This window comes from Mesorhizobium sp. dw_380 (genome assembly GCF_018588885.1).
Lineage (GTDB): Bacteria > Pseudomonadota > Alphaproteobacteria > Rhizobiales > Rhizobiaceae > Mesorhizobium.
On record NZ_JAFFIW010000019.1, the window covers coordinates 1 to 113530 of the forward strand.

A 113530-nucleotide genomic window follows, 5' to 3' on the forward strand; every position below is an offset into this window, starting at 1 on the left:
CTTCAACTTCGGCAACAACACCGGCGACTACACCGACCAGAGCACCGGACCTTACGGCAATGCGAACCGTAACAACTGGCAGGGGCACAACAAGGGTACCTCGCTGAACTTCGCCTGGATCCAGCTCGGTGGCCTGCGTGTCGGTAAGGACGAATCGGCTTTCGATACGTTCATCGGCTATGCCGGCAACGTCATCCAGGACACGATTGTTCCTTACGGCGGCTTCGATACCAACGTCGTCCAGTACTACTTCGATGCCGGCAACGGCTTCTCGGCAGTGGTCTCTCTCGAAGAGGGTTACGGCGACTACTCGATCGACAGCTATGTTCCGCATGTCGTCGGTGGCGTGAAGTGGACGCAGGGCTGGGGCGCCATCACCGGCGTCGTTGCTTATGATAGCAACTACGAGGAAGTGGCCGGCAAGGTTCGCCTGGACGTGAATGCAACCAACGAACTGTCGCTGTTCATCATGGCCGGTTACGGCTCTGACGACAACCTGAACGACCCGACCAACCCGATCGACGTGGCCGGCCGCGGTATGTACAAGCAGTGGGGCGGCAACTGGGCAGTGTGGGGCGGTGGCACCTACAAGTTCAACGAGAAGACCTCGTTCAACCTCCAGGCCTCGTATGACGATTGGAAGGACATCGGCATCGCGGCGAACGTTGCCTATGACATCGTTCCCGGCTTCACGGTCACGGCCGAAGTCGACTGGCAGCGCGTTGGCCAGGGCGCCATCGACAACAGCTCCATCTGGTTCGGCGCCGACAAGAAGAGCAACGTCGGCGGTATCCTCCGCTTCCAGCGCTCGTTCTAATAGATTTCGCTTTGTCGAAATCGAAACCCGGCGGGCAACCGCCGGGTTTTTTCATGGGTTCGTCAAAAATGCAGCTATGCTGCAAACAGGCCCGCGTCCCTGTTTTTTTGAAGGTTTGCGGCCGGCAGCAGCCGGCGAAGCCGAGGCGCGCGGCACTGACAATTTCGCCTGGTGTCTCAGCCGGTGGGCAGCTCCGTCACGCGGTCGCACGACCCACTGTCAGTCCGATTAGGGCGCAGAACATTCGTGAGAGATCAAGCCCCAGCCAGATCGCCCAAGGCTTCTATCAACGGCCGAAGCCTGCTTTCGTAGCTTTTCCAACGCTTGACGGATGATTTGTAGATCGGTTGACGAACCTGCCAGCGGCTGATCGTTCTGACGGGACCAGCCTTTTCGAAGAAACGAAGACAGGCATCGTTCCACGCCAGACCAAGGTGCTCCACAAGACGGCGTGACTGCCCTTCCTGATCAAAGACAAGGTCTTCGTAGCGATTCTCCAAAATACGCCCAGGAAGAACCGTCTTCCAATGGCGCATCAGGCGATCATATTCGCGATAGTAGAGCCCAAGCTGGGCAAGATCCGAGTTATACTGATGCGCCCTGTTGAGATTTGAGACGAAGCAAGAAAAACAATTGTCAATCGGATCGCGCCTGCAATGAACGATCCGGGCGTTTGGAAAGAGAAGGGCGATAAGGCCGATACTCTCGAAATTATGTGGCATCTTGTCAACGATACGCGACGCCGCGGGTCCATAGAGATGCAAGTTGGATAGGTATTCTCCGGCGAGTGCCATGGATTGCTGTTTCGTCATAGACCCGACCGGCTGCCCGAATGCGAGCCCCGGCTGCAATTTGAGGCCGTTGGCCACTGCGATTCGCCCCAGCTTGGTGAGTTCTCCCGCGCCGTGGACCTCGGGATGGCTGGAACAGATCTGTTCGGTCAGTGTCGTGCCCGAACGCGGCATTCCCAGCACGAATACCGGCGTTTCGGATGGGTCACCATATCCTGCCCTCGCCGCAAAGAACTCCGGATTGAACAGTTCGATCCACGCGTCGACCTGCCGACGATAGGATTCAATGTCAAAACTGAAACCCCTGTTCGTGGCGGCCCTGAGAAAATGATCCATGGCTTCATCGTGACGGCCAAGATCGTCCAGGATCTTGCCCGCAGCCATGTGAAGCTCAGAGGGCTCATCGGCCGGATTCGTCGTTTTTCGAAGTTCGTCCAGAATGAATTTGAGTTCGGGCGGCTCGGTGGAAAATTTTTGAACCGCCACAAGAGTCTTATAGGATGAAGGCACGCTTACACGCCTAGCGATATTCTCGTTCAGGCAGACCGTGGCTTCGTCCATGCGCCCGAGGTCAACGAGAGTGTTCGCGATGTCCATTCGGGCCACGGCGTTGTCCGGGTCTATCTCAAGCGCTTTCTGATAGAGCGGCAAAGCTATATCCGCCTTGCTAAACGCGGCATAAGCGTCGCCAAGCCCGCGCAGTGCCTCCATGAAATCCGGCTTCAGCTCGCAGGCGCGCTGCAAATGATGAACCGCGAGGGGGTAATCGCCGACCTTTAAACAGGCTTCGCCCAGACTAAGCCGATAATGTGGATTGTTGGGCTCCCTCGTTGCCGCGCGCGCGAGATATTTAATCGCCAACTCGTCGTCGAAACCGAGACCCAGCATGCCAAGAATGTAGAGCGCAAGCGCGTGATCGGGCGAGCGCATCAGGACACGATGACAAAGCTCTTCTGCCTCTGGCAACCGTTTGGCTTGTTGAAGTTCCAGCGCCTGTTTCAGCAACATATCGTCGGTCGGCCCACGCGAAGCTCCGTGCTTCGGTAGTTGGGCCAAAGGTCCGATCTTTTGCGCTGGCTGCTTCTTGAGATGCTTGGACCAGGCGGGCGGCAATCGCGAGTTCATCGTCCCTCGCTAGCAAAAACCGCCCGCGGAAGCCAGCATGGGATAAACCGTCGGGCTGATGCGGAGACACCTGCTGGCGTGCCAAATCCTGGCGGCGGGGCATGCCAAGCACGAAGACAGGCACTTCAGAAGAGCTGCCAGCCTACGTGTCGGTAGCAACACATCTTCAGTCGAGAAATGGGAACTCATTCAGGAGCGGAGCCAACCTCTGATCGCGCTTTTTATTGCGCTTTGTAGGCTGCGGTGGCGTGCATCAAAAGTTCTTCGCCTGGTTTTTCAGCCTCACACGAGCCACGGCGTGCAAATCGCGAGTTACGATCAGGTATCCGCCAGGTCGCCCAACGCCTCAATCAGCGGCTGAATCTCCGTCTCGTAGTTTTTCCAGCGCTTGACGGAAGATTTATAAATCGGTTGACGAACTTGCCAGCGGCTGAGCGTGTTGACCGAACCGTCCCTGTCGAAAAACCGCAGGCAGGCGTCATCCCAAGGCAGCCCAAGATAATCTATCAGGCGGCGCGACTGCGCTTCCTGATCCTCAACTAGAGTTTCGTAGCGGTTTTCGAAGATAAGGCCGGGAAAAACCTCGTGCCAATGCTGCATCAGCCGGTCATATTCGCGGTAGTATAGGCCAAGCGTTCTCAGATCGGTGTTGTAGGCGTGTCCCTCGCCGAATCTCAAGACAAAGCAAGAAACGCAGTTGTCGATAGCATCACGACGGCAATGAATGATGCGCGCGTTGGGGAAGAGAAGGCCGATTAAACCGATCAGTTCAAAATTGTGCGGCATCTTATCCATGATCCGAGATGCAGCAGGTGCTCGCTCGCTCAGATAAGTCAGGTGCTCTTCGGCCAATGTTCCGGATAGGCCTTTTGTGATCGACGCGATCGCCTGGTTCAAATTTTCGGCCGACGACTTTCTAAGTCCGATCGCGTTCGCGACCCGCCTGAGCTTCATAAGTTCGCCCGCGCCATAAACATAGGGATGACTTGCGCAAATCTGTTCCGTAAGCGTCGTTCCCGAGCGAGGCATCCCGACCACGAACACAGGAACTTCGGAAGGATTTCCATAGCCGGTCCTGGCAGCCAACATCTCAGGCGTGAAGGTCTCAATTATCGCGTCGACCCAGCGACGGTATAGGTCAATATTGAAGTTGTGGCCTGAGGCCTGTTTGGCTCTGTTGAAATGGTCGAACGCTTCCTTATAGCGCTTGAGGTCGTTCAGTACCTTACCGGCCGCCAGATGGAGCTCCTCCGCGTCGTCCGGGTCGAGCTTGGAATTTCCGAGCTCATGAAGGATGGATTTGAGTTCCTTTGGCTCGTCAGTGAACTTTTGCGTCTGCACAAGATCGTTGTAGGCTGTCGGCACAGCGATGCGACGTTGGATTGCCTCATGGAGGTAACCAGCTGCTTCGTCCATGCGCCCTACACTGGTGAGTGCACGGGCCAATCCGATCCGCACCTTTGGATGATCCCGGTTGGTTTTCAGTGCCTTCTCGAAGAGCGGCAAAGCCAACTCAGGCTTGTCAAACTCGATGTAGGCGTCCCCCAACGCACAAAGTGCCTCGATAAGGCCTGGCTGCAACTCCAAAGCATACTGCATATGCTTGATTGCCGGTGAATATTCGCTGACCTTCACATAGGCCGAGGCTAGGCCAAGGTGGTAATAGGGGTTTTTCGGCTCCTCGCCGACCGCGCGTGCGAAATATCGCAAGGCCGCCTCGTCCTCGTAGCCCAGGCAAATGGTCCCCAGGATATACAGAGCGAGAGGATGGTTAGGCGTGCGCGCTAGCACCCGAAGACATAGGTCCTGGGCCTCGTTAAGCCGTTTCGCCTGCTGAAACTGATACGCCTGCTCCAGCAACGCAGCGTCTGCCTGTGCATGTGAAAGCGAATTTGCTTTCGGCAGATTTGGCTGAGGGAATTTGGGTTTCGGCGCGGGGCCGGACTTGAGATGTTTGGACCAGGCTGGCGGCAGACGATTGTTCATTTTGCCTCGCTAGCAAAAAGTGGCGAACGAATCCAGCGTCACAGATCCGCCCTGCGAAGCCTTGCGCCAACCACCCGGTCACGTTAGCAAGAAATCCCTCTCCACGCGAGCTTCCGCCATGCGTCTGCGCCCTCCCCTCACGCCTATCATCGCAGCACTTCCCTCGACCGTGCCGTTTGTCGGCCCCGAAGCGCAGGAGCGCGAGCGCGGGCGGGCTTTCCGGGCCCGCATCGGTGCCAATGAGAGCAGTTTTGGCCCTTCGCCTCGTGTCATTGCCCGCATGGCCGAGATCGCCCGCGACATGTGGATGTATTGCGATCCCGACAATTACGACCTGAAGGTCGCGGCTGCCGCGCATCATGATGTGGCGGTCGAGAACGTCGTTGTCGGCGAAGGCATTGATGGCCTGCTCAGCCTGGTGGCGCGCATGTATGTGGCATCAGGCGATGCCGTGGTGACCTCGCTTGGTGCCTATCCGACCTTCAACTTCCATGTCGCCGGCGTCGGGGGGAGGCTGGTGACTGTCCCTTACGAGAACGACCGCGAAAGCCTGGACGGCCTGCTCATGGCGGTCATCAAGGAGGACGCGCCGCTCGTCTATCTGTCCAACCCGGACAATCCGATGGGCAGTTGGTGGGAGGCGGACGAGATCATCCGCTTCATCAAGGCCTTGCCGGAGACCGCCATGCTGGTGCTCGACGAGGCCTATGGCGAGTTGGGGCCGGCCTCGGCCCTGCCGCCGATTGATATCTCGCGACCAAACGTCATCCGCATGCGAACCTTTTCAAAGGCTTATGGGCTTGCCGGGATACGTTGCGGCTATGCGGTGGCGGAGGCCCAGGTGATCCGCTACTTCGAGAAGATCCGCAACCATTACGGTGTCAGCCGCATGGCGCAGATCGCCGGCGTCGAGGCGCTTGCCGACCAAGCCTATCTTGAGACGGTGGTGGCGCGGGTGGCCACCGGGCGCCGGCGCATCACTGACATCGCCGAGCAGAACGGGCTGAAGCCGCTGGCCTCGGCGACTAATTTCGTCACCATCGATTGCGGTCATGACGCCGCCTTCGCGCTGAAAGTGCTGCAAGGGCTGTTGTCGCGAGACGTGTTCATCCGCAAGCCGATGGCGCCAGGGCTCGACCGCTGCATCCGCGTCAGTGTCGGCCTCGACCACGAACTGGACATTTTCGCCGAGGAGCTGCCCGGAGCTTTGGCGGCGGCGCACGGGAACTAGAGCTCCGCTCCGCCAAGCAGATATCTGACGCGTGTCAACATATCCGACAGCTCGGCGGCTTGTTCGTCGCCCAGGCCCGCGGTGAGGCGGGCGACATCGCGATCCGCTGCTGCCTGAAGTGCGGCCAGTGCCGCCTGGCCGCGTGTGGAGAGCGATAGAACGCGCCGATGCAGGCCGTCGATTCCGGCACGCGTTTCGGTCAGGCCCGCGGCAGAGAATTTTCGAAGGATTCTTGTGACGTGGGCGGGATCCAGCTGGAATTCCCTAGCGATGTCAGACGCTGCTGGTCCCAAATCGAGTTGAAACGCCCGTGCCAGAAAGCCCGTCCTGCCGCCGACGTCGGCGCCAATGTGGACAGGCCGATGACCCAGTTCGAACAGCACTCGTGCTTCGGTCAGCGTATAAGCGCTGTGCGTCAAGGTTTCGTCGAGCAGCCCGATCAGGCCGGTGTAGAGCCGGTTGAAGCACCTGACATCGCGGACCAAGGCATTCCGATCGGTTGGCATGGCAGGGCGCCCCAGAAGATTTCCACACAGCCGGATCATGGCGAAAAAGTTGACTTAGTCAATTAATTATCGGAGCAAGTCATCTATATTCCGACGAACCACGGCCCATCGACGGCATTCTCCTTTCAAGCCAGTTGCCTTCGTTCAATCCTGCGACAGATTCTATGCGAGGGAGCGCGCCATGAACGATCGAAAGAAGGCCGTGCAAGCCCGCATATATGGCGAAGTGCAAGGCGTCGGCTACAGGATCTGGGCCCGGAGCGAAGCGACGGGGCTTGGGCTGGTCGGCTGGGTGCGCAACGAAAGGGATGGCTCGGTAACCGCGTGGCTAGCCGGCGCCGAGGGGGCGGTTTCGGCTATGATCGAGCGGCTTTGGCAAGGCCCGGCGGGCGCGTCGGTCTCGCGTATCGATGTTGAGGAACTCGAGGCGTCGACCGCGCCCGGAGACTTCAGGATTGTCGCATAGGTGCTTTGCACGGAAGTCACCTCTTGAATTAATTGAACGTTCGTTTTATTATTGCCATCTTAACGAGGCGGTCATGGCGCGCACCACAGGATCCGACGGCGAGCGAACCGAAGCGGCAGTCCGCGAAGCGGCGGTCAACCTGATCGCACGTTACGGCTACGAGGCGATGTCGATGCGCCAGCTGGCCGCGCAAGTCGGCGTGCAGGCCGCTGCGCTCTACCGCTATTTCCCGACAAAGGAAGAACTGCTGTTCACGCTGATGCGCGAGCACATGGAAGGGCTTCGCAAGGCCTGGGAACACGCCCGGCCAGCCGATGCCGATCCGGCGGAGCAGCTTGCGGCCTATGTCCGCAACCACATCGCCTTCCATATCGAGCGCCGGCACGCCACGCATGTGTCGAACATGGAATTGCGTAGCCTTTCACCCGACAGGCTGACGCAGATCCTGCGCATGCGCACGGCCTACGAAAAGGAACTGCGCTCCATTCTGCGCGATGGCGCCGAGACGGGCGTCTTCCGCATCGAGGACACCGGCCTGACAGCCATGGCGCTGATCCAGATGATGACCGGCGTCATCGTCTGGTTTCGGCCGGGTGAACGGCTGTCGGTCGCTGAAGTGATGGCGACATATCTGTCGATGACAATGCGCCTTGTCGGCGCGACATCCGCCGGGGAGGAACGGCATGTACACGAACACGCTCGGCTTCGGGCATGACGAGGACATAGAGGCGCTGCGCGACTTGGTGCGCCGCTTCGCCCAGGACCGGATCGCGCCGATCGCCGGCGACATCGATCGCGAGAACGAATTTCCGGCGCATCTGTGGCGCGAACTCGGCGCGCTCGGCCTGCTTGGCATAACCGCCGATCCCGAATTCGGCGGCAGCGGCATGGGTTACCTCGCCCACGTCATCGCCGTCGAGGAAATCTCGCGCGCCTCGGCCTCGGTCGGCCTCTCCTACGGCGCTCATTCCAACCTCTGCGTCAACCAGATCAACCGCTGGGCGACCCCGGCGCAGAAGGAAAAATTCCTGCCGCCGCTGTGCTCGGGCGAACGCGTTGGAGCCCTGGCGATGTCGGAATCCGGCGCCGGGTCCGACGTTGTCTCGCTCAAGCTGCGCGCCGAAAAGCGCAACGATTGCTATGTGCTCAACGGCACCAAGATGTGGATCACCAACGGGCCGGACGCCGAGACGCTGGTCGTCTATGCCAAGACCGATCCAGAGCGGGAATCGCGCGGCATCACGACCTTCATCGTCGAGAAGGCAATGGCCGGCTTTTCCGTGGCGCAAAAACTCGACAAGCTCGGCATGCGCGGCTCCAACACCGGCGAACTGGTTTTCTCGGATGTCGAAGTGCCCTTCGAAAACGTGCTGCATGAGGAAGGCCGCGGCGTCGAGGTGCTGATGTCGGGCCTCGACTACGAACGCACCGTGCTCGCCGGCGGGCCGATCGGGCTGATGGCGGCGTGCCTCGACGTGGCGATCCCCTATGTGCACGAGCGCAAGCAGTTCGGCCAGCCGATCGGCGAGTTCCAGCTGGTGCAAGGCAAGCTTGCCGACATGTACACGGTGATGAACGCCGCACGCGCCTATGTCTATGCCGTCGCCGCCGCCTGTGATCGCGGTCAGACCACCCGCAAGGACGCGGCCGGATGCGTGCTGTTCGCCGCAGAGAAGGCGACGCAGATGGCGCTCGATGCCATTCAGCTGCTTGGCGGCAACGGCTATATCAACGACTATCCGACCGGCCGCCTGCTGCGCGACGCCAAGCTTTACGAAATCGGCGCCGGCACCAGCGAAATCCGCCGCTGGCTGATCGGCCGCGAGATCATGGCGGAGGGGGTATAGCGTGGCCGTTCTTCAAACCCAGATATCTCCTGCCTCCGAGACCTTCCGCGCCAATGCCGAGCGCATGCGAGCGCTGGTCGCCGACATCGCGGAAAAGGCGGCAACAGTCGAGCGTGGCGGCTCGGACGAGGCGCGCGAGCGCCACGTCTCGCGCGGCAAGCTCCTGCCGCGCGAGCGCCTTGCCCAGTTGCTCGACACCGGCTCGCCCTTCCTCGAGATCGGCCAGTTCGCGGCGTGGTCGATGTATGGCGAGGAGATTTCCTCGGCCGGCATGATCGCCGGCATCGGCCGCGTCGAAGACACCGAGGTGATGGTCGTCGTCAACGATGCCACGGTGAAGGGCGGCACCTATTATCCGTTGACGGTGAAGAAGCATCTGCGCGCACAGGAGATCGCGCTGCAGAACAATCTGCCCTGCATCTATCTGGTCGACAGCGGCGGCGCCAACCTGCCCAACCAGGACGAGGTGTTTCCCGATCGCGAGCATTTCGGCCGCATCTTCTACAACCAGGCCAACATGTCGGCTGCCGGCATTCCGCAGATCGCCTGCGTCATGGGTTCCTGCACGGCCGGCGGCGCCTATGTGCCGGCGATGTCGGACGAGACGATCATGGTGCGGAACCAGGCGACCATCTTCCTCGGCGGCCCGCCGCTGGTGAAGGCAGCCACCGGCGAGGATGTCAGCGCCGAGGATCTGGGCGGCGCGGACGTGCATACACGGCTTTCCGGCGTTGCCGATCATTATGCGATGGACGATGAGCATGCGCTCGCAATCTGCCGTCGCATCGTCAAAAACCTGAATCGGAACAAAATCGTAAGCCTGAACTTACAGAGATCAATTCCGCCGCTTCATCCAGCGGATGAACTCTACGGCATCGTACCGACGGACCTGCGCCAGCCTTATGACGTGCGCGAGGTGATCGCGCGTCTTGTCGACGGCTCCGAATTCGACGAGTTCAAGCAGAACTACGGCACCACGCTGATCACCGGTTTTGCCCATCTCCACGGCATGCCGGTCGGCATCATCGCCAACAACGGCGTGCTATTTTCCGAAAGCGCGCTGAAGGGGGCGCACTTCATCGAGCTGTGCTGCCAGCGCGGGATACCGTTGGTCTTCCTGCAGAACATCACCGGCTTCATGGTCGGCCGGAAATACGAGGCAGGCGGCATCGCCAAGGACGGCGCCAAGCTGGTGATGGCGGTTGCCACCGCCAAGGTGCCGAAGGTGACCGTTATCATCGGCGGTTCATTCGGCGCCGGCAATTACGGCATGTGCGGCCGTGCCTATTCGCCACGCTTCCTGTGGATGTGGCCGAATGCACGCATCTCGGTGATGGGCGGCGAACAGGCGGCAACGGTTCTCGCCATGGTCAAGCGCGAAGGCATCGAGCGCAAGGGCGGCGAATGGAGCGCGGAGGAGGAAGCGAAGTTCAAGAAGCCGATCCTGATGAAATACGAGCATGAGGGTCATCCGCTCTACTCGTCCGCGCGCCTCTGGGACGATGGCATCATCGACCCGGCGAAGACGCGCGAGGTGCTGGCGCTCAGCCTGTCCGCCGCGCTCAACGCCGAGATCGAGGACACGCGCTTCGGCGTGTTCAGGATGTGAGATGAGCACGGCGCAGGACAGGATCCGCATCCACACCGGCGACATCACGAAGCTCGACGTCGACGCTATCGTCAATGCCGCCAATTCGTCGCTGCTCGGCGGCGGCGGGGTGGACGGCGCCATCCATCGCGCGGCAGGCCCTGAGCTTGTGGCCGAATGCCGGACGCTGAACGGCTGCAGGACCGGCGACGCCAAGATCACCAAGGGCTATAGGCTGCCGGCTCGGCACATCATCCACACGGTCGGGCCGGTATGGCAAGGCGGTGGCAAAGGCGAAGCGGAACTGCTGGCCTCCTGCTATGTCAGGTCGCTTGAGCTTGCAGCTGCCAATAACTGTCGGACGGTGGCGTTTCCAGCGATCTCGACCGGTGTTTACCGCTACCCGAAGGATGAGGCGACTGAGATCGCCGTCGGCACGGTGAATGACTTCATCGAACACAACGCGGTTCCCGAAACCATTATTTTTTGCTGCTACGACGGCCCGACGGCTGAACTATACCATCAGGCTCTTGCTGCATTGGGTGGAAATTGACCTTTACGGACCAAAACATACGTCCACTCACGAAATCGCGATACCGGCCTTCAGAGCTGGCCGCATCGGAAAACATTCGCTATTGCTTGTCCTGCACTTTGCAATTGGGGTGGGGCAAGAATGAAACGGAAATATTTGCGGAATGCGTCTGCTTCAATACTTTCGGCATTGCTAATATTCGCGGCGTCAGGCACGAGCACGGCCGGATCGCTGGCGGGAAACGAGGGAGACAAGCGTTTCCCACCGGCTTTGTCGGGCGATCCGATGTCGCCATGCACAAAGGCTTACAAGGCCTATGTGGCGGCCAGCGGCCATTCCGCCTACGCCACCACGCCGTATTCCAGGGTGGTCTCGCTGTACATCCTGTGCGGTGCGCGGCTGAATGCGCCGTCGCAAAAAGTGGCGGAAGATCTGGCGATGAAATCCTGCCTGGCGACGCGCACCCACTACAAGGTGACGAACGGCGGCGCCTGCGAGATCGCCGCTTCGAAATAAGCTGGCGTCTGCCAGAATGGGGCCGCCCGTCACAAACCCCGGAGGCCCCATGTTCGGCAAGATCCTGATCGCCAATCGGGGCGAGATCGCCTGTCGTGTCATCCGAACGGCCCGCAAGCTCGGCGTGCACACCGTCGCCGTCTATTCGGATGCCGACGCCAAGGCCTTGCATGTCGAAATGGCCGACGAGGCGGTTCATATCGGCCCCTCGCCCGTCGGCGAGAGCTATCTGCGCGGCGACAGGATTGTCGCGGCAGCCCTGGCGACCGGGGCGCAGGCCGTTCATCCCGGCTACGGCTTCCTGTCGGAAAACCCTGATTTCGTCGACCAGGTGGTGGCGGCAGGGCTCACCTTCATCGGCCCGTCGGCGGCCTCGATCCGTGCCATGGGACTGAAGGATGCCGCCAAGCGGCTGATGGAAAAAGCCGGTGTTCCAGTCGTTCCTGGCTATCACGGCGAGGCGCAGGAGATCGTCGTGCTTGCGTCCAAGGCGCGCGAGATCGGCTATCCTGTGCTGATCAAGGCGCGTGCCGGCGGCGGCGGCAAGGGCATGCGCCGGGTGGAGCATCCCGATGATTTCTCCGAGGCGCTGTCCAGCGCCCGGCGCGAGGCCAAGGCCGCCTTCGGCGACGACCGCGTGCTGGTCGAGAAATATGTCGACAAGCCACGGCACATCGAAGTGCAGGTGTTCGGCGACAGCTTCGGCAATGCCGTGCATCTCTATGAGCGTGACTGCTCGGCGCAGCGCCGCCACCAGAAGGTGATCGAGGAAGCGCCCGCCCCCGGCATGACGCCGGCATTGCGCAAGGCGATGACGGAAGCGGCGGTGAAGGCTGCAAAGGCGATCAGCTATTGCGGCGCCGGCACCATTGAGTTCATCGTCGACGCCTCGCAAGGCCTCAAGGCAGACCGTTTCTGGTTCATGGAAATGAACACCCGCCTGCAGGTCGAGCATCCCGTCACTGAAATGGTCACCGGCACCGATCTGGTGGAGTGGCAGCTGCGGGTCGCCAGCGGCGAGAAGCTGCCGAAGACGCAGAGCGAGATCACGCTTGCAGGCCATGCCTTCGAGGCACGCATCTATGCCGAGGACGCCGCAAGAGGGTTCCTGCCCGCGACGGGCACGCTGCACCATCTGAAATTTCCCGAAGCCGCACCCGATGCCTCCACGATGCGCGTCGAAACCGGCGTGCGCGCCGGCGATGCCATCTCGCCCTATTACGATCCGATGATCGCGAAGCTGGTCGTCCATGCAAAGGACAGGCAAGCGGCGCTGGAAGCGCTCGGCACGGCGCTGTCGCAAACCGAGATCGCCGGTTCCACCGTCAACACCGCCTTTCTTGCCGCCCTTGCCGCCGATCCGGACTTTTGCACGGGCGATATCGACACCGGCCTGATCGGCAGGCATCGGGCGGCACTGACCGAGGTCGCGCCGCCGGCTGGCGAAATCATCTCGGCAGCCGCCCTTGCCGCCTCGGGTGCGGGCGTATCGCCGTTATCGAACGAGCCTTGGTCGTCGCTTTCCGGCTACGCGCATTTCCACGGCGTGGCGCGGCGCACGCGGCTGAAATTCGGCGACGACGATATTCTGGCAAAGGTTTCGGTGAGGCCGGACGGGCGCTTCCAGGTGGCGCTCGACGCACCCTATGAGAGCGCCAATTCGCATGACCTTCGCACCCTTCCTCGCCTCGCCCGCTGGCCCGGCCACGTCACCGTGTTCGAAGGCGCCGTCGGCTATACATTCGCAGTGCCGGACGCGTTGGCCAGGAGCGATGACGCGGCTGCCGTCTCCGGCAGCCTGCGCGCGCCGATGCCGGGCCTGGTCAAGCTGGTGCGCGTGGCAAAGGGCGACGCGGTGGTCAAGGGACAACCGCTGCTGATCCTCGAGGCGATGAAGATGGAGCATACCATCGCCGCGCCGCATGATGGGGTGATTGCCGAGATCGCCACGGAAGGTGCGCAGGTCACCGACGGTACGGTGCTGGTGCGGTTCGTCGAGGACGGTCACGGCTGAACGCCTAGTTGCTGGATGACCAAAATAGCTATGTCGGCGGGACAGCGCCCCGCCTCTGTCCTGCCGGACATCTTCCCCACTTGGACCCACTTTGGGGGGAGATCGAATGTCGCGTCGGCCTTCGCTAGTCGTCAACGTTGCAAGGGAGTGCGCCGCCACCGAAGCGGCCAATCTCCCTCCTTGTGGGGGAGATGTCCGGCAGGACAGAGGGGGGCGCCGTAGAGCGCAGACCAAATCGAAAATGGCCGGGCAAGCCCGGCCATTTCCAGCGGCGAAATGGTAGCGATTACTGCGCGATCGGCGCGTACTTGCCGTCATGCCACTGGTTGATGTCGTAGCTGGCGTTCTTGAGATCGCCCTTCTCGTCGAAGGTGACGTCGCCGACAACGGTGCTGATCGGCGTGCCGTTCTTCAACGCCTCGGCAACCTTGGCCGGATCGTCGCTGCCGGCACGCTTGATGCCTTCGGCGAAAGCCTGGACCACGGCGTAAGAGAACAGCGTGAAGCCTTCCGGCACGAAGCCGCCGGCCTTGATCTTCTCGACGGCCGCCTTGGCTTCCGGCTTTGCCTGCGGATCCGACGGGAACACGAACATGGTGCCCTCGCCGGCCGGACCGGCAACCTGCCAGAATTCCGGCGTAGCGATGGAGTCCGGCATGATCAGCTGGAACTTCAGGTTCTGTTCGGCCGACTGACGCAGGATCAGGCCGGCTTCTGGATGGTAGCCGCCGAAATAGACCACATCGGCCTTGAGATCCTTCAGCTTGGTGACGAGCGCCGAATAGTCCTTCTCGCCAGGATTGATGGCGTCATAGTAGACTTCCTTCAGGCCGCCGGCATTCATCGTTGCCCTGACGGCGTCAGCCACGCCCTGGCCGTAAGCGCTCTTGTCGTGCAGGATGACGACTTTCTTGCCGGCATACTTCTTGGCGATCCACGGCCCGATGAAGGCGCCCTGTGCGTCGTCACGCGTATAGAGACGCATGATTGTCGGCCAGCCGGCCTTGGCGGCCGCGTCGGTCAGCACCGGGTTCGAGGAAGCCGGGCTCATCATCAGCGCACCGGCTTCGGCATAGACCGCCGAGGCCGGAATGCTCGAGCCCGAGCAGGCATGGCCGTCAATGAACTTGACGCCGTTGGCGATGATGCGGTTGGCGACCGACACCGCCTGCTTGGGATCGCACTGGTCGTCCTCGATATCGAGCTTGATCATCGAGCCGTTGACGCCGCCCGCGGCGTTGATGGCATCGGCGGCAGCCTGTGCGCCCTGCTTGAACTGATCGCCGATGGTGGCGAGCTGTCCGGTCATCGGGCCGACCACCGAGACGGTCATGTCGTCGGCGAATGCGACCGGCGCACTCATCATCAGGCCGAAAAAGGCCGCGCTCAAAATACTCATTTTTTTCATGACAATGGAACTCCTCCACTCACGCGCGGCCGCCCCGGCCGCGCTTCTTCCAGAGGCGGGACAATTTCATCCTTCATCGGGCCTGTCTAGGCGCATTGGCGCCGCTCGATTGGGCCTGTGAGGCCACGCAAAAAAGCCACGCCAACCTTGTTCCGGCTGGTCGTGGCTTTTTTTGCCTGTCAGGCTGTTTCCCCAGCGCCCCCGCGCCGCGAACCCAACTTTGCCTTCCCTGTCTTCCGGCCATGATCCTGTCCGGATTCCACCTTTCGGATCATGGTCCACTGCGCGGCTTGGCCAATTCGGCCTGCCGCATTCTCGTTATTGGCCTGTGGCCCGGCTGTCTGCGCAGCCTTATCCCTGTTTTGGCCCGACCGTCTTCGAGCGGTCTTGACCCGAGCTTCCCCGTCTGGCGGAAACTTAATGCATGGTCATCCATTCGCGGGCTTCGCGCAGCGCCTTGGCGATCTCGACCTTCGACATGGCCGCCGACAGTTCCGAGCGCAGTTCCGCGGCGCGGGCCGAACCCTTGATGGCGGCGATGTTGAACCATTTGTGGGCGGCAACGACATCGGTCTCGCAGTCGCGGCCGGTCGCATACATCATGCCCAGTTCGAAAAGAATGTCGGCCTGGGCAGTTGCCCCCATGGCGCCGAAGCCTGCTTCAAGCATTTCAAAACGTGCCATTTTAGTCCCCTGTCTGGCTCCCGAGAGCTGCCTCCGTGTGTCTTGTCCGGGCCGCTCTTTCGATGCTTTCGAGAATGCCGTTGAGGCTTGAATCCGTCGTTAAATGGCGTGCTTAATTTGGGGAAAACAAAGCTAAAACAAGAGGTAAACGTGGAATTTCATTAAGGATACGAACTCAGCGATTCAGCCGGTTTTCGCCAAATTTGACGAAAATTTTCGAGGTGGGAATCAACACTCCGCTAACCACGGGAAACAAACACGACGCGCCGGTCGTTTTCATTTCCTCTGCGACGAGGCCAATTCAGGCGGTTTCAAAATGCCAAAGTCTTCCGTTGCGGCACCGCTTTTGTTTTGACGGGAGCTGGATTAGCTTACGTTTGCGTAAGCGGCACACCGGCGAGGCGGAGTATCCGGCCGGATATCCATAGGGAGGAAGACATGTTTCGAAAAGTGAGCCTGGCCCTTGCAGCCACATTGATCATGGCCGGCGCGGCATGGGCCGATCCGATCGAGGGCAATTGGAAGACACAAGCCGGTGACACCGCAGCCATTTCAGGCAGCGACGCGTTCTCCATCACGCTCAAATCAGGCAAATATACCGGCAAGACCATCGGCTCGCTCAAGGCGGCTGGCGACAACAAATATGCCGGCAGCATCACCGATCCGGCGAACGACAAGACCTATTCGGGCAAGGCGACATTGACGGGCACCTCGCTCAAGATGAGCGGTTGCGTGCTCGGCGGACTGATCTGCAAGAGCCAGACCTGGCACAAGCTGTGATCGGCATCATCCTTGTGACATGACGACGGGGCCCTGCGGGCCCCGTTTTCGTTTCATCGACACGCTGCCCCTCGCTCTCGACGCGCGCCATTCGGGCGGCGGCGAGCCCGCTCAGATCCCGTCAATCAACTTGAACCGCAGATGAACATCGGCATCAGAGCCGGTTCAGAGGCGTTGGGGCATTCTCCTGGGTGTTGAAGGAGACACGGACCAATGCTCGCTCGCCGCTTCACCATCGTCTGCCTGCTGATGAGCCTGTTTGGAATGTTCTTCGCCATCCTGGTCGCCGAAGCGGGCCGTTCGCCCCGCTCCTGGGACGAAGCCACCAGAATGTGCCGTCTCGCATGCCCGACCAACCTTCGTCACTGAGAAGAACCGGACCTCGAAAAGAAAAGCTCAGACATCATGAACCGTATCGCCGCCAACGCTCTCAAGACCCTCCGGCTCCTGCCGCGGGCGGCGCTTATCCTGGTGCTTCTGGCCGCCCCGGTTCTGGCCGTGCCGATGATGCGCGCCGATACCCGGTCGACAATCGAGGCACCTGCGCTGAAGAAGTCCGGCGTCGGCTTCGTTCTGCTGGTCAGCCTGCAGCGAGGATAAAGAAAAATGGCGCTTTGAGCGCCTTCGGCAGCGACACCCCTCCCAACCGCCCGTCCAAGTCTCTATATTGAGCCATGGAAAAGCGAATCTACCCCCAAGCCATCGAATCGGTCGTAATGCCGGAGCCTTTTGGCCGGCAAAGCTTCGACAGGGCCGAAAAAGCCGTTGCCGCACTGCAGCGGCTTTACGACCGCAACACCAAGTTCCTGCGCGACTCCTTCTCGGCGCTTGCCGCCGGCGGCGACAGCAGCAAGCGCTACCGGGCCTTCTATCCCGAGATCGGCGTCACCACGAGTTCGTTCACCCAGGTCGATTCGCGCCAGGCTTACGGCCATATGCCGACGCCCGGCCATTTCGCCACCACGATTACCCAGCCGCAGCTGTTCGAGAACTACCTGATCGAGCAGCTTCGCCTGATCATGAGAAATCACGGTGTGTCGGTGACGGTCTCGGAATCGACCACACCGATCCCGCTGCATTTCGCCTTCTTGGAGGGCACCTATGTCGACGGCGCCGCAGCAGAACGCATCGAGCGGCCGATCCGCGACCTGTTCGACGTGCCGGATCTCGACGGCACCGACGACCAGATCGCCAACGGCACGTTCGAAGTGGCCTTGGGCGAACCAAGGCCGCTGGCCCCGTTCACGGCACAGCGCATCGACTATTCGCTGCACCGCATGACGCACTATACGGCCACAAGCCCGCAGCATTTCCAGAACTTCGTGCTGTTCACCAATTACCAGTTCTACATCGACGAGTTCGTCGCCCGCGCCCGCGACCTGATGGAGAAGGGCGGCGACGGTTATGCGGAATTCGTCGAGCCGGGCAATGTCGTGACCAGGGCCGGACAGAGCGCGCCCAGCGAAGGCGTTGGACCACAGCGCTTGCCGCAAATGCCGGCCTATCATTTGAAGAAGCCGAACCATGGCGGCATCACCATGGTCAATATCGGGGTTGGCCCTTCGAACGCCAAGACGATCACCGACCATATCGCTGTGCTGAGGCCGCATGCCTGGGTAATGCTTGGCCATTGCGCCGGCCTTCGCAACACCCAGGCGCTCGGCGACTATGTGCTGGCGCACGCTTATGTGCGCGAGGATCATGTGCTGGACGACGACCTTCCGGTCTGGGTGCCGATCCCGCCGCTGGCCGAGATCCAGGTGGCGCTGCAGGAGGCGGTTGCCGAGATCACCGGCCTGTCCGGCTACGATCTGAAGCGCATCATGCGCACCGGCACGGTCGCCACCATCGATAACCGCAATTGGGAACTGCGCGACCAACGCGGACCGGTGCAGCGCCTGTCGCAGTCGCGCGCCATTGCGCTCGACATGGAATCGGCGACGATCGCCGCCAATGGCTTCCGCTTCCGCGTGCCCTACGGCACGCTGCTGTGCGTTTCCGACAAGCCGCTGCATGGCGAGCTGAAGCTGCCCGGCATGGCGACCGAGTTCTACAAGCGGCAGGTGGCGCAGCACCTGACCATCGGCATCAGGGCGATGGAGAAGCTGGCCGAGATGCCGATGGAGCGGCTGCATTCGCGCAAGCTCCGGAGCTTTTCGGAGACAGCGTTTCAGTAGGCGGTCGCGAGGCCACGGCAAGGCAATTCGTCGTCTTGCTCAGGCCGCAATTTGGCCGATAAGCAGATCGGACGGATCGTCAGGCGGCATTCAGCAGACAAGACCTCAATGACAGCAGGCGCTCACTCGAACATGGTGGCTGGGTTGGCATTCCTGGCGATGACGGCATTGTCGGCCGCGCTGTTGGCCGGGTTCTTCGGCATGCTGCACCCTGCTTTCGATTCCTTCGCGCATTTCCGCATTCACCTCAGCGTGCTTGTCGCGCTTGTGGCATTGCCGCTGCTGGCCAGCTCGTTTCGGCTGCAAGCGGCGGCTGCGCTGCTCTTTGCCGTCGCCTGCCTGGCCACGACGGCAAGCGCGCTGCCGAGGCTTTGGCCGCAGCCTGCAGTTGCCAAGCCTGCGGATCGGATGGTCTACAGTCTGCTGCAGATGAATCTGCGCTTCAACAACCCGACACCGAAGAAGGTGCTCTCCCTGATCGGCCGCACCAATCCGGACGTGATCACGCTCGACGAAGTGTCTGGCATGTGGACGACCGAGCTTGGCTATATCACCAGCGCCTACCCCTACCGCATCCTGTGCCCTTACCCGAACGGCATGTTCGGGGTGGCGCTGCTGTCGCGCCGGCCGTTTGCCACCGGCACCACGCCGCGCTGCGAGCCGCGCGGCGCGATGGCGACCGCCACCATCGACTTCGGCGGGACCGACGTCGATGTCGCCGCGATCCATTTGAGCTGGCCATGGCCGAAGGAGCAATACTGGCAGATCGGCGAACTGGCCGAACCGCTGGCCGGGCTCGGCCAGACCGCGATCATGGCCGGCGATTGTAACGCCGTGCCGTGGAGCGCGGCGGTGCGGCGGGTCGCGGCTCTCGGCGGACTGACACTTATGCCTTCAGCCGGCCCGACCTGGATCCACCGGACACTGCCCGATTTCCTGCGCCGCTATGCAGGCCTGCCGATCGATCAGGTGTTCAGCAAGGGCGGGCTGACGATCCTGTCGTCGACGCGGCTGGAGGATACCGGCTCAGACCATCTGCCCGTGCTGGTCGAGTTCTCGGTTCGATCCGATGAGAAGCAGCCTGAAGATGGGCACGCCACAGCGCTCGCGGCGAGCGACTTGCCAGCCAAGCCGCACGGCTGACGCGTCAAACAAATAGAGCATGCGTGCGACGCCGCGACGCGTCGAGATGGCGAACGGATCGCTCGTTCATGGTTTTCCGATCAAGGCAACGATCAGATGTTCGACATGGCCGCCATTGCTATGCTCACGCCGGTCGAAGGCATTTTGTCTGGCCTCATATTCGGCATAGACAGCCTGGATGCGAAGCCGCGCCTCGCGGCGCATCTTGTAGCAGAACGGGTCGTTTGCGACCCGCAGGCCGGCTATCGACCTTTCAGCGGCGCGCATCATCTGTCTGGCGATGCGCCCATGCGTTTCCTCATGGGCGCGAACACCGGCGAAAAACCTGACCCAACGCCTGTTCAGCGCCGGCGTCACGGGCGAGGCAACGCGAGGGAAGGTGTAGAACAGGTTGAGCGTGCCATCGACCTGCTGCAACCGGCAGAAGCCGTTGTCCTGATTACCGTCGAGTTTCCAGTCGACTGTATAGGCAGTTTGGGCGATGGCATGCGTCATGAAGCCGTGCTTGGGGCCTTTGCTGTCCATCGCCTCGACGAGGGCGGCGCCCGAGCTTCCCGTAATGTCGTAGGTCCGCGTCTGGATGACTGCCCTGGTGCCGGCCAAGGCCTCTGGCGCGCACAGCGCTCCGATGGTGACGAGGCAGCTCAGAACCGTCAGGCGCATGGTCTTTCTCCCTGTCCCCCGAGAAAAGAACCATAAGCCGGTGAGCGTTTCAACGGTCCTGCAGTCTTACATGCCCCGGTAGACCGAATGCTCACCGGCATTTTTGCTGGCGCATCAGACGGCCGGCGGCGCGGGTCACATGCCTTGGTAGACCGGCCCTTCACCGCCTTGCGGCGGCACCCAGTTGATGTTCTGGTTCGGGTCCTTGATGTCGCAGGTCTTGCAGTGGACGCAGTTCTGCGCGTTGATGACGAAGCGCACATCCTTCGCCGCCGGATCGGCCGCGGCATTGCCATCCTTGTCGACCCATTCGTAGACGCCGGCCGGACAGTAGCGTGTCGAGGGTCCGGCGAAGACATCATGCTCGGAGCGTTTCAGCAGGTCCATGTCGCCGACCAGCAGGTGGACCGGCTCGTTTTCCTCGTGATTGGTGTTGGACAGGAACACCGAGGACAGGCGGTCGAAGGTCAGCACGCCATCGGGCTTGGGATAAGCGATCTTCTTGTGCTGGGCGGCGGGCTCGAGCGTGGCGTAATCGGCCTTGCCGTGCTTCAGCGTGCCGAAGGGCGAGGCGCCGAACAGCGTGTTCAGCCACATGTCGAGGCCGCCGAGGCTGACGCCGACGATGGTGCCAAAGCGCGACCAGAGCGGCTTGACGTTGCGCACCTTCTTCAAATCCTTGCCGATGTCGGTCGCGCGCCAGGCCGCCTCGTAGGAGGTGAGCTCGTCATTGGCGCGGCCAGCGGAAATTGCTCCGCTGACATGCTCGGCCGCCAGCATCCCCGACAGCACCGCATTGTGGGAGCCCTTGATGCGCGGCACGTTGACGAAGCCCGCGGCGCAACCCATCAGCGCGCCACCGGGGAAGGACAGTTTCGGCACCGACTGCCAGCCGCCCTCGGTGATGGCGCGCGCGCCATAGCCCAGGCGCTTGGCACCCTCGAAGGTGCCGCGGATTGCCGGATGGGTCTTGAAGCGCTGGAATTCCTCGAAGGGTGACAGATAGGGGTTCTTGTAATTGAGGTGGAGAACGAAGCCGACCGCCACCTGGTTATCCTCGAGATGGTATAGGAAGGAGCCGCCGCCGGTCTTCATGTCGAGCGGCCAGCCGAAGGAATGCTGGACCAGGCCCGGCCGATGGTTCTCCGGCTTGACCTGCCAGAGCTCCTTGAGGCCGATGCCGTATTTGCCGGGCTCGCGGCCATCGGAAAGCTTGTATCTGGCGATCAGCTGCTTGGCGAGCGAGCCGCGCGCGCCTTCGCCGATCAGCACATATTTGCCCATCAGCGCCATGCCCGGCGCGAAGCCCGGGCCGTGCGTGCCGTCCTTCTCGACGCCCATGTCGCCGGTAACGACGCCGGTGACGGCGCCTTGTTCATTGTAGAGCAGCCCGACGGCGGCAAAGCCCGGATAGATCTCGACGCCGAGGGCCTCGGCCTTGCCAGCCAGCCAGCGGCAGACATTGCCGAGCGAGACGATGTAATTGCCGTGATTGTTCATCAGCGGCGGCATCAGGAAGTTGGGCAGGCGAAACGAGCCGGCGGGGCCGAGAACCAGGAAGTGATCGTCGGTGACCGGCGTCTTGAAAGGATGGCCCTCCTCGTCGCGCCAGCCCGGCAGCAGCCGGTCGATGCCGATCGGATCGACCACGGCACCGGAGAGGATATGGGCACCGACCTCGCCGCCTTTTTCCAGCACGACAACCGAAAGCTCGGGATTGACCTGCTTGAGGCGGATGGCCGCGGCAAGGCCGGCCGGACCGGCACCGACGATGACCACGTCGAATTCCATGCTTTCGCGTTCGATATCGCTCATCAACCCCTCCGCACTGGCTTGCCGCTGTTGCGTATCTTGCTGGCTCCTGCGCTGCATAGCGCATCAATTGGCGACAGGAAACCGGCGCAGACGTGACATTGCGGATTTGGCCAAAAAGTCGCGCATCCCGCGGCGTGGCTGACGTTCGTGTCCGGCGCGACCCGCCGCGCCCGCGTTTTTGATTGTTCGACGGCTTGCTTATCGGCCATACTTCCCGCCATGCGCATTCCTGGGCCAGCCGGCTTTTCTTCGACGCGCTTTCTTTTCACGCCCGGCCGGGCCTGCCGGGCGATACTTTTGGCCCTTCTGATGTCGGCACCGGAGCACGCCGCCGCGGGCGAGGTGAAAGTCTGGGCGACAGGCGCCTACTCCTTCTCCGACGAGCTTGGCGGCTTCCGCATCACCGGAGCTTCCGGCATTGGAACCAAGGACGATCCGCTGGTCATCACCGAAGAGCTGAATTCGGCGACACCGGTGACGCTGACCATCCGCTCCACAAAGCCGATCCAGACATTCGGCAAGGCGGGCGAGTTCGCCAACGGCATCATGTATATGCGTATCGACGTGCTCAACAACAGCGGCCAGGCCTGGATCGAATTCCAGTTCGAACTTCAGGAAATGCTGGATCAGCCGAGCGTGTTTGGGGACGGGCTTTCCTTCGACCAGCGCAACAAGACGCCCGACAATATCTGGTCGAGCAATTTCGCCGATTTCGACCGCGAGTTCGAGCCCTATGACCGGCTGCTGTTCAAGAACGGCAAGGTCGATCCGCTGAAGACCGCCAGCTTCGAATTCCTGGTGACCGATTACACCCCGCGATGGACGTTCTATCTGGTGCAGGATCCGCGCATTCCGACGGGATAGGGCGCAGGCTGAACGGAATGCATGGGGGAGCCTGCCTTGGCGATTGGCGAAGGCGACCGGACATGCGTCCTTAAGCGTGCGATCGCAGCTTTCGCCAATCCCAAACTTGCAAATCGTGGTCGCGCGGACGATGGTGGCGCCATGACTGCCGCCGCTCCCAACAACCCAGCCGACATCGCTGAACTGCTCGCCTTCTATGCCAGCGCGGGCGTCGACGAGGCGTTGGAGGACACACCCATCGATCGGTTTGCGGAAGCCTCTCGGCCGAAGCAATCCGAGCGCGCGCCTGCCCCGGTCGCGCGCACCCACGAAAACAGACCCCAGGAACGGCCTTCATCGGACCCTGGCGTCGACCAAGGCAGGGCTCCAGGACGGCAAGCGGCATCGTCCGGGTTGGATGCAAGCAAAGTGCCGGATGCGCCGGCGCGCACGGTGTCCGCCGCCGTGCCCGACGAGGCGCAGGCTGCCCTCGCCCGGCAGATAGCGACAAGCGCCTCCACACTCGAAGAGCTTCGCCAGCATATGGCTGCCTTCGACGGCTGCAACCTCAAGGCCACCGCCAAGAACCTGGTGTTCGCCGACGGCAACCCGCAAGCCTCTGTCATGCTGGTCGGCGAAGCGCCCGGCCGTGACGAGGACATAGAGGGCCTGCCCTTCGTCGGCCGCTCCGGCCGGCTGCTCGACCGCATGCTCGCCGCGATCGGGCTCGACCGTACATCGGTCTACATCGCCAACGTCATTCCGTGGCGGCCGCCGGGCAACCGCACGCCGACGCCGCACGAGACCGAGATCTGCCGGCCGTTCATCGAGCGGCAGATCGAACTGGTCAATCCCAAGGTGCTGATCAATTTGGGCGGACCGTCGGCCAAAACCTTGCTCAACAGTTCGGAAGGCATCCTCAGGCTGCGCGGCAACTGGCGTGTCCACACCACAGCCTCGGGCATCGCCATTCCTGCTATGCCGACGCTGCATCCGGCCTACCTCCTGCGGACGCCCGCGCACAAGAAGCTGGCGTGGCGGGATTTTCTCGAGGTGAAGGCGAAGCTGCGGGCGCTCACCCAGCAATGACCTCGCAGGTAATTGAAATGCCGTCCCTGGCCGCCTAACCATCACCCCATGACAACAGCCCAAACTTCCGCCGGCAGTCTTATCCGCGAATGGCGCACGCGACGCCGCATGAGCCAGCTCGATCTCGCCATGGAAGCAGAAATCTCGCAGCGGCACCTCTCGTTCGTCGAAAGCGGGCGTGCCGCACCCTCGCGCGAGATGGTGCTGCATTTGGCGGAGCAGTTGGCGATCCCGCTTAGGCAACGCAACCAGTTGCTGCTGGCCGCGGGCTTTGCGCCGAGTTTCAGCGAACGGCCGCTCACCGACACAACATTGGCGCCGGCGATGGCAGCGGTCGAGACGGTGCTCAAGGGCCATGAACCGTTCCCGGCGCTGGCAGTGGACCGGCACTGGAACCTCGTTTCGGCGAATGCCGCGATTGCTCCCTTTCTTGCCGATATCAGCGAGACTACCTTGCTGGCGCCGCCGGTCAATGTGCTTCGCCTCAGCCTGCATCCCGGCGGCATCGCACCGCGCATCGTCAATCTCCAGGAATGGCGTACGCACCTGCTCGAGCGTCTCAAGCACCAGAACGACGCCACCGGCGACGCTGTGCTGGTCGAACTGGAGCGCGAGTTGCGCAGCTATCCTTCCGGCCTCAAGGGCAGCAGGCCAACACCCGTCGAGCCCAACGGCATCGTGCATCCGCTCAGGCTTGCCCATGGCGATCAGGTGCTGTCGTTCATCAGCACTATCACCGTTTTCGGCACACCGCTCGACGTGACCCTGTCGGAACTGGCGATCGAATCCTTTTTCCCGGCCGACGAGCAGACGCGATCGGTGCTGGTGCGGCTGGCGAAGGAACGGACCGAACGCTCCTGATCACCCCTGCGGCGGAGCCGCCTTGCGCGTGCGGGTTCGCTCCAGACCGAGTTGCCGTTCACGCCAGATGATGAAGATGCCGGCGGCAACGACGATCAGGCCGCCGAGAAGCGTGTTGAGCGTGGCGACATCGCCGAAGACGAAATAGCCGACGACGACGCCAAGGATCATCGAGGTGTATTCGAACGGCGCCACCACCGACGCCTCGGCATGGCGATAGGCCGAGGTCATCAGGATCTGGCCGAGACCGCCGCAGAAACCGGCCATGATGAGTAGCGTGGCCTGCGATAACGTCAGTGCCTGCCAGCCGAACGGCAGCGACAACAGCGCCATGACGCTCGCCGTCACCGAAAACCATAGGACGATGGTCGCCGTCTTCTCCGTCTGCACGAGGTTGCGTACCAGCAGCATGGCGACAGCCGAGATCGCCGTGGCGACAAGGGCGGCCATGACGCCGAGCACTTCCTGGTCGCCGAGCGCTTCATCGGAGCTCAACAGGGTTAGTTCCGGCCAGGAGATGACCAGTACACCGACCAGACCGACCGCAACCGCGCTCCAGCGATAAACGCGGATGGCCTCGCCGAGGAAGATCGAACTGAACATCACCACCAGCAATGGTTGGGCGTAGTTCAGCGTGATTGCTTCGGGCAGCGGCAGCCGCGTCAGGGCGAAGAAGCCGAGCCCCATCGCACTGACACCAACGACGCCGCGCGCGATATGATTGAACGGGCGCGTGGTGGTGAAAGCCGTGCCGAGCTTTCCCTTGAAGGCTAGGAAGGCAATGATCGGGAAGATGGCGAAGAAGGAGCGGAAGAACACGATCTGGCCCGCCGGCACGGTGCCCGCCGCCTTGATACAGGTCGACATGCCGACGAAGACCGCCACCGATATGATCTTGAGCGTGATGCCGGTCAGCGTGTTGTGCCCGGCCGCATGGTCACTGGCCGCGACTGCGGACCTGCTTGGCCCGGCTGTCACTTCGAGTCCAATCTATTCCGACAAAGTGGAGGTAGGACTCTAATTTCTTGTTTGACCATGATCTTTTCTGGAAACCCACCTTTTGCTGACGCGGACCTTCGGTTCAGGATCATGATCTAGCCGCTTCCCGGATCGTTGCCCAGATGCGCGCCGGCGTCGGCGGCATCTCGTCGCGCACGAACTCGCCGGATCCCTTGAGATCGTCGGCGGCCGCCAGCATGACTGCCTCGCGAAGATGTCGAGAATGAACGCCTGAAATAGGCACCGGCTGAGTTTTGTCGAGGGACCGTTTCGTGTAAAGAGCGCGGACTTCAAATTTCTTGGACCAGCGGGAACCATCCGCTTCCAACGCAATCGACAGGAAGAACAACGGAATGCGCACGGACACCGGCCAGGTCTTCAAGCTCGAAGACTATCGCCCCAACGATTACCTCATTCCGCAGACCAATCTCACCTTCCGCCTTTCGCCTGATGCCACGATCGTCACCGCAATACTGACGGTCGAGCGCCGCGACGGCGTGTCCGCGTCGGCGCCGTTGGTGCTCGATGGCGACGGGCTGACGCTCAAGCGCGTCGAGATCGAAGGCAAGAAGGCAAAACCTGCCGATCTGCTGGTGACGCCTGACCAACTCACCATTCTCAAGCCGCCGGCCGCGCATCGCTTCCAACTGCTCATCGAGACCGAACTGGCGCCGGCCGGCAACGAAACCCTGATGGGCCTCTATCGCTCGAACAATGTCTATTGCACGCAATGCGAGGCCGAAGGGTTTCGCCGCATCACCTATTTCCTCGATCGGCCCGATACCCTGTCCCTCTATACCGTGCGGATCGAGGCGCTGCGCGACGAAGCACCACTGCTCCTGTCCAACGGCAATCCCGTCGACAAGGGCGATCTCGGCGACGGCCGGCACTATGCCGTCTGGCACGATCCCTTCCCCAAGCCGTCCTACCTGTTCGCACTGGTGGCCGGCAATCTCGGCCAGCTCGCCGACAGTTTCATCACAATGTCCGGCCGCAAGGTCGAGCTCGGCATCTATGTCGAGCCCGGCAAGGAAAAGCTTGCCGGCTATGCCATGGACGCGCTGAAGCGATCCATGAAATGGGACGAGGAGGCGTTTGGCCGTGAATACGACCTCGACGTCTTCAACATCGTCGCCGTGTCCGACTTCAACATGGGCGCGATGGAGAACAAGGGCCTCAACATCTTCAACGACAAATATGTGCTGGCCGACCAGGAGACGGCGACGGATGCCGATTTCGCCAATATCGAGGCGATCATCGCGCATGAGTATTTCCACAATTGGACAGGCAACAGAATCACTTGCCGCGACTGGTTCCAGCTTTGCCTGAAGGAAGGGCTGACGGTCTTCCGCGACCATGAATTCTCCGCCGACCAGCGCTCGCGCGCGGTCAAGCGCATCGCCGAAGTGCGCACGCTGCGGGCGCACCAGTTCCCCGAGGACCAGGGTCCGCTGGCGCATCCGGTGCGGCCGCGCCGCTACCGCGAGATCAACAATTTCTACACGGCCACGGTCTACGAAAAGGGCTCCGAAGTGGTGCGCATGATCCGCACCATCCTCGGGGCGGACGCCTTTCGTGCCGCCATGGACCTCTATTTCGAGCGCCACGACGGCGAAGCGGCGACGATCGAGGACTTCATCAAGGTGTTCGAGGACGCGTCCGGCCGCGACCTGTCGCAGTTCGCGCTCTGGTATCATCAGGCCGGCACGCCGAACCTTACGGTCAGTTCAACGCACAATCCGGCCGCGCAGGAGTTCACGCTCGAGATCGAGCAGTCGGTGCCGCCGACACCCTCCGAAAGCCGCAAGCGGCTGATGCACATCCCGCTCGCCTTCGGCCTGATCGGCGCCGGCGGCAAGCCTGTCGAATATAGCGGCGTCGAGGGCGCCAGCGTCGAGGACGGCGTCATCCATGTCCGCAAGCGCAGGCATATGGTGCGTTTCTCTGGCGTAGCGGAACGTCCGGCGGTGTCGCTCAACCGCGGCTTTTCGGCACCAGTGACTCTGTCGGTCGAGCAGAAGGCCGACGATCAGTTTTTCCTCGCCCGCCATGACAGCGATGCCTTCTCCCGCTGGCAGGCCTTCAACACGCTGCTCACCGATGCGCTGATTGCTGCGTTCCGCGAGATCCTTGGCGGCAAGCAACCGGTCTTCGCGACGCCGCTGACCGAGCTTGCCGGCCGTATTGCCGGCGACGAGGCGCTGGAGACCGCCTACCGGGCGTTGGCGCTGGCGCTGCCGGGCGATGCCGACATCGCCCGCGATATCGGCAAGAACATCGATCCCGACGCCATCCACACTGCCCGACAGGCGCTGGCGCTTGCCATCGCGACGGCGAACCGGGAATCCTTCGCGAAGCTCTATGATCGCCTCGCGGACAAGGCCGTATTCAGCCCGGATGCGGCAAGCGCCGGACGACGCGCGCTGCGCAATATCCTGCTGGACTATCTCTCACTGCTGCCGGGCGGAGCGGCACTTGCCGCCGGACATTTCCAGTCCGCCACCAACATGACCGACCGCGCCTCCGCCCTTGCCGTGCTCGCGCATCGCCACCATGGTTCGCCGGAGGCAGACAAGGCGCTGGCGGCTTTTGAAAAGAAATATGCTTCAGACCCGCTGGTCATGGACAAGTGGTTCCAGATCCAGGCCAGCGTGCCGGGGCCCCAAGCGGTGGACATGGTGCGCGCCCTGACCGCTCATCCGGCCTTCTCGATGGCCAACCCAAACCGGGTACGCTCGTTGATCGGCACATTCTCCAGCGCCAACCAGACCGGCTTCCATCGCCCCGACGGGGAAGGCTACCGGTTCTTTGCGCAGACGGTGCTCGAGGTCGAAAAGCGCAATCCGCAAGTGGCGGCAAGGCTTGCGACGGCACTGAGGTCATGGCGTTCGCTGGAGCCGGGCCGGCAGGCCAAGGCCCGGGAAGCGCTGCTTTCGATCGCCAACGCCGAAAACCTGTCGGCGGATCTGCGCGACATCGTCGAGCGCACGCTGGCGTGAGTGCCTATTGTGCTGCATGCAAAGCTCTTTGCCGGGCGGATCTGTCACACCGGCTGATGAGGTTGTGCCTTTGCGGTCAGCTCGATTCCAAGGGCCTTCATCACAGCAATCGTCGTTTTCAGGGTCGGATTGCCGTTCTCACTGAACGAGCGATAAAGCTGTTCACGCGAAAGTCCCGTCTGGCTGGCTATTTGGGCCATGCCCTTGGCGCGCGCAACGACACCCAGCGCATGCGCGATATAGCCGGAATCTTCGGAAGCAAATGCTTCCGCCATGAATGCCGCAATCGCTTCATCGGAGGTCAGGCCTTCGGCCGGATCAAAGGTTGTCAGTTTTTCAGCCATCTCATTCACTCCATTCTTGTGCCAGACGTTTTGCCGTTTTGATGTCCTTTTTCTGGGTGCTTTTGTCGCCACCGCACAGGAGTACGATGATCGTGTTGCCCCGCTTCTGAAAATAGACCCGGTAGCCAGGGCCATAGTGGATACGCAACTCGCTTATCCCCCTCTCCCACGGGCTCAACGTCTCCCGGATGCCCGTAGGCAAGACGATCAAGCCGGGCAAAGATCACGCCACGGACGCGCTCGTCCTTTAGTCGCGTCCACCATTTTCGGAACGTTTCGGTCTGCTTCAAATCGATCATGGCGAATTGTAGTTTATAAACTACATAACGTCAAGGGAGGCGGTTCGGCCTTGTCCGTCTCGGCCGCTTCGGCATTATTTTAGTCGATTTTTAATCTTTTTTCGCCGGACCACTGGACAAGGCGAATCACCTTTGATTCTTTACTGACGATTCGGAAGTGCGGCGTTTGCCGGATCACAAAGCAGCATAGGCAAATTCGGGGAGTGCCATTTATGGCGAAGGCGGACGCGTGGGGCGCGCCCGGTGGGATGGCTTTTGCGCATCGCGAGACGCGCAGCGACGGCCTTGCCGGGAATACGCGGCTCATCGCCGAACCGGCCTACAAGCGGCTTCTGGCCGCCGAACCGCTGCTGCGCCGGTCGATACCGGCGCTCATCATCGTCTTCCTGCTCGTCATCGCGGCGCTGCGTGTGCTGTCACTGATGAACGAGCGCGACGACGTCGAGCGCGATGCCAAGGCGATCCTGACGCTGGCGGCGGGTCAACTGGCCAGTTCGCTGGCCACCACCTCGGATACCGTGCCCGGGGCCGTCCAGGACCTGCTGGAGACCACCAGCCGTCAGGGCGCGATGGGCCGCAGCCACGTGCTTGTCATCACCGACAATGCCTTCAGGATCACCGCGGTGACGCCACGCTCGATGCCCTGGCAAGGCCATTCGCTCGACGGCCTCGTCCAGGGCGGCCAACCGCTGTTCATGTTCGGCGACCGCGCCGGCGTCATGGAGGTCAACATCGGCGGGCAGGACTGGTACGCCGCAGTCAGCGTTGCCCAGGATCGCAAAGGGGCCGCGGCGGCTCTTGTGCCGCAGGAAGCCGTCTTCGACACATGGCGCAAGACCGTCTCGCTGAACGTCACCCTGTTCGTGCTGACGGCCGGCGTGCTGATCATCATCCTCTATGCCTATTTCGGGCAGGCGGCGCGCGCGCAGGCCGCCGACCGCATCTATCTCGAAGCGCATCAGCGCATCGACATGGCGCTGGTTCGCGGCCGTTGCGGCCTGTGGGACTGGGACATGGTGCGCGGCAAGATGTACTGGTCGCGCTCGATGTACGACATGCTGGGCTACGAGCCCTGCGAGACGATGCTGTCCTTCGGCGAGGTCGACGAGATCATTCATCCCGAGGACGGCGACCTGTTCGAACTCGCCAACAGGATTGTCGCGCGCGAGATCGACCAGATCGACCAGGTGTTCCGGATGCGGCATGCCGACGGCCAATGGGTATGGATGCGCGCTCGCGCACAGGTCATGGACCCGGAGGCACCGGAAATCCAGCTCATCGGCATTGCTGTCGACGTCACCGAGCAGCGCCATCTGGCGCTGCGTTCGGAGGCGGCCGACCTGCGGCTGAGAACGGCCATCGAGAACATCAACGAGTCTTTCGTGCTGTGGGATTCGGCGCAGCGCCTGATCATGTGCAACTCCAAATACCAGCAGGACAACGGGCTCTCGGATCGCGACGTGATGCCAGGCGTGACGCGCGCTTCCCTGGAAGAGCGGATGCTGGCCTTTGCTTCCGAGCGCCGGCTTGCCAACACAAATGGTCCGCAAGGCGGCGCCACTTTCGAACGGCAGCTGTCCGACGGCCGCTGGCTGCAGGTCAATGAACTCAGGACCAGGGATGGCGGCATCGTCTCGGTCGGCTCCGACATCACCCAGATCAAGCTGCACCAGGAAAAACTGGTCGACAGCGAGCGCCGGCTGATGGCGACGATCCATGATCTCAGCCTCGCCCGCCGTGCCGAAGAGGAACGGTCTCGCGAACTCGTCGACCTCAACCGCAAATACATGAAGGAAACCGAGCGCGCCGAAGCGGCGAACCGGGCCAAATCCGAATTCCTGGCCAACATGTCGCATGAATTGCGCACGCCGCTGAACGCCATCATCGGGTTCTCCGAACTGATGGAACAGGGGCTGTTCGGTCCGCTGGGCTCGGAGCGCTACGAGGAGTACGCCACCGACATCAACAGCAGCGGCAAATACCTGCTGGGCGTCATCAACGACATTCTCGACATGTCCAAGATCGAGGCCGGCCAGTTCTCGCTGGACCAGGAACAGATCGATCTCGGTCCGCTGATCAGCGAGACGGTCCGCGTCGTCTCGTTGCAGGCCGCGCAGAAGGCGATCACCGTGGAAATGCGCATCGCCGACGCGCTGACACTGATCGCCGATCGCCGCGCGATCAAGCAGATCGTCATCAACCTTTTGTCCAACGCGGTGAAATTCACCGGCCAGCGCGGTCACATATCGGTCAGGGCCCGCAACACATCGAGCGCGCTGGTGCTGACCATCGAGGACAATGGCTGCGGCATCCCGAAGGAAGCGCTCGGCAAGCTCGGGCGGCCCTTCGAACAGGTGCAGAACCAGTTTTCCAAGAACCATGCCGGGTCCGGCCTTGGCCTCGCCATTTCACGCTCGCTGGCCGAACTGCAGGGCGGCGCGCTGAAAATCCGTTCGACCGAAGGCGTCGGCACGATCGTGTCGGTGCGTATTCCGGTCAAGAAGGCGCCAGCGGTCAGGGTTGCAGCCTGAACACAGGCTCCGGCTGACGTCGCCGGAGCCTGCATCTGACAATCTCACTGCACGCCGCCATCGTTACCTTCGTCATCCCATTGGCGGTGATGGCGACCTCCCTTCGGCAACTCACCTTTCTCGATCTTGCCGTCATTGTTCTTGTCGAGCATGGCGAAGACCTTCTTCTGGCGGCTGGTGATGTCATCCGTGGTCAGCGTGCCGTCGCCCCTGGTGTCGTAGCGGGCGATGATACGCCTGGCCATGCGTTCGAAACGCGCCTTCTCCAGTGCGTCGGCGAGCTGAGCGACGGTCAGCTTGCCGCCATTGGCGGCAACGAGCTTCTTCAGCCGCGCGTTCATGGCGTCCGAGAATTGGTCGAAGGTGATGGCGCCATCTGAATCGCTCATCGCCTTGTCGAGGCGCGCCATCATGCTGTCCCGCATCTTTGCGCTGGCGTTGTTTTCGGCATAGGCGGTGGTGCCGACGGCGCCGGCCAGGGCTGCGAAGGCAAGGGCAAGTTTGGTTGACTTTCTCATGGTCTTCTCCTGTTGCATCGTCACCCCCGATGCGGCCCGGCATATCCGTTCGTTACGGTCGCCGGCCACGAAGCAAAAGGTCAAAATCCTTCCTGACCTTTCGCGACATTTCCTTGAGATGTGCTTCCAGCACACTGAAATCCGGCAGGTCGGTGACCGCCAGCAGCAGATCCGATAGCCCCGGCGGAACATCCCCGTGCTCGAAGGCGCCGGTAAGACACAGCCGCGTCATCTGGGTCAGTGCCAGATAGAGGCCATAGGCATCGCCAAGCTCCTGCCTGACCCCGGCATCGGCGAAGCGGGGTGCCAGACGTGACAGGACTTCCGCCGTGCCGGTGGCACGCGGCCCGGCTTCAACTTGCCCGGTGATGGCGGCCACCTGGGCGATGAATTCAAGATCGATCAGCCCACCAGGGATCAGCTTGATGTCCCAGAGATCGCGCGGCGGCTTTTCCGTCTCGATCATGGCGCGCATCTCCGATGCCTCGGCCTTCACCTTTGCCGGATCGCGCGGCTGGGCAAGCACCGCGGCAACTTCCGCTTCGACTTCCGTGCATAGGCCGATATCGCCGGCAATGGCGCGTGCCCGCGACAGCGCCATGTGCTCCCAGGTCCAGGCGTCCTCGCGCTGGTATTTCTTGAAGGCATCAATGTGAGTGGCCACCGGGCCCTTGTTGCCGGACGGCCGCAGCCGCAGGTCGAGTTCGTAGAGCACCCCTTCCGCTGTCGGTGCCGATACGGCCGAGATCAGCCGCTGCGTCATGCGTGCATAGTAGTGCGAAGCGGCCAGCGGCTTTTCACCGCCGGAGTCCTCGGCGTCCGCATCATGGTCGTAAAGCAGGATGAGGTCGACATCCGACCCGGCGGTCAATTCGCGGCTGCCGAGCTTGCCCATGCCGAGCAGCGAAACCACGCCGCCGGCGATCGTGCCGTGGCGTGCCGCGAATTCGGCCATCACCGCTTGCAATGCCGCCTCTATGGTCAGATCGGCGAGATCGGAAAAGGCTCGGCCGGCCCGGGCCGGATCGATCGAGCCGGCAAGCAGCCGCACACCGATCAGGAACTTCTGCTCCGAGGCAAAGATGCGCAGCCGGTCGAGCACATCCTCGTAGGCCCTGTCACCTTCGAGGAAGGCGGACAGCCGCGCCGAGAGATAAGCGCGGTCGGGAAGTTCGGCCAGGAGAGCGGGATCGAGCAGGCCGTCGAAAACATGCGGCCGGCGCGTGATGATCGCCGCCAGCCGGGGTGCAGCGCCCATGATCGTCGCCATCAGCCTGAGCAATGCCGGGTTCGACTGCAGCAGCGAGAACAGCTGAATGCCGGCGGGCAAGCCGGCAAGGAACTCGTCGAAGCGGATCAAGGCTTCGTCGGCCCGGCGGGTCTGGCCGAAGGCCTTGAGCAAGGCCGGCGTCAATTCCGTCAGCCGTTCGCGCGCCTCCGCCGACCGGGTGACGCGATAGCGCCCGAAATGCCAGCCGCGAATGACCCGGCAGATGTCGCTCGGCCGGTGAAAACCGAGACCATGCAAGGTCCGCAATGTGTCTGGATCGTCAACGTCGCCGGTGAAGACCAGATTGCCGATACCCGCCGAAAGCTCGGGTGCTGTTTCAAACAGCGCCGCATAGTGACGCTCGACCTGCTGCAGCGAAGCTCGGAACGCGCCGGCAAACTCGGCGGCATCGGCAAAGCCAAGCATACGGGCGATGCGCTCCAGCCCTTCATCATCTTCCGGCAGCGTGTGCGTCTGCTCGTCGGCCACCATCTGGATGGCGTGTTCGACACGGCGCAGGAACCAGTATTGGCGGGCGAGCGCGTCACGTGCCTCGACGGTGATCCAGCCGCGGGCCGCAAGCTGACCGAGCATCGGCACGGTCTCGCGGCCGCGCAGTTCCGGGAAGCGGCCGCCGGCGATGAGTTGCTGGGTCTGGACGAAGAACTCGATCTCGCGGATGCCGCCGCGGCCGAGCTTGACATTGTGACCCTTCACCGCGATCTCGCCATGACCCTTGTGGGCATGGATCTGGCGTTTGATCGAGTGGACGTCGGCAATCGCCGCGTAGTCCATGTATTTGCGCCAGATATAGGGCTGCAACTCCTTGAGGAAGGCCGCACCCGCGGCCAGATCGCCGGCCACCGGACGCGCCTTGATCATCGCGGCACGCTCCCAGTTCTGGCCACGTGCTTCGTAGTAGCGCAGCGCCGCTTCGACCGGGATCGCCAGCGGGGTCGAACCGGGATCGGGGCGCAGACGCAGATCGGTGCGGAAGACATAGCCGTGCTCAGTACGATCCTGCAGGATGCGCACCAGCCGGCGCGTGAGGCGCGAAAACAGTTCGGTGGCGTCGAGAGGATCGACCACGGCAGGCGCTTCGGGATCGAAGAAAACGACGAGATCGATATCGGAGGAGAAATTCAGCTCATGCGCGCCGAGCTTACCCATGCCGAGCAGGATCCAGCCCGATTGCAGCGACGGGTTGTCGAGGTCCGGCAGCTTGAGCTTGCCCTGGCCATGCGCGTCACGCAGCAGGAAGTCGACGGCCGCGCGGGCGCAGGCATCGGCAAGATCGCTCAGCCGCCGTACGGTCAGCGATGTTTCGGCTTCGCCGGCAAGATCGGCCAGCGCGATCAGGAAATGCGCCTCGGCCTTGCACTGACGCAGCTCCATCATCAGGCTGGATTCGGATATTGTCTCGGCCAATGGCGCCTGATCGATCGCGGTGGTGATCGCTTTCAGACGGTCCTCGACCGGCTGGTCGAAAAGTCCGTCCAGAATCCTGGGCCTGCGACGTGCCGTATCGCGCAGGAAAGGAGACAGGTCGAAGACGGCGGCGAGGAAATCCTGGCCCTTCCCCTTGCCAGCCAGGAACCTGGCCAGCCGCGTCAGCCCTTCTTCGCGTGCCGATGCAGCGACTTCAACCAGTTCCTGCCGCGCTCGCACCTCGTCGAGCGGCGCAAGCGGAGCCTGAGGCGTCAGCAGCCAGTCCGTCGTGCTGCGCTTGGCAACGGCCGCCATCAGTGATCCTCCCGTGCGGGGAAACTCATGACCACGGATAGTCCGGGATTGCCAGGCAACAGGTCAAGCCGGCCGTAATGGAATGTCATGACCGCCTTGGCGAGGCTCAGGCCAAGGCCGGAACCGGGCTGTGAACGGCTCTTCTCCAGCCGCACGAAACGTTCGGTTGCCCGGGCGCGGTCGGCATCGTCCGGGATTCCCTGGCCGTTGTCGGCGACGGAAAGCCTGATTTCGCCGTGCGTGCGCTCGAGTGTCACGCGAACCGCCGGCTTGGACGTGGAGTCGGTCGAATATTTGATTGCATTGTCGACGATGTTGGACAGCGCCTGGCCGATCAGTTCGCGGTTGCCGTTGACGACAAATGCGCCGCTCACCTCGGCTTTGAGCGAAACGCCGGCCTCCTCGGCCACCGGTTCGTAGAGTTCGACGACATCGCGCACCGCCGCCGCCAGATCGACGCGATTGGTATTTTCGGAAGAATATCCGGCCTCCAGCCGGGAGATCATCAGAATGGCGTTGAAGGTCTTTATCAGTTGATCGGACTCGGCAATTGTGCCCTCCAGTGCCTGGCGGTAGTCGGCGGGCTTGTGCTTGCCGGAAAGTGTTGCTTCGGCCCGGTTGCGCAGCCGGGTCAGCGGCGTCTTCAAATCATGCGCGATGTTATCGGACACCTGCTTCAGGCCTTCGTTGAGCCTTGAGATCCTGCCCAGCATGACGTTGAGGTTCTCCGAAAGCCGATCGAACTCGTCGCCGGCGCCGGTCACAGGCAGCCGGCCGGAAAGATCACCGCCCATGATGCGACGGCTGGCCTCGGAAACGCCGTCGATGCGCTTCAGCGCCGCGCGGCCGACGAAGAGCCAGATCAAGATGCCGCCCAGAGCCATCATGCCAAGCGCCAGCATCAGGGCACGGCGGATGACGGCGCGAAAGCGCTCCGGTTCGCCAAGATCGCGCCCGACCAGCATGATCATCTGGTTTGGCAGCCGCAACACCAGCGCAATGGCGTTGTGGCCCTTCTCGCCTTCGGCCTGCTGAGCTGTGTTCTCGCCATTTGAAGGAGACGTCGTCTGGTCGGACGTTCCGCTGCGCAGGCGGTCGAGCTCACCCTCGCCGAAGCGCCTGTAGGAGAAGGGCTCCGTCGTCCAACCCTCGGTGTCGATCACGCCAGGTTCGAGGCTTTGCACGTTGCCGGTCAGGATCTGGCCATTGGCGTCGGCGATCAGATAAAGGTTGGCGCCAGGCTGGCGCGAGCGGGCCTCGACCACGCGCACCAGCACCGGCAGGCCGCCGCGCTGATAGGCGCGGGCAAGACCGAGCACTTCGTCGTTGATGGTTTCCTGCGTCTGCGCCGTCAGCATGCGCGCCGACAGCGAGGTCATGTAGAAGACAAGCAGCACCGCGCAGAGCGCGAAGAGCAAGAGATAGAGCGCCGAAAGCCGAGCTGCCGTCGTCTTCATGATGGCGGGCACGGAAAGAGCCATGCTGCTGCTAACCGCGCTTCAACATGTAGCCGGCGCCGCGAACAGTATGCAGGATCGGCTTGTCGAAGCCTTTTTCAATCTTGCCGCGCAGCCGCGAGACATGGACGTCGATGACATTGGTCTGCGGATCGAAATGATAATCCCAGACATTTTCGAGCAGCATGGTGCGCGTCACCACCTGGCCGGCATGACGCATCAGATATTCGAGCAGGCGGAATTCCCGCGGCTGCAGGGTGATCTCGCGCCCCGCTCGGCGCACCGAATGCGACAGCCTGTCGAGTTCAAGGTCGCCCACCCGGTAGACGGTTTCGGCCTCCTTGGCACTGGCGCGGCGGTTCAGCACCTCGACGCGGGCCAACAGCTCGGAAAACGCATAGGGCTTGGTCAGATAATCGTCGCCGCCGGCGCGCAGACCAGTGACCCGGTCATCGACCTCGCCCAGTGCTGACAGGATCAGCACCGGAGTGGTGTTGCCCCGGGAGCGAAGCCCGGCAATGACCGACAGGCCGTCGCGGCGAGGCATCATCCGGTCGATGACCATCACGTCATAGTCGCCGGCGTCCGCCAGCGCGAAGCCGGTTTCGCCGTCACCGGCGACATGCGCGGTATGGCCGGCTTCGGTGAAGGCTTTCTGCAGATAATCCGCAGCCTCGCGATCGTCTTCTATGACGAGAATCTTCATCGGGCCGTTATACGCGATTTCGCTTGAAGATTGAGTAGCGGGCATCTGCATTTTGGCCTTTGCCAAAGCGCATCGCGATCAAGGTGATCGGGATCGCGTGCGACGAAATCTTGTTCTCTGGTTGCCTTCATCCCGGACATGCCTGCTTCGGGGCACGGTCCTGCAGTCACCACATCCTGTCGGCCAAGGCCCGAGGGAGCGTCTTTGGGCGGTTTCCAAAATGTGCGGCAGCAGGCGATGGGAGGCCCGCTGCCGCTGGAGGAGAGCACGATGACTGACTAACGTACCCGGCTCCATGCTTTCCCATGCGGCGGCTCGGGGGTGTTTGAAACCACCGCATCGGAAAAGTCTTTATATCAGCCCTTGGCGACGGGCAGCGCGACGAAGCGATTGTTGTCGTCGCGGGTGATCTGCATCAGTACGGCCTTGCGTCCGGACTTCACCGCTTCCGTCATCGCCTTGGTGACGTCCTCGGTGCCGCTGACTTCGGTCGAATTGACCGCGGTGATGATGTCGCCCGGCTGGATGCCGCGGTCGGCGGCATCGCTGTCGGGATCGACGTCGGTCACGACAAGACCTTTGCCGTTCTCGGACTTGGTGACGGTGAGGCCGAGATCGGCGAGCGTGTCGGGCTTTGCCGGAGCTGCGGGCTGCTGTTGCTGGTCGTTTGAGGCCTGCTTGTCGCTGGCGGGCAGCTTACCGAGATCGACCTTGACGGTCTGGTTCTTGCCATCACGCCAGACGGTAACGTCAACCGGTTTGCCAGGTGAATAGGCGCCGATCAGGCGGGCGAGTTCCTTCGGCGACGCAACATCCTTGCCGTCGACCTGGGTGATGACATCGCCAGCTGATATGCCGGCCTTCTTGCCGGGGCCGTCGTCCTGAGCGCTGGACACCAACGCGCCATTGTTGGACTTCAGACCGAGCGATTCGGCGATCTCCGATGTGACCGGCTGAATTTCGACGCCGAGCCAGCCGCGCTGCACCGCACCGTTCTTCATCAGGTCTCCAACGACCTGCTTGGCGGTCGAGGCAGGAATGTCGAAGGCGATACCGACACTGCCGCCGGAGGGCGAGAAGATCGCCGTGTTGATGCCGACCACCTGGCCATTGAGATTGAAGGTCGGGCCGCCCGAGTTGCCGCGGTTCACCGAAGCATCGATCTGCAGGAAATCGTCATACGGGCCAGCGCCGATGTCACGGCCGCGCGCCGACACGATGCCGGCGGTGACGGTGCCACCGAGACCGAACGGGTTGCCGACGGCTACGACCCAGTCGCCGACGCGAACCCTGGAATCATCCGCGAAGTCGACATAGGTGAACTTGCTGCCACCCTCGACCTTGAGCACGGCGAGATCGGTGCGCGGATCGGTGCCGACCAGCTTGGCGTCGAGTTCCTTGCCGTCATTGGTCACCACGGTGAAAGCGGTGCCCTCTTCGACGACGTGGTTGTTGGTGACGAGATAGCCGTCCTCGGAGATGAAGAAGCCGGAGCCCTGCGCCACCGGACGCGGCTGGTCGTTGCTGCGGTCGCGGTGACCGAAGCGACGGTGAGCTTCGTCGTTCTGGCCGCCGCCCTGGTCGCCAAAGCCACGGAATTCCTTGAAGAACCGGCGCAGCTGCGGGTTGTTGGGAAGATTGTCCAAGCCGTCCTGATCATCGGAACCGTCATCGGCGGTCGGCTGGATCTTGGCCTTGACCTTGACGCTGACCACGGCCGGCGAAACGCGCTCGACGACATCGGCGAAGCTCGGAACCTGCGGGGCCTCGACGCGCACCGCATCGGCCAGAACCGGGCTGGTGCCGCTGGTCAGCGCGCCAACGCCGATCGCGCCGGCAATAGCGACAGAGGCGGCTGCCGCCAGAAGACGCTTGCGGGTGCGGGAATATGAATTGGGGGCAATATTCATGGGGTCTCTCATCCTCTTTCAAATGGACGCGCCTTGATCGGCATTCCGGGGAAAGAGAATTAGAGAGGCGCACATTACGACGCCATTTCCGACACATGAAACTTTGGTAATGTTTGGGAAGTGACCGCAGCCGTCAATCGCGATGCAGGATCGCGTCCAACGCCGCCTGTTCATCGGCCGAGAGGGCTTTCGTCGCGAGCGTCCGGCGCGACCGGGCGCCGAGAGCAATAAATGCGCCTCCGACCAGCAGCAACAGCACAGGCGTGCCCCAAAGCAACGCGTTGCGCAGGTCGAAGCGCGGCTTCAGCAGCACGAACTCGCCGTAGCGCGACACCACGTAATCCATGACCTGCTGGTCGGTGTCCCCGGCGACGAGCCGCTGGCGCACCAGGATGCGCAGGTCGCGAGCCAGGTCGGCATCGGATTCGTCGATCGACTGGTTCTGGCAGACCATACAGCGCAGGCCTTCCGACAGTGCGCGGGCCCGCGCCTCCAGCGCCGGATCGGCCAGCATCTCGTCAGGCTTCACCGCCATTGCCGTGCCGGCAAAGAACATTGCCAGCAGCAGAACAATCGAGGTCAGCGAAAGCCTTGCCTTCATGGCAGCCCCGCCGGTGTCACAACGCTCGCCTGCTTGCGCCGGCGCGATGGCGTGCCGACGCGCAGCCGCCTGTCCATCAGCGACATGGCCGCGCCCGCCATCATCACCAGGCCGCCACCCCAGATCAGCGTCACCAGCGGTTTCCACCACAGGCGCACCACGACCGAGCCATCCTTGCCCTCGTCGCCCAGCGAAACATAGAGCTGGGAAAGGCCAAGGGTCTTGATGCCGGACTCTGTTGTCGTCGTCTGCCGCACCGGATAAAATCTTTTGGCGGAACTGATTTCGCCGACAGGACTGCCGCTGACGCCGATCAGCTCGAAGCGGCCACGATCCTCGCTGTAGTTTGGCCCCTGGGCCGGATAAAGCCCGACGAAACGCAGCGTATGGCCCGACAACTCCACCGTCTCGCCGGCGCGCATGGTGAGGATCTTCTCGGTGCCGAAGGAGAGCGTGGCGACGATGCCGAGCAATGTCAGACCGAGGCCGAAATGAGCCAATGCAGTGCCAAAGACCGAGCGCGGCAAGCCGGCGAAGCGCCTGAACATGACGGCTGGCGCCACCGATCCGGCGCCTGACTTGACGGCAAGATCGGTGAGCGCGCCGGCGACCAGCCAGACGGCAAGGCCGATGCCGAGGGCGGCGAACACCGAGGCGCCGTCGATAAACAGGCCGGTGACCAACATCGCCGCCAGCGCCGAGGCGAAGGCTGCCATCAGGCGCTGCGAGGCCGCGAAGACATCGCCGCGCTTCCAGGCAAGCAGCGGACCAAACGGCACGAGGACCAGCAGCGGCAGCATCAATGGCCCGAAAGTCAGGTCGAAGAACGGCGCGCCGACCGAGATCTTGCCGCCGGTGAGCGCTTCCAATGCCAGTGGATAGAGCGTGCCGACGAGTACGGTGGCGGTCGCCGTGGTCAGGAACAGATTGTTGAGGACCAGCGCGCCTTCGCGCGAGATGGGGTGGAACAGGCCGCCGGCCGTCAACCTCGAGGCGCGCAATGCAAACAGGGCCAGCGAGCCACCGATGAACAGCGTCAGGATGCACAGGATGAAAACGCCGCGAGTCGGATCGGTGGCGAAGGCGTGAACGGAGGTCAGGACACCGGAGCGCACCAGGAAGGTTCCGAGCAGCGACAGCGAGAAGGTGAGGATGGCGAGCAGCAGCGTCCAGATTTTCAACGCCGAGCGCTTTTCCATGACGATCGCCGAATGCAGCAGCGCGGTGCCAGCCAGCCACGGCATGAAGGAGGCGTTCTCGACCGGATCCCAGAACCAGAAGCCTCCCCAGCCAAGCTCGTAATAGGCCCAGTACGAGCCCATGGCGATGCCGCCCGTGAGGAACATCCAGGCGACCAGCGTCCATGGCCGCACCCAACGTGCCCAGGACGCATCGATGCGGCCCTCGATGAGGGCAGCGACCGAGAACGAAAAGCAGATCGAGAAGCCGACATAGCCGAGATAGAGCAGCGGCGGATGGATGGCGAGACCGAGATCCTGCAGGATCGGATTGAGGTCGCGGCCTTCGATCGGTGCCGGATTGAGCCGGACAAACGGATTGGACGTCGCCAGGATGAACAGGAAGAAGGCAGCGCCAATGACGCCTTGCACGGCCAGCACATTGGCGCGCAGCGTCGCCGGCAAATTGGAGCCGAAAGCGGCGACAAGGGCGCCAAAAAAGGTCAGGATCAGCACCCAGAGCAGCATCGAGCCTTCGTGATTGCCCCAGGTCCCGGTGATCTTGTAGATCAGCGGCTGCAGCGAGTGCGAGTTTTCCCAGACGCTCGCCACCGAGAAGTCGGAATTCGCATAGGCACTCGCCAGCGCCGCGAAGGAAAGCGCCGTCAGGGCAAAGCCGGTGATAGCGACAGGGCCGCCGACAGCCATCAGGCGCTGGTTGTTCAAGCGCGCGCCAAACAGCGGCACGATCGTCTGCACCAGCGAAAGCGCGAACGCCAGGACCAGGGCGAAATGTCCGGTCTCAACCATGGTCGATGCCTGCTCTCCTGCCAGACTTACTCACTCTTGCTCTCCTGCCAGACGCCCTTGGCCTTCAGGCCATCGGCCACTTCCTTGGGCATGTAGCGCTCATCATGCTTGGCCAGCACGCTGTCGGCAACGAAGACGCCGTCAGGGCCGAAGGTGCCCTCGGTTATGACGCCCTGCTGCTCGCGAAAGAGATCGGGCAGGATGCCGGTATAGGTGACCTTGACCGATTTGTGGGTGTCGGTGACCGAAAAGGCGACCGTCGCGCCCTGCCCGCGCTGGATCGTGCCTTTCTCGACCAAACCGCCAAGCCTGATACGCTGGCCGGGCTGGACACTGGTGGTGGTGAGGTCAGCCGGCATGTAGAAATAAGAAGCCTTCTGGCCAAGCGCGTAGAAGGTCAGCCCGGTGGCGGCGCCCAGGAAAGCCAACCCGCCCGCGATGACCGACAATCGTTTCTGCTTGCGCGTCATGTCCGATCTACTCCGTCGCCATCAGGCCGAGCGAGGCGGCAAAGGCGGTGAATTTCTTCGCTTCGTCACTGCCGGCGCCAAAGACGGCGATGGCGCGATTAAGCGCTTCGCGTGCCTGATCGGCCTTGCCCAGCACGACATAGGAACGAACGAGCCGCATCCATCCTTCCGGGTCACGCGGATTTTGCCGCAGTTTCTGGTCGAGGCTTGCGACCATGGTGTTGATCATGGCTTCCCGATCCTGCGGCGACATCGAGGACGCGGCGTCGACATCCACGGCATCAGGGCCTTTCGCGGCCGCGCCGGAAGCGATCTCGGGGTTGCCGGATTTGGCCAATGCCTGATCGACCGCACCGCGCCATGGCGAATCCGGCGGCAAGGTGCCCAGCATCGCCCGCCAGGCCTTGGCCGCCTCCTTGTTCCGCCCCTCCTGCGCCAAAGCCATGGCCAGATAGAAGCTGGCTTTGGCATTCGCCGGATCAAGCTTCAGCGCCGCCTCGAAGGCATCCTGGGCATCGGCAGAGACAATGCCGCCCGCCGCACCGGCGATCGCCTCGCCAAGCCCAGCCCTGCGCACAGCGCTGTCGCCGCCGAGGCGGATGGCGTTGCGATAGGCGGCCACCGCGTCGGAAAAGCGCTGCATGCGCAGATAGACCGGCGCCAGCACGTCCCAGCCCCTTCCGTCGGAAGGATTGGCGGTAAGGTGGGCCTCGGCCCGCGCCACCAGCTCGTCGACCGAACTGTCGGCCGGGTTCTTGGCCAGCCGCTCGCTGAGCGGCAGCGACGGAAGGTCGGGCGAGCCTATCTGGCTGTAAAGACCCCAGCTGACAAGCGGTACCGCCAGTACGGCCGCGGTCGCGACCATTCTGGCGATGACCGAGCCCTGCCTGGCAGATGTTTTGCCGGCCGTATCCACATCGTGGAGGCGAAGGATGCGGCGCGCGATCTCGGCACGCGCCTCGGCCGCTTCCGCCGGCTGGATCAAGCCGCGCGCGGCGTCGCGGTCAAGCTCGGACAATTGATCGCGATAGACTTCCAGATCGTGATCGCCACTGGACAGCGTGCCCTTGGAGCTCCCGGCCAGCGGCAGCAGCACCGCCAGGCTCGCACCCAGCGTCAGTATTGCGGCTATGACCCAGAACAGCATGGTTCTTCCAATAACGGCAGAGCCCTGCCCTGCCAACACGGGCATCCTGCGACGCTTTGACGGCAGGCGCGCCTGACGTCCTTGATCGACCTCAACCGGCGGATCCAACTGGACCCGGACTGGATATCAGGTCAGCGGCGTCCAGCTGCCGTCGGCGTTGCGGCAAGCGGTTCCGCGGGCCGTGACGCCTGCTCCACCGGTAAAGACGGTCTGCGTGTACTGGCGGCAGTCCTGCGAACCGACGCGATAGGGTTGGGCCGGAACCACCTCGCCATAATGCGAAGCCTGATCGCCCTTCCACCCCACCTTCTGGCCGCTCGTCGTATATTCGAGCGCCTTGTATTCAGCCTCGAGCGCGCTGCGCTTCTCGGCCTCGCTAAGGCCGTTCCCGATCGAGCCGCCAACGAGCCCGCCGTCCATCGCTGAAATGATCGACTTGGTGACCTTGCCGCCCGACGGCGGCGTCGAGGCTGGCGTCGGCGCGACTGTGGGGCCCTTGCCACTCAAGGTGGTGCAGCCGGACACGGCCAGCAGTGCGGAAACAAGCGCGACGCGAATCTTCATGCCAACAACCGGTTCTCTTGAGTTGGAGCCTGCCATGGATGCGCCGGGGGCCGCGTCATCGGAGAAGTGGGCGTGGCCATAGTGTTGATATTTGTCGGAAATTTGGCCACTGCCGGCCATTCCGGGACCAATCGATACGCCGCCATAAGATGCGCCGTCCATCGCTGTCGATTGGCCTTGGAAAGCGTCACTGGAGGCTCCGCAATCGCACCACCGCCTTCAATCCGCCCATGTCGGACCGTTCGAGCGCGAGAACGCCTCCATACTCGTTGACGAGGTCGGCGACAATGGCAAGTCCCAGACCTGTTCCCGGTTTTGTCTCGTCCAGGCGCCTTCCACGCTTCAGCGCGTCGCGCGCTCTGTCCTCGGGAATGCCCGGGCCATCGTCGTCGATGCTGATCTCGAAAAAATTGTCATCCTTGCCAGCCGGGGGCGCCACCACGACCGAAACGGCGCTTTTTGCCCATTTCATCGCATTTTCGAGAAGATTGCCGAGCAGTTCCTCGAGGTCCTCGCGCTCTCCGGCAAAGACGATCTCGGTGGCCGGCAGCGACAGCGACAGGGTGGTCTGCGGGTTGAGCTTCCGCAAAACCCGCACCATGCGCTGCACCAGCGGCGCCACCGGCGTGCGGTAGACGACGCTGTCGCGTTGCGCGGCGACGCGGGCACGCTGCAGGTAATGGTCGACCTGCTTCTGCATGGAAGCGGCCTGCTCGGCGATCAGTTGCCCCTTGGCGCCGCCAAGCGCCCGGCCTTCGTTGAGCAGCACCGCGAGCGGCGTCTTCAGCGAATGGGCGAGATTGCCGACCTGGGTTCGCGAACGCTCGACGATGCGTTTGTTGTTTTCAATCAGTGCGTTGGTTTCGTTGGCTAAGGGTTCGATTTCGGCCGGGAAGCGGCCGTCGAGCCTTTGCGCGGTGCCCTCGCGCACCATGGCCAGGGCGTTGCGGACCCTGCGCAGCGGCTGCAGGCCGAGCAGAATGGCGATCGCGTTGATGGCGATCATGCCGATGCCGAACAGGCCGAGATAGGTCAGCAAGCGGCGCTGGAAAGTGCCTATTTCCTGCTCCAGCTCGGTCTTGTTGCCCATCACGCGGAAGCGCGCGGCGCGGTTCTTCGCATCGAGGACGAACTCGCTCTCGAACACCACCAGTTGCTCGCCGGCGATGCCTTCGGCCGCATAGCTGCGCTGGAAACTGGCATTGAACGGCACTTCGGCGACGCTCGGCGACGGGATCGACTTAGTCATCGAGGAGGAATGAAGATCGCCATGCACGCCTTCCGAGGCCGGCTCGACCGACCAATACCAGCCCGAATTCGGCTCCGAAAACCTGAGGTCGCCAAGATCGGGGGCGCCGGTGAGAGCCCCGGTGTCGGAAATGCCGACAGAGCCGATCAGGTTGAACAGATGCGCCGACAGCAGGCTGTCGAAGCCGCGCTCGCTGGCCTGGCGATAGAGCGTGGTGATCAGGGTGAAGATGACGACAAGGGTCAGGATCGCCCAGACCGTGGAAAAGGCGATGACGCGGAACGTCAGCGAACGCGGCCACAAACGCAGCGAAAGCGGCGCCCCTGCGGTTGGTTTGAGCGGTTCCGAGTTACGCCTCCGGCTCACGCATGCGGTAGCCCATGCCGCGCACGGTTTCGATCATGTCGATGCCCATCTTCTTGCGCAGCCGCCCGACAAAGACCTCGATTGTGTTGGAATCGCGATCAAAATCCTGGTCGTAAAGATGCTCGACCAGTTCGGTGCGCGAGACGACCTCGCCCATATGGTGCATCAGATAGGCAAGCAGACGGAATTCATGCGAAGTCAGCTTCAGCGGCACGCCGTTGACGTCGGCCTTCGAAGCCTTTGTGTCGAGGCGCAGCGGGCCACAGGTGAGTTCCGACGAGGCATGGCCGGCGGCGCGGCGGATCAAGGCCCGGACCCTCGCCAGCACCTCCTCGATATGGAACGGCTTGGTGACGTAGTCGTCGGCGCCGGCATCGATGCCGGAGACCTTGTCGCTCCAGCGGTCGCGCGCGGTCAGGATCAGCACCGGCATCTTGCGGCCGCCGCGGCGCCAGCGCTCGACCACGCTGATGCCGTCCATCTGCGGCAGGCCGATGTCCAGCACGACGGCATCGTAGGGTTCGGTGTCGCCGAGGAAATGGCCTTCCTCGCCGTCAAAGGCACGGTCGACGACATAGCCGGCGTCGACCAGCGCATCCGCTATCTGCCGGTTGAGATCCTTGTCATCCTCGACGACGAGTACGCGCATGCGGAGATCGACACCTGTTGAAGAGCTTTGCCAGATTGAAGACTGGGTCAGATTGAAGACTGGGTCAGATATAGGCCGATTCCGGCGACCTGGGAAACGGAGGCCTGTAAGACGAAAGATTGGGTCAGTTCTGCGGAACGACGATTTCGGATCGGCGCGGACGCTGCCCGTCCTTGCCCGGCACCAGCACGACGATGACGCAGACCGGCTGGCCACCGCGCGTCGACTGCGAAGCCTTGGCCAGCGTTCCGCCATTCTGCTGGGCTACTTGCTGGCCGATCGCATAGCAGTCGGATGCGGCCAAGACGATCGGGCTGGCCTGATCGGGCGCGACAACCGGCATCGCCATCGCCTGCGACGCGAACAACCCGGCAGCACAGAGCGCCATAGTCGCGGTTCGGAAGTGGGAGCGAAGCGTTTTCATGGTCGGTGTTGTAACGCATCGGTGCTGAACGTGAAATGAACGGTGATCGATGCGAAAACCATGTCCGCTACACCCCTGAACCGCGATAGAACCGATTGAAGATTTCGCCGCCCCAACCCGACGAAATCCCGCAGGCGTCAGTCTAGACTCCGTTTCGGTCACATTGAAAGTGCGTCAGGCATTTTCCTGCGTCAGTGCGCGAAACCGCAGCAGTCCGTGGTGCACAAGAAGATCCTCGTCATAGCGGGCTTCGGTGAATTCGAGCGACAGACGCGTCTGGCCGCGCGGGCCGATCACCAGCACCGCATCGGCAAGGCGGGCCTCGATGGCGGCCATGATGGCAAGTGTTTCGTCTTCGCCATGGGCTTTCGACCAGACATGCAGCGTGATCAGCTGATCGTCATTGTTCTCGGCGCCGGTGTCCCAGTCAAAGGCACTCGTCTGGCCACAGGTCACATAGGGAAAAGCGGCATTGTCGGCCGCCCGTTCGAGCAGCCCGGCACCGCCCAGCAACGCGGACAGGGATGCATCGCTTTTGAGCCTTAGAAACACTGCCTGCAACAAATCGCCGGGCGCGGTCATTCGTCCTTTTCCTTAGCCGTTGCGCTGCCGACCTTTTGCTTGCCGGAAAGCCCATCCGTGTTTCGGATACCTGCCATATATAGCCATTCGATACGCGGACACGATGGCGATTCGTCATCGGAATTGCCGACAACCTCGTTAGCGGGCGCAGTGCGACGGACCGCGAAGCAGCGCACCGCCAGCACCTTTGGAAATGGCGCAGCATCTAAAAGAGGCCACCAGTTATGACGCCTAGCAAGCGAAGCATGAATGTGGACACTCGGTTCCTGGTCGGACGGCGGGGCTTGTTCCAGCCGCATTTGAAGGCCAGTATCGGACATGCCTTCAAGGCGTCCGCTCGCTTCGCTCCAACCGTGACCGAAGGCGGCGCCATTTCGCCGGGCTTGGTCAATGGCCGGTACCGTCGGAGTTTTTGCTGCGCGACCGCACCTGATCCAGTCGGCCAGCGCAGTCCTCGAAGGCGATGGCGGCTTGCATAAAGTCGTGAAGAGAGACGTGACCCCGTTTTCCGAGGAAAAGAGCGCTTGCTTTTCCTCGGGGAACTCGTGGAGCGAGCTTGAAGAGGAGGCAAGCCCACGGGCGGGTTTTCGCCGAAACCGAAGCAGGATGCGAGGTCAAATGCGATGCAGCCTACCCCTCACAAAATCCCGGTATCCATCATCATCCCGAACTACAATTATGCGCGTTTCCTAGAACGCAGCATCGACAGCGCCCTGGAGCAGGACCATGACGATGTCGAAGTCATCGTCGTCGACGATGCATCGCAGGACAACTCCACGACCATCATGGAATCCTATGGCGACAGGATCCTGGCTTGTCCGCGACGAAGGAATGGAGGGCATGCGGCCGCCTTCAACACCGGCTTTGCCGCGAGTTCGGGCAGCATCGTCCTTTTCCTCGACGCTGACGATTATCTTTATCCGGACGCTGTCTCCAGGATCGTCGACACCTGGGACGCGACAACCGCCCAGGTGCAATCCAGGCTGCACATCGTCGATGAAGGGCAGCGGATCAAGGACGTCTTTCCGCCGCCGGAACTGCCCTTCGACAGCGGTGACGTCATGCCGAAACTCCTGCACAAAGGGCGCTATCAGACGACCGTGACCAGCGGGCTGGCCTTCGACCGGACGACCCTGGAATCGATCATGCCGATTCCGGAACCGGATTTCCGCCAGGGTGCCGACGGCTATCTTGCGACGCTGGCGCCGCTCTATGGCAATGTCCAGTCCATCGACGAATGTGTCGGCGCTTACCGGATCCACGGCGGCAATCACTCGGTTTTCGGTGAGAAGCTAGCCGAGCGGGCACGCTGGCGGGTCGAGCACGATTTCCACCGCATGGAGGCGCTGTCGGACCAGGCATCGCAAGTTGGCCTGACCCTCGTGCCGGCAGACGTTGTTCGCCATGATCCGGTCCACCTGGAAGAGCGGCTGGCGTCGCTTTGCGCGGACAGGCACCGGCACCCCGTGGCCGAGGATTCCCGGCTGGCGCTGGCGGCCGCGGGCGCTGTCGCCAGCCTCGAAATGACGGTGTCGCTGCGCCGCCGCGCCGTGCTTGCCGCCTGGTTTGTGTCGGTCGGCATGCTGCCGCGGCAGATGGCCATGGCGGTGCTGTCGTGGAAGCTCGACGCATCGTCCCGGCCGGCATTCCTCTCCAGCCTGTCCAAGACAATCCGCCGCGCCATGGGGTAGCCCGAAGCCGTTGTGGGCGAGATGTCCGGCAGGACGGGAGGAGCGCTGTCCCCGAAGGTCTCAAGAGGCCTGCGCTACGCCTTGCCTTCCCCCTGCGCCCCGCGCAGCCGGACGACGAAGCTGCGCACCGCGAGAACCAACACCGTGATGATGATCAGGATCACTGAAAGCGCCGCGATCGCCGGGTCGATGTTGTCGCGCAGGCCCATCCACATCAGCCGCGGCAGCGTGATGGCGTTGACCGAGGTGATGAACAGGGTGACGCCGATCTCTTCCCAGGACAGCACGAAGGACAACAGCGCGGCGGTGACGATGCCGAACTTGATATTGGGCATGATGACGCGCGTCGCTCGCTCCCAGACACCGGCGCCGAGGCCGCGCGCGGCCAGATCGATGCGGCGGTCGAGCTGGCTGAGCGAGACCAGGATCAGCACCGTGGCGAAGGGCACAGTCATCACCGAATGCGCCATGGCGACGCCGAGCCAGGTGTCGTAGCCGAAGAAGGAACTGACGCCGGAGATCGAGGTGAGCAGGAAATAGAGCGTCACCGCCGAGACCACTGGCGGCACCACCATCGGCAGCAGCACGAAGCCGACAAGTGCCGCGGTGAAGCGCGGCTGGAACATCCAGACGCCAAGGCTGAAGCAGAGCGCCAGCACGGTTGATATGGCGCTGCTGACGATGCCGATCCGGATCGACAGCAGGATCGACTGCAGCCAGCGCGGGTCCTCGATCAGCGAGCGGTAGTGGCGCAGCGACAATTCACCCGCCGGCATGGCCAGCATACGGCTCGGCGTCAGCGATACCGGGATGACGGCAAGCAGCGGCAAAAGCAGGAACAGCGCCACCAATATGGCGAGGATCAGCGAAACGGGTCCGGGGCGATAGGTCGGCATACGCTACACCAATTGCTTCGGTCTGACGTAGCGGAAGAGCAGCGCCATCAGCGCGCCGACGAACACCACCAGCACGACGCTGATCGCGGCCCCAAGCCCCCAGTCCGGGCTCTGGAAAATCCTGAGGTAGATCAGTTCGGCGATCATCACGCTGCGACCGCCGCCGAGGATCGCCGGCGTCACGAAGAAGCCGAGCGAGAAGACGAAGACGATCAGCGCCGAGCCGATGATGCCGGAGCGTGTCATCGGCACGAACACGGTCCAGAAGGTGCGCATGCGGCTGGAGCCCAGCCCGCGTGCCGCAAGCAGCACGCGCTCGTCGAGGCTGCGCATGGCGGACGCCAGCGGAAAGACGGCAAAGGGAATGAGGAAATGCGTCATGCCGACGACGACGCCGAATTCATTGCGCACCAGGGTCAGCGGTTCGGAGATAAAGCCTATCGACTGCAGCCAGGTGTTGATCAGGCCGCGATTGGAAAGCAGCGCCACCCAGCCGAAGGCGCGCGTCAGCACCGAGATCCAGAACGGCACAAGGATGCAGAATTCGGCGATGAGGCGCTGTGCCGGACTGCCGCGCACCCAGACGACAGTGATGGCATAGGCAGCGGCGACGGAGACAACAGTGACGATAGCGGCGATGCGCAGCGTGCGGATGAACACCGACTGGACCAGATCGTCGGTGAGCAAAGCCTGGTACTGGCCGAGCCCGGGCGTCGGCAAGGTGAAGCTCCACTTCACCACGCCGAGAAACGGCCAAGCATAGGCCAGCACGAGAAACAGGAGCAGCGGCGCCATCAACAGCGCCGCCCCCATCCTGTCGGAGAGAACGCCCCTCATCTCAGTTCAGCACCGCCCGAGCATTTTGCAGCCAAGTGGAACCACTTGGCGTCGCACAAATGCGGCCAACAGAAGAGACAGACCGGGATGCCGCAGTCCATCAGAATGCATCCCGCTCTCAGGCGGAGATGATCTTGGTGTATTCGTCGAGCGCGGCACCGTAGTTCTTGGCGTACCAATCCATGTCGAGCGGGATCTGCTTCTTCATGTTCTCCGGATCGACGGGATTGATGCGTTTCTTGTCGGCGGGGATCAGCGCGTCGGTCGCCGGATTGGCCGGACCCTGGCCGAGCTTGTCGAACATGACGAGCTGCTTTTGCGGATCCTGTGCGCTGGCGATGAACTTCATCGCCGCGTCCTTGCCGCCGGGGTTGTTCTTGAGCACGGCCAGCGCGCCGGGCGAGATCAGGCCCTGGTCCCAGATGAACTTGATCTTGCCGCCGGAATCCTGCTCGATCAGCGAAGCGCGGGTCGACCAGACGATGGCCATCGAGGCTTCGCCGTTGAGCAGCACACTCTGGCTCTCTGCGCCACCGCCCCAGTAGGCGACGACGTTTTCCTTGAAAGCGGCGATCTTGTCATGCGCGCGCTTCAAATCGAGCGGGTAAAGCGAAGCCGGCGCGATGCCGTCGGCCAAAAGGGCCGCTTCCCAGCTCGACACGCCCCATTTGTAGAGCGAGCGCTTGCCGGGGAACTTCTTCACGTCGAAGAAATCGGCCATACCGGTCGGGGCGTCCTTGCCGTACTTCTCGGAATCATAGGCGATGACGTAGGAGAAGAAATAGGTCGAGGCGGCATAGTCCCAGCCGAAGCCGGGGCGCATCTTCTTCTTGTCGACGATTGTGTAGTCGATCGGCTCGAGCATGCCTTGCGCGCCGAGCGTAATGGCCGAGAACGGGTCGACGTCGACCAGATCCCAGGTTGGCGCTCCGCTCTTGAACTGTGCCGCGATTGCACCCTCGGTCGGACCCGACCCGTCCATCTTGACGGTGATGCCGGTGTCCTTGGTGAAAGCCTGGCCATAGGCCGCATCATAGGCAGTGATGGCGTCGCCGCCCCAGTTGACCAGCACGAGTTCCTTGGCCGCGGCAAAGGCACCGGTGGAGCGCAGCAGCATCGGCGCGCCGGCGAGCACGAGTGCTGCCAGTTGCGTGAACTGGCGGCGCGAAATCTCGCCGCGTCTCGTCCTCTCGGACAGCGTTTCGATCGCTTGTTTTTTGGTGTCGTTCATGTCAGTTCCCCTTTGTTTTAGTTGATTGTTTCCGGAATCTGGTGCGGCAGATCAGGCCACGCCGACGCTCATTGTCCTCCTTCCGGAAGGAGGAAACCCTTTTCTGCCGGCCAGGTCAGCCAGACGGAATTGCCTTTGCTCAGTGCCGCGGCCGCGACCTCGTTCGGCACCGAGACGGTCACCCTGGCGCCCTGCCGCGTCGTCAAATCGAGCTTGGTCGCGGCACCCAGATAGGTCGAGGCGATGGCGGTCGCGGCAATGCCGTTCTCGCCGGCGGCCGCTTCACGCGCGATCGACATGTGTTCGGGCCGGATCGCCAGGATAGCGTCGCCGCGGACTTTCTCGGCCTTGCAGTGCATGCTGACCGCGCGGTCCTCGCAGACGCCGATCGAGCCATTGTCGGCGGGCCTGACCCCCTTCAGCGGCAGCATGTTGATCTCGCCGAGGAACTCGGCGACGAAACGGTTATCCGGCCGGTCGTACACTTCATCCGGCGCACCGACCTGCAGCAGTTTGCCGTGGTTGAAGATGGCGACGCGCGACGACAACGCCAGCGCTTCGCTCTGGTCGTGGGTGACGAAGACGAAAGTGGTGCCGGTTTCCTGGTGCAGGCGCTTCATCTCGGCCTGCATCTGGCCGCGCAGGCCCTTGTCCAGCGCCGAGAACGGCTCGTCGAGCAGGAGCACGCCCGGCTCGAACACCAGCGCCCGGGCCAGCGCCACGCGCTGCTGTTGGCCGCCCGAGAGCTGCGATGGCAGTTTCTTCTCGTGGCCGATCAGACCGACGCGCTCGATCATCTCGCCGACGCGCTTCTTGATCTCGCTCGCCGATTTCTTGCGGACCTTGAGCGGGAAAGCGATGTTGGCCTCGACGCTCATATGCGGGAACAGCGCATAGCCCTGGAACACCATGCCGGCGGCGCGCTGCTCGGCCGGACGATCGGTGATGTCGGTGCCGTCGCTGAACAGCCGGCCCTCGGTCGGCTGCACGAAGCCGGCCAGGATCATCAGGAAGGTGGTCTTGCCCGAGCCGGAGGGCCCGAGCAGCGTCAGGAATTCGCCGCGGCCGATATCAAGCGTCAGATTGTCCAACGCACGGAACGAGCCGAAGCTCTTGCCGATCCCGATTGCCTTGATCTCTGCGGCCCGGCCGGGTTGCTGCATCCTGCCTCTTCCTCAGTCCCAAGAGGAAATCGTAGGCAGGCCGGCGGCTCACCGCAACCGAATAGTTTTCGCCTGATCGGCAAATTTGATTCATCTATGGTGGTCAATACGGCCTGACCGGGTTCTCCGACAACTTCGACCTCAGCCAGCCCCCGAACGCCTCCAGCACCGGATGGCTTGCTTTCGCGTGCTCGGAGACCAGGTAATAGGAACGCGGCGACTTGATCGCGATGTCGAACGGCCTGACCAACCGGCCTTCGCTGAGCGCCCGCCGGCTGGTCAGCTCGTCGCCCATGGCAATGCCCTGGCCGGCGATCGCCGCCGAGAAGACGAGGTTCATGTCGGAAAAGAAGATACCGCCCTCGGTGTCGGGGTTTTCCACCTTGGACAGCGCCAGCCAGCGCGCCCAATCCTCGGTGTCATCGAGATGGAGCAGATTGGCGCGCAGCACGTCGGCTGGCCGGGAAAAGCCGCCGACCTTGTTGAGCAGCGTCGGACTGCACAGCGGCGTGAACGAAATTTCGCAAAGCAGTTCGACGGCACGGTTCGGCCAGTTGCCGACACCGAAGGCGATGAAGGCATCGGCGTCGGCATTGCTGACATCGTCGAGCCGCCTGGGGGTCAGGATGCGCAGCGCCACGTCAGGATACATCTGCCGGAACTCACCGATATGGGTGCACAAAAACAGCGAGGCGAAGCCCGGCGTGCAGGACACTGCGAACGAGCCGCCGACGCCGGTGCCGGCATCGCCCGTTACCGCGTCGCCGAGCACGGTCAGCGCCTTGCGCACGTCGCTGGCATAGCGCTGGCCGCGCGGGGTGAGCGCCACGCCCTTGCCGATGCGTTCCAGCAGATCGAAGCCGAGATCGCGCTCCAGCAGCCGCAACTGGTGGCTGACAGCGCTGCGGGTCAGATGCAGTTCGTCGGCGGCGCGCCAGACGCTGCCATGACGGGCGAAACTGTCGAGGGCGCGCAGCGCCTGTGTGGAGGGAATTCTCAAGAGGTGAACCGAATTTGCACGAACCGGAAAAACATATCACTTTTTGGCGAGCCGCTTCACTGCTTTCTTTCATGCATGGACAAACCGGTGACGACATCGGCGCAAGAAACCGCGCTTGCCTGCCTCGACGGCATCCAGCCACTGCTGTCCGCCTGGACGCGCACCATCTTCGATTTCGGTGAGACCGCCTGGCGCGAATACCAGTCGGCCGCGTGGTATGTGGCGCGGCTGAAGCATGAGGGCTTTTCCGTCGAGGAAGGCTCGGGCGGCATGCCGACCGCATTCTGTGCCCATTGGACGAATGGCGCCGGGCCGACCATCGGCATGTACGCCGAATATGACGCCGTCCCCGGCAACTGCCAGGACGCGGTGACGGTAAAGCAGCCGCGGCCCGGTCTTGGCATCGAGGCCGGCGGCCACACCGATCCGCATTCGGGGCTCGGCATGGCAAGCCTCGGCGGCCTGCTCGCCACCAAGGCGGCCATGCAGCGCCACGGTATTCCGGGCACGCTGCGCTTCACCGGAGAGCCGGCCGAGAAGGTACGCGGCTCGAAGCCGATCCATGCGGCCAAGGGCTATTATGACGGCCTTGCCGGCATGATCTCCTTCCATCCCTTCTACATGCTGCCGCTCTGCAACACGGCGCGCTGGGACACGCATTGCGGCGCCGCCTACGCCATGATCTATCGCTTCATCTGCGACGAGTCCGAAAATTGGGTTCGCGCCGGTGACAGCGCACCGATCCCGCAGGCGCATTCGGCGGTACGGGCACCGGGCGCCAACGACGCGCTGATGATGATGTACATGGCCTCCAAGGCGCTGCGCGATTCCATGCTGCCGCACCAGGGCGGCTGGTCGATCAGCGAAGCGATCCTGACCGCCGGCCAAGCCACCGCCGACAATCTGCCGGCGGGACTGGCCGAGATCCAGTACATGATCCGTGTGCCGACCATTGCCATGGCCGAACAAGTCACCGCCGTGCTCGACCGCAATGCACAGGCAGCGGCCAGCATGAGCGGCTGCCGCACCGAGCGGCACTGGGTGTCGAAGTCGCGGCCGGGGCTCGCCAATCACGCCATGGCCGAGATTGCCTATGAAGCGCTGGCGACGGTCGGGCCGCCGCACTGGGACGAAGCCGCCAAGGCGATCGCGCGCGAAATCCAGGTCAATGCCGGAGGAATGGCGGCGGAAGAACCGTTCATCGACGAGTTGGAGCGGCTGATTTCACCACAGGAAGCCGAGGCGATCCTGCGCCGCGACCTGCCGCCCTCGCAGGTGAATTCGACCTCCGACGACTATACCGACATGAGTTGGCATGCGCCGACCGCGCGCTTCTATGTCGCGCGCCCGGCGCTGCGTTCGGCAAATGGCCACGCCTACCCGGCCTGGGCGATGAATGCGCTGGGCGGCATTCCCGGCACGATCGACCCGATGGTGACCTGCGCGGCCAAGACGGTTGCCCTGGCGGCGCTCCGCCTGCTCGAGGACAAGACCGTCCGCCATAAGGCGATGGACGAATTCGTCACCCGCACCGGCGGCGGCATCGGTGGCTCGAACTGGATCGCACCACTCTGCGACTACGAGCCTCCGATCAATTTCCGCTGGCCGGAATATGTCACCACCGCGCGCGGCTGCGACTGGTGGATTCCAAGCAATACATGACCCGACCAACTCTTGAGAACAAGCCCACGAGGAGAACCGCATGACCGTTCATGATCGCATCGTCGCCGAGCCGTTTTCGCTGCAGCGCCGCAACCCGGCCGGCGGCACCAAGCCGCTGACCGCCTGGGGCTTTGCCAACGAAACCGACGTGCTGACCGACGTGCTGCTGGGTTCGCCGAATTTCCTGCGCCATCTGTCGACCAGTTCGCTATCGCGAAAACATCTGCGCGAGGCGCCCTGCAACGTCCAGATCGCGCAGGCACAGCACAAGGATCTGGTCGCCGCCTATGAGCATTTCGGCGTCAACATCCACTGGCACGAGCCGACACCGGAGCTGCCGATGCAGGTCTATTCCCGCGATTCCAGCGTGATGACGCCTTACGGCGCCATCATCACCGCCATGGCCAATTGGTGGCGGCGCGGCGAGAATTATGCCGCGATCCGGACCTACGAAAAACTCGGCATCCCGATCTACGACATGGTCACTGCCGGAACTTTCGAGGGCGGCGACTTCAATGTCATCGAGGACGGCGTGGTGCTGATCGGCTGCGGCGGCGCCCGCACGCAAGAGGAAGGCGCGCGTCAGGTGCAGGCCTGGTTCGAGAAGGAAGGCTGGGAGACCCGCATCGCCTTCATCGACGAATATTACGTGCATATCGACCTGATGGTGGTGCCGATCGCGGAAAAGCTCACCGCCGTCTGCCTCGCCTGCACCGAACCCGGCATTGTCGACTGGCTGAAGGGCAAGGGCCACGAGATCATCGACGTGCCGTTCCAGGATACGATGGCATTGGGCTGCAACTTCATGTCTCTGGGCAGGGATCGGGTGATCGCGCCGACCTCCAGCCAAACGCTGATCGGCCAGCTCAAGGCGCGGGGCTTCGAGGTCGCGGCCGTCGATATGAGCGAAATCTCCAAGACCGGCGGCGGCATCCATTGCATGGCCCAGGCACTGAAGCGCGAAGCGGCGTAAAAGGCGGCCTCCCTCGCGAGCGTTGGAAAGGCGGGCACGGCGGCTGCCCTGGCGGGACCCCTGGTTCCGATCCGAGCGTTGTCCGATTTTCACGGGATGGACAACGCCCGGGATCGGTTTTACGAGTCAGCCAGCCAGCGGAGATGTTCGCCTCCCCCAATGAACAAGATCGATACCCATAACAGCAATGGCAGTGACGAGCGCTCGACCGCCACCAGCCTCTTGCGGCTTGGCACGAGGCTGAAGCTCTCCCGGCAGACGCGCGGCCTGACCCTGAAGGCGCTTGCCGCCGCCGCCAACTGCTCTGAGAGCCTGCTTTCCAAAGTGGAGAACGGCAAGGTCTCGCCCTCCCTTCCCATGCTTCATCGGCTTGTCGAGGTGCTCGGCACCAACATCGGCTGGATGTTCGAGGAGTCCGATGGCGAGGAAGGCATTGTCTTCAGGGCTGGAGCACGGCCTCTCATTGCGCTCGATCCGCTTCGGCGTGGCGAGGGTATTTCACTCGAGCGTGTCATTCCCTATTCGCCAGGCCATCTCCTGCAGTGCAACATCCATCATATCGAGGCCGGCGGTGAAAGCGCCGGCCCGATCCAGCATGCAGGCGAGGAAGTCGGCTATCTGCTGGAAGGCGCCATCGAACTGATGGTCGGTGGAAAGACGTTTCGCCTGTCCGCTGGCGATTCTTTCGTTTTCGACTCCGAACTGCCGCACTGGTACCGTAATGTCGGTGATGAACGCGCCAGCATTTTCTGGGTTAACACGCCGGCGACATTCTGATTTGGCGAACCCTGTCTCCTTTCGTCGACGCTAATTCAAGTTACTTGACAAGAAATCAAGTATCTTGAATTATCCACCTGCGCTCAGGCGCCAGGTGAGCCCGATCAAGGGCCTTTTCCGCAAAACCAAGGGGAACCGGAATGCGTCTTATCAACATCCTTTCAGGCTGCGCCGCAGCCATCGCCATGACCGTCGCGCTCGGCTCTGCCTCCGCCATGGCCGAGACCTATGCGCTCGTCACTATCAACCAGCAGGCCCTGTTCTTCAACCAGATCAATGACGGTGCCAAGGCAGCCGCAAAAGCTGCTGGTGTCGACCTCGTCATCTTCAACGCCAACAATGTGCCGAGCGCGCAAAACGACGCGATCGAGAACTACATCACTCAGAAGGTCGACGGCATCATTCTCGTCGCTATCGATGTCAACGGTGTGAAACCGGCGATCACCGCGGCCAAGGCTGCCGGCATTCCGGTCATTGCCATCGACGCGCAGATCCCGAATGGCGACAATGTCGCCTTCGTCGGTGTCGACAACACCAAGGCGGGCGAGGATATCGGCAAATTCTACGCCGACTACGTCAAGACCAAGATGAATGGAACCGCCAAGATCGGCGTTGTCGGCGCGCTCAATTCCTTCATCCAGAACCAGCGCCTCGACGGTTTCAAGAAGGCCGTCGCTGACAGCGGCCAGAAGGTCACTTTCCTCGACACGGTCGACGGCCAGAACGTGCAGGACGTCGCCCTGTCCGCTTCCGAGAACCTGATGACCGCCAATGCCGACATGACGACGCTTTACGCGACTGGCGAGCCGGCTCTGCTCGGCGCGGTGTCCGCCGTCACCAGCCAGGGCCGCACCGGCGACGTCAAGGTGTTCGGCTGGGACCTGACCAAGTCGGCGGTAAAAGGTCTTGAAGAGGGCTGGGTGATCGCCGTCGTCCAGCAGGATCCGGCCGGTGAAGGCAAGGCCGCCATCGAAGCCTTCGGCAAGCTCAAGAAGGGCGAGAAGATCGATCCGATCATCAATGTGCCAGTCACCATCGTGACCAAGGAAAATGTCGGCCAGTTCAAGGACATGTTCAAGTAGTATCCTCCCTAGACGGCCGGGCCGCGCATCGACCTGATGGGTCGTTGCGCGGCCCGGCGACCGACTGAACATGTCGCGCCCAGAGAATTGGAACCATGATGAGCGATGGCGAGACCTACCGTGTCAGGATGACCGGTATTTCCAAACGGTACGGCCCTATCCAGACGCTGGACGATGTTTCTCTGAACCTGAAGCCGGGCGAGGTGCTCGGCCTGGTCGGCGACAATGGCGCCGGCAAATCCACGCTCAGCAAGGTTCTGTCCGGTGCCGTCATTCCGGATTCCGGCAGCATCGAGATAGACGGAAAGTCCGTATCTTTTTCGTCGCCGGCCGATGCGCGTGCCGCACGGGTGGAGATGGTCTACCAGGACCTTTCGCTCTGCGACACGGTGGATGTGGCGGGCAATCTCTTCCTTGGCCGCGAGCCGCGCCGCCATGTCCTCGGCGTCCCCTTTCTCGACAACAAGCGCATGCACGACGAGACGCGCAACATGCTCGACCGGCTCGGCATCGTCATCGCCGATACGAAGCTCAAGGTTGAGAACCTCTCCGGCGGACAGCGCCAGTCCATCGCCATCGGCCGCGCCGCCTCCTTCGATCCGTCGGTGCTGATCATGGACGAACCGACGGCGGCCCTTGCGGTGGCGGAAGTCGAAGCGGTTCTGGAGCTCATTCGCGCCGTCAGCGCCCGCGGTGTCAGCGTCATCCTCATCACCCATCGCCTGCAGGATCTGTTCCTGGTCTGCGACCGCATCCAGGTCATGTACGAAGGCCGCAACGTCGCCGAACGCAGGATCGGCGACACCAGCATCGAGGAGGTCGTCAACCTGATCGTCGGCCGGAAATTCAACGCGCGTTCGGCGCGCGCCAGCCGCGATGAGGGGGTACAGCCATGAACGTCACCTCACAGTCCGCCAATATCAGTGCCTCGCCATCTGGACGAACGCGCAAGAGCAGTTGGAGGGACGTGGCGTTGGCCAATGGCAGCGTCGTCTCCATCGCGCTGTTCTTCATCGTGGTGTGCGTGGTCTTCTCGCTGGTCACCGGCTCCTTCCTGACGACGCCCAATCTGCTCAACATCGTGCGCCAGTCGGCGCCGCTGCTGATCGTTGCCGCGGCCATGACCTTCGTCATCACCACAGGCGGCATCGATCTTTCGGTCGGGTCCGTGCTGGCGCTGACGGCGACGCTGTCGGCCGTCTTGCTGCAGGCCGGCCTGCCGTGGCCGCTGGTCGTCCTCGCCATGCTGGCGCTTGGCGCGGCGATTGGCGCCTTGCAGGGTTTCTTCATCGCCTATGAGCGCATACCGGCCTTCATCGTCACACTTGCCGGTCTATCCGTTATCCGCGGCGTCGCGCTGCTGATCACCGGCGGCTATTCGATCCCGGTCGAGCCGACCAGCTTCTTCGTCAACATCGGCAGGGCATGGTTTCTCGGTGTGCCGGTACCGGCACTGCTCGCCCTTGTCGTCCTGATCGTCGCCTATCTCGCCTTCAACCAGACGCCGTTCGGCCGCTATGTGACCGGCATCGGGGCCAACGCCGAGGCCGTGCGCCGCGCCGGAGTCGATACACGCTTCATGACGCTCTTCGTCTACATCCTGTCGGGCACGGCGGCGGCGGTCGCTGGTGTCATTCTGGCGGCCCGGCTCGGCTCCGGCTCGTCGAATTCCGGCCAGGGTTTCGAGCTCGATGTCATTGCCGCCGTGGTGCTTGGCGGCACCAGCCTGTTCGGCGGACGCGGCACGATCATCGGCACCATCCTCGGCGCGTTGACCGTCGCGGTCATCGGCAACGGCCTGATCCTCGCGCACATGTCGCCCTTCCTGACGCCGATCGTTACCGGCACAATCATCCTCGTTGCCATCTGGCTGAATTTCCGCCTGTTCAAGGGCGCAACGCGGAGCCGCTGACATGGATCATCTGTTCGACGACACTCCAAGGCAAAGGGCGCCGATCGGTGTTCGCTCCGGCACCGTTATGACCGTTACCGGCCCGGTCGCGATCGCCGACATGGGCGTGACGCTGATGCACGAGCATATCCTGCTCGATGGCGCGACATCGTGGAAATGCCCCTGCCATCCCGATGAGAACAGGATCGCCGAACAGCCGGTCACCATGGAGATCATCGGCGAGCTGCGGATGAACCCCTACATGAACCGCGACAACGTCTCGCTCGACGACAGCGACCTAGCGCTTTCGGAACTGGCGAAGTATAGGGCGCTCGGTGGCCACACCGTCGTCGACGCGACCAATATCGGCATCGGCCGCGATCCGGTGAAGCTGGCGCGCATCGCCCGTGCCTCGGGACTGCGCATCGTCATGGGCACGGGCTTCTACCTGCAGCACACCCACCCCGACTGGCTGAAGGCGATGGACGTCGACGATGTCACCGAATTCCTCGTCAACGATGTCGGCGGCGGGGCGGTGCAGCCCGAGATCATGGCCGGCATCATAGGCGAGGTCGGTGTCAGCAAGGATTTCACCGACGAGGAACGCAAGTCGCTGCGGGCGTCGGCTCGCGCGGCAAAAGTCACCGGCGTGCCGCTGACTATCCACCTGCCCGGCTGGGAACGGCTGGCGCACGACGTGCTCGACGTGGTCGAGGCGGAAGGCGCCGATCTCAGGCATACGGTGCTGTGCCATATGAACCCGAGCCACGACGATCTCGCGTACCAGCGAAGCCTCGCCGCGCGCGGCGCCTTCCTGGAATACGACATGATCGGCATGGATTTCTATTACGCCGACCAGGACGCGCAATCGCCTTCAGATGAGCAGAATGCGCGGGCCATCCGCTCGCTGATCGACATGGGGCTGGTCGACCGGCTTCTGCTGTCGCAGGACGTCTTTCTCAAGATCATGCTGACCCGTTTCGGCGGCTTCGGCTACGGCTTCATCCTCAAGCATTTCGTGCCGAGACTGAAACGTCACGGTGTCGAGCAATCGGCGATCGACCGCATGCTCGTCGACAACCCAAAGACCGTGTTCGCCGCGGGCCTCTGAGCCGCGGCTCCAAGCAATAAGGGAGTATACATGTCCAGGAAGAAGGTTCTTCTCGCAGGCGAGTCCTGGGTCTCGACCGCGACACACATCAAGGGCTTCGACCAGTTTCCGACCGTGACCTATCACACCGGGGCCGACGAATTGCTGGCCGCCCTGAAGGACAGCCCGTTCGATGTCACCTTCATGCCGGCGCATGAGGCGCAGCGGAATTTCCCGCAGACCATGGAGACGCTTTCGGCCTATGACGCCGTCGTGCTTTCCGATCTTGGCGCCAACACGCTGTTGCTTCACCCCGACACCTGGATTCATTCCCGACCGACCCCGAACCGGCTGCGCTTGCTGCGTGATTACGTCCGCAATGGCGGCGGCCTGCTGATGTTCGGCGGCTATTACAGCTTCCAGGGCATCAATGGCGGCGCGCGCTATCACAAGACACCGGTCGAAGACGTTCTGCCGGTCACATGCCTTCCCATGGACGACCGTGTCGAGGTTCCGGAGGGCTATGCGCCGGCCGTCGTCGGTCCGCAGGACCATCCAATCCTCAGGGGCTTGGGCAAAGATTGGCCGATCCTGCTCGGCTTCAATGAGGTCGCGGTGAAGGATGGTGCGGAAGTTCTCGCCACCGTATCCTCCGACTACCGTTCGCTGCCGCTGTTGGTGACCGGTAAATATGGCAAGGGCCGCACCGTGGCCTGGACCTCGGATGTCGGCCCGCACTGGTTGCCGCCGGGCTTCATCGCCTGGAACGGCTATAAGACGCTGTTCGAACAGATGCTGGGCTGGGCAACGGCCAGGGATTAGCCATGCGCGTCCATGTCGTCGGCAATGTCTGCGTCGATACGACGTTTCGGCTGGACCGGTTTCCGGCGGCGGGCGAGACGCTGAACGCATCCAGTCATGCCGACGGACTTGGCGGCAAGGGTGCGAACCAGGCGGTGGCCGCGGCGCGGACCGGAGCCGATGTCCGCTTCCATGCGGCGATCGGCAATGATGCCGCCGGCGCATGGATAAGGGAACAACTGGGCCGCGACCTCGACGCCAGTCATCTTACGATGTTGCCGCTGCCCAGTGACCGGTCGACGATCATGGTCGATGCGCGGGGCGAGAACCTCATCGTCACCGGCGCGAGTTGCGCCATCGCCTTCGATCCCTTGGCAGACAGTGGGTTTATCCGATCGGTCGAACACGGCGATATCGTGGTGATGCAGGGCAACCTTTCTCCCGAGATAACGACAGCCTGCCTCAGTGCGGCGCGCGACGTGGGAGCCGTCACTATCTTCAACCCGAGCCCGCTTGCGGCAGATTACGCACCGATTTTGAGCGACGTCAGCGTCGCTATCGTCAATGCGGGCGAAGCGGAGCAAGTGACCGGAGCCAGTGATCCTGCCCCGGCAGCCCGCGAACTGATCCGTCGAGGCGCTGGTGCCGCCATTGTGACGCTTGGCGCCGGCGGCTGCCTCGTGGCCGATGGCCAAGGACGGATCGACCGGATCGCGGCGCCCAGGGTGGCCGTGCTAGACACCAGCGGCGCGGGCGATGTCTTTTGCGGCTGCCTCGCCGGCTGCCTTGCGGCGGGCATGGACCTCGCCACGGCAGCGCGGATCGCGGTGCGCGCGGCGGCCATTTCGGTTGGACGCGCCGGCACGCTCGGCTCCTGTCCCGATAGGCGGGAGATGAAAATGCTCATGGAAACGACGGAAGCGGAAACCGCATGACAAAGTCCCCCAACTCCATCGGTTCCAAACAGGCCGCCAATGACGCGCTGCGGTCGATCTTCGGCAGAAGCAAGGTGGTGATCGGCGTCGTTCACCTGGCACCCCTGCCGGGTGCGCCGCGCTACGATGGCGAGGCGGTCGAGGCCATCTACCAACGCGGCCTCGACGACGCCAAAGCCTATCTCGATGGCGGTTGCGACGGCGTGATCATCGAAAACCACGGCGACGTGCCGTTTGCCAAACCGGATGACATCGGGCCTGAAACCTCCGCCTACATGTCCGTCGTCTCCGACCGCATCCGCAGGGAACTCGGCCGGCCGATCGGTATTAACGTGCTTGCCAATGCCTCCATTCCCGCATTGTCGATCGCCAGCGCCTCCGGTGCTTCCTTCATACGCGTCAATCAATGGGCCAACGCCTATGTGGCCAATGAGGGCTTTATCGAGGGAGAGGCTGCACGCGCCATGCGCTTCCGAGCTAAACTTAGGGCCAACGGCATCCGCATCTTCGCCGATGCGCATGTCAAGCACGGCGCCCATGCGATCGTCGGCGACCGGCCGGTCGAGGAACAGGTCAAGGACCTCGTTTTCTTCGATGCCGATGCGGTGATCGCCACCGGCCAGCGCACCGGCCACGCCGCCGACCTCGGCTATATCAGGATGATCAAGGAAGCCGCCGGATTGCCGACGCTTGTCGGCAGCGGTGTGACGCCCGACAACGCCAACGACATTCTCGACATCGTCGACGGCGTCATCGTCGCCAGCTCGCTGAAACATGATGGCGTCTGGTGGAACCAGGTCGATCCGCAACGGGTAAAGGCCTTCATTCGCGGCCTCAAGCGGTGACTATGGTGCCGGAGATCGACGGCGAACGGTTGCTCGGGCGGCTCGAGGCCTTCGCCTACGTCGGCGCGACGCCGGCCGGAGGCGTCAACCGGCAGGCGTTCAGCGTCGAGGATCGCGCGGCCCGGCGCCTGCTGGCGGAGCTGGCGCAGGAGCGCGGCTTCACTGTTTTTCAGGACGGAATCGCGAACCTCTTCATCCGCCGCGAGGGTTCAGATGCCACGCTGCCGCCGCTCCTGATCGGCAGCCACCTGGATAGCCAGCCGACTGGCGGTCGGTTTGACGGGGCGCTCGGCACACTCTCCGCCTTCGAGGTACTCGAAGCGCTGGAGGACGCGGAGGCTGAAACCCGGATGCCGATCGAGGTCGCCGCCTGGGCCAATGAAGAAGGCAGCCGCTTCGCACCCGGCGTAATGGGCTCCATGGCATTCACCGGTGCCGACATTTCCGCATGGAAATCCAATGTAGGCAGCGACGGCGCGTCTCTCGCAAAGGAACTCGAGGCCACGATCTGCGCCTTGCCGGAGGCGACGCGTCGCCCGATCGGCATACCGATATCTGGCTATATCGAGCTGCATATCGAACAGGGACCCTCCCTGGAAAAAGAGCGCCTGCCGATCGGTGTCGTCACCGCCGTTCAGGGCACGCGCTGGCTGGAAGTCTCCATTGAGGGCGCTGCCGGTCACGCCGGCACGACCGGTCTTGCCTATCGCAAGGATCCAATGGTCGCCGCGATTGCCGCGATACACAGGCTGCAGGCGACGATCATGCCGCTCGATTCGAGCGCGCGGTTGACGGTGGGCCGGATCGCCGCCCAGCCGGGATCGATCAACGCCATACCGCAATCCGTGGCCTTCACCGTCGACATCAGGCATCCGCGGGTAGAGCGACTCGATGCCATCGAGGCCGAGCTGCGCCAGGCCTGCGCGGCGGAGGCGGAGGCCCAGCATTGCACGGCAATGATCAGGCGATCGTTCGACATGCCCGGGGCGGCATTCTCTCCCGATATGGTCAAAATCGTCGAGGCGGCCGCCAGATCCCTGCGGCTGCCGCACAAGCGGATGATATCGGGCGCATTCCATGACGCGCTGTTCCTCGCCCGGGTGGCGCCCGCCGCGATGATCTTCGTGCCGTGTCGCGACGGGCTTAGCCACAACGAGGCGGAATATGTTGAGCCTGCCGACGCAGTCGCCGGCGCGCGGGTTCTGCTGCAAGCGACCATCGCGGCAGCCTCGCCGCGATGATCATTTGAGGTAGCGGCTGTCGCCATTCGTGCCTGCCCCTGCCCTTTGCACGAACACAAACCACGCAGCTGTGTCCTCGTTGCCCTTGTGAGCGCGCACGAAATGGATGAATAGTCGGGACAGGGCGCCGCCCTGAAATTGCCCGCTTGCGGTTTCAGGTCACGCCACAGCCGAGCCGGGTTTTTGAATGGTCAGCCCTGAACCGCGCAAGAGAAGAGGTCCGATCGCCTCCCGCCTTCTGGCGCTGGACGCATGGCTCGATTCCTCGCTCTACGAGATCGGATTCAAGGCGCGCCAGTTCTGGGAAGCCGCGACGATCTTTTCGCGGCGCTTTCGCCTGAAAGGCTGGCGCCGCGGCATAATCGAAGTTTTGAGCGAAGGTTTTACGCTCGGCGCCGGCGGCATCGTGGTGATGCTGGCGCTGGCCATTCCGGCCTTCCAGGATACGGCGGGCGACTGGCGCGCCCAGGGCGATTTCGCCGTCACCTTCCTCGACCGCTACGGCAACGAGATCGGCCAGCGCGGCATCATCCAGCGCGATTCCGTGCCGGTCGACGAAATGCCGGACCATGTCATCAAGGCAGTGCTCGCGACCGAGGATCGCCGCTTTTTCGACCATTACGGCATCGACGTGCTCGGCCTTTCCAGGGCTATCTTCGAGAATGTGCGGGCGAACTCGGTCGTCCAGGGTGGCTCCAGCATCACGCAGCAATTGGCCAAGAACCTGTTCCTGACCAATGAGCGCACCTTCGAGCGCAAGATCAAGGAAGCCTTCCTGTCGCTGTGGCTCGAAGCCAATTTGTCGAAGAAGGAAATCCTGCAGCTCTATCTCGACCGCGCCTATATGGGCGGCGGCACGTTCGGCATCGAGGCGGCGGCGGACTTCTATTTCGGCAAGAGCGTCAAGGACCTGAACCTTGCCGAGGCCGCCATGCTGGCCGGGCTGTTCAAGGCACCGACGAAATACGCGCCGCACATCAACCTGCCGGCCGCTCGTGCCCGCGCCAATGTGGTGCTGTCCAACCTGGTCGATTCCGGCTTCATGACCGAGGGCCAGGTGCTGCAGGCAAGGCTGCATCCGGCCGACGTCGTCGACCGCGGCGAACAGAAAAGCCCGGATTACTACCTCGACTGGGCCTTCGACGAGGTCAAGAAGATCGCCAAGCCGGGCCAGCACTCGCTGGTTGCCCACACCACCTTCGACGCCAACATCCAGAAGGCGGCGGAGGAGTCCATGGAATTCCACTTGCGCCAGTTCGGCAAGGAATACAATGTCACCGAGGGCGCGGTGGTGGTCATCGAGACCAACGGCGCGGTGCGGGCGATCGTCGGCGGCCGCGACTACGGCGCCAGCCAGTTCAACCGCGCCACCAAGGCACTGCGCCAGACCGGCTCGTCCTTCAAACCCTATGTCTACGCAACTGCGATGGAACACGGCTTCACGCCGAATTCGGTCATATCAGGCGGGCCGATCAGCTGGGGCAACTGGTCGCCGCATAATTACAGCGGCGGATCGGCGGGCAACGTCACGCTCATCATGGCAATGGCTAAGTCGATCAACACAGTGCCGGTGCGGCTGGCCAAGGACCATCTCGGCATCGGCCCGATCAAGGCGATGGCCGAGGCGATGGGCGTGGAGTCGCCGCTTGAAGCCCACAAGACGATGGTGCTCGGCACCTCGGGGATGACCGTGATGGACCAGGCGACCGGCTACAGCGTGTTCGCCCAGAACGGCTTCGTCGGCTCCCGGCACGGCGTTAGCCAATTGGTGACCCGCACCGGCGAGGTGGTTTACGATTTCGCCAAGGATGCGCCGCCGCCGCACCGGGTGCTGTCCGAACAGGCGCTGAAATCCATGAACACCATGCTGGCTGCGGTGCCGGTGATGGGCACGGCGCGGCGGGCGCAGATTCCCAACATCGTCGTCGCCGGCAAGACCGGCACGACGCAATCCTACCGCGACGCCTGGTTCGTCGGCTTCACCGGCAACTACACGGCTGCCGTGTGGCTGGGCAACGACGATTTCACCCCGACCAAGAACATGACCGGCGGCTCGCTGCCTGCGATGGTGTGGCAGCGCCTGATGGTCTACGCGCACCAGAATATCGACTTGAAGCCGATCCCCGGCATCGACAAACCGTTCATCGACGAGGAGATCGCGGCCAAGGCGGCGGAAGCACAGAAGAAGAGCGAGGAGCAGGCAGCAGCCGATGCCGCCGCCGAGCGGCCGCCAGTGCTGTCCAGCCGAACCACGCAGACGCTGAGGGACATGAGCGAGCTGTTCCACGCGGCCTCCAAACTCGACGCCGCCGCCCCGCCCGAAACGCTTTCGGCGCTGTGATTACAGCGCTTTTTCCTTCTCCACTTGTGGGAGAAGGTGGATCGGCGCGAAGCGCCGAGACGGTTGAGGGGTGCGTGACGGAGTGCCGTCGGCGCCAAGCTGGAACACTCCTCATCCGACCTCGCTTCGCGAGGCCACCCCAGGGCGAGCCACGGGTCTCGCCCGCCCTTCGGGCCCACAAGGGGAGAAGGAAAAGCCGTACCTAACCACAGCTCTTACCTCCAAATCGGAAGCCTCCGCTTGCCACAGGGCCCTGTGCCGCGATATCCCCGAACGGCAATCCTTCATTCACCGGCCCTTCATGCTCAAGAATGCCTTCCTGATGCTGCTTTCGCTTGCCATAGCCATTGGCGGCGGCGGCGCCAGCGTCTGGTATGCGCTGAAGATCCAGGATGGCGTCGGCGCGATCAGGATCGGCCAATGGACCGCCTTTCCCGACATCGGCACGCCGGCCGCGGACCCCTATTCCAAGGCGCGCGTGGCGCGCGAGGGCGTGCTTGCGCTCGGCCGCGCCGAAGGCCTGTCCTTCGTCGCCGAAAATGACGCTGCCGGCGCGCAGCTGAAGCGGGAATGCACCTACACCATCGCCGGCGGATTCCCGACCGCCCGCTTCTGGACGCTCTATGCCGCCGATCAATCGCTCGGCGTCGTCGAGACCGGCAAGCCGCGGCTTGCAGCACTACAGTCCTACGAGGTGCTGCGCCAGGCCGACAATTCCGTGATCATTTCCGTTGGCCATCATCCCATGCCTGGCAATTGGCTTCTGACCGATGGTTCCGGGCGAATGTATTTCGTCCTGACTTTCTACGACACGCCGATCGCCAGCAGCACCGGCCTGTCGGATGTTTCGCTGCCCAGGGTCGTGAAGGTCGGCTGCGATGCGTAGCTTCCGTGCCGCGATGCGCAGGCTTCTGCATGCCGTCCTGCTCGGCCTCGTCGGCGCCGGCATCGTGCACATCGTCGTGCTGCTTCTGGTGCCGGAATTTTCGGAACGCGACGCCTGGTCGCGGCTGTCCATGGCGTCCGATCTCTACAGGATGAACCGGCTCGATGCCGAGGCGGGCGGCGCGCCGGTGGTGAAATCGGTCGACCCGCTGTTCTATGCCACGGCCTGCCGTTTCGATCTCGAGGAAGGCATGGTCCGGATCAAGGCGCCGGGGAACGTCCCCTTCTGGTCGGTGTCGGTCTATGACCGCAGCGGCCACAATGTCTATTCCTTCAACGACCATACGGCGACCGGCGGCGTGCTGGATGCCGTCGTGCTGACGCCGGCGCAGATGATCGACGTGCGCAAGGACCTTCCGGAGGAGCTGCAGGGAGCGATCTTCGTCGAAGCCCCCATCGACGAGGGCATCTTCGTCATCCGCAGCTTCGTGCCGGACGATAGCTGGAAGCCAATCGTGTCGCGCTTTCTCGATCAGAGTTCCTGCGAGCTGCAGGATTTCTAAACCCGATCGACGGTTGATCAGTAGCCGGCGGCAAATGCTGCTTGATCAGCCAGGTTGCCGCCTCGGGAAAACTCAGTGGTGCGGCACCGGTGTCCGCGGCGATCCCGGCTTGTCGGGCCCGGCAGGCCGTGCTTCGCCGGTGCTGGACCGCTCATAGCGGATGCCGGGAAAGATGATCACCGCCGCCGGTATTTCGGTGGTTTGCTTGGCTCGATTGGTCGGTGCCGCACGCGGCACGAAAGACAGTACCATGCCCATGGTTCGCGCATTCCTCTCGGTTTCCCCGGAGCACAACGCAACGCCTCCAAATATCATTAAGGCCGGCAGAGGGTTAACGGAGCGCTAACGGATCACCGCTAACTTGATCTTTGTTCTTGGTGTGCGCGAAACCGACATTGTCTCGGTTGGGCATGATCAAGCTTGTGTATCTGTTGTCAGGCGTATCCTTCGTGTCATCTTCGGACTTCAGGCAAATCGCGATACGGACGGAATCAGGTAAGGCCGAGAGGCTGTTCCGCGCCGCGGTGTCGGCGTTCTGCTCGCTTACTCGCCCGTCACGGCGCGAGATCGGCCAGCTCGAAGACCTGACGCTGCCTCTGTTCGACGATGTGTCGGTCGAATCGCGACGTTACGTGGCAGCCGCGCTTTCGGAATGTGAATATGCCCCAGCGGTGCTGGTGCGTCGCCTGTGCGAAGAACGGGTCGATATTGCCGCGCCGCTGCTGATCCGCTCGCGCGCCGTCACCGACATTGACCTGATCGCCCTGATCGGCCGCCATGGGCTGCCGCATGCACGCGCCATCGCACGGCGCAAGGATTTGAACCCGACCATCGCCGATCTGATCAGGGCGCTCGAAAGGCCGACGCTGGTGCGGGTGCGAGAACCGGAAGCACAAGCCGCTGTGGCACCAGCCGTCGCCGCCGTAAACACGGAAGCGGCTGAGAGCAACGCGACAAGCCAGCAGTCGTCCGGCATTGCCGCCGAGAACGCACGGCGCCGGCTGCGCTCCATGATGCGCACCGGCGACGAAGCGCTGGCGGCGAAGGTCGATGCGTTCCCCGGCTCGGATATCCATGTCAAATTGCGCGAGACGGCCCTGACGGGAAACGCCGCGTTCTTCCAGACCGCGCTCGCGGACGCCCTCGACATTGATTTCCCGACCGCGCGAGCGCTGACCGCCAACCAGAACTATACCTCACTGCTTGCAGCGCTGCGCTCCCTCGACCTCAGCGAGGACCGGGCATTCCTGATCACGGTCGCCATCTATCCCAGCCTGTTCCCGCATCCGCAGGCCATCCGCACCTATCTCGACCGCTACCGCTTGCTGCATCGCGATGTGGCTCTGGACCGGGTGCGGGGATGGAAAGCCGAAACCCTGTCCAAGATGGTTCGTGACCCTTCGCCCGCGAACAGCGACAGCCGCAAGGCCTTGAACAGCGACGATGCCGAGGCGCCCGGCCTCAGGGCGTCTTCACGGAAATAAGCTCCTCGACAGGAACGGTTCCGGCCTCGATTTCGACCACCCAGATGTCGGGATCGAACTTCTTTTCCCGTTCGAGACGAGCATCGAGCACAGCCGGATCATCGCCGGCGGCGAGAAGGCTGAAGAAGCGGTCATCGGGCTTGGCCGAATCATAACTTGTCTGCGGCGCCGGTCCGTACAGGGCGACGTCGCCCAGCCTGCCCCGCGCCAGCACGAAAACAGCGCCGGCCTCGGTCGCGCCACGGTTGACAACGGCGGCAAATCCGCCGGCGCTGAAAACGCGGCGTAACAGGGCCGAGACCCAAAGATCGGATGTGACGCGCATGAGAGAGCTCCGGAAGCGTGCGGCTATCTATCGCTGTTTCCGCCACTCGGCGAGCCGTCAGTTGGTCAGGCCGATCTCACGCATCTTGACGTAGACGATCTCATCGGGCTCGCCGGTCTGCGGCAGTCCGAACAGCGACTGAAATTCCTTGATCGCCGCCTTGGTGCGGGCACCGACGACACCATCCAGCTGCATGTCGTCATTGCCGAACGCCTTGAGACCAGCCTGAATCTTGACGATGCGGGGATCGGGTCCTTGGGCAGCATCCACCTGCCCCGAATTCGTCTGCCCAGAGTTCGTCTGCCCAGAATTCGTCTTCAAAGACACCGGAACGGCAGCCGGCGTATCCGGGCGCGGCTGCGGTTTCGGCACGGCGGCGGTCTTCGGCGTTGCGCCGAGCTGATCCAGCAGCAGCGCATCGATCTCGCCGGAGGCGTTGAGCCCGACCTTCTGCTGATAGGCCTGTATGGCCTTGCGCGTGTTGGGGCCGGAAATGCCGTCGACCGTGCCGGAATAGAAGTCGAGGTCCTTCAATATGCCTTGCACCTGCTCGACCACCGGATCGCCCTTGATCGGCGCCGGCGCCGCATTCGGCCGCACGATGTTGATCGTCGTCTCCGGCTCGTCGGAACCGTGCGGGAAAGCCTGGAAGTGGCGGGTGGCGAAGAACGCCCCGGCATGCGGGAAAGGCTGATACCACAGCGCGTTCGCCGAGACATAAAACAGCGTCACCAGAAATGCCGTCGATCCACCCACCAGGACGGGATTGCGCGAAATCATTCCGCCGACAGCGACGGCGCCGTCCTGAAAGGCATTGCTGCGGCGTTTGACCGCCTTAAGCTGTTTTGCGGAGCGAGCCATTCCTGTCCCCTTTCGCCCTCGTCACCGGCATCGTCAGCACCCCTGCCTGGTTCGCCGGACGCCCCTTCGGCCCGTTGACCGGCAGGCTGATGGTCACCGTGGTGCCCTCGCCCGGCATGCTTTCGATCGACATCGTGCCTTCGTGCAGCGCCACCAGCCCCTTCACCAGTGAAAGGCCAAGACCGGTCCCCTCGAAACGGCGCGTATAGTCGTTCTGGATCTGCATGAAGGGCTTGCCGAGATTGGCGAAATCCTCCTCGGCAATGCCGATGCCGGTATCCCTGACCCAGAAATGCAGACGCGAGCCAATCCGCTTGGCGCCGACGACGACATCGCCGCCGTCGGGCGTGAACTTGATCGCATTGGAGACCAGGTTGATGAGGATCTGCTGCACCGCGCGGCGATCCGCATTGATATCGCCAGCGTCGGGAGCAATCTGCGTCTGCAGGTCGATGTTCTTGGCCTGCGCCTGCAGCCGCATCATGGACTGGCACATGTTGACGGCTTCCATGAACCGGAACGGCTCCGGTTCCGTCGCGTAGGCGCCCGATTCGATCCTCGATACGTCGAGTATGGATGTCACGACGGCCAGCAGATGCTGGCCCGAATCCCGCACCAGGGTGACATATTCCTTCTGGCGCGGGTCCTTGAAGGCGCCGAACATCTCATGCAGCAGCATATCCGAGAAGCCGATGATCGCGTTCAACGGCGTGCGCAGTTCATGGCTCACCACCGCCAGGAACCGGCCCTTGGCCACTTCCGCGGCGACCGCCGCCTCATTGGCTTGCGCAAGTTCCTCGCGCAGCCGGGCAGGCCCGTCATTCTCGCGCAGGACCAGCGTGAAGACGTCGCTCTGTTCCTCACCGCGCACCAGTTCGAGTGCGAACGGCCGATAATTATCGGCCATCAAGCGATTCTCATTCTGGCGATTGTCGTTCTGGCCATTGCCGTTGTGGGGCAGCCTGACGCGCAATTCGAGCCGGCGCGACAGGGCGCCGTCACGCATGTCGGCCAGGGCACTGAGATAGGAGACGCGGTCCGACAGATGGACGCGGTCGAAGAAGCCGGTTCCGGAAAGCAGTTCCGGCTGCAATTTCAAGATGTTACGCGCCTTGGCGGAAGCATCCAGGACTTCGCCGTGGCGGGCGACCCGCAAGACCACCGCGTCGATGATGTCTTCCAGCCGATCGCCGGCATCCCCCATATCGGCCGCACCGGTGCTGTCGCCAAACGCCGATATGCGCGGGATCAGCGTCAGCGCCCAGGCCAACGGCACCAGCCAATGCCAGGCCGCGATTTGCGCACCCGCGAACGGCAAGAAGGCCGCGGCCAGAGGCTGAAGGGCAATCGCGACAATGGCAGAGACCGCTCCCCACAAGGCCGCGCGCCGGGAGGCGCCGATCCACCAGGCTTCGAAAGGCAGTGCCACGGCAAGCATGGCCACAGGCGAGCTCAAACCGCCGGCGGCGGCGGTGAGACCACCAAGGGTAACGGCCGCCATTATCAGGGCGACCGGTGCCGCGGCGGCGATCCTGCCGGTCGCCGCCACCAGCAAGGCGACGAACCAGCACAGACCAAAGGCAGCGAAGATGGCGGCCATGGTCACTGCCGCGCCCATGCCTGATGTAACCAGCGTGACCGCGGCACCGGCGGCAAAGAATGGCGCCGCCAGCATGACGCCGATGAAGCGGCGCTGGCGCTCGCGGTCGCTCTGCCCGAGAATGGAGGGATGGACCATACGTTCGCAACCGGCGGCAATCGCGCCAGGCAATTCAGCGTATCTGGCCTTGATCGGCATCAACTCAACGCACTCGCACTCGTCGTGGACAGCTCTGCTTTTGCAGATTGTTTTGATTGGCTCTGAAACTCGCATCCAGCGTTTAAGGAATGGATAAGGCACGGCCGACCAAGGCCCAGCCTGCGGCAAATATCGGGATGGCAGCGGCCGAAAACCCGGGCAAATGCCGCCATAGTAAATGGAGGGTTATCCGGGAACGCCTGTCTTCAGCGGACCAGGGGCGAGGAGAAAACCGCCTAGAATCCAGGAAACTGCAATGGGAACAAACAGATAGATGGTTATCCCGGGGTAAAGAAAATCGTCCCGATATGAAACAAATCCACCGCAAAACGCTTCGTTTCGAATTTGCCTAAAATTTGAGGAAAATTCGCACTTTGCTTGCAAGCCGTCCTTTGTGCCTGTGTGCCAATATCCTGCCCATAAAAGAGGTCATGCCATGTGATGCATGATCCGATCACGACGAGAGGCAAGGCATGTTCTTTCTGATAAGAATGGCTTTCTGGTTTTCACTGGTGCTGCTGGCACTGCCGCTGGGCGTCAGTTCCGACGAGCCGGGACAAGAAAGCGTCGGGCCGATCCAGGCCTTGTTCGCGGCACGCGACGCGGTGGGTGACATTGCCGGCATTTGCGAGCGCAAGCCCGATGTCTGTGAAACCGGCAAGTCGGCGATGTACACCATCACCGCGCGCGCCAAGGAGACCGCTAGAATCGCGGCCGCCATGCTGAACGACAAGTCCGCCGGGCTCGACACCTCGACAATGACGGCCAGCGTGCCGGAAGAGATCGTCCTGCCCGAGACCGTCAACCTGCCGATAGAGAATTAAGCCGTCTCGACGGCACACCGCGGGCTGTCTGCCCTCTCGACGCCCGCGGTGTCCTTGTTTTTTCCGTGACGCGGCGCCGCTGCGTGACTATATGCAGGTCATGACGACCACGATCCAGACCATCCGCGATGACTTCTCCTTCCTGGAGGAATGGGAAGACCGCTATCGTTACGTCATCGAACTCGGCGAAGCGCTGCCTCCATTTCCCGATGAGGAGCGCAATGCAGCCAACAAGGTGCCGGGTTGCGTCAGCCAGGTCTGGCTGACCACCGAACGGGGAGCGGGCAGCGATCCGGTCATCACGTTCAGGGGCGATTCGGACGCCCATATCGTGCGCGGGCTGGTCGCGATCATGCTGGCGCTGTTTTCCGGGCGGACCGCCAACGAAATCCAGAAGACCGATGCGGAAGCGACGCTGAAGGCACTCGGCCTGGACGAACACCTGTCGCCGCAGCGCGCCAATGGTCTTCGCTCGATGGTCAAGCGCATCAAGCGAGATGCCGAAATGGCGATCGAGCAGACCGCCTGACGCCCTCCGGGCAGCCAACCGCCCTGTGCCCGTCTACAAAATCAAACGGCGCCCGAAGGCGCCGCTGATGTCGGTTCGACCTGACAAGACAGCGAACTACCGCCCCTTGCGCTTGCGGCCAAGGCCCATCTTCTTGGCGAGCTGCGAACGGGCCGCGGCATAGTTCGGCGCAACCATCGGATAGCTCGGGTCGAGATTCCACTTTTCGCGATACTGGTCCGGCGTCAGGTCATAGTGGGTCATCAGGTGACGCTTGAGCGACTTGAATTTCTTGCCGTCTTCAAGACAGACAATGTAGTCGTCATGAACCGAGCGCTTCGGGTTGACAGCCGGCTTCTGCTTGTCGGCAGGGGGCTGTTCGGCGGTTCCGCCCACACGCCCGAGAGCGGCATGGACATCTGATATCAGGTTCGGCAGTTCGCCTACCGGCACCGGATTGTTGCTGACATAGGCGGCCACCACATCGGCGGTCAGCTCGATCAGCGCGTCGTTGTTTCTGGAAGGTGTTTCGACAATATCCATGGTCTTCAGGCCCCAACAAGAGTTAAGTCGATCTGCGCCCTTTTAACAGGCAGGGCATCGCACGAATTTTGTGCAGGTAGAGTTCCTGCGATTCGTATCGCGGGCACATCAATGCGTCCGGAGAGCAAGTAAGTCAATTCACTCCCTGCATTATATTTAAGGATGTTGATCAACTATTCGCGGATCAGCTTCAATCTTTCGTGCATCATGTAATTTTCCGATGTTTCGGCCGCCAAACCGGCGAAAGCCGACGTTACGTCAGCTCATCGTTACATTCGGAAAAACTCACAAAGCAGGTTTCAATGCTCTGGTTTGCTTCTTCCGTCGCGCCAACAATCTTGGTTGTTCAGATCTGTCCACAAAACCACAGGTTGCTGCTCGTCTTTTTCTCGCACACAACCAGGAAACATGCCCGTGGGCCGACCGCCTCAGGACCAATCGATGGCAGTCGATCAATACGGGGTGATGTACTTGCCATAGGCCCGGCCGGTGACGAAGGTGCCGTCCTTGGCCGGATCGTGCCAGATCTCACACCAGCGATAGCGAACCGTCTGCTGTCGCTTCCATACCGGCTGATTGGCGATGTCGAGCAGGTTTATGTTGCCGGTGCACCGTCCGGTCATCTGCAGGACGGTCCCGTTCGGGTATGCGGCCTGCTTCTGGGATGTGCCCGACGGATATTTGCGCACGTTGAGCGTATCGCCGAACGGCACATTGGCCACTTGCCAAGCCGCGAATACGGTCGCATGAGACTGGCCGGCAAAGACCAGAGTTAGCGAAGAACGGCGAAAGTCGCAATAATCCGAGATTGAATAGTCATCATCTTCCTCCCGCTCATCTCATGGAGCCGACACCATCTCCAGGCTGCGGCACTTAAACCCACCCTGATCGGCGTATTCACTGCCCATTCAAGATATTCCCAAGCGAGACGCAATGACCAAGACTTCCGCATTTCCGATCATCAACCCGCCAACACCCGAGAAGCGGCCGGTTACCGACACGCATCACGGCATCACACGAACCGATGACTATGCCTGGCTGCGGGCCGACAACTGGCAGGAAATGTTCCGGGATCCTTCCCTGCTCGACGCCAGCATCCGCGCCGAACTCGAAGCCGAGAATGCCTACCAGTCGAAGTTGATGGCCGACACATCAGACCTGCGAAAGCAGCTTTTCAAGGAGATGAAGGGCCGAATCAAGGAAGACGATGCTTCCGTGCCGATGAAGGACGGGCCCTATGCCTATGGTTCCTCGTTCAAGCTCGGTGGCGAACAGCCGCGCTATTTCCGCATGCCGCGCGACGGCGGGACCGAGCAGATCGTGCTCGACGGTGACGCCGAAGCCGAGGGCAAGGCCTATTTCCGGCTGGGCGGCGTCGATCATTCGGCCGATCATCGCAAGCTCTTGTGGGCATTCGACGACAAGGGGTCTGAATTCTACACACTACGGGTACGCGACCTTGCCGATGGCAAGGAACTGGCGGACCGGGTACACGCCACCGGCGGTTCGGGCGTGTGGGACGCGGGCAATGACGGGTTCTTCTATACGCGTCTCGACCCCAACCACCGGCCATCGAAAGTGCTGTTCCACGCGCTTGGACAAGAGCCGGAAAACGACCGCCTGATCTATGAGGAAACCGACCCCGGCTTTTTCATGGATGTCGACGGCACCCGCGACAATGAATGGATCATGATCGGCATCAACGATCACGAGACCTCGGAATATCGCTTGTTGAGCGCCAGCGATCCTTTCGCCGAGCCCAAGCTGGTTTCGCCGCGTGAGACCGGTCTTCAATATGAACTGGAGGAAGGCGGCGACATCTTCTTCATCCTGACCAATGCGGACGGTGCGAAGGACTTCAAGATCATGACGGCGCCGGCCAACGATCCTGTCCGAGCCAACTGGCAGGAACTGGTGCCGCATGAGCCGGGCCGGCTGATCCTGTCGGTGATCGGCTTCAAGGACCATATGGTCCGGCTCGAGCGCAAGGAGGGCCTGCCGCGCATCGTCGTGCGCGATCGCGCCAATGGCGAGGAGCACCTGATTTCCTTCGACGAGGAGGCCTTCTCTCTCGGCCTTTCGGGGTCCTATGAATACGATACCGAAATGATGCGCTTTTCCTATTCGTCGATGACGACGCCGTCGCAAGTGTTCGACTACAACATGCGCACCCGCGAGCGCGCGTTGCTGAAGACCCAGGAAGTGCCGTCCGGGCACGACCCTGAACATTATGTCACAAGGCGCCTGATGGCGCCCGCCGCCGATGGCGAACTGGTGCCGATCTCGCTTCTGCACCACCGCGACACGCCGCTGGATGGATCGGCCCCTTGCCTGCTCTACGGTTACGGCTCCTACGGCATCACCGTGCCGGCCGCGTTCAACACCAACTGGTTCTCGCTGGTCGACCGCGGGTTCGTCTTTGCCATTGCCCACGTCCGCGGCGGCAAGGACAAGGGCTATGGCTGGTACGATGACGGCAAGCGGGCGCACAAGATGAACACCTTTACGGATTTCATCGCCTGTTCGCGCCACCTGGTTGCCGAGCGCTATACGTCGCATGACCGCATGGTCGCGCAAGGCGGCTCGGCCGGCGGCATGCTGATGGGCGCCGTCGCCAACATGGCGCCGGACTGCTTCGCCGGCATCGTCGCCGAGGTGCCCTTCGTCGACGTGCTCACCACCATGCTCGACGCCACCTTGCCGCTGACGCCGCCGGAATGGCCGGAATGGGGCAACCCGATCGCGTCCGCCGACGACTACCGGACGATCGCCGCCTACTCGCCCTACGACAATGTTGCGGCACTCGACTACCCGCCGATCCTGGCGCTTGCCGGCCTCACCGACCCACGTGTCACCTATTGGGAGCCGGCCAAATGGGTGGCGAGGCTGCGCGACCGCAAGAGCGGCGACAATCCGGTGCTGTTCAAGATCAATATGGATTCCGGCCATGCCGGTGCGTCCGGCCGGTTCTCACGCCTGGAAGAGATCGCCTATACCTATTCCTTTGCGCTGAAGGTAACGGGCAAGGCGCAGTCTATAGAGGAAACGCTCCGATGATCGATCTGTCCACGTTGATTGCCTATGTCGCCGTCGTAGTCGGCTTTGTCTTTATTCCGGGTCCGGCGACACTGTTGACGATCGCCCGGGCAACGAGTTCGGGAACGAAGGTCGGTATAGCGACCGGTGCCGGGATCGCGGCCGGCGACATGTTTCACACCGGCATGGCGATTTTCGGCATCTCGGCGATCATCGCCGCGTCGGCTATGCTGTTCAGCATCGTAAAGTACATCGGTGCGGCCTATCTCGTTTACCTCGGCATTCGCGCGATCATCGAAAAAGCGCCGGTCGACCCGACTGCCGGCGCGCTCGCCATCCCCGCCGGCAAGGCATTTCGACAGGCCGTCCTGACCGAGGTGCTCAACCCCAAGACGGCGCTGTTTTTCCTGGCATTCCTGCCTCAGTTCGTGCGACCCGAAAACGGAGCGGTGATGCTTCAATTGGCCGTGTTGGGAATTGTCTTCGTCATGCTGGGGCTTTTCAGCACGGTCGTCTTTGCCGTGAGCGCGGGTCGCCTCGGTTCTTTCCTGCGCCGAAATCCGACAATGCTGAAATGGCAGGGCAAGGTTGTCGGAGGCATCTACTGCGCCCTGGGGGTCCGCCTGGCGCTGCAGCAACGCTGAGGGCTTCGAACAGCATGTTCACTTTTGGGGTTCGGTGACCATGATTTTTTGAATTCTCCATTGCTCATTTCCGCTCGCAATCACAGCGTTCTCGCGCTAACCAAAGCACGATTTTCCTGGGCCATGACGCCCACACTTGCACAGGATCCAAAATGCTGCTCGTCGACGTCTATCTCGACAAATCGCCGATCCAGGGCATCGGCGTCTTTGCCAAGAACCACATTCCCAAGGGCACGCTGATCTGGAAGCTCGACCCCCGGTTCGACCGGATCATCGACGTCGAGACCTATGAGGGCGAGACCGGACCGGTGAAGAATTATCTCGACCGCTATTCCTACCCCGACCGGCGCGACCCGGCCTATATCGTCTTCGAAGCCGACGACGCCCGCTACATGAACCATGACGACGAGCCGAATTGCGATGTCTCGTCGCCCGAGGAAACCTACGCCTTGCGCGACATCGCGCCCGGCGAGGAGCTAACCTGCAACTACAACCATTTCTTCGAGGCAGGCTTCGATTTCCTGGGTGACCGCCATCCGTCATCCGACGGCTGAAGCGCGTAGCCGCTCGACGGTTTCCGCCGCCGTGCTTCAAGGTCTTGTTTTATGGTACCAACCCTGGGGCGGGCATGCGTCAATTGACGGTCTTCTTGCGCGCCGGATAGCCGTTTGGATGCGGCGGTACAGCCTTGAGATAGGCAGCAATCGCGGCCCTATCCTCAGGCGTCAGTTGCGCCATGTTGCGTTGCACGTCAACCATCGTGCCGCCGACGGAATCGAAATCCGGTGTGAACCCCGTCTCGAGATAGTTGGCGATGTCGGCGGCGGACCAGCGGCCGATACCCCCCTCGCCCGAGGTGATGTTCGACACGACGCCCGAGCCCTCGGCGGCCACGGCACCCGCCAGCCATTCGCCCTTCTTTATCCCGCCCGCGAAATCGCGCGGCGTGTGGCACTCGCCGCAATGGCCCGGTCCTTCGACCAGATAGCGGCCGGCCACCACCGGATCGGGCGTGCCATCGGGCAAGGGGATGACAGGCTGATTGCTGAGATAGAGGAGCTTCCACAGGCCAATGCCGCGGCGGATGGTGAACGGGAAGGCCAGCGAATTGCCCGGCGCCTTGCCGGCGACCGCCGGCAGCGTCTTCAGGTAGGCGTAGAGATCGGCAATGTCCGATGGCTTCATGCGCGCGTAGGAGGCGTAGGGGAACGCTGGATAGAAATGCTCGCCCGAGGGCGACACGCCCTTCAGCATGGCGTTGGCGAGATCTTCGACCGACCATCCGCCGATGCCGTCCTTGGGATCTTGTGAAATATTGGGCGGAACGAAGGTGCCGAACGGTGTCTTGAGTTCAAGACCACCCACCAGTTGAAGCCGCGCATCGCCCTGTGAACCCGGCTTCGCGTGGCAGGAGGTGCAGCCGCCGGCGTAGAAAATGCGCTTGCCCTTGGCCGCATCGCCTGGTCCGAGTTGCGTCAGGGCCGCCGCGTCAAGCCTGACGGGTGCCGACAGCGGCCAACCGGCAGCCGCGCCGGCGCAACCCAGAACGAGGGCCGCGCCGACAAGCCGCTTCAGCCATGCCATGGCTGAAATCAGCCTTTCTTGATCCTGAAGGTCTGATGGCAGGTGCCGCAATCGCCACCGAGGGTGTTGATCTGCACCTTCAGCGCGTCAACATCGGCGGGAGCGGCTGCGGTCGCAGCCTTGACGTGGGCGAGATATTTGTCTTCGACGGACTTGAAGCCGGCCATGTCTTCCCAGATTTTCGGTCCCGCCGTGGTGTCGCCGGCATCGCTGCCCTTCGGGAACAACGCGTCGACATCGAGCTTCTCGGCATTCGCCTGCAGCGCCTGTAACTGCGTCAGCACGGCAGCGGCATCAAAGGGCTCCTCACCCTTGACCACTTTGGACAGGCCACCGACGATCTTTCCGCGCTCCTTCATCAGAGCCTGGCGGTCGAGGATCGGGTCGGCGAAGGCGGCCGAGCCGGCGAGCGCGAGCATAGAGATGGCGATGACAAGCTTTCTCATTCAATTGGCTCCATGATGAAGGCATTCGGGACAGGGCGTTAACGGATGCGGTGGGGGAAATATTCCCTTCTCCTGGGCGATTTTTGCCGGACCTTTGCCGCTGCGCGACCCCGAGGCAGAAAAAGAAAAGCCCCGGGATGCCGGGGCTTTTCTAACGGATCGATCACTTCGCCTTTTCGTATAGTTCCAGGACATGATCCCAGTTGATCAGGCTGTCGACGAAGGCCTCGAGATATTTCGGCCGCGCGTTGCGGTAGTCGATGTAATAGGAGTGCTCCCAGACGTCGACGCCGAGGATCGGCGTGGCGCCATGAACGAGCGGGTTTTCGCCGTTCGGGGTCTTCGAGATCGCCAGCTTGCCGTCCTTGACCGACACCCAGGCCCAGCCCGAACCGAACTGCGTCGTGCCAGCGGCGATGAAATCGGCCTTGAACTTGTCGTAGCCGCCAAGATCGCTGTCGACCGCCTTCTGCAGCGCGCCAGGGAGCTTGTTGCCGCCGCCGCCCTTCTTCATCCACTTCCAGAAATGAATGTGGTTGTAGTGCTGCGCGGCATTGTTGAAGAGACCGGCATTTTTGCCGAACGACTGCTTGACCACCTCTTCGACCGACAGGTCGCCCATGCCGGCTTCCGTGGCCAGCTTGTTGCCGTTGTCGACATACGCCTTGTGGTGCTTGTCGTGGTGATACTCCAGCGTCTCCTTCGACATGTAGGGCTGCAGGGCCTCATAGTCGTAGGGCAGAGCGGGCAATTCAAAAGCCATGGGTAGTACTCCCTCGTGGAAAAAATCCGGTGTGGATACCGGATTAACATAGGTCTGGATTGAGCTGGAACAACTCCGGAAATGAGCGTCGGTTCCCTTTCTAGGCGGGTTCCGGAAAACTGTCACACGGTTTTCCGGCAACGAACCGGGCAGCGACAAAAAGACCGGCCGGAGGCCCTAGCCAGTTGTCGTCGAATGCGCCCAGTCCCAATAGAGTTCGCGCGCCTTCTTGGCCACCGGCCCGGGTTGCAGGTTGCGATCCTCGATACGTGTGATCGGCACCACCTTGGAATGGTTGCCGGTCGAGAAAATTTCGTCCGCTTCGAGGAACTCCCGCACGGACAACGTCTTTTCGGTGGTCTTGAAGCCGTACTCGCCAAGCAGTGTTATCGTGCGCGAGCGGGTAATTCCGGACAAGAAGGTGCCATTCGGCGCCGGCGTAAAGACATGACCGTCCTTGACCAGGAAGATGTTCGAAGTGCCGGTCTCGGCGACGTTGCCCAGCATGTCGAGCACCATTGCATTGTCAAAGCCGCGCATCTTGGCTTCAAGGATGGCACGACCGTTGTTGGGGTAAAGGCAGCCGGCCTTGGCGTTGGTCGGCATGGTTTCGATTGTCGGGCGCCGGAACGGTGAGACGGTCACCGAAAAGCCGCTCGGCGGGATCATCGGAGACTCGTAAAGGCAGAGGCAGAAACGGGTCGATGCCGGATCGGCCGGCACGCCCATGTAGCCGCCATGCTCGGCCCAATACATCGGCCTGATGTAGACCGCCGTCTTGCCGTCGAATTTCTTCAATCCGTCCCAGGTCAGGCCGACGATCTGTTCGGATGTCATGTTCGGCTTGAGGCCGAGCGCGATCGCCGAGGCGTTTACCCGCCTGGCATGGAGGTCGAGATCGGGCGCCACACCCTCGAACCAGCGAGCCCCGTCGAACACGCTGGTGCCAAGCCACATGGCATGGCTGCGCGGCCCGAGAATGGCGACATTGCCTTCGTACCAATCCCCGTCGACGAAAGTCCATGTCGCGGATTGCGCCGTTGCCGCCAGTGTCATCGCCTTATCCCGTTCCGATCAATCTTGTGTGACAACATTGGATGATGCTTTGGCCGGCGCCGTCAACCGGCATCAAGGAGTTTTGTTGAGGCCAGCGACAGGCACGCCGCAATCAAGGCTTGCACCTTGCCCCGCCTCGCCTCAAAACTGTCCCATGCAATACGCTGCCTATGTTTTCGACGCCTACGGCACATTGTTCGACGTGCATGCCGCGGTGCGCCGGCATGCCGATCAGATCGGGCCCGACGGCCAGTTGCTGTCCGAAATCTGGCGCGCCAAGCAGCTCGAATACTCCTGGGTGCGCACGCTGATGGGCGCCTATGCCGATTTCTGGCAGTTGACCGAACAGGCGCTCGATTTCGCCCTGCGCAAGGTCCCCTCGGCCGATCACAGCCTCAAGGCGAGGTTGCTGGAAGCCTACTGGCGGCTGGATTGCTACCCGGAAGTGCCGGCCGTGCTGAAGGCCCTGAAAGCCTCGGGAGCGAGACTGGCGATCCTCTCCAACGGCTCGCCCGAAATGCTGGAAGCGGCGGTCAAATCCGCCGCGCTCGACCAGGTTCTGGACGACGTCTACTCCGTCGATGCGGTGCGGCGCTTCAAGACCGATCCGGCGGTCTACGACATGGTCGCCACCGGCTGGCGTCTCTATCCCGGCGCGGTTTCGTTCCAGTCCTCCAATCGCTGGGACATTGCGGGCGCCACCAAATTCGGCTTCCGCACGGTGTGGATCAACCGCTCCAACCAGCCCGAGGAGTACCGGGACTTTCCGCCAGCCCTGATCCTCCCGTCCCTCGAAGCTTTGGTCACCGCCTAAGCGTCACCTGTGACCCTGGCGCCACAGTCGCGGCGCAGTCACAGCTTCGCCTTTGTTTGTCCACGTTCGGGCCAGAATCGGAACCGCCTATCGCCCCCAGGTGTTGTCAGGCACCTGCAACGGCGGTCGACGTATTGACGCTTTGTTGCGATTTGAGTCTTAAAGAAGGCAGCCATGTCCACAACCGAAATCGAATCCTACCGCCTGAGCCGTCGCGGCTTTCTCAACGCCGCTGCATTGGGCGCTGCCTCGATCGCGGTTTCCGCATGCGCCACCACCGGGCCGGGGCCGGTCGAGCCGCCGCCACCCGCCTATGTCGAGCCGCCGCTTGCCGACTATGCGTCAATGTACGCGGCCGTCAGCGACGGAGGCTTCGATCTGCCGGCCATTCCCGTCGACAGGATCGATCCGCAGTTCCTGCGCCAGATCGTTCCCGACCCGACCGGGCAGAAGCCGGGAACCATCATCGTCGATACGACAGGCCATTTCCTCTATCTGGTTCGCCCCGGCGGCCAGGCCATCCGCTACGGCGTCGGTCTCGGCCGCGCCGGCTTCGAATGGTCGGGCGACGCTGTCGTCCAGTGGAAGCAGAAATGGCCGAAATGGACGCCGCCGGACGAAATGATCACCCGGCAGCCGGAGTTGAAGCAATACAGCGCCGACAATGGCGGCATGCCCGGCGGCCTGAAGAACCCGCTCGGCGCGCGCGCGCTCTATCTCTTCCAGGGCAGCGTGGACACGCTCTACCGCCTGCACGGCTCGCCGGAATGGCGCTCGATCGGCAAGTCGGTATCGTCCGGCTGCGTGCGTCTGCTGAACCAGGACATCATCGACCTCTACGACCGCGTCCCGAACAAGACCCCGGTTGTCGTGACCAGCGACGCCAGCCAGCCGATGGTGGCGGCAGCGACGGCGAACCACAAGGCCATTCCGATCGATGCCGGCGTGCCGGCGGGATCGGTGCTGCTCGGACCGGTCAAGGCAGTCACGGACGCGATTTTCTGAGCTGCGGGGGTCAAGGCGAGATGTTGCTCGCCTTGACCCCCGAAAGCAGGCCACCATCAGGCCTCCTCGCTCTTGGAGGTGTCAGCGCGGAAGAAAGTCGCGAATGGCCGCGGCGATCTCGGCAACATGGGTCTCCAGCGCGAAATGGCCGGTGTCGAAGAACCGCACTACCGCATCCGGAATCTCTCGTTTGAACGCCTCGGCGCCTGGAGGCAGAAAGAACGGATCGTTCTTCCCCCACACGGCCAGGAAGGGCGGCCTGTGGGTCCGGAAATATTCCTGGAAGGTCGGGTAGAGCGCGAGGTTGCTCTTGTAGTCGCCAAAGAGATCGAGCTGCACGTCGCCGGAGCCGGGCCGTGCCAGGTAGAAATTGTCGAGCGAGTGTCCATCAGGAGAAACGCGCGTCGCGTCGGGAACGCCATGCGTGTATTGCCAGGCCGTCGCGTCGGGCTTGAGCAGGGCGCGCAGGGCTTCCCTGTTAGCTTCTGACGGCTCGTGCCAGTAGGCGCGGATCGGATTCCAACCGTCGCTCAGGCCTTCTTCGTAGGCATTGCCATTCTGGGAGATGATCGCCGCTATCCGCTCCGGGTGCCTGATGGCGAGCCGAAAGCCGGTCGGCGCACCGTAATCGAACACGTAGAGGGCATAGCGGTCGAAGCCGACCTTGACGGTGAAGCGGTCGATGATGTCGGCAATACCATCGAACGTATAGGCGAAGTCGCTCCTCATCGGCATGTCCGACTGACCGAATCCGGGCAGATCAGGAGCAATGATGTGGAAGCGGTCGGCCAGAAGGGGAATGAGATCCCGAAACATATGGCTCGCGCTTGGAAACCCGTGAAGCAGCAACAGCTTTGGAGCGTCCGGCGCGCCGGCCTCGCGATAGAAGACGCCAACGCTGTCCACGTCGACCTTACGATGGTGATTACGGTCATTTCTCTCTCCTTATGTAACTTTCATGATGGCTGTTTAGCGGTTACTTCTTTTCTCGTCGGATATGGCACGCACATCGCCCTAAATCCCTTGGCCGCCAGTGGCCAGGATGACCTTTGCCCAGCTCAATCCATCGTGCCGAGCGCCATGGGCCGCAAGATATTCACGTGCTCCTAAGCCATCTCCATTCGTCCAGTCGGGACGACTGGTAACCTCAATAATTCATTTAATGAGGTTACATACGAATTACCGTGACCAGCCGTAACTTGTCAACTAGCATCAGAGAGGTTATCTCCACGAGTGTGTGTGCTCGGAGCCGATGCCACCGGGACCAAATTGGAGTTCTGATGCAGAAACCACCTGCGATCTTTGTCGGCGATGCGCTTGGACTGGATTTCCTGAATTCAATCGCAACGACGATCGACACCCCTGTCGACTGGCTCGACGACGGCGAGGGATTGCTGAGTTGGCTGGAACAGGCCGGACTGGTGCCTGCGAAGGTGCTCGAAAGGCTTCGAACGGAGGCTCTTCCCGGCGAAGTCGACAGGGTGGCGGACCAGGCCAGGAACTTGCGAGAGTGGTTCAGAGGGTTCGTTAGGGAACGCAAGGGGCACCCGCTGGCCCCCGAAGATCTGGATGCTCTCGAGCCGCTTAACCGGCTGCTCGAACGTGATGAACAGTTCGGTCGTATCGTGTCAGGCGACAATAGTCATGACGCAGGCCTGAAATTGCGGGCGCTGCGGCGGTGGCGGTCGCCGGAATCGCTGCTTCTTCCGATCGGGGAGACCCTCGCGAAATTCGTCTGCGAGGAGAGTTTCTCGGACGTCAAGGCATGCGAGGGACCGGCGTGCACGCTGATGTTCGTCGACCACACACGCGGTCGCGCTCGCAGATGGTGCAGCATGGCACTCTGCGGCAATCGCGCAAAGCAGGCAGCCTATCGGCAGCGGCTCAAGGTGCTTTAGACACGTCGAGGCCCGCTACCGCCCCCGCGACAAGCTGCCCAGGATCCCGCGCACGATCGCGCGTCCGACCGACGAGCCTACCGAGCGGACCACCGACTTGATCGCGGCCTCGGTCACGGTCTGGCGATTGGAGGGGCGCGGCGCCGGCGCGCGCCGGCCGCCGGATTGCGGCGCGGGGTCGTCATTGCCGAAACCCGGAATGGTCCAGCGCGAGCCGCCGCGGCCGGCCTGCTGCGCCTGCGCTTCGGCGTCCAGCGCCTCCTTGGCTTTCTTCTGCAGCATCTCGAAAGCCGATTCGCGATCGATGACCTGGTCGTACTGGCCGACGACAGGGCTTTCCGCGATCAGCTTGCGGCGCTCGTCCGGCGCGATCGGCCCAAGGCGCGAGGACGGCGGACGGATCAGCGTGCGCTGCACCATGGACGGAATGCCCTTGGCCTCCAGTGTCGACACCAGCGCCTCGCCGGTGGCGAGCTGGGTGATGGTGGTGGCGCAGTCGAAATCGGGATTGGGACGGAACGTCTCCGCCGCCGTCCTTACCGCCTGCTGCTCACGCGGCGTATAGGCGCGCAGCGCGTGCTGGACGCGGTTGCCGAGCTGGGCCAGCACCTTTTCAGGGATATCGAGGGGGTTCTGCGTGACGAAATAGACGCCAACGCCTTTCGAGCGGATCAGGCGGACCACCTGTTCGACGCGGTCGATCAGCACTTTCGGCGCCTCGTCAAACACCAGATGCGCCTCGTCGAAGAAGAACACCAGCTTCGGCTTGTCAGGATCGCCGACCTCGGGCAGTTCCTCGAACAGCTCCGACATCAGCCAAAGCAGGAAGGTCGCGTAGAGGCGCGGGTTCAACATCAGCTTGTCGGCGGCCAGCACGCTGACGGCGCCGCGGCCGTCACGCGTGGTGCGCATGATGTCGGAAATCCGCAAGGCCGGCTCGCCGAAGAAGTTCGCCGCGCCCTGCTGCTCCAGCACCAGCAGCGTGCGCTGGATGGCGCCCACCGATGGTTTGGTGACATTGCCGTAGCGGGCGCTGATCTCGTCGGCACGTTCCGCGATATTGGCAAGCAGCGCCTGCAGGTCCTTGAGGTCGAGGAGCAACAGGCCCTCTTCATCGGCGATGCGGAAGGCAATATTCATGATGCCTTCCTGCGCGTCGGTCAGGTTCATCAGCCGCGACAGGAGCAGCGGTCCCATTTCCGAAATGGTCGCACGGATGGGATGGCCCTGCTCGCCGAACAAGTCCCAGAAGATGACGGGGAATTCCTGGAAATCGTAGGGGTCGAGCTTGACCTGTGCGGCCCGTTTGACCAGGAAATCCTGAGCCGTGCCCATCATGGCGATGCCCGACAGGTCGCCCTTGATGTCGGCGCAGAACACCGGCACGCCGGCATTCGAAAAACCTTCGGCCAGGATCTGCAGGGTGACTGTCTTGCCGGTACCGGTGGCACCAGTCACCAGGCCATGGCGATTCCCATATTGCAGCAGCAACTGCTCGGAGCGCTGGTAGCTGTCGTCGGGCTTGCGGCTGGCGCCGATGAAAATACTGGTGTCGTCAGCCATGTATCCGGTCTCCGCAAACGGGTCTGTTTAAAGCCAATGGCCAAGCCGCAGGTATAGTTAGGCTGTCGCGCAGCGACAATGCCAATCGTCCAAATCGGACCAATGGCCGAAATCGGATTTTGGAACTTGCGGATTTTGCTGGTGTTTGGCAATCGTTCATGGTTCGTCCACGCAGGCGAACCTATATCTGTTGGATCGAATCCAGCCCCCGGAAGACATTGCATTGCGATAACGCACCGGGGACCGTAGACTGGACTGCCCGGGCTGGTGCGGCCGCGTAAATGAGGAAATTGGATGGGCGCCGGAGCCTTGACCAGGGATGTCGAACCACCGAATGCCGAGCGCCAGCGATGGCTGGCCCTGGCGGAAAAGGCGTTGGCCGGTGCATCCTTCGAGGAAAAGCTGGTCTCGCACACCGACGACAAAATCCGCATTGAACCGCTCTACGACCGTGCGACCGGGGTTGAACCGATCGTGCGCGCCAATCCCCGATCGCCTTGGATCGTCAGCCAGCGCGTCGACGACCCTGATGTCGATCGCGCCAAGGCCCAGGTCCTGGACGACATCGCGCAAGGGGCGACTGGACTGTCGCTCGTTTTCGAGGGCGCTCCGAACGCATTCGGCTATGGCCTGCCGAGGACCGCGCAGGCGCTGGAGACGGTGCTGGACGGCGTGCCCCTTAACCGGGTCCAGATCCGCATCGACGCCCACCCCTGGAGCCGCCCGATGGCCGACTGGCTGGTGGCGTTCCTGAGCAAGCGCCGCTCCGATCCGGCAAAGCTCAATTTGTCGTTCGGCATCGATCCGGCGGCGATCCTGGCCGGCACCGGCCGGCTGCGCATGTCGATCGAGGCGCTGCAGGAATCGATGCCGCAATCGCTGGCGCATTTCTTCTCGATGGGCGTTCCCGGCGTGCTTCTGGAGGCGGACGGGCGCGTCTTCCACAATGCCGGCGCCACGGAAGCGCAGGAACTCGGCATCATGCTGGCTTCGGCGGTCTCGTATCTGAGAATGTTCGAGAAGGCGCGGCAGCCGCTCGTCTATGCCGCGCCTCATATCGGCTTCGCGCTCAGCGTCGACCAGGACCAGTTCCTGTCGATGGCCAAGGTGCGGGCGCTGCGCAGGCTGTGGGCGCGGGTGCAGGAAGCCTGCTCGATCCCCAATGCCACCGCAAATATCCATGCCGAGACATCATTTCGCATGATGACCGTGTTGGATCCCGAAACCAACATCCTGCGCACGACGATCGCCTGCTTCGCCGCGGCCGCGGGGGGAGCCGATTCGATCTCCATCCTGCCGCATACGATCGCGCACGGCCTGCCGGCGGCTTTTGCCCGCCGCGTCGCGCGCAACGCCCAGCTGATCATGGCCAATGAAAGTCATGTCGATCATGTCGCCGATCCTTCCAATGGTTCCGGCGCGGTCGAGGCGCTGACATCAGACCTTTGCGAAGCCGCGTGGGCGGAGTTGCAGGCGATCGACGCCGAGGGAGGTGTGCTGTCCAGCCTTCGGGACGGACATATCCAGCAGCGCATTCGCGCCGCGGCCGCTCGTCGCGACGCCGCTTTCAAGGCAGGCGAGCGGGCCATCATCGGCACCACGCTCCATCCGCAACGGAGCGAGCGCCCGGTCGAGACGCTGGACGCGGCGCAGCGGCCTGCTTTCACCGAAGGTGTCGCCCTGTGCGAACCGCTGTTTCCGGTCCGCATCGACCAATCCATCGGAGCCGGCTCTTGATCCCGGATTTCAGTCAGATCGGCTGGGCGCCGCCGCGCCGCGCGCCGGTCGAGGTCAAGGGGCAGCGGACGACCCCGGAAGGCCTCGTCGTCAAGCATCTCTACAATCAGGGCGACCTCAAGGACCTGCCGCATCTCGACACCTATCCAGGCTTGCCGCCCTTCGTGCGCGGTCCCTACCCGACCATGTATGTCCAGCAGCCCTGGACGATCCGGCAATATGCCGGCTTCTCGACGGCGGAGGAGTCCAACGCATTCTACCGGCGCAATCTTGCGGCCGGCCAGAAAGGCCTGTCGGTCGCCTTCGATCTCGCGACTCATCGCGGCTATGACAGCGACCATCCGCGCGTCGCCGGCGATGTCGGCATGGCCGGCGTCGCCATCGATTCCATCCTCGACATGCGGCAGCTGTTCGACGGGATTCCGCTCGGCGACATGACGGTGTCGATGACAATGAACGGCGCGGTGCTGCCGATCATGGCGCTCTACATCGTGGCGGCGGAAGAACAGGGCGTTGCGCAGAAGGATCTGGCCGGCACCATTCAGAACGACATTCTGAAGGAGTTCATGGTTCGCAACACCTACATCTATCCGCCAAAGCCCTCGATGCGGATCGTTTCGGACATCTTCTCCTACACGTCGAAGAACATGCCGAAGTTCAACTCGATATCGATCTCCGGCTATCACATGCAGGAGGCCGGCGCGACCGCCGACCTCGAGCTCGCCTACACCATTGCCGACGGCATCGAATATGCCCGCGCCGGCGTTGCGGCGGGCCTCGATATCGACCACTTCGCGCCACGCCTGTCCTTCTTCTGGGCGGTCGGCATGAACTTCTTCATGGAAGTCGCCAAGCTCAGGGCCGCGCGCCTGCTGTGGGCGACCCTGATGAAGAAGAATTTTGCGCCGAAGGACAAGCGCTCGCTGTCGCTGCGCACCCATTGCCAGACTTCCGGCTGGTCGCTGGCGGCGCAGGACCCTTACAACAACATCATCCGCACCATGATCGAGGCGATGGCCGCCACGCAGGGTCACACCCAATCGCTGCACACCAACTCCTTCGACGAGGCGATGGCGCTGCCGACCGACCATTCGGCGCGCATCGCCCGCAACACGCAGCTCATCTTGCAGAAAGAGTCCGGCATCACGCGCATCATCGATCCGTGGGGCGGATCGGCCTATCTCGAACGGCTGACCCATGATCTGGCGGCACGTGCGCTGACCCACATAGAGGAGGTCGAGGCGCTCGGCGGCATGGCTGCCGCGATCGAACAAGGCATCCCCAAGCTTCGCATCGAGGAAGCGGCGGCTCGCACACAGGCGCGCATCGATTCCGGCGAGCAGATGCTGGTCGGCGTCAATGCGCATCGCCCCGGGAACGACATCGAGGTGGATGTGCTGAAGATCGACAATGCCGAGGTCAGGGCCCGGCAATTGTCGAAGCTGCAGCGGCTGAAAGGCACGCGCGAGGTCGCCGCCGTGGAAAGCGCGCTCGATGCGCTGACCCGTGCCGCGGAAGGCAATGAAAACCTGTTGAAATTCGCCATCCGCGCCGCGCGCGCCAATGCCACGGTCGGCGAGATCTCGTTCGCCCTGGAAAGGGCCTTTGGCCGGCACGTCGCCACGGTGCAGACCATTTCGGGCGTCTATCGCAAGGCACTCGGCGACAGTCCCGTGGTCGACGGGCTGCAGGACAAGCTTGGAGCTTTCGAGAAGAAAAACGGCAGTAAGCCGCGCATCCTCGTTGCCAAGATGGGACAGGACGGCCACGACCGCGGGCAGAAGGTGATCGCCACCGCCTTCGCCGATCTCGGCTTCGACGTCACCGTCGGCGCGATGTTCCAGACACCGGAAGAGATCGCGAAACTGGCGGTCGAGCATGACGTCCACATCATCGGTGCATCGTCGCTGGCGGCAGGGCACCTGACGCTGATCCCCGAACTGCGCGACGCGCTGAAAAAACTCGGCCGTGGCGACATGCTGATCGTCGCCGGCGGTGTCATTCCGCCCCAGGACTACGATGCGGTGCTGGAAGCGGGAGCTGCGGAGATTTTCCCACCCGGTACTGTCATTCCGGAGGCGGCGGATCGGCTGATGGATCGGCTGCTGGCGGGCTGAGTGAAGCTGTTATAATTCCTGTTGTAACGCTAGAGGCGATGCGTTATAATTTGTGTTCCAACAGGATGCCTCCTTATGAATACGACCATTCGAAAGATCGGCAATTCCGAAGGCCTGATCCTACCGAAAGAACTTCTCGATCGCGTGAATCTGAAGGCGGGTGACAATGTGGTCGTTGTTCAAGAGGGTCAGGAGCTTCGCTTGCGCCGCCTTGAGGACTCTGCCGAAGAGTTCGAACGCAAGATGAAGATCGCGCGTGAGCGGATGAAGAAATATGAGGTTGCCTATCGCGCACTCGCGAAATGACCGAACATCATTCCCGAGAGTTCGTGGAAGCGATGCACGCCGAGCAGTTGCGCCTTCACGGCGGCGCGCCGGGTATCCGGGACGGAGGCATGTTGGAATCAGCGCTCGCCAGACCCCGACAGAAAGAGGCCTACGGTGAGCCCGATCTCTGCGAACTGGCAGCCGCCTATCTCTTCGGAATCGCCAAGAACCATCCGTTCGTTGACGGCAACAAACGCACCGCTTTTGCCGCAGCAGACTTGTTTCTCTACTTCAACGGGTTGAGCATTGAAGCCGATCCAGCGGATATCATCCAGTTGGTTATGATGGTTGCCGCCAGCGAGATCGATGAAGCCGGTGCCGCCGCTTTCTTCCGCGATCATGTGGTCAAGCTCGAGGACTAGCTCTCCGACAGCTTGACGATTTCCCATTCCTTGCCGTTGACGGTTGCGACGTCACCGACCTTCTTGCCGAACAGGGCCATGGCCATCGGTGAAACATGCGAAATGCTGCCCTTGGCCGGGTCAGCTTCGTCCTCGCCGACGATCTTCCAGTGCACCTTCCTGCCGTCATCGCCCTCAAGCGTGACGCCCATGCCGAAGCGGACGACGTCGCCGCCGGGTCCCGGTGCGGAAAGCTCTGCACTCTCCCGCCGCGCCGTCCAATAGCGCAGGTCACGCGACACCACTGCGATGCGCTCGCGGTCCCCCCGCCTCTCGGCCTTTGCCAGGAGATCGCGCAGATCAGCCAGAGTCTCCTCGATCTGCGCCAGGCCTCGCTCCGTCACAAGATTGCGGTGGGTGCTGATCGGCCGCTCGCCGACACCGGCGATGGCGTTCTCGCTGTCTTCCTCGCGGGTAAAAGCTCTGCTCATCAATCGAACTTAGGCGCCGAATGGCTGTTCGACAAGCCATTGTCGGTCCCCGCGAAAGACCAGCTCGAATCGCCTGGCACGATTCCTGCTGTGTCAGGGCTGAACGCTGGGAAGCTGTGCCGATGTTGAACAGACGAACACTGCTGACGCAGACCGCCGGCTTTGCCGTCATCGGCCTCTCGTTTGGCAGAGCGGCGGCCGCCAGCCTGACCGGCATCGAGAAGGCCTCGATGCGCGGCTCGATCAACGCCACCGAACTCGGCGTGCAACCCGGCATTTTCGACGACCAGAGCAAAGCCTTTGCCAAGCTGCTGCGCGACGCGAACAGCCGCGATATGCCGGTGTTCCTGCCGCCCGGCACCTATGTGGTCTCCAATCTCTCGCTGCCCAGCCGCGTGCGCCTTTCCGGTGTCCCGGGTGCGACGCGGATCGTCTATGGCGGCGATGGCCACCTCCTCATGGCCGAACAGGCCGACCATATCGAACTGAGCGGCCTGGTCTTCGATGGTTCGAACCGCTCGATGGGCGACTATGCGCAAGGACTGCTCGATCTGCGCAGGGTCGCGCACGTCGTTGTCGACAATTGCCAGATAACCGGCAGCGGCAAGAACGGACTGGCGCTGGAACACGCGGCGGGCCGCATCGAACGTTCTGATATATCGGGTGCAGCCGATGCCGGCATCTATTCGGTCGAAGCCGGCGGCCTGGCGATCACGGGCAACAGCATCTCCGACTGCGCCAATGGCGGCATCCTGGTGCACCGCTGGCAGGTGGCTGAAGACGGCACCATGGTCACCGGCAACCGCGTCGAACGCATCGGCGCGCGCAGCGGCGGGACCGGCCAGAACGGCAATGGCATCAATGCCTTCCGCGCCGGCAATGTCATTATCTCGGGCAATGTGGTTTCGGACTGCGCCTTCTCGGCAATCCGCGCCAACAGTTCCAGCAACCTGCAGATTTCAGGCAACACCTGTTCGCGCTCGGGCGAGACCGCGGTCTATTCCGAATTCTCGTTCGAGGGTGCTGTCATCAGCAACAACATCGTCGATGGCGCCGCCAACGGCATCTCGATCGTCAACTTCAACGAAGGCGGCCGCATGGGCGTCTGCTCCGGCAACATCGTGCGCAATTTGTCGACCAGCGGCCCCTACCCCGCCGATCCGCCCGGGTTCGGCGTCGGCATCGGCGTCGAGGCCGACACCACCGTTTCCAACAACGTCATCGAAAACGCGCCGCTCTACGGCATGTCGATCGGCTGGGGGCCATACCTGCGCAATGTCGTCGCCACCGGAAACATTATCCGCAAGGCAGGCACCGGCATCGTCGTCAGCGTGGTCGAGGGCGCCGGCACAGCCGTCATCTCGGACAATGTCATCGACGGAGCGCTGAACGGGGCAGTCGTCGGCCAGCGCTGGGCGGAGCCGGTGACGGCCGACCTCACCCGGTTGAGCAATAGCGGCTTTGCGCATCTGACCGTCGAGCGCAACCGCGTCAGCTGATTGCTGCTTCAATTCAAGGCCGGCGTCGGCCTCAGCGCCCCAACCTTGGCGCCGATCCGGCTTTCGATCGGCGCGGTCGCCAGTTCGAGCAGCTTTGCCGCCAAGGCCTCGTCCGTATGCAGCAGCCTGGCAAGGACGGCGGCAGCTATCGCCTCGCCAGCGCGGCCGGCGCCATCGTCACACTTGATCGCTATGCCGAGGCCAAGTTCAGGTATCGCGCTGCAGTGGACGCCTTCGGCGCCGCCTTTCGCAAAAATCCGGCCAGGTGCTGCTTCCATCAGAGCGAGATCGGCGCGGCCGGTGCCGGCGACAAAGAAGGGTTCCGCCATGCAGGCGGAGAGCAGGCGCTTCGCGGCCTTGGCTCGCTCAGGGCCAAAGCCGTTGGTCGTGGCCATGCGGGCAAAGCCCAGCGCGAAACTTTTGAGTGGCACCGCGTAGGTCGGGATTGAGCAGCCGTCGGTCGCCCGCTCAGCCGCGCCATGAGCAGCGCCGGTGATTTCCTGCATGGCGTCGCGCACCATCTCCTGCAGGGCGTGCCCGGCCTTGACGTAGCCACGGTGCGCAATGCCAGCATGGACGCAGGTGCAGAGGAAGCCGGAATGCTTGCCGGAGCAGTTGTTGTGCAGCGCATTGGGCCAGCCGCCGGCGCGCGCAAGTGCGATCTCCGCATCATGATTCGAGGGCCAATGCGTGCCGCATTCGAGCGCTGACTTGTCCAGCCCGGCCCTGGCCAGCATGGAGCGCGCCAGTTCGACATGCGCCGGCTCGCCCGAATGGGAGGCACAGGCAAGCGCCAGTTCGCGGTTGCCGAAGCCATAGGCATCGGCCGCACCGGTTTCGACCAGAGGCAGGGCCTGGATCGCCTTGACAGCCGAGCGCGGAAACACCGGCTTCGAGGTGTCGCCGATCTCCCAGACCGCCTTGCCGTCGGCATCGAAGACCGCGACGGCGCCGCGATGCGCGCTCTCGACGATCGCGCCGCGCAGAACCTCGATCAGAACCGGATTTGTCATGCCGCCTCCCGCCAAATCAAAGTGTTACAGCGTCCTTTGCGCGCCCAAAAAAGGCGCGCGGCGCTGTAATGCGGGCGGTTTACCTGATCCGATCGAGAATGGAAACGTAGTTGGCGACGGCCGCACCACCCATGTTGAAGATACCGCCGAGCTTTGCGCCCGGCACCTGGATGCCGCCGGCTTCGCCGACAAGCTGCATGGCGGTCAGGACATGCATGGACACACCGGTGGCGCCGATCGGATGGCCCTTGGCCTTCAACCCGCCGGAGGGATTGACCGGCAAGCGGCCATCCTTGGCCGTTGTGCCGTCGAGCGCCAGCTTGGCACCCTCGCCCGGCCTGGCCAGCCCCATCGCCTCATATTCGATCAGTTCGGCAATGGTGAAACAGTCATGCGTCTCGACGAAGGATAGGTCGTCGAGCGTGACGCCAGCGTTTGTCAGCGCGCGGGTCCAGGCCTGCTCGCAGCCCTCGAAGGCCAGGATGTCGCGCTTCGACATCGGCAGGAAGTCCTGCACATGTTCGTTGGCGCGGAAGGCGACGGCGCGGCGCATCTTCAGGGCGGTTGCCGTGTCGGCAAGGATAAGAGCCGCAGCACCGTCCGAGACCAGCGAGCAGTCGGTGCGCTTGAGCGGACCGGCCACGAAGGGGTTCTTCTCGCTCTCCTGGCGGCAGAACTCATAGCCGAAATCCTTGCGCATCTGCGCATAGGGATTGTCGACGCCGTTCTTGTGGTTCTTGGCGGCGATCATGGCGAGTGCGTCCGACTGGTCGCCATAGCGCTGGAAATAGGCCTGCGCGATCTTGCCGAACACACCGGCGAAGCCCGCCGGCGTCTCGCCATCCTCCGGCAGATAGGAAGCCTTCAGCAGGTTCTTGCCGATCTCGGGGCCGGGTGTCGTCGTCATCTGCTCGGCGCCGACCACCAGCACGATGCGGGCGGCGTTTGCGTCGATGGCGCGAATGCCTTGCCTGACCGCCGCCGATCCCGTGGCGCAGGCGTTCTCGACGCGCGTCGCCGGCTTGAAGCGCAACCGGTCGTCCGCCTGAAGCACCAGGCTGGCGGTAAAATCCTGCGCTGAAAAGCCGGCATTGAAATGGCCGAGCACGATCTCGTCGACCTCGTCCGGGCCGATGCCGGCATGATCGAGCGCGTCCGTCGCGACCTTGACGATCAGTTTTTCGAGCGTCTCGCCTTCAAGCTTGCCGAAGCGCGAATGCGCCCAGCCAACGATGCATGCGGTCATGGCGGTCTCCATCCTTGGCGCCAGCTCAACATGTGGGCCCATGGCGCAGTTCGCCTTTATTGTTCAAATATAAACATTCCTACCCAAGCCGTGAAGGGCCGGAAGCAGACAATCGCTTGGTACAGGTCGCGCCAGTGTCGATTTTTTGTTGATTGATCCGTCAATAAAAAATAATCTCCTATCAAAATCGGAAACAACATGCCGAAAATCGGAATGGAGCCACTTCGCCGCAAGGCGCTCATCGACGCGACGATCTCTGCGATCGGCGAGCGCGGCTCGCTTGACGTGACCATGTCCGAGATCGCCGGGCGCGCCGGCGTGTCCTCGGCCCTTGCCCATCACTATTTCGGCGCCAAGGACGAGCTGTTGCTGGCGACGATGCGGCACATCCTGGCCGAACTGACCATCGATATGCGCCGCGCCCTGCAATCTGCTGGCACTCCGCGCGAACGCGTGTCGGCGGTGGTGGCCGTCAATTTCTCCGACGTCCAGTTCCAGCCGGAAACCATTGCCGCCTGGCTTGCCTTCTATGTCGAGGCGCAGAAGTCGTCCTCGCTGCGCCGGCTGCTCAGGGTCTATGCGCGGCGGCTGCATTCAAACCTGATGAGCGGGCTGACCGGCATCCTGCCCAGGGCCGAGGCCGACCGCGCCGCTGAAGCGACAGCGGCGATGATCGACGGGCTGTACATCAGGCGGGCGCTGAAGGACGGCGTGCCCGGCGCCGCGACCGCGATCGCGCTGGTCGAGGATTATCTCGAAACCAAACTCGGCGAGCGGCACAAACAGTGACAACGAAGCGACCCAATTTCCTGATCGTCATGGTCGATCAGCTCAACGGGACTTTTTTCCCCGATGGGCCGGCCGCGTTTCTGCACGCTCCAAATTTGAAAGCGCTGGCCGCGCGGTCGGCACGCTTTGCGAACAACTACACCGCTTCGCCACTCTGCGCACCGGGCCGCGCCTCGTTCATGAGCGGCCAATTGCCGTCGCGCACCGAGGTCTATGACAACGCCGCCGAATTCGTGTCCTCGATCCCGACCTTTGCCCATCACCTGCGCTCCGACGGCTATCACACCGTGCTCTCAGGCAAGATGCATTTCGTCGGGCCGGACCAGTTGCATGGCTTCGAGGAACGGCTGACCACCGACATCTATCCGGCCGATTTCGGCTGGACGCCGGACTACCGCAAGCCCGGAGAGCGCATCGACTGGTGGTATCACAATCTGGGCTCGGTGACCGGCGCCGGTGTCGCCGAGATCAGCAACCAGTTGGAGTATGACGACGAGGTCGCCTTCCACGCGGTGCAAAAACTCTACGACTTCGCCCGCGTCTCCGATGACACCGCGCACCGGCCCTGGTGCCTGACCGTCTCCTTCACCCATCCACACGATCCCTATGTGGCACGACGGCAGTACTGGGACCTTTACGAAGACAGTCCGGCGCTCGAACCGGAGATAGGCTTCATTCCCTACGACAGGCAGGATCCGCATTCGCAACGGCTATACAAAGCCTCCGACTACGACAGTTTCGACATAACGGCAGAGCAGATCCGCCGCTCGCGGCGCGGCTATTTCGCCAATATCTCCTATCTCGACGACAAGATCGGCGAACTGCTGTCGGTGCTGGAGCGCACGCGCATGCTCGACGACACCATCATCCTGTTCTGCTCGGACCACGGCGACATGCTCGGCGAGCGTGGGCTGTGGTTCAAGATGTGCTTCTTCGAGGGTTCGTCGCGCGTGCCGCTGATGATCGCCGGCAAGGGCGTGCCGGCCGGGCTGATCGAGGCGCCGGTCTCCAATCTCGACGTGACGCCGACGCTGTGCGATCTCGCCGGCATCGACATGAGCGCGATTGCGCCATGGACCGATGGCCAGTCGCTGCTGCCTCTGCTTGAAGGCAAAAAGCGCACCGCACCGGTGTTGATGGAATATGCCGCCGAAGGCTCCAACGCGCCGTTGGTGGCGATCCGCGAGGGCCGCTACAAGTTTGTCCACTGCGAGATCGATCCGCCGCAGCTTTACGATCTCGAAGCCGACCCGCATGAGTTGAGCAATCTCGCCGCCGACCCGGTGCATGCCGGTCTGGTGGCAGCCTTCCTGGAAAAGGTCCGCGTGCGTTGGGACATGGCGGCTTTCGACGCCGCCGTGCGGGCCAGCCAGGCGCGGCGCTGGGTGGTCTATCCCGCACTGCGCAACGGCACGCACTATCCCTGGGAGTTCCAGCCGCTGCAGAAGGCTTCCGAACGCTACATGCGCAATCACATGGATTTGAACGTGCTCGAAGAGCAGAAACGGTTCCCGCGAGGCGAATGATGGCAGACCTTCTCGTCCCTTCCCTCGACCATCTCAGACAGGCCTATGCCGTCACCTCCAAGGCGACGCAGATCACGCCGCTGCTGGAATCGTCGGCGCTCGCCAGGGAGACCGGTGCGGCCCGCGTCTTCATCAAGCCGGAATCGCTGCAGTGGGCAGGCTCGTTCAAGATACGCGGCGCCTATTGGCGGCTGAAGCAGCTGTCGGCCGACGAGGCGAAGATGGGCGTCGTCGCCTATTCCTCCGGCAATTTCGCGCAAGGGCTGGCCGCCGCCGGCCAGGCGCTCGGCATTCCGGTCACGATCGTCATGCCGATCGATGCGCCGGCTGCCAAGCGTGACGCGACCGCAGGCTACGGAGCGCGCGTCGTGCTGACCGACCATGGCGAGCGCGCGCGGGAGGAGGTCGCTGCCGCGAAGGCGCGCGAGATCGCCGAGATGGAAGGCCTGGCCCTGCTGCATCCGTTCGACGATCCGGAGATCGTCGCCGGCCAGGCGGGCGCCGGGCTCGAAGCGCTCGACCAGCTTGCCGCCAAGGACGCCAGCGCCGACCTTTTGTTCTGTTCGGTCGGCGGTGGCGGGCTGATCGGCGGCGTTTCGCTCGCCTTCCACTATCTGTCGCCCGCGACCGAGATCATTGGCGTCGAGCCGGAAGGTTTCAACGGCATGGGCTCGTCACTGGCGCATGGCAGCATCGAGACCATGCCGATAGGCCCGAAATCGATCTGCGACGGGCTGATGTCGCGGCGACCGGGCGACGCGCCCTTTGCGGCGGTCAAGGCCGCCGGTGTTCGCGGCATCACCGTCGACGACGCCTCGGTGCGGCGGGCAATGAAGATCGCCTTCGAGCGCATGAAGCTGGTGCTCGAGCCGTCGGGCGCGGCATCGCTGGCGGCGCTGCTCGGCGGCAAGGTGGATGTGCAGGGCAAGACCATCCTTGTGATGGCAACTGGCGGCAACGTTTCGCTCGCCGATTTCATCACGCATATGAACGACGGGCGCATATGAACCATGCTTGAAGCGGATTTCGTCATCATCGGCTCCGGCTCGGCCGGTTCGGCCATGGCCTACCGCCTGTCGGAAGACGGCAAGCATTCGGTCATCGTCATCGAATTCGGCGGCAGCGATGTCGGGCCGCTGATCCAGATGCCGTCGGCGCTGTCGATCCCGCTCAATATGAGCCTCTACGACTGGGGCTTTGCCAGCGAACCGGAGCCGCATCTTGGCGGCCGTGTGCTGGCCACACCGCGCGGCAAGGTGATCGGCGGCTCGTCCTCGATCAACGGCATGGTCTATGTGCGCGGCCACGCCCGCGATTTCGACCATTGGGCCGAACAGGGCGCGGCCGGCTGGGGCTTCGCCGACGTGCTCCCCTATTTCAAGCGCATGGAGGACTCCGACGGCGGCGAGGACGGCTGGCGCGGCAAAAGCGGCCCGCTCCATGTGCAGCGCGGTTCGCGGCGCAATCCGCTCTACGGCGCCTTTGTCGAAGCGGGCCGCCAGGCCGGGTTCGAACTGACCGACGACTACAACGGATCGAAGCAGGAAGGCTTCGGTCCGATGGAGCAGACCATTTCGGGCGGCCGCCGCTGGTCGGCGGCATCAGCCTATTTGAAACCCGCTCTCAGGCGCAAAAACGTGAGTCTGGTCAAGGGCTTTGCGCGCCGGGTGATCATCGAGAATCAACGCGCCATCGGGGTCGAGATCGAAGCTCACAAACAGATTCAGGTCGTTAAGGCGCGACGTGAGGTGATCGTCGCCGCGTCGTCGATCAATTCGCCCAAGATCCTGATGCTGTCCGGTATCGGGCCTGCCGAACATTTGCGCGAAAACGGCATCGCCGTGGTTGCGGACAGGCCCGGTGTGGGCCGCAACCTGCAGGACCATATGGAGCTCTATATCCAGCAGGAATCGACCAGACCAATCACCCTCAATTCGGTGCTGAACCCGTTCTCGAAGGCGCTGATCGGCGCGCAATGGCTGTTCTTCAAGTCCGGTCTTGGCGCCACCAACCATTTCGAAGCAGCCGCCTTCGTGCGCTCGCGCGCCGGCGTCGACTACCCCGATATCCAGTACCACTTCATTCCGGCGGCGGTGCGCTATGACGGCAAGGCGGCAGCGAAGTCGCATGGCTTCCAGGCGCATGTAGGGCCGATGCGGTCGAAGTCGCGCGGCTCGGTGACGCTGCGCTCGCCGGACCCGAAAGCGAAGCCGGTGATCCACTTCAACTATATGTCGCATCCGGACGACTGGGCGGAGTTCCGCCACTGCATCCGGCTGACCCGCGAGATCTTCGGCCAGTCGGCCTTTGATGCCTATCGCGGCCAGGAAATCTCGCCGGGCAGCCATGTGCAGTCGGATGACGATCTCGATGTCTTCATCCGCGATCATGCCGAGAGCGCCTACCATCCCTGCGGCACCTGCAAGATGGGGCGCGCCGACGACGCGATGAGCGTCGTCGATCCGGAGTGCCGGGTCATCGGCATCGAAGGGCTGCGGGTCGCGGACTCCTCGATCTTCCCGCGCGTCACCAATGGCAATCTCAACGCGCCGTCGATTATGACCGGCGAGAAGGCGTCAGACCACATTCTTGGCCGCACGCCGCTGGCGCCGTCCAACCAGGAACCATGGATCAATCCGCGCTGGCAGGCGTCGGACAGATAGAGCATGATCTGACGACGTTCCGTCCCGGCGACTAGAATTTGGAGACGTCCCATGCGCGCCCAGCCCACGGCATCGCACTATGTCAACGGACGCTATATCGATGACGAGCAAGGCGCGCCGCTGCCGGTCATCTATCCGGCAACCGGCGAGACCATCGCCATGCTGCGCGCGGCGACGCCGAACGTGCTGGAACTGGCCATCGAGGCCGCCCGGGCAGCGCAGCCTGCCTGGGCACGGCTGAAGCCGGTCGAGCGCGGGCGTATTCTGCGCCGCGCCGCCGATATATTGCGGGCCCGCAACGCCGACCTCGCCCGCATCGAGACGCTCGACACCGGTAAGGCGATCCAGGAGACGCTGGTGGCGGATGCGCCTTCAGCCGCGGACTGCCTTGAATATTTCGGCGGCGCGGTCGCCGCCTATAATGGCGAGGCCGTCGATCTCGGCGGGCCCTTCGCCTACACACGGCGCGAGGCGCTCGGCGTCTGCGTCGGCATCGGCGCCTGGAACTATCCAATCCAGATCGCCGGCTGGAAATCGGCACCGGCGCTCGCCATGGGCAACGCCATGGTGTTCAAGCCGTCGGAAAACACGCCGCTTTCAGCACTCGCGCTGGCCGAGATCTACAGCGAGGCCGGCCTGCCGGACGGGCTGTTCAATGTCGTGCAAGGTTATGGCGACGTTGGCGCCGGCCTCGTCGGCCATGATGTCGTCGCCAAGGTTTCGGTGACCGGCTCGGTGCCGACCGGCCGCAAGGTGCTGTCGCTCGCCGGTTCGAAGATGAAGCACGCGACGATGGAGCTCGGCGGCAAGTCGCCGCTGATCGTCTTCGACGACGCCGACCTCGAAAACGCCATTGGCGGCGCGATGCTCGGCAATTTCTATTCGACCGGCCAGATCTGCTCCAACGGCACGCGCGTCTTCGTGCAGAGCGGCATTCACGACCGCTTTGTCGAACGGCTGGTCGAGCGGACGAAGAAAATCCGCATCGGCGATCCGCTCGACCCCGAGACCCAGATGGGCCCCGTGGTATCGAAGGCGCAGCACGATAAGGTCGTCGGATATATCGGCATCGGCAAGCAGGATGGTGCCGTCCTGGCTTGTGGCGGCAACGTGCCTTCGCTGCAGGGTTTCGACGGCGGTTTCTTCGTCGAGCCGACCGTCTTCACCGGCGTCACCGACGCCATGCGCATTGCCCGTGAGGAAATCTTCGGACCGGTCATGAGCGTGCTGAAATTCGACGACGAGGACGAAGTGATCGACCGCGCCAACGACACCGAGTTCGGCCTTGCAGCGGGCGTGTTCACACGCGATCTGCCGCGCGCCCACCGCGTCATCGCCGAGCTGCAGGCCGGCACCTGCTGGATCAACGCCTACAATCTGACGCCGGTCGAAATCCCCTTCGGAGGCTTCAAGCAGTCCGGTATCGGCCGAGAGAATTCGCTGGCGGCGCTGGCACTCTATTCGCAACTGAAGTCGATCTATGTCGAGACCGGGGACGTGGCGAGCCCGTATTGAGCCAAGCTTAAGCCGCCTCTCCCGTCGTCCCATCCAGATACTGCGTCAGCGCGCAGACCAGGTGGTAGAAGATGCTGGCCGGAACGTCAGACGCCCGCGAGCGGCCGCTCTCGTCGATGCGGTCGATCCACAGGCCTAGAGGCGCCGGGTCGATGTGCCAGCGAAACAGCCGGCCTACGCGTTCCTCGATCTCCGGCTTGAGATCGGGTCCGCCAGAACCGTCCAGCGCAATCGCCGCCTTGACCGCTTCGGCCTGTGGCCAACTGCGCGAGATCAGGTCCAGCGGCAGACCCTGACGGGAGACGGCGCCATAGGCAAGGCCGGTGGCGCGGTTGAGGCCATTGGCGATGGCGGAGGCATAGAGTTTCCTGGCGAAGCCACCCAGTTCCGCCTGGCCGCTGCGTCCGGCGAAATCGACCAGCAGCGAAGCCCATTCGAAGTGATGGCCGGGCTCGGTCCACGCGCCCTTCTCGCCGGCTGACGGCTTCCACTCGTCATCGAAATATTCACCCAGCGTCCAGCTTTCCCGGTCAAAGAAATGGCTGCGGAAGAGATCGATGATGCGTGCCGCACGGCGCAGATGAGCCCGCTCGCCGGTCGCCTGGTGCCAAGCCAGGAACGCTTCGAGCAGATGCATGTGCGGGTTGGAACGCCGCTCGCCCTCTCCGTGCGATGTTTCGAGAAAACCGGTCATGCGACGATCCTCGAGATGTGCATCGAGGAAGGCGAAGGTTTCTTCTCCCAGCCGCAAGGCATCGGGATTGCCACACATATGCGCATGCGCAAGCGCCAGGAGCACGCAGGAATGATCGTAGGCATCCTCGGCGGCGTCGGCGACGGAGCCATCGACATGCAGCGTACGCACCCAGCCGCCTTTGTCGGTGCGGCCCTTCCTGGCCATGAAGTTGATGCCGTGGCTGATCAGCCGGTCGGCCGGACCATCCCAGCCGCGCGCACTGGCCACCGCGAAGGCATAGACCTGCCTGGCCTGGGTACGCATGCGCTTGGGCTTCATCAGCGGCTTGGCGTCGAAGCCCAGCGCCTCATGGAAGCCGCCATGGCGTTCGTCGACACCCGATGTCGACCACAGCGGCAAGGTCTCCTGAAACAGCCAGTGATGGACGCGCCGCCGCCAGGCGCCGCTTTCGATGACGCGATCATGCGCCGGCGTGAACCTGGTTTCCAGCCGGCCCGACTTTTCGAGCTGTTCGACGATCTTCTTGACGTGCTGGCTGTGGCTGACCGGCGCGACGAAAGTGGCGTCAGCGGTCGAGACGATGGCGACATCCTTCATACCGATTGCCGACAGCAGGCGGCCGTCGCTGCGGATGTAGGAATTCTCGCAATCGATGGCCACGACATCGCCGATGACGACGTTACCCCGGTCGTCGGCAGGACCGACGTCGAGCAGCGACTGCCAGGAGCCGAGATCGTTCCAGCGGAACCCGGCTGGCACCATGGCAATGCTCTCAGCCTTTTCCATGATGGCATAGTCGATCGAGATCGAGGGGATGGCTTCGTAGAACTCCAGTGGCATATAGAGGCCCGACAGGTCCGATGTCGCCGCCCTGTAGGCGGCTTCGGTGGCCTGCCAGATGTCGGGCTGGAACGAGGCGAAGGCGTCACGCATGGCGGCGGAGCGAAACAGGAAGATGCCGGTGTTCCAGTAAAAGCTTTCCGCGTTGAGATAGCTTTGCGCCGTCGCAAGGTCGGGCTTTTCGACGAAACGCGTGACATCGAAGATGCCGGCCTGCCCGCCTGCTACTTCGATATAGCCATAGCCGGTCTCGGGCTGGGTCGGTTTGATGCCGAACACCACAAGCCGGCCGGCGCGAGCCGCATCGGCGCCCGCCTCGACGCTCTGCCAGAATTGCCCCGCAGTCGATATTTCGTGGTCCGATGGTACGACCAGGACCAGACTGTCGCCGAATTCGGAAAGGGTGCGCAGCGTTGCGAGTGCAATCGCGGCGGCGGTGTTGCGCCCCGTGGGCTCGAACAATGGACCACCGCCGGCGAGATCGAGACCGGCGAGGTCGGCATGGACCCGGTCGGCATGGCGTTCGGAGGCGATCAGGAAGATCGGCGTTTCTCCCGCGGGCCTTGCCGTCAACCGGCGCAAAGTCTTGGCCAGCATCGAGCCGTCGCCGGAAAAATCGTGGAACTGCTTGGGATTATCCTCGCGAGACAGCGGCCAAAGCCGCGAGCCGACGCCGCCGCTCATGACAAAACTGACGATCCGCTGGTTCATTCGGGTCCCGCTCAGAAGGCAGTTGGTGGGCCAGGTGCTAGCACACAAGCCTTAAGCGGTTGTAGTCCGATTGGAAATGCGCCGCGGTGTCGGCCTGCTTGCGGCGAAAGCTGACGAAATGCGACAGAAGTGCTGCCATTGCCGCTTGCAGGAATGAAGTGTGGCGGCTATAAGCCCGCCGACTGGTCACGGAGTGTAGCGCAGCCTGGTAGCGCACCTCGTTCGGGACGAGGGGGTCGCAGGTTCAAATCCTGCCACTCCGACCAGCAAAAACAATGGGTTAGCGCATCCCGACTTTGGCGCCCACCGCATATCCCAAATAGCACTGGCCCGGCATGATGCCTGGTTCCTGATCCGAAGGAACAGTGCGAGAAGGCCCTCGCTGGCGCAAACCGCTGGTGCGGGGGCCGACGTCCGAGCCTAATCCGCATCCCGATTGACGGGGCCATGGAAGAAGGACTGGATTTCTTCCATGTCGACGCGGCCGTCGCCGTTTTCGTCGACTGCATTGAATATGCGATCGACGAGATCCTGCATTTCGCTCTGTGAGACCGAACCATCGCCGTCGGTATCTATGATGGCAAACATCATTCGCATCCCTGCGCCATGCATCATCCTGGCTCCCATGCGACCGTGATCTTCGGCTATCCGCCCTCGGTCACGCCGGCCCATTCTGTACTCCCCGCCCCCACCGTCGCCCCCTTCCCGTTCTGCTTGGGAACGGTGATCGTCGTGCATCCTTTCCCGCATCATCTCGTCCATCATCTGGCGCATCATTTCCCGCATCGAGTCTTGGCTCTGTCCTGTGCCTTCAGGTGACCGTTCCGGGCCATGGTCCGGCGCCTTGATTGCGGGCACCGGCGTTCCGCTGGATTGGGCCAATACTGGCGAGGCGCACATGGCCATCGCCGCGGCGACTGCCGTCGCTTTGATCGCTCCTATCATCGTCTTCTCCTTTGAGTGAATGGCTGGACCGAATATGTCGCCATCCCAGCCCAACCCGCTGCTCGCGTGATCGTTCCTCACGACGCGTAGACAATGGGGTTCTGGGAAGGCGTCATACCCGCCCGCCCGAGCGCTGGTTGGGCGGCGTCTCGTCAGCGCAAGCTTGGATCGAAAAGTTGCCGTTCAATCAGTTCCATCCGAGCCTTGTTGAATTCGACTCAAACGCCTGTCTGATTTAGCTGGCCTCGCAGCCGCCGAGATCGGACGAAGGTGGCATCCGGCGCGTCTTCGGACGGAGCGGCCTCAGCACGCAGGCAAGGCCTCGATCAGAGAGCCCAGCGGGTGCAGGACGCGCGGGCGAGACCTCGCCTCGGTCCAGGTGATGTGGCCGTCCGTCCCTCGATTTGGACGCCCCAGCCACCCAGGGCAACCCGGAACCAAAGCGAACAGCCGCAGTTGTATTCCGCGAAGGGCTAAGTTGAAGTAGTGGAGAAATTGCAATGAAAACAATGATCATGTGCGCTTTGGCGCTGTCCATTGGATTGCCCGCCGTGGCTTCGGCAACCGAGGCCGATGTGGTTATCAGGCCCCATCATCGACACCACCACCATGTCAGGATCATCAACGAGTACGGAGAGCGCCTGCATCACCGCCACCACGGCACGGTTGCGTTCTATGACCAAGGCCGCCGGCATCACTATCGTCGAGATACGCTCGTGGTCACGGGTTCCGTCGCCACACATCACCACCACCATCGCGTGATGATGGAGAACGGTGGCTACTGACCAGCAGCCGCTGGCCCGGCTTCCATTGAGTCGGGCCACCTTGGCACTTTCCCGGTCTCTCCACACTGCGTTCAGCGATAATTGCGTCCTTGACCGGATCTGAAATCTCGGTCGGCGATCCCGCACTGCCTTACAGTGCGGACCGCACGGGCAGCATCCAGCTCTTCTTCCATCCTCTGATTGCTGGGGCCTCCGTCGAATGAGGGTTCGCCCACCGCATGGAAGCAGTGGACGAACCCTATTGGCGCAGGAAGGGACATGGCTGCGCCAATGTGCAAAGCCCTGGGTGCAAAACCCTGGCAATTGATGTCTGGGAGGTCAGCTGAGAGCTACTCCAATCACCATGAAGGTGATGGCCACCGCGAAGACCGGTGCGAGCAACCAGCGCGCCTGGTCAACACTCTTCTCCATCAGCTTCCTCCCTTGAACTTGCAGCGGACAACGGGAGCAGGCAGCGGCTGTTCCGAACCGCGACATGTGTAAGACCATTGCGTTTTGCCGTCAGACTTAGGTCCTAGACACCACACGACCGAAGCCCAACCCCGGGAACGTTTGCGCGCGCCCCAAGTTCGGATGGCTGGGCGCAACGATGCCGCGCCCAGGTCTCGCAAAGCTCAGGTCTCGCAAAGGAGGAGTTTCATGAGAATGCACCTTACCGCCGCAGCCGCGGCTTTTCTACTGGTTGCAGGTGTCGGCGCAGCCGCGGCCGAGGACGTCATCATTCAGCCCGAACAAGAGACAGTCATCCGTGAGTATGTGAAGAAGCAGCCGCTGGCTTCGGTGAAGCTCCCCGGCGTGGAACTCAATATCGGCACAGCCCTGCCCGATACTGTCGAGCTTCATGAAGTTCCCAACGTCAAATATCGGTACGTCGTGATCGACAACAGGACAGTCGTTGTGGATCCAGGCACCCGCAAGATCATCAAGGTCATCGAGTGAAATCAAGGGTCTGGACCTTCAGCCCGCCGGCTTAATGCACGGCGGGCTCGAGATAGGATAGCGATCGATGTTGTCGAACCGTGAGACTGCAAGGTCCCATGCTTTGGGGATGCGCGTGGCGGAACTCAAGACCAGGATGCAGGAGGCCCGGATCACCGAGGGCGAAATCAAGACCTTCCAAAAGGTTGCGGCCATGATGGAGGACGACCAGGGCCGAATTGACGGCGACGATTTGATCGCCGCGTCCTTCGTCACCGACACGCTGCTCGACAAGGAAACGCCCTGAGGACCATGCCGACAATCAGCAGGCTTTTTGATTCCCATGCCGAAGCGGCCCGGGTTGCCGGAGACCTGGTGGCGGCTGGTGTTCCTCGCGTACAGATTTCCGTTATCGGGCCCTACCGGGACGAAGCCGGAGTTCTGAGGTCTCCGAGTGTCATACTTGGCGCCGTGGCCGGCGTGTTGGCCTGCCTGGGCGTCATGGCCGCTTACGGCGTCGATTCTCTCCCAGCCGGACTGTCGGCGACAATCCTGATTGGGGCAGTCTGTGGCGGCGGGGCCGGCGGGCTGCTCGGCGCATTGCTCAAGGCTGGCCTAAAGCCGGATGATCGGAGCGTTGCCGGGGGGATCGTTCTGGTGACGGCGCATGTCGATGAAAATGAAACCGGCATCGCCCAGGCAGTGCTCGGCGGTTGCGCTCCCATGGCTGGATCCGTCGCCGAAGCGGCGTGAACCCGGACTGTCATGTGCTCGACAGCAGATGGACTTTGACGAAATGGGCATCGACCCTAAGTAGTCGATGGACATGAGGGGCCGGCAAACCGGCGCGCCGGATGCGGACATGAATTTGATTTCAACGACAGCGCCGGCACCGGTTCTTTTGGTCACACTGCTGCTCGTTACCGGCTGCTCATCAATCGGCTGGGCGGTCGACCCGGCGAAATACGACACAATGAGCTGCACTGAGCTCAACAGCGCACTTGGCGAAAACGCCAGGGAAATCTCGCAAATCGCGATCACGCGCGGCAAGGTCGCCAACACCAGTGTTCCACGCTGGCTGCTTGGTGGCTCGCGCGTGAAGACCGCGGTGGCCAACCGCGAAACAGCCAGAATCGACCGGCTGAAGCAGCAACATGATGCTATTGTTGCGGTGCGCGCACGCAGGTGCCCGAGATCAGCAGGCTGACCGAACAGGCGCCGCCATTGCCTTCACCTGACGCGATGTCTCAGGCGCTCAACCGGAAGCGCGTGACGTCGATCGCCGCGTTCATCAGTGTCTGTGTGTAGGGCGCCTGCGGATTGCTGAAGATGGCCTCGGTCGGCCCCTCCTCGACGATCTTGCCTTGCTTCATGACGATGATGTAGTCGGCCATGGCGCGCACCACGGCGAGGTCGTGGCTGATGAACAGGTAGGACAGTTCGTGATCCGCCTGCAGCTTGCGCAGCAGTTCGACGATCTGCTTCTGCACCGAGCGGTCGAGGGCCGAGGTCGGCTCGTCCAGCACGACCATTTTGGGCTTCAGGATCATAGCGCGGGCAATGGCGATGCGCTGCCGTTGTCCGCCCGAGAATTCGTGCGGGTAACGGTTGCGGGCGTTGGGGTCGAGGCCGACTTCTCGCAAGGCCTCGACCGCGCGCTGGTCGCGCTGCTTGCCCGAAAGGTTCGGCTCATGCACCAGCAGCCCTTCGGTGATGACCTGGCCGACGGTCATGCGAGGCGACAGCGAGCCGAACGGATCCTGGAAGACGAGTTGCATCTGGCGCCGCAACGGCCGCATCGCCTGCCGGTCGGCGGTGGAAATGTCGCGATCGCCGAAACGGATGAACCCATCGCTCGGCAGCAGCCGCAGCAAAGCGCGGCCGAGCGTCGATTTGCCCGAGCCGGATTCGCCGACGATGCCGATGGTCTGGTTGCGCTGCAGCCGGATCGAAATGTGATCGACGGCACGCAGCATCAGCGGTTCGCCGGCGAGGAAGCCGCCGCCGATCCTGAATGTGACTTCGACATTCCTGCCTTCGAGCACCACGGGCGCATTGGCGGGCGGAGGCGCCTTGGTTCCGGTCGGCTCGGCCGCCAGCAGCATCTTGGTATAGGCGTGCTGCGGGTTGACGAAGATTGCTTCCGCCTCGCCTTCCTCGACGACCTCGCCCTGGCGCATGACATAGACCCGGTCAGCGAAGCGCCGGACGATGCCGAGATCGTGGGTGATGAAGACGATGGCCATGCCGAGCTTGCGCTGCAATTCGGCGAGAAGCATCAGGATTTGCGCCTGGATGGTCACATCGAGCGCCGTCGTCGGCTCGTCGGCGATCAGGATATCGGGGTCGTTGGCGAGCGCCATGGCGATCATCACGCGCTGGCGCTGACCGCCGGACATTTCGTGCGGATAGGATTTCATCCGCCGCTCGGGATCGGGAATATGCACCAGGCGCAGCAGCTTGAGCGCCTCTTCATGCGCGTCGGCACCACCTAGGCCGCGATGCCGGCGGATTGGCTCTATCAGCTGGTTGCCGATCGAATAGAGCGGATCGAGCGAGGTCATCGGCTCCTGGAAGATCATGCTGATCTTGGCGCCGCGGACCTTGTTCAGATCGGATTTGCTCAACGTCAGCAGGTTGCGGCCGCGATAGTCGACACTGCCTGACGCTTCGCCATTGGAGGCCAGCAGGCTCATCGCCGCCATCATGGTCTGGCTCTTGCCGGAGCCGGATTCGCCGACCACGGCAACGGTCTCGCCCGCGTTGACATGGATGTTGACGCCCTTCACCGCTTCGACGGCGCCGTCGAGCGTGCGGAAGCGGACGCGCAGGTCCTTGACGCTGAGGATGGTTTCGGCAGCAGCCATGTCAACGATCCCCATCGTTATCGATCTCTCGGATCGAGCGCGTCGCGCAGGCCGTCGCCGACGAAATTCAAGGCGAACAGCGTCGAGACGAGGAAGAAAGCGGGAAACAAGAGCAACCAGTTGGCGGTGCCGATGTTCTTGGCGCCGACCGAGATCAGCACGCCCCAGCTGGTCATCGGTTCCTGCACGCCGAGGCCAAGGAACGACAGGAAGCTCTCCAGGATGATGACCTGCGGCACCAGCAGCGTCATGTAGATCACCACCGGGCCAAGCAGGTTGGGAATGACATGGCGCAACAGGATGCCGCGCTGGCCGACGCCCATGGCTTCCGCCGCCTGGACATATTCCTGGCGTCGGATCGACAGGGCCTGGCCACGCACGATGCGCGCCATGTCGAGCCACAGCACCGCACCAACCGCCAGGAACATCAGCACGAAGTTGCGGCCGAAGAACACCACCAGCATGATGACGAAGAAGATGAACGGCAAGGAATAGAGCACGTCGACGATGCGCATCATCACCTCGTCGATCTTGCCGCCGGAAAAACCCGCGGCGGCGCCGTAGATCACCCCAATCACCACCGCCACGACGCCGGCGAGCAGGCCGATGGCAAGCGAGATGCGCCCGGCCATCAGCGTGCGCGAGAGCAGATCGCGGCCGGTGTTGTCGGTGCCGAACAGGAAATATTGCTGCTTGACCGACGTGCTCATCGTCACTTCGAGCCCGTCGGGCGACTTGCTCTCGATCTTGGTGCCGTCAAAGGCATCGGAACGGTCGAGGTAACGGATGTTGCGATCGTCGATCGGCTTGGTGGAGGTGACGGTGACCGTAACGCGCTCGCCGTCCTGCTTCCATTCCTTGATCTCGACCCGCATGCGCTTGATCGCGTCATTGAGCGCCGACTCGATCATGTCGGCCTTTGGGTAGGCCGTAAGGCTTGGCGGCGTGCGCACATAGTCGGCATAGATGGTCGTGTACTGATGCGGCACGAACGAGGGCCCGAACACACTGATGACAGCGATAAAGGCCAGGTAGTAAAGGCTGAACATGGCGGCGCGGTTGGCCTTGAGGCGCGCCCAGGCATCGCCCCAGAGCGAGCGGCCGACGATGGCGGGAGCCGTGGCTGCGATGTCAGTCATAGCGCACCCTCGGGTCGACCACCGCGTACATGACGTCGACGATCAGGTTGAAGACGATGGTGAAGATTGCGATCACCACCACCGTTCCCATCACCAGCGTGTAGTCGCGGTTCAGCGCAGCATCGACGAAATAACGGCCGACGCCCGGAATGGAGAAAATCGTCTCGACGATGACAGAGCCGGTCAGCAGTGCCGCCGCCGCCGGGCCGGTGAACGAGACGATCGGCAAGATGGCACCGCGCAGCGCGTGCTTGACCACCACGGACCAGTCGGAGAGACCGAGCGCGCGCGCCGTTCGGATATGATGGGACCGCAGCGATTCGATCATCGAGCCGCGCATCAGGCGGGCGACGATGGCGATCTGCGGCAGGGCAAGCGTCAGCACAGGGCCGACCTTGTTGAGGAACGCGCCGTCGCCCCAGCCGCCGACAGGCAAAAGCTTCCAGGTCAGCCCGAAGAGGAGCTGGATCACCGGCGCGATGACGAAGGTCGGGATGGTGCTGCCGGCCGTCGCCAGCGCAATCACCGTATAGTCGCCAAGCTTGTTCTGATTGAGCGCCGCGATGGTGCCGAGCACGCTGCCCAGCAGCAGCGCCAGGATCAGCGCCGA

At 62.7% G+C, this 113530-nt stretch carries 108 protein-coding genes, 1 tRNA gene and 1 pseudogene (1 of these 110 cut by a window edge); 59 read left to right on the forward strand and 51 right to left on the reverse strand.

Going from position 1 to position 113530, the window contains the following annotated elements; all coding sequences use genetic code 11:
* The coding region (locus JT360_RS18845; protein WP_214473238.1) for a porin at positions 1–817 on the forward strand (817 nt) is incomplete at its 5' end.
* A 254-nt stretch (positions 818–1071) separates the two neighbouring features.
* On the opposite strand, the gene JT360_RS18850 is transcribed toward JT360_RS18845, so the two are convergent.
* A complete protein-coding gene (locus JT360_RS18850) occupies positions 1072–2733 on the reverse strand; it encodes a sulfotransferase (RefSeq protein WP_214473239.1) in 1662 nt (553 codons plus the stop codon).
* Positions 2734–3051: 318 nt separating this feature from the next.
* Entirely contained in the window at positions 3052–4719 is a 1668-nt protein-coding gene (locus JT360_RS18855) for a tetratricopeptide repeat-containing sulfotransferase family protein (protein WP_214473240.1), read from the reverse strand.
* A 118-nt stretch (positions 4720–4837) separates the two neighbouring features.
* Here JT360_RS18855 and JT360_RS18860 point away from each other — a divergent pair, with 118 nt between their 5' ends.
* Positions 4838–5950 carry a pyridoxal phosphate-dependent aminotransferase gene (locus JT360_RS18860; RefSeq protein WP_214473241.1) on the forward strand — a complete coding sequence of 371 codons (1113 nt, stop codon included), beginning with the start codon at positions 4838–4840 and terminating at the stop codon, positions 5948–5950.
* Here the strand turns inward: JT360_RS18860 and JT360_RS18865 are convergent.
* A complete protein-coding gene (locus JT360_RS18865) occupies positions 5947–6456 on the reverse strand; it encodes a winged helix DNA-binding protein (protein WP_214473242.1) in 510 nt (169 codons plus the stop codon). The two genes, JT360_RS18860 and JT360_RS18865, sit on opposite strands and share 4 nt — an antisense overlap.
* Before the next feature lie 181 nt (positions 6457–6637).
* Here JT360_RS18865 and JT360_RS18870 point away from each other — a divergent pair, with 181 nt between their 5' ends.
* The 7 genes from JT360_RS18870 to JT360_RS18900 all read left to right on the forward strand — a co-directional run bounded on the left by JT360_RS18870 (position 6638) and on the right by JT360_RS18900 (position 13419).
* Positions 6638–6922: an acylphosphatase gene (locus JT360_RS18870; RefSeq protein ID WP_214473243.1), complete on the forward strand. Its 285-nt coding sequence runs from the start codon at positions 6638–6640 to the stop codon at positions 6920–6922.
* A gap of 73 nt (positions 6923–6995) precedes the next feature.
* Positions 6996–7637 (forward strand): TetR/AcrR family transcriptional regulator, encoded by a 642-nt coding sequence (locus tag JT360_RS18875; RefSeq protein WP_214473244.1) that lies wholly within the window; start codon positions 6996–6998, stop codon positions 7635–7637.
* Positions 7606–8769, forward strand: a complete 1164-nt coding sequence (locus tag JT360_RS18880; RefSeq protein ID WP_214473245.1) for an isovaleryl-CoA dehydrogenase — start codon at positions 7606–7608, stop codon at positions 8767–8769. The genes JT360_RS18875 and JT360_RS18880 overlap by 32 nt, the downstream gene beginning before the upstream one ends.
* Position 8770: 1 nt before the next feature.
* Positions 8771–10378 (forward strand): carboxyl transferase domain-containing protein, encoded by a 1608-nt coding sequence (locus JT360_RS18885; protein WP_214473246.1) that lies wholly within the window; start codon positions 8771–8773, stop codon positions 10376–10378.
* Between the two features lies 1 nt (position 10379).
* Entirely contained in the window at positions 10380–10910 is a 531-nt protein-coding gene (locus JT360_RS18890) for an O-acetyl-ADP-ribose deacetylase (RefSeq protein WP_214473247.1), read from the forward strand.
* Between the two features lie 264 nt (positions 10911–11174).
* On the forward strand, positions 11175–11405 hold the full coding sequence (locus JT360_RS34090; protein WP_352127811.1) for a hypothetical protein: 231 nt from the start codon (positions 11175–11177) through the stop codon (positions 11403–11405).
* A gap of 49 nt (positions 11406–11454) precedes the next feature.
* Entirely contained in the window at positions 11455–13419 is a 1965-nt protein-coding gene (locus JT360_RS18900) for an acetyl/propionyl/methylcrotonyl-CoA carboxylase subunit alpha (protein ID WP_214473249.1), read from the forward strand.
* A 286-nt stretch (positions 13420–13705) separates the two neighbouring features.
* Here the strand turns inward: JT360_RS18900 and JT360_RS18905 are convergent, their stop codons facing one another.
* Entirely contained in the window at positions 13706–14827 is a 1122-nt protein-coding gene (locus tag JT360_RS18905; protein WP_214473250.1) for a branched-chain amino acid ABC transporter substrate-binding protein, read from the reverse strand.
* A gap of 417 nt (positions 14828–15244) precedes the next feature.
* Entirely contained in the window at positions 15245–15511 is a 267-nt protein-coding gene (locus tag JT360_RS18910) for an SEL1-like repeat protein (protein ID WP_010915070.1), read from the reverse strand.
* Positions 15512–15949: 438 nt separating this feature from the next.
* Here JT360_RS18910 and JT360_RS18915 point away from each other — a divergent pair, with 438 nt between their 5' ends.
* From JT360_RS18915 to JT360_RS18935, 5 genes are all read left to right on the forward strand, one after another.
* Positions 15950–16291: a DUF2147 domain-containing protein gene (locus JT360_RS18915; RefSeq protein WP_214473251.1), complete on the forward strand. Its 342-nt coding sequence runs from the start codon at positions 15950–15952 to the stop codon at positions 16289–16291.
* 213 nt (positions 16292–16504) lie between these two features.
* Positions 16505–16660: a hypothetical protein gene (locus tag JT360_RS18920; protein ID WP_181178630.1), complete on the forward strand. Its 156-nt coding sequence runs from the start codon at positions 16505–16507 to the stop codon at positions 16658–16660.
* 36 nt (positions 16661–16696) lie between these two features.
* Positions 16697–16891: a hypothetical protein gene (locus JT360_RS18925; RefSeq protein ID WP_214473252.1), complete on the forward strand. Its 195-nt coding sequence runs from the start codon at positions 16697–16699 to the stop codon at positions 16889–16891.
* A 116-nt stretch (positions 16892–17007) separates the two neighbouring features.
* Positions 17008–18468, forward strand: coding sequence for an AMP nucleosidase (locus tag JT360_RS18930; RefSeq protein WP_250888906.1), 1461 nt, complete (start codon positions 17008–17010; stop codon positions 18466–18468).
* Positions 18469–18576: 108 nt separating this feature from the next.
* The gene (locus JT360_RS18935) at positions 18577–19611 is read left to right on the forward strand and encodes an endonuclease/exonuclease/phosphatase family protein (RefSeq protein WP_250888907.1); all 1035 of its coding nucleotides are present in this window, start codon (positions 18577–18579) and stop codon (positions 19609–19611) included.
* A gap of 66 nt (positions 19612–19677) precedes the next feature.
* Here the strand turns inward: JT360_RS18935 and JT360_RS18940 are convergent, their stop codons facing one another.
* Positions 19678–20274, reverse strand: a complete 597-nt coding sequence (locus JT360_RS18940) for a DUF922 domain-containing Zn-dependent protease (RefSeq protein ID WP_214473254.1) — start codon at positions 20272–20274, stop codon at positions 19678–19680.
* 135 nt (positions 20275–20409) lie between these two features.
* A complete protein-coding gene (locus JT360_RS18945; RefSeq protein WP_214473255.1) occupies positions 20410–22089 on the reverse strand; it encodes an electron transfer flavoprotein-ubiquinone oxidoreductase in 1680 nt (559 codons plus the stop codon).
* A gap of 219 nt (positions 22090–22308) precedes the next feature.
* Here JT360_RS18945 and JT360_RS18950 point away from each other — a divergent pair, with 219 nt between their 5' ends.
* The 3 genes from JT360_RS18950 (at position 22309) to JT360_RS18960 (ending at position 24882) form a co-directional block, all read left to right on the forward strand.
* Positions 22309–22953 carry a hypothetical protein gene (locus JT360_RS18950; protein WP_214473256.1) on the forward strand — a complete coding sequence of 215 codons (645 nt, stop codon included), beginning with the start codon at positions 22309–22311 and terminating at the stop codon, positions 22951–22953.
* A gap of 141 nt (positions 22954–23094) precedes the next feature.
* Complete coding sequence (locus JT360_RS18955) at positions 23095–24021, forward strand: uracil-DNA glycosylase (protein WP_214473257.1); 927 nt, start codon at positions 23095–23097, stop codon at positions 24019–24021.
* 48 nt (positions 24022–24069) lie between these two features.
* Complete coding sequence (locus JT360_RS18960) at positions 24070–24882, forward strand: helix-turn-helix domain-containing protein (protein ID WP_214473258.1); 813 nt, start codon at positions 24070–24072, stop codon at positions 24880–24882.
* Here JT360_RS18960 and JT360_RS18965 read toward each other — a convergent pair whose 3' ends face one another.
* A complete protein-coding gene (locus tag JT360_RS18965; RefSeq protein WP_214473259.1) occupies positions 24883–25860 on the reverse strand; it encodes a DMT family transporter in 978 nt (325 codons plus the stop codon).
* 109 nt (positions 25861–25969) lie between these two features.
* On the reverse strand, positions 25970–26248 hold the full coding sequence (locus JT360_RS18970) for a hypothetical protein (RefSeq protein ID WP_214473260.1): 279 nt from the start codon (positions 26246–26248) through the stop codon (positions 25970–25972).
* Here JT360_RS18970 and pepN point away from each other — a divergent pair.
* Entirely contained in the window at positions 26235–28880 is a 2646-nt protein-coding gene (gene pepN / locus JT360_RS18975) for an aminopeptidase N (protein ID WP_214473261.1), read from the forward strand. The genes JT360_RS18970 and pepN overlap by 14 nt on opposite strands.
* Positions 28881–28924: 44 nt before the next feature.
* Here pepN and JT360_RS18980 read toward each other — a convergent pair whose 3' ends face one another.
* Positions 28925–29224, reverse strand: a complete 300-nt coding sequence (locus JT360_RS18980) for an addiction module antidote protein (protein WP_214473262.1) — start codon at positions 29222–29224, stop codon at positions 28925–28927.
* A 1-nt stretch (position 29225) separates the two neighbouring features.
* Positions 29226–29523 (reverse strand): annotated as a pseudogene (locus JT360_RS18985) (type II toxin-antitoxin system RelE/ParE family toxin).
* Positions 29524–29735: 212 nt separating this feature from the next.
* Here JT360_RS18985 and JT360_RS18990 point away from each other — a divergent pair.
* Entirely contained in the window at positions 29736–32054 is a 2319-nt protein-coding gene (locus tag JT360_RS18990) for a PAS domain-containing sensor histidine kinase (RefSeq protein WP_214473263.1), read from the forward strand.
* 44 nt (positions 32055–32098) lie between these two features.
* Here the strand turns inward: JT360_RS18990 and JT360_RS18995 are convergent, their stop codons facing one another.
* From JT360_RS18995 to JT360_RS19065, 15 genes are all read right to left on the reverse strand, one after another.
* Complete coding sequence (locus JT360_RS18995; protein WP_214473264.1) at positions 32099–32572, reverse strand: EF-hand domain-containing protein; 474 nt, start codon at positions 32570–32572, stop codon at positions 32099–32101.
* Between the two features lie 52 nt (positions 32573–32624).
* On the reverse strand, positions 32625–35585 hold the full coding sequence (locus JT360_RS19000) for a bifunctional [glutamine synthetase] adenylyltransferase/[glutamine synthetase]-adenylyl-L-tyrosine phosphorylase (RefSeq protein WP_214473265.1): 2961 nt from the start codon (positions 35583–35585) through the stop codon (positions 32625–32627).
* On the reverse strand, positions 35585–37066 hold the full coding sequence (locus JT360_RS19005) for a sensor histidine kinase (protein WP_214473266.1): 1482 nt from the start codon (positions 37064–37066) through the stop codon (positions 35585–35587). Before JT360_RS19005 ends, JT360_RS19000 begins: the two co-directional genes overlap by 1 nt.
* A gap of 7 nt (positions 37067–37073) precedes the next feature.
* Entirely contained in the window at positions 37074–37748 is a 675-nt protein-coding gene (locus JT360_RS19010) for a response regulator transcription factor (protein WP_214473267.1), read from the reverse strand.
* 356 nt (positions 37749–38104) lie between these two features.
* Positions 38105–39658 (reverse strand): Do family serine endopeptidase, encoded by a 1554-nt coding sequence (locus JT360_RS19015; protein WP_214473268.1) that lies wholly within the window; start codon positions 39656–39658, stop codon positions 38105–38107.
* Between the two features lie 133 nt (positions 39659–39791).
* Complete coding sequence (locus tag JT360_RS19020) at positions 39792–40259, reverse strand: cytochrome c-type biogenesis protein (RefSeq protein WP_214473269.1); 468 nt, start codon at positions 40257–40259, stop codon at positions 39792–39794.
* Entirely contained in the window at positions 40256–42247 is a 1992-nt protein-coding gene (locus tag JT360_RS19025; protein WP_214473270.1) for a heme lyase CcmF/NrfE family subunit, read from the reverse strand. The genes JT360_RS19020 and JT360_RS19025 overlap by 4 nt, the downstream gene beginning before the upstream one ends.
* Positions 42248–42273: 26 nt before the next feature.
* A complete protein-coding gene (gene ccmE / locus JT360_RS19030) occupies positions 42274–42717 on the reverse strand; it encodes a cytochrome c maturation protein CcmE (protein WP_214473271.1) in 444 nt (147 codons plus the stop codon).
* A gap of 7 nt (positions 42718–42724) precedes the next feature.
* Complete coding sequence (gene ccmI / locus JT360_RS19035) at positions 42725–43864, reverse strand: c-type cytochrome biogenesis protein CcmI (RefSeq protein WP_214473273.1); 1140 nt, start codon at positions 43862–43864, stop codon at positions 42725–42727.
* A gap of 126 nt (positions 43865–43990) precedes the next feature.
* The gene (locus tag JT360_RS19040; protein ID WP_214473275.1) at positions 43991–44428 is read right to left on the reverse strand and encodes an RT0821/Lpp0805 family surface protein; all 438 of its coding nucleotides are present in this window, start codon (positions 44426–44428) and stop codon (positions 43991–43993) included.
* A gap of 187 nt (positions 44429–44615) precedes the next feature.
* Positions 44616–46043 (reverse strand): ATP-binding protein, encoded by a 1428-nt coding sequence (locus JT360_RS19045; protein ID WP_352127826.1) that lies wholly within the window; start codon positions 46041–46043, stop codon positions 44616–44618.
* Entirely contained in the window at positions 46027–46692 is a 666-nt protein-coding gene (locus tag JT360_RS19050) for a response regulator transcription factor (protein WP_214473276.1), read from the reverse strand. Before JT360_RS19050 ends, JT360_RS19045 begins: the two co-directional genes overlap by 17 nt.
* Before the next feature lie 124 nt (positions 46693–46816).
* The gene (locus JT360_RS19055; protein ID WP_214473282.1) at positions 46817–47116 is read right to left on the reverse strand and encodes a hypothetical protein; all 300 of its coding nucleotides are present in this window, start codon (positions 47114–47116) and stop codon (positions 46817–46819) included.
* 174 nt (positions 47117–47290) lie between these two features.
* Entirely contained in the window at positions 47291–47698 is a 408-nt protein-coding gene (locus tag JT360_RS19060) for a DUF3168 domain-containing protein (protein WP_214473287.1), read from the reverse strand.
* Positions 47695–48018, reverse strand: coding sequence for a hypothetical protein (locus JT360_RS19065; RefSeq protein WP_214473289.1), 324 nt, complete (start codon positions 48016–48018; stop codon positions 47695–47697). The genes JT360_RS19060 and JT360_RS19065 overlap by 4 nt, the downstream gene beginning before the upstream one ends.
* Positions 48019–48321: 303 nt before the next feature.
* On the opposite strand from JT360_RS19065, the gene JT360_RS19070 reads away from it, so the two are divergent.
* Positions 48322–49389, forward strand: a complete 1068-nt coding sequence (locus tag JT360_RS19070; protein WP_214473290.1) for a glycosyltransferase family 2 protein — start codon at positions 48322–48324, stop codon at positions 49387–49389.
* Positions 49390–49463: 74 nt separating this feature from the next.
* Here JT360_RS19070 and JT360_RS19075 read toward each other — a convergent pair whose 3' ends face one another.
* From JT360_RS19075 to JT360_RS19095, 5 genes are all read right to left on the reverse strand, one after another.
* Complete coding sequence (locus JT360_RS19075; protein ID WP_214473291.1) at positions 49464–50285, reverse strand: ABC transporter permease; 822 nt, start codon at positions 50283–50285, stop codon at positions 49464–49466.
* A 3-nt stretch (positions 50286–50288) separates the two neighbouring features.
* The gene (locus JT360_RS19080; RefSeq protein ID WP_214473292.1) at positions 50289–51122 is read right to left on the reverse strand and encodes an ABC transporter permease; all 834 of its coding nucleotides are present in this window, start codon (positions 51120–51122) and stop codon (positions 50289–50291) included.
* A 118-nt stretch (positions 51123–51240) separates the two neighbouring features.
* The gene (locus tag JT360_RS19085; protein WP_214473293.1) at positions 51241–52353 is read right to left on the reverse strand and encodes an ABC transporter substrate-binding protein; all 1113 of its coding nucleotides are present in this window, start codon (positions 52351–52353) and stop codon (positions 51241–51243) included.
* Between the two features lie 68 nt (positions 52354–52421).
* Positions 52422–53516, reverse strand: coding sequence for an ABC transporter ATP-binding protein (locus JT360_RS19090; RefSeq protein WP_214473294.1), 1095 nt, complete (start codon positions 53514–53516; stop codon positions 52422–52424).
* Between the two features lie 103 nt (positions 53517–53619).
* Entirely contained in the window at positions 53620–54516 is an 897-nt protein-coding gene (locus JT360_RS19095; protein WP_214473295.1) for a LysR substrate-binding domain-containing protein, read from the reverse strand.
* A gap of 75 nt (positions 54517–54591) precedes the next feature.
* On the opposite strand from JT360_RS19095, the gene JT360_RS19100 reads away from it, so the two are divergent.
* The 14 genes from JT360_RS19100 (at position 54592) to JT360_RS19165 (ending at position 69602) form a co-directional block, all read left to right on the forward strand.
* Positions 54592–56178, forward strand: a complete 1587-nt coding sequence (locus JT360_RS19100) for a zinc-binding metallopeptidase family protein (RefSeq protein WP_214473296.1) — start codon at positions 54592–54594, stop codon at positions 56176–56178.
* Between the two features lie 40 nt (positions 56179–56218).
* Entirely contained in the window at positions 56219–57151 is a 933-nt protein-coding gene (locus JT360_RS19105) for a dimethylarginine dimethylaminohydrolase family protein (protein ID WP_214473297.1), read from the forward strand.
* Positions 57152–57310: 159 nt separating this feature from the next.
* Entirely contained in the window at positions 57311–57928 is a 618-nt protein-coding gene (locus tag JT360_RS19110) for a cupin domain-containing protein (RefSeq protein WP_214473298.1), read from the forward strand.
* Positions 57929–58068: 140 nt separating this feature from the next.
* Positions 58069–59010 carry an ABC transporter substrate-binding protein gene (locus tag JT360_RS19115; RefSeq protein ID WP_214473299.1) on the forward strand — a complete coding sequence of 314 codons (942 nt, stop codon included), beginning with the start codon at positions 58069–58071 and terminating at the stop codon, positions 59008–59010.
* A 95-nt stretch (positions 59011–59105) separates the two neighbouring features.
* Positions 59106–59906 (forward strand): ATP-binding cassette domain-containing protein, encoded by an 801-nt coding sequence (locus JT360_RS19120; RefSeq protein WP_502845475.1) that lies wholly within the window; start codon positions 59106–59108, stop codon positions 59904–59906.
* Positions 59903–60922, forward strand: a complete 1020-nt coding sequence (locus JT360_RS19125) for an ABC transporter permease (RefSeq protein ID WP_214473301.1) — start codon at positions 59903–59905, stop codon at positions 60920–60922. The genes JT360_RS19120 and JT360_RS19125 overlap by 4 nt, the downstream gene beginning before the upstream one ends.
* Position 60923: 1 nt before the next feature.
* Complete coding sequence (locus JT360_RS19130; RefSeq protein ID WP_214473302.1) at positions 60924–62012, forward strand: phosphotriesterase family protein; 1089 nt, start codon at positions 60924–60926, stop codon at positions 62010–62012.
* A 30-nt stretch (positions 62013–62042) separates the two neighbouring features.
* Positions 62043–62813, forward strand: coding sequence for a glutamine amidotransferase (locus JT360_RS19135; protein WP_214473303.1), 771 nt, complete (start codon positions 62043–62045; stop codon positions 62811–62813).
* Positions 62814–62815: 2 nt separating this feature from the next.
* On the forward strand, positions 62816–63727 hold the full coding sequence (locus JT360_RS19140; protein ID WP_214473304.1) for a ribokinase: 912 nt from the start codon (positions 62816–62818) through the stop codon (positions 63725–63727).
* Positions 63724–64572: a BtpA/SgcQ family protein gene (locus JT360_RS19145; protein ID WP_214473305.1), complete on the forward strand. Its 849-nt coding sequence runs from the start codon at positions 63724–63726 to the stop codon at positions 64570–64572. Before JT360_RS19140 ends, JT360_RS19145 begins: the two co-directional genes overlap by 4 nt.
* Positions 64573–64574: 2 nt before the next feature.
* On the forward strand, positions 64575–65813 hold the full coding sequence (locus JT360_RS19150; protein ID WP_250888909.1) for a Zn-dependent hydrolase: 1239 nt from the start codon (positions 64575–64577) through the stop codon (positions 65811–65813).
* 187 nt (positions 65814–66000) lie between these two features.
* Positions 66001–68154 (forward strand): transglycosylase domain-containing protein, encoded by a 2154-nt coding sequence (locus JT360_RS19155; RefSeq protein ID WP_214473307.1) that lies wholly within the window; start codon positions 66001–66003, stop codon positions 68152–68154.
* A 301-nt stretch (positions 68155–68455) separates the two neighbouring features.
* Positions 68456–69040, forward strand: coding sequence for a DUF1214 domain-containing protein (locus JT360_RS19160; RefSeq protein ID WP_214473308.1), 585 nt, complete (start codon positions 68456–68458; stop codon positions 69038–69040).
* Positions 69033–69602 carry a DUF1254 domain-containing protein gene (locus JT360_RS19165; RefSeq protein WP_214473309.1) on the forward strand — a complete coding sequence of 190 codons (570 nt, stop codon included), beginning with the start codon at positions 69033–69035 and terminating at the stop codon, positions 69600–69602. The genes JT360_RS19160 and JT360_RS19165 overlap by 8 nt, the downstream gene beginning before the upstream one ends.
* A 72-nt stretch (positions 69603–69674) precedes the next feature.
* Here JT360_RS19165 and JT360_RS19170 read toward each other — a convergent pair whose 3' ends face one another.
* Entirely contained in the window at positions 69675–69860 is a 186-nt protein-coding gene (locus JT360_RS19170) for a hypothetical protein (protein WP_056563609.1), read from the reverse strand.
* Between the two features lie 191 nt (positions 69861–70051).
* On the opposite strand from JT360_RS19170, the gene JT360_RS19175 reads away from it, so the two are divergent.
* Complete coding sequence (locus JT360_RS19175; RefSeq protein ID WP_214473311.1) at positions 70052–71086, forward strand: hypothetical protein; 1035 nt, start codon at positions 70052–70054, stop codon at positions 71084–71086.
* Here the strand turns inward: JT360_RS19175 and JT360_RS19180 are convergent.
* From JT360_RS19180 to JT360_RS19190, 3 genes are read right to left on the reverse strand one after another with little or no spacing between them, the layout of a single operon-like run.
* Positions 71064–71411: a DUF1491 family protein gene (locus JT360_RS19180; protein ID WP_214473312.1), complete on the reverse strand. Its 348-nt coding sequence runs from the start codon at positions 71409–71411 to the stop codon at positions 71064–71066. The two genes, JT360_RS19175 and JT360_RS19180, sit on opposite strands and share 23 nt — an antisense overlap.
* 57 nt (positions 71412–71468) lie before the next feature.
* Entirely contained in the window at positions 71469–72272 is an 804-nt protein-coding gene (locus JT360_RS19185) for a peptidoglycan-binding domain-containing protein (RefSeq protein WP_214473313.1), read from the reverse strand.
* Positions 72247–74010 (reverse strand): sensor histidine kinase, encoded by a 1764-nt coding sequence (locus JT360_RS19190; RefSeq protein WP_214473356.1) that lies wholly within the window; start codon positions 74008–74010, stop codon positions 72247–72249. Before JT360_RS19190 ends, JT360_RS19185 begins: the two co-directional genes overlap by 26 nt.
* A 533-nt stretch (positions 74011–74543) precedes the next feature.
* Between JT360_RS19190 and JT360_RS19195 the strand changes: the two genes are divergently transcribed.
* Together JT360_RS19195 and JT360_RS19200 are read left to right on the forward strand one after the other, a co-directional pair.
* Positions 74544–74894, forward strand: coding sequence for a DUF5330 domain-containing protein (locus JT360_RS19195; RefSeq protein WP_214473314.1), 351 nt, complete (start codon positions 74544–74546; stop codon positions 74892–74894).
* A 100-nt stretch (positions 74895–74994) separates the two neighbouring features.
* A complete protein-coding gene (locus JT360_RS19200; RefSeq protein WP_214473315.1) occupies positions 74995–75423 on the forward strand; it encodes a SufE family protein in 429 nt (142 codons plus the stop codon).
* A 96-nt stretch (positions 75424–75519) separates the two neighbouring features.
* Here JT360_RS19200 and JT360_RS19205 read toward each other — a convergent pair whose 3' ends face one another.
* Together JT360_RS19205 and JT360_RS19210 are read right to left on the reverse strand one after the other, a co-directional pair.
* Positions 75520–75945 carry a Ros/MucR family transcriptional regulator gene (locus JT360_RS19205; RefSeq protein ID WP_214473316.1) on the reverse strand — a complete coding sequence of 142 codons (426 nt, stop codon included), beginning with the start codon at positions 75943–75945 and terminating at the stop codon, positions 75520–75522.
* Between the two features lie 452 nt (positions 75946–76397).
* Positions 76398–76667 (reverse strand): SH3 domain-containing protein, encoded by a 270-nt coding sequence (locus JT360_RS19210; protein WP_250888911.1) that lies wholly within the window; start codon positions 76665–76667, stop codon positions 76398–76400.
* Positions 76668–76878: 211 nt separating this feature from the next.
* Between JT360_RS19210 and JT360_RS19215 the strand changes: the two genes are divergently transcribed.
* The 3 genes from JT360_RS19215 to JT360_RS19225 all read left to right on the forward strand — a co-directional run bounded on the left by JT360_RS19215 (position 76879) and on the right by JT360_RS19225 (position 80179).
* On the forward strand, positions 76879–79002 hold the full coding sequence (locus JT360_RS19215) for a S9 family peptidase (RefSeq protein ID WP_214473317.1): 2124 nt from the start codon (positions 76879–76881) through the stop codon (positions 79000–79002).
* Positions 78999–79625, forward strand: a complete 627-nt coding sequence (locus tag JT360_RS19220; protein ID WP_214473318.1) for a LysE family translocator — start codon at positions 78999–79001, stop codon at positions 79623–79625. Before JT360_RS19215 ends, JT360_RS19220 begins: the two co-directional genes overlap by 4 nt.
* 152 nt (positions 79626–79777) lie before the next feature.
* Positions 79778–80179: an SET domain-containing protein gene (locus tag JT360_RS19225; RefSeq protein WP_214473319.1), complete on the forward strand. Its 402-nt coding sequence runs from the start codon at positions 79778–79780 to the stop codon at positions 80177–80179.
* 79 nt (positions 80180–80258) lie between these two features.
* Here the strand turns inward: JT360_RS19225 and JT360_RS19230 are convergent, their stop codons facing one another.
* The 4 genes from JT360_RS19230 to JT360_RS19245 form a co-directional block, all read right to left on the reverse strand.
* Positions 80259–81209 carry a cytochrome c gene (locus tag JT360_RS19230; protein ID WP_214473320.1) on the reverse strand — a complete coding sequence of 317 codons (951 nt, stop codon included), beginning with the start codon at positions 81207–81209 and terminating at the stop codon, positions 80259–80261.
* A gap of 8 nt (positions 81210–81217) precedes the next feature.
* The gene (locus tag JT360_RS19235) at positions 81218–81655 is read right to left on the reverse strand and encodes a c-type cytochrome (protein ID WP_214473321.1); all 438 of its coding nucleotides are present in this window, start codon (positions 81653–81655) and stop codon (positions 81218–81220) included.
* A gap of 163 nt (positions 81656–81818) precedes the next feature.
* Positions 81819–82418 carry a superoxide dismutase gene (locus JT360_RS19240; RefSeq protein WP_214473322.1) on the reverse strand — a complete coding sequence of 200 codons (600 nt, stop codon included), beginning with the start codon at positions 82416–82418 and terminating at the stop codon, positions 81819–81821.
* Positions 82419–82595: 177 nt separating this feature from the next.
* The gene (locus tag JT360_RS19245) at positions 82596–83474 is read right to left on the reverse strand and encodes a branched-chain amino acid aminotransferase (protein WP_214473323.1); all 879 of its coding nucleotides are present in this window, start codon (positions 83472–83474) and stop codon (positions 82596–82598) included.
* Positions 83475–83628: 154 nt separating this feature from the next.
* Between JT360_RS19245 and JT360_RS19250 the strand changes: the two genes are divergently transcribed.
* Complete coding sequence (locus tag JT360_RS19250; protein WP_214473324.1) at positions 83629–84288, forward strand: haloacid dehalogenase type II; 660 nt, start codon at positions 83629–83631, stop codon at positions 84286–84288.
* Between the two features lie 174 nt (positions 84289–84462).
* The gene (locus JT360_RS19255; protein WP_214473325.1) at positions 84463–85293 is read left to right on the forward strand and encodes a L,D-transpeptidase; all 831 of its coding nucleotides are present in this window, start codon (positions 84463–84465) and stop codon (positions 85291–85293) included.
* A gap of 81 nt (positions 85294–85374) precedes the next feature.
* Here JT360_RS19255 and JT360_RS19260 read toward each other — a convergent pair whose 3' ends face one another.
* Positions 85375–86199, reverse strand: a complete 825-nt coding sequence (locus JT360_RS19260) for an alpha/beta fold hydrolase (RefSeq protein ID WP_214473326.1) — start codon at positions 86197–86199, stop codon at positions 85375–85377.
* 374 nt (positions 86200–86573) lie between these two features.
* Between JT360_RS19260 and JT360_RS19265 the strand changes: the two genes are divergently transcribed.
* On the forward strand, positions 86574–87191 hold the full coding sequence (locus JT360_RS19265) for a CGNR zinc finger domain-containing protein (RefSeq protein WP_214473327.1): 618 nt from the start codon (positions 86574–86576) through the stop codon (positions 87189–87191).
* A gap of 15 nt (positions 87192–87206) precedes the next feature.
* On the opposite strand, the gene JT360_RS19270 is transcribed toward JT360_RS19265, so the two are convergent.
* A complete protein-coding gene (locus JT360_RS19270) occupies positions 87207–88754 on the reverse strand; it encodes a helicase HerA-like C-terminal domain-containing protein (protein WP_214473328.1) in 1548 nt (515 codons plus the stop codon).
* Positions 88755–89048: 294 nt separating this feature from the next.
* On the opposite strand from JT360_RS19270, the gene JT360_RS19275 reads away from it, so the two are divergent.
* From JT360_RS19275 to JT360_RS19290, 4 genes are all read left to right on the forward strand, one after another.
* Positions 89049–90491: a methylmalonyl-CoA mutase subunit beta gene (locus JT360_RS19275; protein ID WP_214473329.1), complete on the forward strand. Its 1443-nt coding sequence runs from the start codon at positions 89049–89051 to the stop codon at positions 90489–90491.
* The gene (scpA, locus tag JT360_RS19280; protein ID WP_214473330.1) at positions 90488–92608 is read left to right on the forward strand and encodes a methylmalonyl-CoA mutase; all 2121 of its coding nucleotides are present in this window, start codon (positions 90488–90490) and stop codon (positions 92606–92608) included. The genes JT360_RS19275 and scpA overlap by 4 nt, the downstream gene beginning before the upstream one ends.
* 75 nt (positions 92609–92683) lie before the next feature.
* Entirely contained in the window at positions 92684–92914 is a 231-nt protein-coding gene (locus tag JT360_RS19285; protein ID WP_127283088.1) for an AbrB/MazE/SpoVT family DNA-binding domain-containing protein, read from the forward strand.
* The gene (locus JT360_RS19290; protein ID WP_214473331.1) at positions 92911–93297 is read left to right on the forward strand and encodes a type II toxin-antitoxin system death-on-curing family toxin; all 387 of its coding nucleotides are present in this window, start codon (positions 92911–92913) and stop codon (positions 93295–93297) included. Before JT360_RS19285 ends, JT360_RS19290 begins: the two co-directional genes overlap by 4 nt.
* Here the strand turns inward: JT360_RS19290 and greA are convergent.
* On the reverse strand, positions 93294–93767 hold the full coding sequence (gene greA, locus JT360_RS19295; RefSeq protein ID WP_214473332.1) for a transcription elongation factor GreA: 474 nt from the start codon (positions 93765–93767) through the stop codon (positions 93294–93296). The two genes, JT360_RS19290 and greA, sit on opposite strands and share 4 nt — an antisense overlap.
* Before the next feature lie 122 nt (positions 93768–93889).
* Here greA and JT360_RS19300 point away from each other — a divergent pair, with 122 nt between their 5' ends.
* Positions 93890–95266, forward strand: coding sequence for a TIGR03808 family TAT-translocated repetitive protein (locus tag JT360_RS19300; RefSeq protein ID WP_214473333.1), 1377 nt, complete (start codon positions 93890–93892; stop codon positions 95264–95266).
* A gap of 8 nt (positions 95267–95274) precedes the next feature.
* On the opposite strand, the gene JT360_RS19305 is transcribed toward JT360_RS19300, so the two are convergent.
* Both JT360_RS19305 and JT360_RS19310 read right to left on the reverse strand, forming a co-directional pair.
* On the reverse strand, positions 95275–96279 hold the full coding sequence (locus JT360_RS19305) for an asparaginase (protein WP_214473334.1): 1005 nt from the start codon (positions 96277–96279) through the stop codon (positions 95275–95277).
* 79 nt (positions 96280–96358) lie between these two features.
* Positions 96359–97525, reverse strand: coding sequence for an acetyl-CoA acetyltransferase (locus tag JT360_RS19310; protein ID WP_214473335.1), 1167 nt, complete (start codon positions 97523–97525; stop codon positions 96359–96361).
* Positions 97526–97723: 198 nt separating this feature from the next.
* On the opposite strand from JT360_RS19310, the gene betI reads away from it, so the two are divergent.
* The 5 genes from betI to betB are packed head-to-tail and all read left to right on the forward strand — an operon-like array spanning position 97724 to position 104018.
* Positions 97724–98314 (forward strand): choline-binding transcriptional repressor BetI, encoded by a 591-nt coding sequence (gene betI / locus JT360_RS19315; protein ID WP_214473336.1) that lies wholly within the window; start codon positions 97724–97726, stop codon positions 98312–98314.
* Positions 98311–99840 (forward strand): choline-sulfatase, encoded by a 1530-nt coding sequence (gene betC, locus JT360_RS19320; protein WP_214473337.1) that lies wholly within the window; start codon positions 98311–98313, stop codon positions 99838–99840. Before betI ends, betC begins: the two co-directional genes overlap by 4 nt.
* Positions 99837–100847, forward strand: coding sequence for a threonine/serine dehydratase family protein (locus tag JT360_RS19325; protein WP_214473338.1), 1011 nt, complete (start codon positions 99837–99839; stop codon positions 100845–100847). The genes betC and JT360_RS19325 overlap by 4 nt, the downstream gene beginning before the upstream one ends.
* A 3-nt stretch (positions 100848–100850) precedes the next feature.
* On the forward strand, positions 100851–102503 hold the full coding sequence (gene betA, locus JT360_RS19330; RefSeq protein WP_214473339.1) for a choline dehydrogenase: 1653 nt from the start codon (positions 100851–100853) through the stop codon (positions 102501–102503).
* 51 nt (positions 102504–102554) lie between these two features.
* Positions 102555–104018, forward strand: coding sequence for a betaine-aldehyde dehydrogenase (gene betB, locus JT360_RS19335; RefSeq protein WP_214473340.1), 1464 nt, complete (start codon positions 102555–102557; stop codon positions 104016–104018).
* Between the two features lie 7 nt (positions 104019–104025).
* On the opposite strand, the gene JT360_RS19340 is transcribed toward betB, so the two are convergent.
* Positions 104026–106266, reverse strand: a complete 2241-nt coding sequence (locus tag JT360_RS19340) for an AGE family epimerase/isomerase (RefSeq protein WP_214473341.1) — start codon at positions 106264–106266, stop codon at positions 104026–104028.
* Between the two features lie 189 nt (positions 106267–106455).
* Here JT360_RS19340 and JT360_RS19345 point away from each other — a divergent pair.
* Positions 106456–106532, forward strand: a tRNA-Pro gene (locus tag JT360_RS19345).
* Positions 106533–106686: 154 nt separating this feature from the next.
* Here the strand turns inward: JT360_RS19345 and JT360_RS19350 are convergent.
* Complete coding sequence (locus tag JT360_RS19350) at positions 106687–107211, reverse strand: EF-hand domain-containing protein (RefSeq protein ID WP_250888912.1); 525 nt, start codon at positions 107209–107211, stop codon at positions 106687–106689.
* Positions 107212–107711: 500 nt separating this feature from the next.
* On the opposite strand from JT360_RS19350, the gene JT360_RS19355 reads away from it, so the two are divergent.
* The 5 genes from JT360_RS19355 to JT360_RS19375 all read left to right on the forward strand — a co-directional run bounded on the left by JT360_RS19355 (position 107712) and on the right by JT360_RS19375 (position 110121).
* Positions 107712–107996, forward strand: coding sequence for a hypothetical protein (locus tag JT360_RS19355; RefSeq protein WP_214473342.1), 285 nt, complete (start codon positions 107712–107714; stop codon positions 107994–107996).
* 639 nt (positions 107997–108635) lie between these two features.
* Positions 108636–108935 (forward strand): DUF1236 domain-containing protein, encoded by a 300-nt coding sequence (locus tag JT360_RS19360; protein WP_214473343.1) that lies wholly within the window; start codon positions 108636–108638, stop codon positions 108933–108935.
* Positions 108936–109050: 115 nt separating this feature from the next.
* Positions 109051–109221 carry a hypothetical protein gene (locus JT360_RS19365; RefSeq protein WP_502845476.1) on the forward strand — a complete coding sequence of 57 codons (171 nt, stop codon included), beginning with the start codon at positions 109051–109053 and terminating at the stop codon, positions 109219–109221.
* 5 nt (positions 109222–109226) lie between these two features.
* Positions 109227–109667: a hypothetical protein gene (locus JT360_RS19370; protein ID WP_214473344.1), complete on the forward strand. Its 441-nt coding sequence runs from the start codon at positions 109227–109229 to the stop codon at positions 109665–109667.
* 109 nt (positions 109668–109776) lie between these two features.
* Positions 109777–110121, forward strand: coding sequence for a hypothetical protein (locus JT360_RS19375; RefSeq protein WP_214473345.1), 345 nt, complete (start codon positions 109777–109779; stop codon positions 110119–110121).
* A gap of 40 nt (positions 110122–110161) precedes the next feature.
* Here the strand turns inward: JT360_RS19375 and JT360_RS19380 are convergent, their stop codons facing one another.
* The 3 genes in view from JT360_RS19380 to JT360_RS19390 are tightly spaced (at most 17 nt apart) and all read right to left on the reverse strand, a layout consistent with a single transcriptional unit that may run on beyond the window.
* Positions 110162–111781 (reverse strand): ABC transporter ATP-binding protein, encoded by a 1620-nt coding sequence (locus JT360_RS19380; RefSeq protein WP_214473346.1) that lies wholly within the window; start codon positions 111779–111781, stop codon positions 110162–110164.
* A gap of 17 nt (positions 111782–111798) precedes the next feature.
* Positions 111799–112920, reverse strand: coding sequence for an ABC transporter permease (locus JT360_RS19385; RefSeq protein ID WP_214473347.1), 1122 nt, complete (start codon positions 112918–112920; stop codon positions 111799–111801).
* On the reverse strand, positions 112913–113530 hold the 3' portion of the coding sequence (locus JT360_RS19390; RefSeq protein ID WP_214473348.1) for an ABC transporter permease subunit. The gene runs 306 nt beyond the window's last position; the window shows 618 of its 924 coding nt (coding positions 307–924); its start codon lies beyond the right edge, outside the window — the gene reads right to left on this strand; the stop codon is at positions 112913–112915. The genes JT360_RS19385 and JT360_RS19390 overlap by 8 nt, the downstream gene beginning before the upstream one ends.

Bases quoted from the DNA above. Each gene is read 5' to 3' on its own strand.
- JT360_RS19305 (WP_214473334.1), bottom strand. From the start codon at position 96,279: ATGACAAATCCGGTTCTGATCGAGGTTCTGCGCGGCGCGATCGTCGAG.
- JT360_RS19250 (WP_214473324.1), top strand. From the start codon at position 83,629: ATGCAATACGCTGCCTATGTTTTCGACGCCTACGGCACATTGTTCGAC.
- JT360_RS18880 (WP_214473245.1), top strand. From the start codon at position 7,606: ATGTACACGAACACGCTCGGCTTCGGGCATGACGAGGACATAGAGGCG.
- JT360_RS19350 (WP_250888912.1), bottom strand. From the start codon at position 107,211: ATGATAGGAGCGATCAAAGCGACGGCAGTCGCCGCGGCGATGGCCATG.
- JT360_RS18955 (WP_214473257.1), top strand. From the start codon at position 23,095: ATGACTGCCGCCGCTCCCAACAACCCAGCCGACATCGCTGAACTGCTC.
- JT360_RS19125 (WP_214473301.1), top strand. From the start codon at position 59,903: ATGAACGTCACCTCACAGTCCGCCAATATCAGTGCCTCGCCATCTGGA.
- JT360_RS19130 (WP_214473302.1), top strand. From the start codon at position 60,924: ATGGATCATCTGTTCGACGACACTCCAAGGCAAAGGGCGCCGATCGGT.
- JT360_RS19170 (WP_056563609.1), bottom strand. From the start codon at position 69,860: ATGGGCATGGTACTGTCTTTCGTGCCGCGTGCGGCACCGACCAATCGA.
- JT360_RS19050 (WP_214473276.1), bottom strand. From the start codon at position 46,692: ATGCGCGTACTCGTCGTCGAGGATGACAAGGATCTCAACCGGCAGATA.
- JT360_RS18925 (WP_214473252.1), top strand. From the start codon at position 16,697: ATGAACCGTATCGCCGCCAACGCTCTCAAGACCCTCCGGCTCCTGCCG.
- JT360_RS19325 (WP_214473338.1), top strand. From the start codon at position 99,837: ATGATGGCAGACCTTCTCGTCCCTTCCCTCGACCATCTCAGACAGGCC.
- JT360_RS19025 (WP_214473270.1), bottom strand. From the start codon at position 42,247: ATGGTTGAGACCGGACATTTCGCCCTGGTCCTGGCGTTCGCGCTTTCG.
- JT360_RS19105 (WP_214473297.1), top strand. From the start codon at position 56,219: ATGACCGTTCATGATCGCATCGTCGCCGAGCCGTTTTCGCTGCAGCGC.
- JT360_RS19275 (WP_214473329.1), top strand. From the start codon at position 89,049: ATGGGCGCCGGAGCCTTGACCAGGGATGTCGAACCACCGAATGCCGAG.
- JT360_RS19230 (WP_214473320.1), bottom strand. From the start codon at position 81,209: ATGGCATGGCTGAAGCGGCTTGTCGGCGCGGCCCTCGTTCTGGGTTGC.
- JT360_RS19100 (WP_214473296.1), top strand. From the start codon at position 54,592: ATGGACAAACCGGTGACGACATCGGCGCAAGAAACCGCGCTTGCCTGC.
- betA (WP_214473339.1), top strand. From the start codon at position 100,851: ATGCTTGAAGCGGATTTCGTCATCATCGGCTCCGGCTCGGCCGGTTCG.
- JT360_RS34090 (WP_352127811.1), top strand. From the start codon at position 11,175: ATGTCGCCATGCACAAAGGCTTACAAGGCCTATGTGGCGGCCAGCGGC.
- JT360_RS19285 (WP_127283088.1), top strand. From the start codon at position 92,684: ATGAATACGACCATTCGAAAGATCGGCAATTCCGAAGGCCTGATCCTA.
- JT360_RS19225 (WP_214473319.1), top strand. From the start codon at position 79,778: ATGCTGCTCGTCGACGTCTATCTCGACAAATCGCCGATCCAGGGCATC.
- JT360_RS19140 (WP_214473304.1), top strand. From the start codon at position 62,816: ATGCGCGTCCATGTCGTCGGCAATGTCTGCGTCGATACGACGTTTCGG.
- JT360_RS19010 (WP_214473267.1), bottom strand. From the start codon at position 37,748: ATGAAGATTCTCGTCATAGAAGACGATCGCGAGGCTGCGGATTATCTG.
- JT360_RS19055 (WP_214473282.1), bottom strand. From the start codon at position 47,116: ATGAAAACGCTTCGCTCCCACTTCCGAACCGCGACTATGGCGCTCTGT.
- JT360_RS19005 (WP_214473266.1), bottom strand. From the start codon at position 37,066: ATGGCTCTTTCCGTGCCCGCCATCATGAAGACGACGGCAGCTCGGCTT.
- JT360_RS19135 (WP_214473303.1), top strand. From the start codon at position 62,043: ATGTCCAGGAAGAAGGTTCTTCTCGCAGGCGAGTCCTGGGTCTCGACC.
- JT360_RS19040 (WP_214473275.1), bottom strand. From the start codon at position 44,428: ATGAAGATTCGCGTCGCGCTTGTTTCCGCACTGCTGGCCGTGTCCGGC.
- JT360_RS19070 (WP_214473290.1), top strand. From the start codon at position 48,322: ATGCAGCCTACCCCTCACAAAATCCCGGTATCCATCATCATCCCGAAC.
- ccmI (WP_214473273.1), bottom strand. From the start codon at position 43,864: ATGCTGTTCTGGGTCATAGCCGCAATACTGACGCTGGGTGCGAGCCTG.
- JT360_RS19340 (WP_214473341.1), bottom strand. From the start codon at position 106,266: ATGAACCAGCGGATCGTCAGTTTTGTCATGAGCGGCGGCGTCGGCTCG.
- JT360_RS19200 (WP_214473315.1), top strand. From the start codon at position 74,995: ATGACGACCACGATCCAGACCATCCGCGATGACTTCTCCTTCCTGGAG.
- JT360_RS19245 (WP_214473323.1), bottom strand. From the start codon at position 83,474: ATGACACTGGCGGCAACGGCGCAATCCGCGACATGGACTTTCGTCGAC.
- pepN (WP_214473261.1), top strand. From the start codon at position 26,235: ATGCGCACGGACACCGGCCAGGTCTTCAAGCTCGAAGACTATCGCCCC.
- JT360_RS19360 (WP_214473343.1), top strand. From the start codon at position 108,636: ATGAGAATGCACCTTACCGCCGCAGCCGCGGCTTTTCTACTGGTTGCA.
- JT360_RS19255 (WP_214473325.1), top strand. From the start codon at position 84,463: ATGTCCACAACCGAAATCGAATCCTACCGCCTGAGCCGTCGCGGCTTT.
- JT360_RS18995 (WP_214473264.1), bottom strand. From the start codon at position 32,572: ATGAGAAAGTCAACCAAACTTGCCCTTGCCTTCGCAGCCCTGGCCGGC.
- JT360_RS19120 (WP_502845475.1), top strand. From the start codon at position 59,106: ATGATGAGCGATGGCGAGACCTACCGTGTCAGGATGACCGGTATTTCC.
- JT360_RS19270 (WP_214473328.1), bottom strand. From the start codon at position 88,754: ATGGCTGACGACACCAGTATTTTCATCGGCGCCAGCCGCAAGCCCGAC.
- JT360_RS18875 (WP_214473244.1), top strand. From the start codon at position 6,996: ATGGCGCGCACCACAGGATCCGACGGCGAGCGAACCGAAGCGGCAGTC.
- JT360_RS18860 (WP_214473241.1), top strand. From the start codon at position 4,838: ATGCGTCTGCGCCCTCCCCTCACGCCTATCATCGCAGCACTTCCCTCG.
- JT360_RS18850 (WP_214473239.1), bottom strand. From the start codon at position 2,733: ATGAACTCGCGATTGCCGCCCGCCTGGTCCAAGCATCTCAAGAAGCAG.
- JT360_RS19060 (WP_214473287.1), bottom strand. From the start codon at position 47,698: ATGACCGCGCCCGGCGATTTGTTGCAGGCAGTGTTTCTAAGGCTCAAA.
- JT360_RS19160 (WP_214473308.1), top strand. From the start codon at position 68,456: ATGCTCAAGAATGCCTTCCTGATGCTGCTTTCGCTTGCCATAGCCATT.
- JT360_RS19290 (WP_214473331.1), top strand. From the start codon at position 92,911: ATGACCGAACATCATTCCCGAGAGTTCGTGGAAGCGATGCACGCCGAG.
- JT360_RS19380 (WP_214473346.1), bottom strand. From the start codon at position 111,781: ATGGCTGCTGCCGAAACCATCCTCAGCGTCAAGGACCTGCGCGTCCGC.
- greA (WP_214473332.1), bottom strand. From the start codon at position 93,767: ATGAGCAGAGCTTTTACCCGCGAGGAAGACAGCGAGAACGCCATCGCC.
- JT360_RS18980 (WP_214473262.1), bottom strand. From the start codon at position 29,224: ATGGCTGAAAAACTGACAACCTTTGATCCGGCCGAAGGCCTGACCTCC.
- JT360_RS19300 (WP_214473333.1), top strand. From the start codon at position 93,890: ATGTTGAACAGACGAACACTGCTGACGCAGACCGCCGGCTTTGCCGTC.
- JT360_RS18915 (WP_214473251.1), top strand. From the start codon at position 15,950: ATGTTTCGAAAAGTGAGCCTGGCCCTTGCAGCCACATTGATCATGGCC.
- JT360_RS19150 (WP_250888909.1), top strand. From the start codon at position 64,575: ATGGTGCCGGAGATCGACGGCGAACGGTTGCTCGGGCGGCTCGAGGCC.
- JT360_RS18905 (WP_214473250.1), bottom strand. From the start codon at position 14,827: ATGAAAAAAATGAGTATTTTGAGCGCGGCCTTTTTCGGCCTGATGATG.
- JT360_RS19110 (WP_214473298.1), top strand. From the start codon at position 57,311: ATGAACAAGATCGATACCCATAACAGCAATGGCAGTGACGAGCGCTCG.
- JT360_RS18945 (WP_214473255.1), bottom strand. From the start codon at position 22,089: ATGAGCGATATCGAACGCGAAAGCATGGAATTCGACGTGGTCATCGTC.
- JT360_RS19240 (WP_214473322.1), bottom strand. From the start codon at position 82,418: ATGGCTTTTGAATTGCCCGCTCTGCCCTACGACTATGAGGCCCTGCAG.
- JT360_RS19310 (WP_214473335.1), bottom strand. From the start codon at position 97,525: ATGACCGCATGCATCGTTGGCTGGGCGCATTCGCGCTTCGGCAAGCTT.
- betI (WP_214473336.1), top strand. From the start codon at position 97,724: ATGCCGAAAATCGGAATGGAGCCACTTCGCCGCAAGGCGCTCATCGAC.
- JT360_RS19205 (WP_214473316.1), bottom strand. From the start codon at position 75,945: ATGGATATTGTCGAAACACCTTCCAGAAACAACGACGCGCTGATCGAG.
- JT360_RS18855 (WP_214473240.1), bottom strand. From the start codon at position 4,719: ATGAACAATCGTCTGCCGCCAGCCTGGTCCAAACATCTCAAGTCCGGC.
- JT360_RS18910 (WP_010915070.1), bottom strand. From the start codon at position 15,511: ATGGCACGTTTTGAAATGCTTGAAGCAGGCTTCGGCGCCATGGGGGCA.
- JT360_RS19180 (WP_214473312.1), bottom strand. From the start codon at position 71,411: ATGCGCGTCACATCCGATCTTTGGGTCTCGGCCCTGTTACGCCGCGTT.
- JT360_RS19085 (WP_214473293.1), bottom strand. From the start codon at position 52,353: ATGAACGACACCAAAAAACAAGCGATCGAAACGCTGTCCGAGAGGACG.
- JT360_RS19375 (WP_214473345.1), top strand. From the start codon at position 109,777: ATGAATTTGATTTCAACGACAGCGCCGGCACCGGTTCTTTTGGTCACA.
- betB (WP_214473340.1), top strand. From the start codon at position 102,555: ATGCGCGCCCAGCCCACGGCATCGCACTATGTCAACGGACGCTATATC.
- JT360_RS19370 (WP_214473344.1), top strand. From the start codon at position 109,227: ATGCCGACAATCAGCAGGCTTTTTGATTCCCATGCCGAAGCGGCCCGG.
- JT360_RS19080 (WP_214473292.1), bottom strand. From the start codon at position 51,122: ATGAGGGGCGTTCTCTCCGACAGGATGGGGGCGGCGCTGTTGATGGCG.
- JT360_RS19165 (WP_214473309.1), top strand. From the start codon at position 69,033: ATGCGTAGCTTCCGTGCCGCGATGCGCAGGCTTCTGCATGCCGTCCTG.
- JT360_RS19355 (WP_214473342.1), top strand. From the start codon at position 107,712: ATGAAAACAATGATCATGTGCGCTTTGGCGCTGTCCATTGGATTGCCC.
- JT360_RS19020 (WP_214473269.1), bottom strand. From the start codon at position 40,259: ATGAAGGCAAGGCTTTCGCTGACCTCGATTGTTCTGCTGCTGGCAATG.
- JT360_RS19015 (WP_214473268.1), bottom strand. From the start codon at position 39,658: ATGAATATTGCCCCCAATTCATATTCCCGCACCCGCAAGCGTCTTCTG.
- JT360_RS18960 (WP_214473258.1), top strand. From the start codon at position 24,070: ATGACAACAGCCCAAACTTCCGCCGGCAGTCTTATCCGCGAATGGCGC.
- JT360_RS19155 (WP_214473307.1), top strand. From the start codon at position 66,001: ATGGTCAGCCCTGAACCGCGCAAGAGAAGAGGTCCGATCGCCTCCCGC.
- JT360_RS19090 (WP_214473294.1), bottom strand. From the start codon at position 53,516: ATGCAGCAACCCGGCCGGGCCGCAGAGATCAAGGCAATCGGGATCGGC.
- JT360_RS19385 (WP_214473347.1), bottom strand. From the start codon at position 112,920: ATGACTGACATCGCAGCCACGGCTCCCGCCATCGTCGGCCGCTCGCTC.
- JT360_RS19195 (WP_214473314.1), top strand. From the start codon at position 74,544: ATGTTCTTTCTGATAAGAATGGCTTTCTGGTTTTCACTGGTGCTGCTG.
- JT360_RS19215 (WP_214473317.1), top strand. From the start codon at position 76,879: ATGACCAAGACTTCCGCATTTCCGATCATCAACCCGCCAACACCCGAG.
- JT360_RS19235 (WP_214473321.1), bottom strand. From the start codon at position 81,655: ATGAGAAAGCTTGTCATCGCCATCTCTATGCTCGCGCTCGCCGGCTCG.
- JT360_RS19075 (WP_214473291.1), bottom strand. From the start codon at position 50,285: ATGCCGACCTATCGCCCCGGACCCGTTTCGCTGATCCTCGCCATATTG.
- JT360_RS19115 (WP_214473299.1), top strand. From the start codon at position 58,069: ATGCGTCTTATCAACATCCTTTCAGGCTGCGCCGCAGCCATCGCCATG.
- JT360_RS18930 (WP_250888906.1), top strand. From the start codon at position 17,008: ATGCCGGAGCCTTTTGGCCGGCAAAGCTTCGACAGGGCCGAAAAAGCC.
- JT360_RS19145 (WP_214473305.1), top strand. From the start codon at position 63,724: ATGACAAAGTCCCCCAACTCCATCGGTTCCAAACAGGCCGCCAATGAC.
- JT360_RS19000 (WP_214473265.1), bottom strand. From the start codon at position 35,585: ATGGCGGCCGTTGCCAAGCGCAGCACGACGGACTGGCTGCTGACGCCT.
- JT360_RS19065 (WP_214473289.1), bottom strand. From the start codon at position 48,018: ATGTCCGATACTGGCCTTCAAATGCGGCTGGAACAAGCCCCGCCGTCC.
- JT360_RS18900 (WP_214473249.1), top strand. From the start codon at position 11,455: ATGTTCGGCAAGATCCTGATCGCCAATCGGGGCGAGATCGCCTGTCGT.
- JT360_RS18920 (WP_181178630.1), top strand. From the start codon at position 16,505: ATGCTCGCTCGCCGCTTCACCATCGTCTGCCTGCTGATGAGCCTGTTT.
- JT360_RS18890 (WP_214473247.1), top strand. From the start codon at position 10,380: ATGAGCACGGCGCAGGACAGGATCCGCATCCACACCGGCGACATCACG.
- JT360_RS19220 (WP_214473318.1), top strand. From the start codon at position 78,999: ATGATCGATCTGTCCACGTTGATTGCCTATGTCGCCGTCGTAGTCGGC.
- JT360_RS19190 (WP_214473356.1), bottom strand. From the start codon at position 74,010: ATGGTCCATCCCTCCATTCTCGGGCAGAGCGACCGCGAGCGCCAGCGC.
- JT360_RS18950 (WP_214473256.1), top strand. From the start codon at position 22,309: ATGCGCATTCCTGGGCCAGCCGGCTTTTCTTCGACGCGCTTTCTTTTC.
- JT360_RS18870 (WP_214473243.1), top strand. From the start codon at position 6,638: ATGAACGATCGAAAGAAGGCCGTGCAAGCCCGCATATATGGCGAAGTG.
- ccmE (WP_214473271.1), bottom strand. From the start codon at position 42,717: ATGACGCGCAAGCAGAAACGATTGTCGGTCATCGCGGGCGGGTTGGCT.
- JT360_RS18865 (WP_214473242.1), bottom strand. From the start codon at position 6,456: ATGCCAACCGATCGGAATGCCTTGGTCCGCGATGTCAGGTGCTTCAAC.
- JT360_RS18990 (WP_214473263.1), top strand. From the start codon at position 29,736: ATGGCGAAGGCGGACGCGTGGGGCGCGCCCGGTGGGATGGCTTTTGCG.
- JT360_RS19185 (WP_214473313.1), bottom strand. From the start codon at position 72,272: ATGGCTCGCTCCGCAAAACAGCTTAAGGCGGTCAAACGCCGCAGCAAT.
- JT360_RS18935 (WP_250888907.1), top strand. From the start codon at position 18,577: ATGACAGCAGGCGCTCACTCGAACATGGTGGCTGGGTTGGCATTCCTG.
- JT360_RS19265 (WP_214473327.1), top strand. From the start codon at position 86,574: ATGCAGAAACCACCTGCGATCTTTGTCGGCGATGCGCTTGGACTGGAT.
- JT360_RS18940 (WP_214473254.1), bottom strand. From the start codon at position 20,274: ATGCGCCTGACGGTTCTGAGCTGCCTCGTCACCATCGGAGCGCTGTGC.